The organism is Duganella sp. GW821-FHT07G03 (genome assembly GCF_059418605.1).
Genome location: NZ_JBWKQE010000006.1, coordinates 1 through 113,673, shown reverse-complemented (window position 1 = coordinate 113,673; position 113,673 = coordinate 1). Strand labels below are relative to the sequence as shown.

The window sequence follows — 113,673 nt, the reverse complement described above, 5'->3', positions numbered from 1 at the left end:
ATCGACTTGCCGCTGCCCGACGGCCCATGCAGCAGCACCGTGCGGCCGGCGTGCATGGCCGCGCCCAGCATGCGCTGCACGGCGGGGCTGAGGAAATCGTCGGCGAATTCTGCGGCCAGTTCGTCGGCGCACAGCTGCGGCGCCTGGGCGGCCTGGCGTTCGACCATGGCGCGGTAAGCGTCCAGGGTCACCGGCGCCGGGCCGACGTAGGCGCAGCGATCCATCCAGGCGCCGGCGCGCAGGCGGCCGGCCGACGTCAGTTGATACTGCACGTCGATGTCCGATTCGCCTCGCCAGGCCACTTCGACCACATGCTCGGCCACCATGAATTCCAGCGCTTCGCGCAACACATTGATCGACAGGTGCAGCCGCGTGGTCAGCACCGGCAAGTGGATTTTCCCGCTGATGAAAATGGTCTTGGCGATCAGCTCGACGATCAGCTGCTGCGACAAGCCGCTGTCGCGCACCGTCTTGGGCTGGGCCGGCAGCAGCTCGGCGGGATCGGCATGGAGGGCGGAGGTAAGCGATTCTACGGCGAGCATGACGATCTCCAGCGGTGGAATTAGTTACGTTGAGGAATCAAGTCTATCGGCCCGCGCTTTGTGGATATTGACGCGCAGCAAATTCGTGGCTAGCGGCCGATCAGCGATGTGCGAGCGCCACCATCGCCATCGTGGCCAGCGCGATCGCCAGGCCGTAGGGGATGCCGCCGACACTGGCGCCCGGCGCCAGCGGCACCGCTTGCAGTGGCAAGCCCAGGCTGCGCAGCAGTAGCGGTTTGCAGATCGTCACCACGTTGCGCCAGCCGTCGCGCCAGCGGCCGTTAAACAAGAGCATCAGCAGACCCATCAGGCCGCCGACAAGCGTGGCCAGCACCGCCACCTTCAGCGCCATCAGCGGGCCGACGAAGCTGCCGACCATGGCCATCAGCTTGACGTCGCCGGCCGCCATGCCGCGCAATAAATACAAGGGCAGGAATAAAAAAAAGCCGGCCAGGCTGCCGGCTGCCCACTGCGTCAACGGCGCCCAGTGCTGGCTACCCAACAGGTGCAGCATCAACGCCAGCAGCAGGCCGCTGAGGATCAGCACATTCGGGATTTTGCGCAGGGCCAGATCCGTCACGGCCGCTTGCGCAACCAGGCAGATCAAGATCACTTCGATCGCATTCAACATGACGGCCTCTCCAACGTAAGGCTTTCCAGCCAGGCTGCGGCTGGAAAGCCAGGTGGTTACGCGCTGGTGATCCTCGTGGCGAGGTTGGTGAAGGCAGTGGTCAGCGCCGTGCCCAGTAAAGCGTAGATGGTAACGATCGCCGTCGCCATCGTCGCCGCGATCAAGCCATATTCAATGGCGGTAATCCCGTCTTCGTCGTGTGCGAACACCTTTGCTGCTGCAATAAGCGAGTTCATGATTTACTCCTGGATAAAGTCAAAAAAGTACCCCTGGCGCGGTTGGCTGACTAGCAGATCGCCAGTGCCGCGCCATTAAGGCTTACTATACGGATCGGAGTTTTCCGAGAGTTGACTTGACGCAAGCTTTCCATGTGGCATTATTTTCATGGGTTTGACGAAAATGTGTGCACGGGACACACTTCATGGCTGGCTTATGTCAAACTGCATCAGTTTCCCGGCCGGTAAGCTGGAAGGGGTTATCCAGCTGTCGGAAAAAGGTCGCATACAGTTGCAAGGAATGTTTTTTTTCGCACACATGAATTGCCTTGATTGCAAAAAGCTATTATCCTGCTTAGCTGTTCTTTGGAAAGGCCCCGTGTTGCAGCTTCACTGTGCGCCTGACTATCAAAGAGATTGGCTTGATAGGCGTGTACGAAACGTGGCTCGACACAAGGTTGTGTGATTATTTTCCAGAGAAGAAAATGGATTCCCTACTGAAACACATGGTGGACATGACCGGCCACCGCGATCACACGATGCTCGACATCTCCGTGATCTCGGCGGTGCAGGAACTTGCACGCGCCAGCCAGGTCCGCGTTCTGACGCTGGCCACAGTCAGGGGCAAGACCTTTGTCCGCCCGCGCACCATCATCTGCGCCGGCCAAGCGGCGCGCATGGTCGACACCACGGACCTGCACAATCCCGGCGAACCCATCGAGAACATCCCGGCCCTGGCCGAGTGCCTCGCCAACCACGAATCGGGTGCCGACGTCGCCAACGAGGCGGGCGAGCACACGCTGTGGCTGCCGATCTGGCTGGGCGACAAGGCCGACACCTGCCTGGAAATCGTCAACCCGACACCGTACACCAGCGACACCATCCACGTCATCGGCGGCATCGTCAGCGTCTACCGCAACTTCCAGAACCTGCTGGACTACAGCGAACGCGATTCGCTGACCGGCCTGCTCAACCGCAAGACCTTCGACGACCAACTGGCCAAGATGCTGGCCGCCAGCACCGAACAAGATGCCCTCACGCTGCCGGGCGAAGCGGAACGCCGCAGCCACCACGAGCAGGAAAAGCAATGGCTGGCCGTGGTCGATGTCGACCATTTCAAGCATGTTAACGACCGTTTCGGCCATTTATACGGCGATGAGGTCTTGATCCTGATCGCCAACCTGCTCACCTCCTCGTTCCGCGCGCAAGACCGCGTGTTCCGTTTCGGCGGCGAGGAATTCGTCGTGCTGCTGCGCTCGACCACCCTGGACAACGCCAAGAAGATCATCGACCGCTTCCGCACGAACGTGGCGTCGCATGATTTCCCGCAAGTGGGCAAGGTGACGGTCAGCGTGGGGTTTGTCAGCATCAGCGCGCTGGAGGCGCCGGTGATCATCCTGGGACACGCCGACCAGGCGCTGTACTACGCGAAAAGCCACGGCCGCAACCTGGCCTGCCACTACGACGAGCTGGTCGATGGCGGCATGTTGCAAGCCATCGCATCCAACGATACCGCCGAGTTCTTCTAGTCCCCGGCCTCAGGCTAACGTCAGAAAACGCATGGGATCTACGTTCCACTTGCTGGGCGATTCGTGGCCGACGATCTTGTCGCCGCCGCCAAAGCCCAGCCCCCGCGACAAATCGATGGTTTCCGGCTTGATGTAGAGATTTTGCTTGGTGTTGAAGAAAACATTGACCTTGGGCGCCAGCAAATTGGTCTCGTGTGGCTCAATCACCACACCCAGGCGTCCCGACTCCAGCATCACCATGGTGCCGACCGGATAGATCCCTACACAGCGCATAAATTCCTGCGCGAACTGCGGATTGAAGTGGAACTTGCTCCATTCATAAATCTTGCGCAAGGCCGCCGCCGCCGGCATGCCCTTGTGATAGCAGCGGTCCGCCGTAATGGCGTCGTACACGTCGACAATCGCCGCCATCTGCGCCAATTCGCTGATCTCGTCGGCCGCCTGCTTGTTCGGATAGCCGCTGCCGTCGCGCCGTTCGTGGTGGTGCAGCGTGATGTCCAGCGGTATCGGACCGATCTCCGGCGATTGCAGCAAGATGTTGTAGCCATCCTGGGGATGACGCTTGATGATGGCGAATTCCTCGTCCGTTAGCGGACCGGGCTTGTTCAGGATGGCGTCCGGCACCAGGGCCTTGCCGGTGTCGTGCAGCAGCCCGCCCAGGCCGGCCTGGTGGGTCCTCTCGGGGTCGAAGCCGCGCGAACGGCAGAATGCCACCAGCAGCGTACAGACGCTAACCGAGTGCAAAAAGGTGTAATCGTCCTTGTTCTTGATGCGCAGCAAACCAACCAGCGCACCCGGGTTGCGCAAGATAGATTCGGTGATATTCTGCACCACCGGCTGGACTTGATCGAGTTCGATGGCTTTGCCCAGGCGCGCATCCTGCATCACGGTGCGCACCAGCGTCGACGCCTGGTGGCGGATCTGCACCGCGCGCTTCATTTCCTCGCCCAGTGAAACGCGGGTGATGACCGGCGCCTTGGCGACGATTTCCACGATTTCGCGTTCGGTCGCCGCCTGTGCCTCGTCCAGCGACGGCGCGTCCTGCACGTCCAACCCCTTGCTGTTGTCTATGACAACGTCATGGATGCCGGCATTGATAATCTTGCGAATTTCGTCTTCGCTGGAGATCAGGAAACGGTTGCGGACGAATGGATGGGTCATCCAGTCGCAGCTCAGGTCATGGATGTACATGCCCACTTTTAGCTGCGAAGAGTCGACTTTCTTTAACATACTGGTACCCACTTTTAAGAGGCTGGAAACAGCGGAAAGGGTTGATGCCAGTATAGCAAATAGTTTCCTATCAGGATTAGATTTACAGGTGCTACCATTTGTTTGTCTAGGTAAACAGTCCCCCAAGCCATGGAATTACGCCAACTTCGTTACTTTGTAGCCATAGTCGATCACGGTTCGCTGTCGCGGGCGGCCGTGGTGCTGCATATTGCACAACCGGCACTGACCCAACAGTTAAGGCAGCTGGAAGAAGAGCTGGGCGTGCAATTGCTGCACCGCTCGGCACAGGGCGTGCTCAGCACGGACGCCGGCAAGATCTTCTACGAACACGCCCAGGCCATCCTCAAGCAGGTGGCGGACGCCCGCTCGGCCGTGGCGCAGTCGGCCGAACGCCCCAGCGGCGCGGTCACACTGGGACTGCCGCACAGCATATCCGGCGCGCTGGCGCTGCCGCTGTTGACGGCAACGCGCGCCCAATATCCCGAAATCACCCTGCAACTGACGGAAGAACTGACCGGCAACCTGAGCGAGCAGCTCAAGTCCGGCCGCGTCAATCTGGCCGTGCTGTTCGACGACGGCCAGCTGGCCCAGTTCGCCACCACCCCGCTGGTGGAAGAGGAACTGCGCTTCATCTGTCGCGCCGATGCGACTTACGCGCAAGGTGAGCAGGCACTCACCTTGACGCAGACGCTGAAAACCACGCTGATCCTGCCCGGCCTGCAACACGGCGTGCGGCCGCGCATCGAAAGCGTGGCGCGCGAGGCCGGACTGACACTGGGAAACGTCATCGAGATCAATTCCATCGCCATCCTCAAATCCGCCATCCTGGCCGACATGGGCGCCACCATCCTGCCGTCCGCGCCCGTCCTGGACGAGCTGGAGCGTGGCGCCATGCGCTCCCACCGCATCCACAGCCCGTCGATTTCGCGCACGGTGGTGTTATGTGCCTCCAAGAATATTCCGCTGACCAACGCGGCGGCGGCGGTCAGCCGGCTGGTGCAGCAAGTGAGCGCGCAGTTGTGCGCCGGCGACACTTGGCCGGGCGCGACCGCCATCGGCTGAGCCCCCTCCCTTAGCCATCACTTTTTCTTATACCCCCATCGGCATTCCGTATTTCCGTATACGTCAACTAGCGCCCATACTCTGCTACAAAGCGGGTTTTTTAAGCCTAAAATACCTGCAACGCCGCTAACCATGCGGCCCATGGCCTGATCCTGGCGCGCCTACCCGGCGCCACCAAGTTTGGGCGCGATCTGACACAACACCGGAGACACCACCATGCCCGATACCACGGCACACGGCCCAGCAACGTCCACCAGAGACGCCGCCCCATCCCGCCTCACCACCGTCAGCCTCGACGACAAATACACCGCGATCAAAGACGACATCTTCCTGTCCGGCATCCAGGCGCTGGTGCGCCTGCCGATGATGCAGCGCGTGCGCGACCAGGCGGCCGGCCTGAACACCGCCGGTTTCATTTCCGGCTATCGCGGCTCGCCGCTGGGCGGCCTGGACGAGAACCTGTGGAAAGCCCAGCCGCACCTGGAAGCGCACCACGTGCAGTTCGTGCCGGGCGTGAACGAGGATCTGGCCGCGACCGCCGTCTGGGGTTCGCAGCAGGTCGACCTGATCGGCGAAGCCAAGTACGACGGCGTGTTCGCCATGTGGTACGGCAAGGGCCCGGGCGTGGACCGCTGCGGCGACGTCTTCAAGCATATGAACCATGCGGGCACGTCCAAGCACGGCGGCGTGCTGCTGGTGGCCGGCGACGACCACGGCGCCTATTCGTCGACGCTGCCGCACCAGTCGGACCACCTGTTCTCGGCCTCGATGATCCCGCTGCTGTACCCATGCAATGTGCAGGAATACCTGGACCTGGGCATCCACGGCTGGGCCATGTCGCGCTTCTCCGGCTGCACGGTGGCGTTCAAGGCATTGGCCGACACGGTCGAATCGTCGGCCTCGGTCGACGCCGATCCGTTCCGCGTCGAGGTCAAGATCCCGCAGGACTTCGTCATGCCGGAGGGCGGCCTGAACGCGCGCCTGTCCAGCATCCCGCTGGGCCAGCAGGCGCGCAATCAGGAAGCGCTGATGCAGGACTACAAAATCTACGCCGCGCTGGCCTATGCGCGCGAGAACAAACTCAATCACACCACCATCACCAGCCCGAACGCCAAGCTGGGCATCATCGCCTCCGGCAAGTCCTACCTGGACGTGCTGGAAGCGCTGGAGGAACTGGGCATTGACGAGAAGATGGCGGCCGACGTCGGCCTGCGCCTGTTCAAGGTCGCGATGCCATGGCCGCTGGAGCCGGACAGCGTGCGCGAATTCGCGCAGGGCCTGGACGAGATCCTGGTGGTCGAGGAAAAGCGCCAGATCGTCGAGTACCAGTTGAAGGAACAGCTGTACAACTGGCGCGACGACGTGCGTCCACGCGTGATCGGCAAGTTCGATGAAAAAGGCGAGTGGGTCGCCCCGCGCGGCGAATGGCTGTTGACCTCCAAGGCTGACTTCTCCGTGTCGCAAGTGGCGCGCGTGATCGCCTCGCGCGTCAAGCGCCTGATCTCGGACCCGGTCACCTGCGACCATATCAAGGCCCGCCTGAGCTTCCTCGACGCCAAAGACGCGGTGCTGAAGAAAGCCATCAACACCCCGTTCCGTCCAGCGTTCTACTGCTCCGGATGCCCGCACAACACCTCGACCAAGGTCCCGGAAGGCAGCCTGGCGCTGGCCGGCATCGGCTGCCACGTGATGGCGACCTCGATCTACCCCGAGTTCAACAAGCTGACCACGCACATGGGCGGCGAAGGCGCGCCGTGGATCGGCCAGGCCGCGTTCTCGAAGATTCCGCACGTGTTCCAGAACCTGGGCGACGGCACCTACTTCCACTCCGGCTACCTGGCGATCCGCGCGGCCGTGGCGGCCAAGGTCAACATGACCTACAAGATCCTCTACAACGACGCGGTCGCGATGACGGGCGGCCAGCCGGTCGACGGCATCACCTCGGTGCCGATGATCGCGCAGCAGATGGCGGCCGAAGGCGTCAAACGCATCGCGCTGGTCACCGAAGACCTGGGCCGCTACACCGACCGCAGCGCGCTGCCATCAATCGTCAGCCTGCACGACCGCAAGGACATGGACGCGGTGCAGCGCGAGCTGCGCGAAGTGGGCGGCGTATCGGTGCTGATCTACGACCAGACCTGCGCGGCCGAGAAGCGCCGCCGCCGGAAGAAGGGCGAGTTCCCCGACCCTGCCAAGCGCATGGTCATCAACGAAGCCGTGTGCGAAGGCTGCGGCGATTGCGGCATCCAGTCCAACTGCACCTCCATCCTGCCGAAGGAAACGGAGTTCGGCCGCAAGCGCACCATCGACCAGTCGTCCTGCAACAAGGACTACTCGTGCGTGAAGGGCTTCTGCCCGAGCTTCGTCACCGTCGAAGGCGGATCGCTGAAGAAGACCAAGACCGGCGTCACCAAGGACAACGCCGACGACGGCTTCGGCGCCCTGCCGGAACCGGTGCTGCCATCGTGCGACCAGCCGTACAACATCCTGATCAACGGCATCGGCGGCACCGGCGTGATCACCGTCGGCGCGCTGATGGGCATGGCCGCGCACCTGGAAGGCAAGGGCGCGTCGGTGCTGGACATGACCGGCATGTCGCAGAAAAACGGTTCGGTCACCTCGCACGTCAAAGTCGCGAAGACCCCGGCCCACCTGCGCGCGCAACGCATCGCCACCGGCGAAGCGGACGTGATCCTCGGCTGCGACATGCTGACCGCCGGCGCCGCCGACGCGGTGTCGAAGATGCGTCCGGGCCGCACGCTGGCCATCGTCAACCTGCACGAGCAGCCGCCAGGCACCTTCGCGCAGAACGCCGACTGGCAGTATCCGGTGGCCGAAGTACGCGCGCTGATCGAGGAATCGGTCGGTGCCGGCGCCGCCGAATTCATCGACGCCACCAAGCTGGCCACCGCGCTGATGGGCGACTCCATCGCCGCCAACCTGTTCATGCTCGGTTACGCATGGCAGAAGGGCCGCATCCCATTGAACGAAGCATCGCTGCTGCGCGCGATTGAGCTCAACGGCGTCGGCATCGCATCCAACAAGAAAAGCTTCCTGTGGGGCCGCCGCGCCGCCGTGGACCTGAAGCGCGTCGAGCGCGTGGCCATGCCGACGCAGGCGATCGTGATGCAGATGCCGCAAAGCCTGGAGAACGTCATCAACAAGCGCGTCGAGTTCCTGACCGCTTACCAGAACGCCGCCTACGCCTCGAGCTACGAGCAGCTGGTGTCGCAGGTGCGCGCGAAGGAAACCGCCCTGGGCCTCGGCAACAAGCTGTCCACCGCCGTCGCCAAGTACGCCTTCAAGCTGATGGCCTACAAGGATGAATACGAAGTGGCGCGCCTGTACACCGACGGTCGTTTCGTCGAACAGCTCAAGCAGCAGTTCGAAGGCGACTTCTCGGTCAAGTTCAACCTGGCGCCGCCGATGTTCGCCAAGAAGGACGCCAAGGGCCATCTGGTCAAGGCGGAATTCGGCTCGTGGATGTGGAGCGCGTTCAAGCTGCTGGCCAAGTTCAAGGGCCTGCGCGGCGGCGCGTTCGACATCTTCGGCTACACCGAGGAGCGCAAGATGGAGCGCGCGCTGATCGTCGAATACCGCGATCTGGTCAATTCGTTGATGGACCAGCTGTCGCCGGAAAACCACGCCACCGCCGTGGAACTGGCCGGCCTGCCGGAAAAAGTGCGCGGCTTCGGCCACGTGAAGGAAAAGGCTGTCGCCACCTTCCGTACCGAGAAGGCACGCCTGCTGGCGCAATTCGGCCAACAACGCGCAGCGTAAAGCATCATGGGGCAGGCTGCGGCCTGCCCCCACAATTCGCTTGACTTGACGTTAACGTAAACGTCATATAATGAACCAAACAAAGCACAAAATCCCAAGGGACACCATGAACGACCTCTCCGCTCCGAAAGTTGTAGCCGTGCCGGATCAACCGCGCCTGAACAATAAAGTCCGTTTCGTCACCGCAGCCTCGCTGTTCGACGGCCACGACGCCTCGATCAACATCATGCGCCGCATCCTGCAATCGAACGGCGTCGAAGTGGTCCACCTGGGCCACAACCGCTCGGTCGACGAAGTCGTCACCGCGGCGCTGGCCGAAGATGTGCAAGGCATCGCCATCTCCAGCTACCAGGGCGGCCACGTCGAATACTTCAAATACATGATCGACCTGCTGCGCGCGCGCGGCGGCGCCCACATCAAGGTATTCGGCGGCGGCGGCGGCGTCATCGTCCCTGACGAAATCGCCGACCTGCATGCCTACGGCGTCACCAAGATCTTCAGCCCGGAAGACGGCCAGCGCATGGGCCTCGTCGGCATGATCCAGTGGATGGTGCAGCAGTGCGACATCGACCTGTCCAGCTATTCGCCCACCTCGCTGGCGCCATTAAAGGAAGGCGACATCGCCGCCCGCCACCGCCCGCTGGCCCAGCTGATCACCGCGCTGGAAAACGAAAAAGCCTCCCCTGCCCTGCGCGCCGAACTGCTGGCCGCCGCCGAAGGCCTGGCCGTGCCAACGCTGGGCATCACCGGCACCGGCGGCGCCGGCAAATCCTCGCTGACCGATGAACTGATACGCCGCATCCGCCTCGACCAGGGCGACGCCGTCAACATCGCCATCATCTCGATCGACCCGTCGCGCCGCAAATCCGGCGGCGCGCTGCTGGGCGACCGGATCCGCATGAACGCGATCAATCCGTGGGCGGCCAATGGCCAGCTTCAAAGCCGCGTCTTCATGCGCTCGCTGGCCACGCGCGAAGCAGGCTCCGAGATTTCGCAGGCGCTGCCCGATGTTATCGCCGCCTGCAAAGTGGCGGGCTTCGACCTGGTGATCGTCGAAACCTCCGGCATCGGCCAGGGCGACGCCGCCATCGTGCCGCATGTCGACGTGTCGATGTATGTGATGACGCCGGAATTCGGCGCCGCCTCGCAGCTGGAAAAAATCGACATGCTCGATTTCGCCGACTTCATCGCCATCAACAAATTCGACCGCAAAGGTTCGCAGGACGCGCTGCGCGACGTCGCCAAGCAGTACCAGCGCAACCGCGAAATGTGGAGCAAGCGTCCGGACGAAATGCCGGTCTACGGCACCCAGGCGTCGCGCTTCAACGACGACGGCGTGACCGCGCTGTATCAAGGCCTGCTGCCCAAGCTGGCGCAATTCGGCCTGAAGGCCAAGCCGGGCAAGCTGGCGCCGGTGGATGTGCGCTTCTCCAGCGGCAAACACGTGATCGTGCCACCGGCACGCGCGCGCTATCTGGCAGAGATCGCCGACACCGTGCGCGGCTACCACCGCTTTACGCGCAAGCAGGTAACGCTGGCGCGCGAACGCCAGCAGCTGACCGAATCGAAACGCATGCTGGCAATCGCCCACAAAACCGCCGACTTTGACGACCTGATCGCCGAACGCGATGCCGAGATGGACGGCGGCGCCAAGAAGCTACTGGCCCAGTGGCCGGACATGCAGGCCGCCTACGCGGGCGACGATTACGTCGTCAAAATCCGCGACAAGGAAATTCGCACCCGCCTGATCCAGCACACCCTGTCCGGCACCAAGATCCGCAAGGTGGCCCTGCCGCGTTATGAAGACCACGGCGAAGTGCTGCGCTTCCTGATGCTGGAAAACGTGCCGGGCTCCTTCCCGTTCACGGCCGGCGTGTTCGCCTTCAAGCGCGAAGGCGAAGACCCGACCCGCATGTTCGCCGGCGAAGGCGACGCCTTCCGCACCAACCGCCGCTTCAAGCTGGTCTCCACCGGCATGGACGCCAAGCGCCTGTCGACCGCGTTCGACTCCGTGACCTTGTACGGCGCCGATCCTGCGCTGCGTCCTGACATCTACGGCAAGGTCGGCAACTCCGGCGTATCGATCGCCACGCTGGACGACATGAAGGTGCTGTACGACGGCTTCAACCTGTGCAGCCCGAGCACCTCGGTGTCGATGACCATCAACGGCCCGGCACCGACCATCCTGGCGATGTTCATGAACACCGCCATCGACCAGCAGGTTGAAAAATTCGTCGAAGAGAACAAGCGCCAGCCTAGCGCCGACGAAGCGGCCAAGATCAAGGACTGGGTCCTGCAAAACGTGCGCGGCACCGTGCAGGCCGACATCCTGAAGGAAGACCAGGGCCAGAACACCTGCATCTTCTCGACCGAGTTCTCGCTGAAGGTGATGGGCGACATCCAGGAATACTTCGTCCACCACCAGGTGCGCAACTTCTACTCGGTGTCGATCTCCGGCTACCACATCGCCGAAGCGGGCGCGAACCCGATCTCGCAACTGGCGTTCACGCTGTCGAACGGCTTCACGTTTGTGGAAGCCTACCTGGCGCGCGGCATGCACATCGACGACTTCGCGCCGAACCTGTCGTTCTTCTTCTCGAACGGCATGGACCCGGAATACACGGTGCTGGGCCGCGTGGCGCGCCGCCTGTGGGCGGTGGCGATGCGCGACAAGTACGGCGCCAACGACCGTTCGCAAAAGCTCAAGTACCACGTGCAGACCTCGGGCCGTTCGCTGCACGCGCAGGAGATCGACTTCAACGACATCCGCACCACGCTGCAGGCGCTGATCGCGATCTACGACAACTGCAACTCGCTGCACACCAACGCCTACGACGAAGCGATCACCACGCCGACCGACGAATCGGTGCGTCGCGCGCTGGCGATCCAGCTGATCATCAACCGCGAATGGGGCCTGGCCAAGAACGAGAACCCGAACCAGGGCTCGTTCATCATGGAAGAGCTGACCGACCTGGTGGAAGAAGCGGTGCTGCAGGAGTTCGAACGCATCGCCGAGCGCGGTGGCGTGCTGGGTGCGATGGAAACCGGCTACCAGCGCGGCAAGATCCAGGAAGAGTCGATGCTATACGAGCACCAGAAGCACGACGGCACGCTGCCTATCATCGGCGTCAACACCTTCCGCAATCCGAAGGCGACCGGCGAGCCGCAAAAGATCGAACTGGCCCGCTCAACCGACGACGAAAAACAATCGCAGCTCACGCGCCTCGACGACTTCCACGCCCGCAATGCGGACGCCGCGCCGGCCGTGCTGGCGGCCCTGCAGCAAGCCGCCATCGACAACGCCAACGTGTTTGAAAAGCTGATGGACGCCGTGCGCGTCTGCTCGCTGGGCCAGATCACGACGGCGCTGTTCGAAGTCGGCGGCCAGTACCGCCGCAATATGTAAGGCCGCAGGAAGGGGGGGCGGCTCGCTGCCCCCTTGTTTGCTTCTATCTCACGCCGCCTCCGCCAACGTTCGCAGCGCGTCGTCAAGCTGGCGCTCCAGTTGATCCACGTTGGCATATCCGGGACTGATGCCGATCCGCCGGCCATCGGCTTCGAGCAGCAATGCCGGGAAGCTGCGGATGCCCATCGCACGCACCTTGGCGAATTCGGCCAGCGTGTCGGCGATCGTCGCGGGCTGCGACCACGCCGCCAGGAAAGCGGCGACCTCCATCGCAACGCCCTGTCCTTGCAGTTCCGCGACGGCGGTCCGGGCCAGCACCGCGCCGTCGGTGGTGTCGAGGCCATCGACATAGAACGCCCTTTGCAGTGCGCGGAACACCGCCAATTGGTCGGCACCGGGCGCCACGCGGCGCGCCGTCACAACCGCCCGGCATATCGGCTCGGTGTCGTAGACGAAGTTCTCACGCGCCATCAAGGCCTTGCGATTGAAGGGCAAACCGCTGCTTTCCTCGACCCGCGCCCAGTGCGCGAGGCGGAACTGCTTGCCGCTGTCGTCCAGCACATCGGTGGCGCCGGCGCGCAATCCGCCGACCAGGATTTCCACCGGCAGCTCCGGGTGGCGTTCCGACAGCGCTGTCATTTCATTGCCAAAGCCATAGCACCACGAGCACATGGGATCACCAACATAGATCAACTTCATGATTGGCCTCCTACCACTTGCCATTGTGCGCGCCGCCGTCCACCCGCAGCACTTCGCCGGTAACTTGTTTGGCCTCTGTCAGGTACACCACCGCATCGGCGATGTCCTCGACGCTGGAGATGGTGCCCATCGGGTGCAGCGACTTCAGGAAGTCTTGCGGAATGCCTTTCAACAGCGGCGTGTCGACCGAGCCCGGCGACACCACATTGACGCGGATTCCGTCCTTGGCAAACTCCGAGGCCAGGCTGCGGCTGATGGCATCGATGCCGCCCTTGATCATCATCGGCACGGACGCCGTCAGGGCGGCGTTGGGCGCGTCGACCAGGGTGCTGCTGATGCCGACGATGCTGCCGCCGCGCTGCTGCGCCAGCATCTGCCGGATCACCAGTTGGCTGATGTGCAGATAGCCTTCCAGGTTGGTGCGCACCAGCGCGTTGAAGTCCTCCTGGGTATATTCCAGGAAGGGCTTGGCGATGAAGATGCCGGCATTGTTGACCAGGCCATCGATGCCGCCGAATTTCTTCATGGCGGTATCGACGATCCTAACCGCGGTCGCCTTTTCGGCAATGTCGCCATCGACCAGCGCCAGCCGGTCCGAGGGCGCAAACGTGGCGCTGCTGCCGATGTTGCGCGAGGTGGCGACGACGTTGTAGCCGCGCGCCAGGAAAGCATTGACGACACCCGCGCCTATGCCTTGCGACGCGCCGGTGACGATGATGGTTTTTTGTTGTTGCTGGCTCATGATGCTCTCCAAGTAAGTGGTCGGTTTCATCCGACCTCTAACGATCGGATGAAACCACTGTACGCCGGAGGCGGAGACAGATAAATACGGCCAACTGACAAAAAGTAGTTACGTCATGTAATGAATAGTGACCACATCATTGTTCATTATTGCTTGCGGCGGCGAGCCAGCGCACCGATGCCGGCCAGGCCGACGACAGCATGCCGCCCGGTATGAAGCCGCCGTCGCCGTCTGCGCTGTTGCTGAACAAGCTCACGCCCACCGTGCCCGCATCCGTGCTGAAATAGCCGGCGATGCTGTCTATGGTCAGCGCGCCAGTCACCGAGAATTGGCCGGCGTAGCTATGGTTGCTGTTGAACGCCCAGCCGCTGCCGACGGCGTTCGACGGCGTACCCGTGTCGACCACCAGCGCGGCCTGGGCCGCCCCGGCCGCCAGGCACAGCGCGAAGATAAAACTCAATCGTTTGAAAAACATGGGTTTCCGCCTTTCAGATGTGAGTGCGATTACTTCAATTTGCCGGCGCCGGCGTTGGCAGGCACAGAGGTCTGCGTGGCCGTCGCGGTCTGCAGCGCGTACAGATACGGCGGCGTCCACAGGTTGGCGGTGCTAGGCAAGGCGAGACCGCACTGGCCGTCGACCAGGTTGGTGCCCGACTTGTCGCTGACGAAGACGTGGCCGGACGAACGGAAGCCGGTGTAGTCCTTGCCCTTGATGGCCTTGCCGCAGAACTCAGTCAGCTTGAGACCCGTGATGTTGTAGTAGTGGTTTTCGATCAGCATGCTCGAGTGATAGCGCGCGTCCGTACCGCTTTCGAACTTGATATCGGCATCCTTGGTGGAGACGCTGCCGGTGACGAGGTTGTTGAACATATGAACCTGGCCATAGCGATTCAACGGCAAGCGCGTGGTCGCGCCATCCCACCAGTTGCCGCTGAAGGTCACGTGCATGCGGCCCTCGTCACTCCATGCGCGGCCGGAGTCGCCGTTGCCCACCAGCGTGGTCTTGTGGTGCTTGCCGAAGTAGCTGTTGGAGATGGTGACGTAGTCGCTGCCGCGTACCACATCGAGCGCGCCGTCGTGCCGCGTGGTGTAAGGGGCAATGGCCAGCGAATCCGGCGTGTCGCCGTCGGTGATGGTCAAATGATCGAGGTAGATATTCTGTCCACGCGATACCGTCAGGCCGTCGGCATAGGCATTGGCCGAGTCCTCGGGATTAACGTCCCACGGCGTATCGAGCACCAGGTTACGCACGATGACGTTGCGGGTCCAGGTCGGATAATCGTCGCCGTCCTTGCCGTCGGCGATCCACTTCTTGAAGTCCGCTTCGGGATCGCCACCGGCCGCCAACGCCAGCTCTCCGCCGATCAGCAACGCCGTGCCGGTGATGCGGGCCGCGCGGCCCTGGGCATCGTTGACGCCGACCAGCGTGGTGTTCGACGGCAGGCTGATCGAACCGCCCAGCTTCTGGTCCGAATAGCTGGTGTATTCCTTGAAGACCGTGTTGTTCTGGCTCCAGCGCAGATCGATGTGGCCGATCACACGGATGATCTTCGGCTCGTTGCCGGCTTCGTTGATGGCGGCGATCAGCTGCTGGCCGTTGTACACGGTGTAGATGCGGTTGGCGGTGGCCGATCCGCCGCCCGTCACCAGCACTGGCGTCTTGCGCGTGCGGGCATGCCAGCCGGTGGCAGGCGCGCTATTGCGCTCGAAGGTCAGCACCCCGCCGGTCGGATCGGCCGAGGCGAACTGCCACACCGGCAGCTTGGGCGCGGCCATGTAGTTGGCGGGATCGTGCAAGCCGCTGACCAGCACCGGCGCCGAGTAATTGCGCACACCGTATTGGGCCGTTTGCAGAGGGGTGCTGGCGCCGACCAGGGTCTTGGCGTCTATCGTTGCGGCCTGCGCGGCGGACGCCAGCAGAATGCCGGCGGCGATGAGTGAATATTTCAAGGTTGTCTCCATTTTTTTGAAAGTAACTGGCAATGCAAGTGACGATTCGTACCCACGTGTTGGTGCCGTGCGCGCCGGAGCGAGTCAGGGTCGATATATGCCAACTGGGTGGGTCTGGATAAACATTCAGCATCCGACTGCGATGACTGAAACAGGCACCTTGCGTACCTGTCGCCGTTGCGACGAGGGCTGGTAGCCGAGGTCGCGCAGGTCAAGGATCGAAGCCGGCCTAAGAATGCACACCGACGACGATTGATCGAATACTAATCCGTAAGAAAAAAATAAACAACAAGCTTTCAACGGGACTCGAAGTGCGGTCCGGCGCCCTCCTGCGCCAGCGTATCCTGCGCGTTTCGCAGCGGACAGGCCCTCAGCGACAGGCATCCGCAGCCGATGCAGCCATCCAGCTGATCGCGCAATTGCGTCAGCGTCTTGATGCGTTCTTCCAGCTCCAGCTTCCACGCTGCGGAGAGACGGCGCCAGTCCGCAACAGTGGGCGTTCGTCCCGACGGTAGCGCATCCAATGCCTGCGCGATCGCCGCCAGCGGCAGGCCGACGCGCTGCGCCACCTTGATCACCGCCAGCCGCCGCAGCACCGAGCGCGCATAGCGCCGCTGGTTGCCGCTGGAGCGGACCGAGTGGATCAATCCCTTGGCTTCATAAAAATGCAGCGCCGATACTGCCACGCCGGCGCGCTCGGCCAGCTCGCCGACGCCGAGTTCCTTCGGAGGAGATGCCATATAAAATCCTTGACCTCAAGTTAAGTTGAGATTTTATAGTGTCTGCACATTTACTGCCTGAAGGACGCCATGAAATTCATCAACCCCACCGGACTATACGATCCCCGCCCCAACGGATACAGCCACGTCGTCGTCGCCGAAGCGCCGGTGCGCATCATCTACATCGCCGGCCAGGGCGGCGAGAATATCGATGGCGTGCTATCGGAAAGTTTCGAAGCGCAGGTCCAGCAGGCGCTGGCCAATCTACAAACCGCGCTGGCCGCAGCGGACGCCAAGCTGACCGACGTCGCCAAGGTCACGGCACTGATCGTCGATCACAACGAAGCGCGCCTGACCATCTTCAGCAGCGCGCTGCGCGCCATGTGGGGCGACCACCCCGCCCCAGCCTGCACGCTGATCCCCGTGCCGCGCCTGGCACTTGATGGCATGCTATTCGAGATCGAAGCCACCGCAGTCATCGGCTAATCCAGCGCAGCAGGAGGCAGATCAACACCTCCAGCCTTTCGCCGTCCCTCATGTCGTACTACACTGATAAGGCACGATCAAATCCGGAGGTAGTCATGGTCACACTTCAAATTTCGCTCCCAGAAGAATTAGCGAAAGACGCTCAAGAAATAGGCCTTCTGGAAGCCAATACCATTGCAGAAATTCTCCAAGAAGAAATACGACGGCGCGCATTTGAATATATTTTCTCGGTAGCAGACAGATTGGCTGCTGCTGGCGACATTCCGATGACCCCTGAAGAAGTTCAGGCAGAAATCCGCGCCGCCAGAGAAGAAGAAAATGCGGTTCGTCCTTGATACAAATACTATAGTGTCAGGGTTACTTTGGCACGGGACACCGCAAAAATTATTAGCCTGCGTCAGCCAGAAACTTTTCGTTCCTTACACTTGCCAGGAGCTACTGACGGAGCTGCTAGATGTTTTGACTCGTCCGAAGTTTGCCAAGCGATTAGCCGTTAGCCGCGCCGATCCACAAAGCATGCTCACGATGTATAGAAATATTTCGATCCGAGTCAGCCTTCCCTCCATAATTCCACTCCTGTCGCGAGATCCCAAGGACGATATCGTTCTGGCTTGCGCTCAGTCCGCACAAGCAGACGCGATAATTTCCGGCGACAAAGATCTGCTCGTCTTACGGCAGCTTCAAGGCGTCCACATATGGACCCCAAGAGAAGCCCTAAACGTATTATTGCCACCATCCCCCTAATCTGATTGAGCTTTCCCAGTGCCCAACAATTTGTCTCATCTTTGATCACTTCGATAATTTCCAGCCATCCAGATGAATTTATTTATTGCTAATTATTTAAAAATTATGCAAAACTTACTTGTTGTTTCATTTGGACAGAGACGACTTGTTTCACTTTAAAACTGATAGAGCTAGGGAGCAGTAATGGATCTGATCGACCAACTAAGGGCACTAGCGGCACGAGTTACAACTTCAAAGGATTTGATTCAAACGGAAGAGGCTACCAAGAACGCAATGATCATGCCGTTCATTCAAATTCTTGGATATAACGTCTTTGATCCCACGGAAGTCACACCAGAACTGATCGCGGATGTAGGCACCAAAAAGGGCGAAAAGGTTGATTACGCGGTACTTCGCGAAGGCAAGCCCATCATGCTTTTTGAATGCAAAAAAAGCGGCGCCGACCTCAACATCAACCATGCCGGGCAGCTATTCAGGTATTTTCATGTCACCGCTGCGCGGTTTGGCGTGCTAACGAACGGTTTGACCTACAAGTTTTTTACCGATCTTGAGCAACCCAACAAGATGGATGAAAAACCCTTTTTTGAGTTCAATATCCTGGATTTCAAAGAGCGCGATGTTGACGAGCTCAAAAAATTCGCCAAGACAATGTTCGATGTGGATACCATACTCACAACGGCAAACGATCTGAAATATACACGTGCAATCCAAAACCGACTCGCCGAATGGATGCTCAATCCATCGGAAGATTTTGTCAGACTTTTGTCATCTGATCTTCTAGCTGGGAAGCGCTTCACGCCAACAGTAAAAGATCAGTTCACGATCATCACAAAGAGGGCATTCGAACAATTATTGGGTGAGCGCATCAATGATCGTCTGAAAGGCGCGATGACGCCTGAATCGTCGCCAGCACCGGAGCAGACACCCGTGATGATCCCTGAAGGCGTTGATGACGCTACGATCATTACCACGGCGGAAGAAATTGAAGGCTTGCATATCGTCAGATCAATCTTGCGCGACGTAGTCAATCCTCGCCGAATTGTCATGCGAGACTCGCAAAGTTATTGCGCGATACTACTTGACGATAACAATCGTAAACCCGTGTGCCGATTGCGTTTCAATAATCTTCAAAAACTGTCGCTCGGCCTATTCAACGACAAAAAGGAGGAGGAGCGAGTAGCACTGGATCACCTCGACGATCTTTACAAACATGCTGAACAGCTAAAGGCGACCATCCTGTTCCACCTTCCACCCGAGGCGGCAAAAAGCTGACAATCGAGGCGATGCGTATCATCGCCTCACTATCAAGTTATCGAACGGGCTCCAACAGTTGATCCCGCCAACAGCACCGGCTGCCACAACTCTTGCAGCTCGCTGGCCGGCTTGCCGTCCACCAGCGCCAGCAGCATGTCGACCATGCGGGCGCCGGCTTTGTGGGCGTCGGGTTGGTCGATGGTGGTGACGTCGACGCCGGCCAGCGTGTCGGCCATGCTGCCCCAGACGATGACCGACATCTCCTTGCCGATGTCGATGCCCGCATCGAGCAGCGCGCGCACCGCACCAACGCCTGACAGGTGATTGTCGACGATGACGGCAGTAGGGCGCGGCGAACACGCCAGCAACTGCTGCATCGCCTGGTAACCGCTGCGGCGGTCCAGCGTGTTGTCGATCAGGTAGCGCGTATCCACTTCCAGCCCGGCCGACGCCATCGCCGCCACAAAGGCGTCCTTGCGCTGGCGGGCGAAGTTCAATTCCAGCGGCGCGCTGACCAATGCCACGCGCTGATGGCCCAATCCCAGCAAGCGCTCCATCGCCATGCGGATGCCCGCCGCGTTGTCGTAGTCGAACCACGCATACGGCGCATCAAGCTGCGTGCGGCCATGCGCGACAAAGGGGAATTTGGATTTGCTCAGGAAGGCGATGCGCTCATCGCGCACCAGCGTGCGGCTGACCACCAGGCCATCCACCCGCCGCCCGCGCACGATCTGCTGGTACGACGGCTGCTCCGCCGCCGGCGACACTGGCGCGATGATCAGGTTCTTGCTGACCTGCTCCAGCGCGGCCGACATGCCGGCCACCACATCGAGGAACATCGGATCGCCCAGGTCCGCCGGCAGCAGCGGATAGATGATCCCGAACACATTGGTGCGTCCCAACGCCAGCGAGCGCGCCATCGGATTGGCCTGGTAGCCGTTCTCCTTGGCCGCCTTCAGCACACGCTCGCGGGTCCGGCCGTTGACTTCGGGGTAACCGTTTAACGCCCGGCTCACCGTGGTTTTCGACATGCCGAGTAAGTTCGCGAGACGCTCCAGGTTCATAGACAGTTGCTCAATGTTGACCGCTGATTATAGCGGACGGGTCGAAACCACCACCACCTTCATCTACTGCTTTTTTGAAAAAATACAACATAATCAAGACGATAGAGATGGGCACCAAGGTCAGGTAGAAGGCGAAGTGGCCGCTGAAGTTGCCGAACACGTAGCCGGTGATCAGCGAGCCGGTGGTGCCGCCCAGTGCCGAAAAAATCACCAGCAAGCCGGTCATGGCCGAATGCTGGTTCTTCGGCAGGGAGCTGAGCATCACCGAATTGATGCCGGGGTAGATCGGCGCCATGAACAATCCGATCAGCGGAAACAGGAACGTCGCCAGCGGCGCGCTGGACCAGCTGATGTTCGGATCGGCCACCACGTCGTGCGTCAACGGCAGCGCCAGCAGCACCATCGCCGCCATGCCGATCACGCAGGCATTCATCACCGGATACCAGTTCAATTTGCGCATCAACACGCCGGCCGACAGGCGCCCGATGGCCAGGCAGGCCGCAAAGATGCTGGTCACCTGCACGCTCATCGCCGCCGGCAGCTTCAGGATCTCGTTGTTAAACGTCGGCAGCCAGGTGCCCACGCTTTGCTCGATCAGCACATACAGGAACGCCGTGATGACGAACACGCATACCAACGGCTTGAAGAACAGCTTGAGCATGGCGGCGAAGTCCTGCGCGATGCTGCGGCCTTGCGGCAGCGCCGCCATATCCTCGTTGAAGGGAGTGGTCAGCAACAGCGCGAACGTCAGCGCGCACAACACCGCCAGCACCCAGTACACCTGCAACCAGCTGTGCGACAGCGGATCGGCCGAATCGATGAAGTAGCCGAACACCCAGTAGGCGCTCAGCACACCGACCATGAAGAAGCCTTCCAGCAGATTCATGATGCTGGCGTGCTGCTTGCGGTCGGCGGCGATCAAGCCCAGCGTCGAATACACCGACACCTTCACCAGCGCGAACGATACACCGACGCAGAAGAACAACAGCTTGGTGGTGGCGAACGACGGCAGCACCGGCATCGCCACGCAGGCGGCGGTGACGATGGCCAACCCGGCCAGCATGGCCTTCTTGTAGCCAAGGCGCGGCAGGAAGGACGCGATCAGGAACGACACTGCGGCAATCGGCAAATCCTTGAACCCTTCCAGCACACTGGCGCTGGACTTGGTAATGCCGTAGTTGTTGATGACCTGAAGGATGACCGTGCCCACGCTATTGAGCAGGATCGCAAATACAAAGTAAATCAGAAATAGCGCAAATAGAATGCGATTGTTCTTCATACTGTCTCCGAATTTTTATTATTTATATAATTTAGTATGATTCGAGATTGAAGTCGCTCAGGCTCGTGATGACCACGTCGGCCTGAGTGAGCACAAAGGGATGGCCTATCCCCAGTGCGAACATGCCGGCCGACTTGATCGAGGCCACGCCGGCCACCGCATCCTCCACGCCGAGGCAGTCTTCCGGCGCCACGCCCAGTTCCCGCGCCGCCTTGAGGAAGATCTCCGGGTCCGGCTTGCCGCGCGCGATGGTCGCCGCATCGACCACGTAATCGAATTTATCGGTGATGCCCAGGCGGCCCAGCACCGTAAAGGCATTCTTGCTGACCGAAGCCAGGCCGATACGCAGGCCGCGCGCACGCACCGTGTCGAGCGCGCGCACCGCGCCCGGCAGCAGATCGGCTGCGGACATGGTGGCGATCAGCTCCTGGTAATGCAGGTTCTTCTCGTCCGCCAGCGCCAGCTTTTCCTCCGTAGTGTACGCCCGCTTGGACGAAGCCAGGATCAGGTCCAGCGATCCCATACGGTCGATTCCCTTCAGATTCTCGTTGAAGGCGTGGTCGAAATGCACGCCCTGCGACTCCGCCAGGCGCTTCCACGCCAGGTAGTGATAGTGGGCGGTGTCGGTGATGACGCCGTCCAGGTCAAAGATAACGGCTTTAAAGCGGCTCATGCAAAACTCCTCGATTGCGTCGGTTGCGACAGCGTCAGTGCGACGGGTTCGCCGCCATGGGTAAAGTTCAGGGCCTCGCCTTGCAGCAGGCGGTAGTCCGCGCGGCCCGGCTCCACGTGCACCTCCAGCAGCGCACCCTTGAAATGGATCTTGAACGTGTAGTGCTGCCACTGCTTAGGCACCGACGGCGCGAAATGCAGCTCGCCGCCCACCACGCGCATGCCCGCGAAGCCATACGCCACGCCCATCCAGGTGCCGGCCATCGCCGCCGTGTGCACGCCGTAGTGCGTGTTGCCATGGGTGTCGTCCAGGTCGAGGCGCGCGGTCTCCATGAAGTAGTCGTAGGCCTTGTCCTGGTAGCCCACTTCCGCCGCGATGATGCTGAAGATGCAGGACGACAGCGACGAATCGTGCGTCGTCACCGCCTCGTAGTAGTCGAAGTCGCGGCGCTTGTCCTCCAGCGTGAACTGGTCGGACAGCAGCAGCAACGCCAGCACCACGTCCGCCTGCTTGCACACCTGGTGGCGGTAGATCACCATCGGGTGGTAGTTCAGCAGCAGCGGGTAGTTCTCTTTCGGCGTGTTGGCGAAATCCCACACTTTCTTGGACAGGAAGCTGTCGTCCTGCGCGTGGATTTGCAGCGCTGCGTCGTAGGGAAGGTTCATCAACGATGCGGCGCGGCGCCATGCGGCCGGCTCGTTCGCATCCAGCGCGGTAGCGGCGGCGATGCGGGCAAACTCCGCCGGCTCGAGCGCCTGCAACTGCTCCGCGATCGAAGCCGCAAAGTTCAGGTGCATCTGCGCCATCGCGTTGGTGTAGTAGTTGTTGTTGACCAGCGCCGTGTATTCGTCCGGCCCCGTCACCTGGTTGATGCAGAAGCGCCCTTCGCGATCATAGCTGCCGATGCCCATCCAGATGCGCGCCGTCTCCATGACGATTTCCGCGCCGTGCTTGACCAGGTATTCCTGGTCGTCCGTCGCTTCCATGTACAGCTTGATGGAGTAGGCGATATCGGCGTTGATGTGGTACTGCGCCGTCCCTGCCGGGAAGTAGGCCGAGCATTCGTCACCGGCGATGGTGCGCCATGGGTACAGCGCGCCGGTCGCATGCGACATCTGGCGTGCGCGCTCGCGCGCCTTCGGCAGGCCGGCATAGCGGTACTCCAGCAGTTTGCGGGCGATCTCCGGCTTCGAGTACAGGAAGAACGGGAAGATGTAGATTTCCGTGTCCCAGAAATAGTGGCCCTCGTAGCCCTCACCGGTCACGCCCTTGGCGGAGATGTTGGTCTTGCCGTCGCGGCCCACCGATTGCAGCAGGTGGAACTGGTTGAAGTGGATGCCTTGCTGGAGCGCGTCGTCGCCGGCGATCTGCACGTCGGCCTGCTGCCAGAAATCGGCCAGGTACTGCTCCTGCGCCAGCCGCAACCCGTCGAAGCCGGCCGCCTTGGCGGTGGCCAGCGTGTCTTTGCTGCGCCACATCAGCTCCGCCTCGGCGTAGTCGCGCGACGAGAAATAGCTGCCATATTTGTTCAGCGTGATGGTCACACCGGTCTGCGCTTGCAGCTCATAGGTCTGCGTCAGGCGCTGCTCTACCTGGGCGATCTCGATGGTCGCATCGGCGCCCGTCAGTTCGGTATCGGCGGCGCTGACCAGCATGAAGCCGCTGTTGTGCGTGCGCTGCACCAGCGCCGCAAAGCCGACGTTCTGTTCGTGCGCCACCATGTGCAGCGACTGGCCGGACACCGCCGAACCCACACGCGGATCGTCGCCGGCTTCCTGGTTCTTGACCGCGCCATCGAGCGCCGACACCAGCCGCATGCGGCCGTTGAAGTTCAGCGACGTCACCTCAAACTCGATCGCGAACAGATGCTTGTTCTCGAAGCACACCAGGCGGCGGCTGCGCAGCTGCATGCTGCGGCCCTGCGGCGAGGTCCATTCCACAGTGCGCGTCAGCACGCCGGTGCGGAAGTCCAGCACCCGCTCATACGACTGCACCGAGCCGCTCAACAAATCGAAGCGCTCGTCCTCCAGCCACAGCTCGATGCCCTTCGCGTTCGGCACGTTCAGCATGAACTGGTTCACCTTGGCCAGGCCGTAGGCCGCCTCCGGGTACTGGATCGGTTCCGACTCGTAGAAACCGTTCAGGTAAGTGCCATCGAGCGAGGTGCCGGCCGGGCCACTGTAGCCCTCCTCGCCGGTGCCGCGCAGGCCGATGTAGCCGTTGCCCAGCGCGAACAGGGTCTCGTCGAGAAAGTGGGAGTCGGTGTCGAAACTGGTCTCGCGGATGCACCAGGCTTCGAGGGGATAGGTGTGTTGTTGCACAGCGTATTCCTTAAAAATGCGATTCAAAGCGGTTTGAATTTTGAAAAAAGCCGGTTTTTGGACGTTTTTGGCTTTATTCAAGGGATAAACAGGAAAAGCGGGAAAAACTAGGTCTGGCGTACCATCAGGGTGGTCGGCAGCATTTCGGATGCGACCGGGTGGCCTTCGATCAGGCCCAACATCTTCTTGGCCAACAACACGCCGCCGTCGCGCAGGTACTGGTGCACGCTGGTCAGCGGCGGCACGAAACTGGCCGCGCCGGGCGTATCGTCGTAGCCGATGACGGAGACATTCTCCGGCACCCGCAAATTCTTCTCGGCCAGCGCGCGGATCGCGCCCATGGCCAGCAAGTCACTGGCGGCAAACACGCCGTCGAAATTGGCGCCCTTCTTTTTCAACAACGCCGAAATGCTGTCGAAGCCCGCCTCGAAGGTGAAGGCTTTCGGACGGATGATATGCACCGTCGCCCGCCCGCCCATCGCGTCGATGAAGCCGGCGCAGCGTTCCTGCACCTCGGCGTGGTCGACGTCGCCCAGGAACACCAGCTTTTGCCGGCCCTGCGCGATGAAGCGTTCGGCGGCGCTGATGCCGCCCTTTCGATTGTCCGAGCCGACCACGATGTAGTCGGTGTCGGCTTCCGGCGCGCCCCACACCACCAGCGGCATGCCGGTCTGCTGCAAGGTGCGCACCGCCTCGCCGTGCGAGCCCTGCCCCAGCAGGATCAAGCCGTCGGCGCCCTGCACCGGGGCCGTGTTCATCAACTGCTTGGACGTCAGCACCACGCTGTAGCCGGCGGTCGTCAGTTCCTGCGTGATGCCGCCCAACAGCTCCAGCGGATACGGATCGGACATCGGCCGGCCGCGCACGGGTGTCATTTCCACCACAACCGCCACCGAATAACTGCGGCCCATGCGCAGATTGCGCGCGCTCACATTGAAACGGTAGCCCTGCTCGCTCGCCAGGATGCGGATCTTCTCGCGCGTTTCCGCGGTCACCAGCGGACTATCGCGCAGCGCGCGGGAAACGGTGATCTTGGAGACGCCGGCCAGCTTGGCCAGGTCTTCCATCGTCAATGCTGTTTCGGCTTTGCGGGCTACAGACTTATTCGAAGGCATTGATCGCTCATAGGTTGAAAACAGGGGGTGCGCACGCATTATGACAGAAATTTTTAATTTGTCGCGGAAAATGACATCGATAACATTTCGATTGACATCGATATCATTTCTTGTTTCAATGACTCATCTTCAATAAATCGGCGTTTTTCTGGATGCGTTGGAGATGGGGATGGAACCGCCTTTTTTGGAGGTAGGGCACTGTCCGGAGACGACAATATTCATACCAATAAGAAAGCACAGCACAATGAAAACCCAGCACAAGTTTTTGCTCACCGCGATTTCCGTCGCCGTTTCGAGCCTCGCCAACCAGGCCGCCGCCCAGCAGGCCGCTGAAGCCAAACCTGCCAAGGACGCTGTCGCCACTGAAATCCAGCAGGTGGTCGTGACCGGTTCGGCCACCGGCGGCACCCGCAAGATCGATGCCTCCTATTCGATCACCACCGCGTCCGAGGAACAAATCAAGCAAGCCGCACCGAGCAGCACCGCCGACCTGCTGAAACTGGTACCCGGCGTGTACGCCGAATCGAGCGGCGGCAATGCCGGCGCCAACATCGAAGTGCGCGGCTTCCCGTCCGGCGGCGACGCCCCCTTCGTCACCGTACAGATGATGGGTTCGCCGCTGTATCCGACCCCGACCCTGTCCTTCATGGAAAACTCGTCGCTGTTCCGCATCGACGACACCGTCGAGCGGGTTGAGGTGCTGCGTGGCGGTCCGAGCACGATCTACTCGAACGCCCAGCCCGGCGCCACCGTCAACTTCCTGCTGAAAAAAGGCAGTGACACGCCGGAAGGCAGCCTGCGCGTGACCACCGGCACCGGCAGCACCCGCCGCGTCGACGGCTACTACGGCGGCAAGATCGCCGACGGCTGGTATGGCAGCATCGGCGGCTTCTCCCGCACCAGCCACAGCGTGCGCGACGGCCAGTTCCCGACCGACGACGGCAGCCAGCTGAGCGCCACCCTGACCCGCAAGCTGGACCAGGGCGAACTGACTATCTACGCCCGCACCACCGACGACAAGAACGCCTTCTACACCGGCGTGCCGCTGGTCGCCGCGTCCGGCAACGGCGGCAAGCCGTCGGCCTTCCCCGGCTTCGATCCGCTGACCGGCACGCCGCTGAGCAACGAACTGCGCAACGTGGCGCTGGAAGTCTCGCCCGGCAAGACCGTGCAGAAAGACCTGGCCGATGGCCGCGGCCTGCACGCCACCGTGTTCGGCGTCGACTTCAACCAGAACATCGAGGGCTGGCAGGTCAGCAATAAATTCAACCACTTCAGCGGCGATGTGCCGACCCTGGCCCTGTTCACCGGCAATGCGCCGCTGACCATGAGCGCCTACATCAACAACGCCATCGCCAGCGCCAACGCCGATGCCGGCGTGACCGCCGCCGCAGGCAAGCAGGCCACCAAGGGCACCGCGGTCTATGCGGCCGACGGCACGGCCGTCGCCGGCAACCAGCAAGTCATGTCGGCCGGTATCTGGTCGGTGGAAAAGAACCTGAAGTCGACCACCGATGAATTCCGCGCCAGCAAGGAAGTGGCGCCCGGCCATACCCTGACCGGCGGCGTCTACTTCGCCGACTATTCCTCGCACGACCAATGGTACCTGGGCAACGGCACGCTGATGACCGCGACCAGCAACGCCCGTCCGATCAGCGTCAAGCTCGACAACGGTGTGGTGGTCGCCAACGCGGCCGGCCGCGATGGCGCGACCTTCTACGCCGTCAACGCCAACTACAACGGCCACAACACGGCAGCCTTCATCTCGGACGACTGGAAGATCAACGACGTGATCCGTGTCGACGCCGGCATGCGGCGCGAACGCCAGCGCCTGAACGGCTCGCTGGCCAACCTGACCACGGGCGATGCCGACAACAATCCGCTGACCATCTACAACAACAATACCTCGATGACGACGGCCGCCACCACCGGCCTGACCCGCAGCGACACCGCCACCTCGTACACCGTGGGCGGCAACTACAAGGTGGCCAAGGACTTCAGCATCTTCGCCCGCGCCAACTCGGGCCACGGCCTGCCCACTTTTGAAGACCTGCGCAACAACGGCACCCAGGCCAACGTGGACAACACCATCCTGCTGCCGCAGGTCGACATCAAGCAGTATGAGCTGGGCCTGAAAACCGTGGGCACCATGTACAGCGCCTACCTGACCTTCTTCCACAACGACTTCAAGGGCGTGCCTTCCCAGCAGTTCCTGGCCGATGGCACCAAGATCGCCACGGTGGGCGGCTCCAAAGCGAACGGCGTGGAATTCGAACTGGCGGTACGTCCGATGCGCGACCTGCAGATCACCATGTCGGGCGACTACCAGGACTCGAAGTACAAGGACTTCGGTCTCAACACCGGCAACCGCGTGCAGCGCCAGCCCAAGCTGCAGTTCCGCCTGACCCCGACCTACCGCATCCCTTTCGGCGATGGCAACAACGCCAAGCTGTATGCGACCTACACGTCGGTCGGCGAGCGCTTCTCGGACGTGGAAAACCAGCAGGTGCTGCCGAAGTACCACACCTTCGACGCGGGTGTGCTGGTCAGCCTGGGCGACAAGGTCGAGCTGCGCCTGTCGGGTAACAACCTGAGCAATGAGCTGGGTCTGACCGAAGGCAACGCGCGCATCATCGGCGCCGGCGCCGGCGGCACCGTGTTCGCCCGTCCGATCTTCGGCCGCTCGTGGGAAGCGTCGGTGCTGTACCGCTTCTGAACGGTCAGCTGCAAAGCAACGTATCATCGCTGGAATCCCCCGGTTCCAGCGAGCTGCGCCGCCGACCGTGTTACGCGGCTTCGGCGGCGCTCTCATTCACGCAAAGACATCCTTCATGATATTCAAGACCGCTGCAAAAACCACCGTCCTGTTCCTGTCGCTCGTGTCGCTTACCGCCACCTCGGCCGGCCTGCCCGACATCACGCAGCGCGTCGATCGTTTGCTGCGCCGGATGAGCCTGGTGGAAAAGGTCGGCCAGTTGATCCAATACTCGGGCGAATCGGTTGCGACCGGTCCCGTCACTTTCAAAGGCAGCGTGCGCGATGACATCCGCAGCGGCCAGGTCGGCGCGATGCTCAATGTGATCGGCGCCAACAGCACGCGCCAATACCAGGACATGGCAATGCAGTCGCGGCTGAAGATTCCCTTGCTGTTCGGCCTGGACGTGGTGCACGGCTACAAGACGACCTTCCCGATTCCGCTCGCCGAAGCAGCCAGTTGGGACCTGGCGGAAATGGAGCGCACCGCGCGCGTGGCCGCCAGCGAGGCGGCGGCCGGCGGCATCCATTGGACGTTCGCGCCGATGGTCGACATCGCGCGTGATCCCCGCTGGGGCCGCGTGATGGAAGGCGCCGGCGAAGACACGTATCTCGGGTCGCGCATTGCCTACGCGCGCGTGAAGGGCATCCAGGGCCGCCGCCTGGGTGACATCGATGCCGTGATGGCCTGCGTGAAGCATTTTGCCGGCTACGGCGCCGTGGTCGGCGGGCGGGAATACAATAGCGTCGACATGAGCGAGCGCATGCTGTGGGAAACCTACCTGCCGCCATTCAAGGCCGCGCTCGACGCAGGTGCAGCCACGTTCATGAATGCATTCAACGACCTCAACGGTACCCCGAGCACCGCCAACCGCTATCTGCAACGTGACATCCTCAAGGACAAGTGGGGGTTCACCGGATTTGTGGTGTCCGACTGGAACTCAATCGGTGAGATGGTGCAGCACGGTGTCGCCGCGGACAACTACCAAGCGGCACAGAAGGCGATCGGCGCGGGCAACGACATGGATATGGAAAGTGGCGCCTACCGGGGCAACCTGGCGCAACTGGTGCGCGACAAGAAAGTGCCGCTGGCACAGGTCGACGAGGCCGTGCGGCGCGTGCTGCGCAAGAAATTCGAACTCGGGCTGTTCGACGATCCCTATAAATTCAGCAATCCCGCACGCGAACGCGCGGTGTTGAATAATCCGGCGCACCGGCTGCTGGCCAGGCAAATGGCGGCCGACAGCATCGTGCTGCTGAAGAACGACGGCGCCACGCTGCCGCTGTCGAAGTCCATCAAGCGCCTGGCCCTGATTGGCCCGATGGTCAAGCTGGGCGTGGAAAACCACGGCGCCTGGTCGGTCACGGTGCCTGACGTCGACTATGCCAGCCAGGCGGTGTCGCAGTGGGACGGCATCCGCAGCAAGCTCGGCGAGCAAACCCAACTGCTGTATGCCAAAGGCAGCGAGATCGAAGGCGAAGACCGTAGCGGCTTTGCCGAAGCTGTGGCCGTTGCCAGCCAGGCCGATGCGGTGGTGATCGGGGTCGGCGAGCGCTGGGACATGAGCGGTGAAGCCAGAAGCCGCAGCAAGCTTGGCCTGCCAGGTGTGCAGGAAGAGCTGGTCAGGGCCATTGTTGCGACCGGAAAGCCGGTGGTCGTGATGATCAATGCCGGCCGGCCGCTGGTGTTCGACTGGATCGCCGACCACTCCCCCGCCATCCTATACACATGGTGGCTGGGCAGCGAGGCGGGCAACGCCATCGCCGATGTCCTGTTTGGCGATGTCAACCCGGCGGCCAAGTTGCCGATGACCTTCCCGCGCAGCGAAGGCCAGATCCCCCTGTACTACAATAAATTCAACACGGGACGCCCGGCGCAAAACGAAACCGACGCGACCTTGGTGTCGGCTTATACCGACGTGCCCAACTCCCCCAAATTTCCTTTCGGTTTCGGCCTGAGCTATACCAGTTTCCGGTACAGCGACCTCAAGCTCGACCGTCGCACCGTACATGGCAAGGAAAAACTCACCGTCAGCTTCCAGCTGACCAATTCCGGCAAGGTAGCCGGCGCGGAAGTAGTCCAGCTCTACCTGCATCGCAAGGTGGGATCCGTGGTGCAGCCGGTCAAAGCATTGAAAGGCTTCCAGAAAGTTGCACTGGCGCCGGGCCAAACGAAGTCGATCTCCTTCACGCTGGGCAAGGACGAATTCTCCTTCTTTGATGCGAAGCTCGAATGGGTCGCCGAGCCGAGCCAGTTCGAACTGATGATAGCGTCGTCCGCGACCGATATCCGGCTCAGCACCGAGTTCGCCTACCTCCGCTAGGCAAGCTGTCCCCCTCACAGGCAAGGCGTAGTCAGCCTTGCCTTTTTTGTTTTTGTGGCCTACTCTGCAATTGATCGTACTCAATACGATTCTGCCTTACCATGCCTGGAATTCTTGCTTAGGGGTTAGATCGTGGCTACCGTAACGTCCGTCAGCGCGCTGCAAGCATCGATTGCACAGGCCGAAAGGCAGGTGCAGACGGATCAGTCGCGCGTGAACCAGGACGCCAGCCGGCTGGAGCAAAGCCGGGTGCAGCTGACCAAGGATAAGCAGACGCTGAGCGATAACCAGCAAGAGAGTGATCAGGCGTCCGCGCCGCCATTGAAGGCGGCGCCAGCCCCGAATTTGAATAATGCGATAGAAAAACCATCCCGCGCCGAGCAGGTGTTGCCGGCCAACCTGCAGGCGCCGCCCAAGCCGCAGATCAACGCGCAGGGCGAGACCATCGGCAAGCTGATCAACGTCGTCGCCTGAGCCGTCGTACCCGCGAAGGCGGGTATCCATAGAACGCTTGCTCAGTATAGATTCCCGCGTGCGCGGGAATGACTTCGTTTTCTAGGCGGGCTGAGCGAACATCGCCGCTTCCAATGCCTTCACCTCGTCCCACCAGCGACCATCCGCCAGCGGCAGACGAATATCGAGCGCCTTGCCGATTTCCGGCGTGGCCAGCGGCAGTCGGCGTTCCGCGGCCAGCTCGGCGATACGGTCGAACGGGTCATGCCAGGCGTGCAGCGACAGGTCGAAGGTGCCGTTATGAATCGGCAGCATCACCTTTCCGCGCAAGTCGATGTGCGCCTGCAGGGATTCCTCCGGCTGCATATGCACATCCGGCCACTGCGGATCGTAGGCGCCGGTCTCCACCATGGTCAGGTCGAACGGACCATGGCGGCGGCCGATTTCCTTAAAACCGTCGAAATAGCCGCTATCGCCGCTGAAAAACACCTTCACGTCGCGGTCCTCGATGACAAACGACGCCCACAGCGTCTTGTTGCGGTCGCTCAGGCCGCGGCCGGAAAAGTGTTGGGCCGGGGTCGCCACCAGCTTCACGCCGGCAACATGGGTCGATTGCCACCAACTCAGCTGCTGCACCTTGGCGGCAGGAATGCCCCAGGCGATCAGACGGTCACCCACGCCCAGCGGCGTGATGAAGTGCTCGGTCTTGGCTGCCAGCTTCATCACGGCGGCGTAGTCCAGGTGGTCGTAATGATCGTGCGACAGGATGATGCCCTTGATCGGCGGCAGTTCCTCGATGCTGATCGGGGTCTGGTGGAAGCGCTGCGGCCCGGCCCACTGCACCGGCGACGCGCGCTCGGAAAACACCGGATCGGTCAGCCAGAAATGGCCGTTGAGCTTGAGCAGCACGGTCGAGTGGCCGAGGCGGAACAGGCTGCGATCCGGAGCATCCAATAACTGCTGCTGCGTGATCGCGTGAACGGGGATGGCCTGGCGCGGCACGGTATCCTTGGGCTTATCGAAGGCAAAACGCAACATCACGCCCAACGCCTTGAAGAAACCCATCTGATGCATCTTGACCGGATTGCGGAACTTGCCGTCGCGGGTACGCGGCGCGCTGGGCACGGACAGGCCGTCGAGGTCGGATTCGGCGATGGCGGATTGATAAGTCATGATGGGCGACTCCAGGGTTGAGAATGTACACTACACAGTGTAGTTCTTATTTTTTGAAAAGTAAACTACTCGGTGTAAAATAAAGGGATGAACACGCCCCTCAAACTGACCGACCGCAAACGCCAGGCCATCGTCGAAGCCGCCATCGCAGAATTCCGCGTCAGCGGTTTCGAGTCGACCAGCATGGACAAGATTGCCGCCACCGCCGGCGTATCCAAGCGCACGGTGTACAACCACTTCCCCAGTAAAGACGAACTGTTCGCGCAGATATTGCATGAGTTGTGGAATAGTTCGATGGCGCAGCAACAGCAGCCCTACGATCCGGCCGTGCCGCTGCGCGAGCAATTGCTGGCTTTGCTGTGGAAAAAGATGGCCATGCTGCAGGACAGCTACTTCCTCGACCTGGCGCGGGTGGCGATCGCCGAATCCATCCACTCGCCCGAGCGGGCGCAGGAGATGGTGTCGCGGCTGACCCGCAAGGAAGAAGAAGCCGTGGTCTGGCTACGCACCGCCCAGGCCGACGGCAAGCTGCTCAGGGCCGACCCGGTGCTGGCCCCGCAAATGCTGACGGGCCAGTTGAAGACCTTCGCCTTCTGGCCGCAAGTGACCTTGAACCAGCCGCCGCTGGACGCCGCCATGCAGAAAAAAGTGGTCGAGGCGACCGTCGATATGTTCCTGGCTTACGCTGACTAGGCGAAAGTAACCGAGTAAATCGGCGGCAAGGTGGTGGAGATGGTCTGCCACTGGCCGCCGCCATCCTCCGACAGCCAGGCGCCGCCGGTGGTCGAGCCCATCAACAGGATCTGCCCGCACTCGCTGACGGCCAGCCCGTGCCGGTAGACCAGGTCGTAGCAATGCTGCTGCGGCAGGCCGCCGCGCCAGGCGGTGAAGGTCTGGCCGCCGTCGGTGGTGCGCGTGACCGCCAGCGCCGCATGCGCCGCGATGCGCTTGCTGTCCGCCTCGGCCGGCACGAACCAGGCCGTCTCGCCATCCGTGGGATGCACGGCCGTCACGAAACCGAAATTCGACAACGGCGCGCTGTGCACCTCGGTCCAGCTGGCGCCGTTGTCGACCGAGCGCCAGATGCCGTTGTGATGCTGGCACCACAGCTTGTCCGGCTCGCCCGGGCAGCGGACGATGCGGTGCGGGTCCTGTATCTGTTGGACGTCGGCCATGTCCGGCGGCATGTAATTGGCGACCATGCCCTTGGCCCGCAGCGACCAGCTCTCGCCGCCGTCACTGGTCTGCCAGGCGCCGCCGCAGGACACACCGACCAGCAGCGCCCGGCTGTCGCGCGGATCGACGCAGATGCTGTGGATGCCCGGCACGTCATAGCCGCCGCCCATCCACTGCGCGCGCTCCGGCACGTTCCATAGCGGCTCCACCAGCTTCCAGCTCGCGCCACGGTCGTTCGAGCGGAACAGGCCGCCCGGCAGGGTGCCCGCCCACAGCACGCCCGGCTGGTCCGGCCCGCCCGCCGCCAGCGACCAGATCTGCTTCACCGTCCACTCGACCGGATCGGTGGAGTCGGCCGGCTTGGTGGGGAAGGCCGGCACCGCCACCTCGACCCAGCTGTCGCTGCCCGCATCGCGCCGGTGCAGCTTGGCGCCGAAGTGGCCCAGGTTCAGGGCCGCATACAAAGTACCGTCGCGCCGGTCCGACAGCACCATCGACACCGGATCGCCCAGGAAATGCTGCTGGTCGATATGCCACGCCTCGTGCGTGCGGTAGATTTCGAACAATCCTTTGCGAGTGCCGATGTAGGCGCGGTCGGACATGTCAACCTCCAGAAAGAGCTTGCAAGATATAGACTTTGGAATGCGGCGCGAGCGCATCGTTCAATATTTTTCGCTCGCGGGTGCGTTGTCCGTCGATGAAGATGACGACGTTTTCGCGCAGCTGGCCCTGCTCGTCGAGCACGTAGCCGCGCAGCCGGGGGTGGTCGGCAAAGGCGGCGTCGAGGGCGCTGCGCAGATCGGCCGCGCTGGTCTCCACCTGCGGAACGGTCATGAAGCGGCCCAGTTGCTGGGTAAAAACAAGTTGCGCCATCGTTATGCTTGTTGGTTAGATCGACGGAATTCAGATTCTATGCGCTTTCGCTTAAAATGAAAACGCCTCAACTAACGGAGCAGCGCATGAAGATCACACCGCAAGAGCTGGAACTGCTGATGGAAGAAGTGGAGAGGGAAGATCCGATCGATTTCGCCGACCTGCCGTTCGACGAGCACGATCTGCGCGGCCTGATCTCCAACCACCTGTGCGAGATGGCCGAAGCGATGGAACGCTTCAGCGAGGAAGACAAGCACCTGACCCTGCTGGCCGTGGCGGCCAAGCTGGTGCTGGAGAACATGGTGCTGAATATCCAGCTGCTGCGGCGCCACGGCGTGCCGCTCAGCGAATCGACCGACGCGCTATTGAGCCGCCTGCGCAAACGCGACGACGGCCCGCAGACCTAAGCTGCGGCATCCGGTGGGGCGACCAGCCTGGCGGCGGGCGCCTCGATCACCAGGTCGGTGACGGCGATGGCCACGCACGGCAGGATGTAGCCTTCGCGCTTTTCGTCCAGGCTCAGGCCCGGCCATTCGATCAGGTAGCGCACCGTGCCGCTGGTCTTCAGGCAGATGCAGGTGCGGCAGGTGCCGTTGCGGCAGGAACTGGGCAGCCTCACCCCGCCCTGCTCCGCAGCGGCCAGCAGCGTTTGCGCCTCGTCGGCCGCAAACGCCAGTCCTTTCGGGTCCACCCGCACACTGTAGCTTGTCATGCCGGGTATTTTAATCCGGCTTGAAGTTCTGCCCCAGCGACATCGGCTTGTTCAACAAGATCGTCTGCGGATTGCGGCAGATGATGACCAGCACCACGATCGTGGCCAGGTAGGGCAGCATCGACAAAAACTCCGACGGAATGTCCAGCCCCATGCCCTGCCCGTGGAACTGCAGCACCGTCACGCCGCCGAACAGGTAGGCGCCCACCATCACGCCGCGCGGCTTCCACGTTGCGAACACCACCTGCGCCAGCGCGATCCAGCCGCGTCCGGCCGTCATGCCTTCGACCCACATCGGCGTCAGCGCCAGCGACAGGTAGGCGCCGCCCACGCCGGCCATCGCGCCGCCGAACAGCACCGTGCCGTAGCGCAGGCCGATCACCGGATAGCCGATCGCATGGGCGCTGTGCGGCGACTCGCCCACCGCGCGTATCACCAGGCCGATATGGGTGCGCGCCAGCATCCAGCCGATCAGCACCACCAGCAGCACCGAGCCGTACACCATCGCGTCAAAGCGGAACAGCAGCGGCCCGACAAACGGCAGATCGGACAGCAGCGGGAAATGCAGGTGCGGCATCGGCTCCACCGTCTGCCCCACCAGCCCGCGCCCCACGAAGGCGGACAGCCCGAGACCGAACAAGGTCAGCGCCAATCCGGTGGCCACCTGATTGGTCTGCAAGGTCAGCACCAGGAAGCCGAAGATCAGCGACATCAGCATGCCCGCCACAATCGCCGCCAGCAGCCCCAGCCACATCTGCCCCGTGCCCAGGGTGACGCCGAAGCCCACCACGGCGCCCACCAGCATCATGCCCTCCATGCCCAGATTGAGCACGCCGGAACGCTCGGTCACCAGCTCGCCCATCGAGGCCACCACCAGCGGCGTGGCGGCGCCCGCCGTGCTGGCGAGGAAGGCGATTAACAGTTCGGTGCTGATCATGCGGTTTCTCCGGCGGTGACAGGCAAGTGGCGCTTGCGCGGTTTAAATCTGTAGTGAATAAACAGGTCGGCCGCCAGCAGGTAGAACAGCAGCAGGCCCTGGAACATGCCGGTGATGGCCGACGGCACTTGCAGCTCGATCTGCGCCGTCTCGCCGCCGATGTACAGCAGCGACATCAACAACGCCGACAGCACCACGCCCAGCGGATGCAGGCGTCCGACGTAGGCGACGATGATGGCGGCGAAGCCGTACCCCGCCGACACCGACGGCTGCATCTGCCCCAGCGGCCCCGCCACTTCGCCCACGCCGGCGATGCCGGACAAGGCGCCGCTGACCATGAAGGCCAGCCACACATTGCGCGGTTCGCTGAAGCCGGCGTACAGCGCGGCGGCCGGCGCCATGCCGCTGACCTGCATGCGGTAGCCGGCAAACGTGTGCTTGCAGAAGAACCAGGCCGCAAGCGCCGCGACCAGCGACAGGATGAAGGCCGCGTTCAGGCGCAAGCCTTCCACCAGCAGCGGCAAGGTGGCCGAGTCGCTGAACATCTTCGACTGTGGGAAGTTGAAGCCGGCCGGATCGCGCATCGGCCCGTGCACCAGATAGCTCAGCAAGTGATATGCCACGTACACCAGCATCAGGCTCACGAGAATCTCGCTGGTGTTGAAGCGCGTGCGCAGCAGCGCGGGGATCGCCGCCCACAGCATGCCGCCCAGCGCACCCGCCAGCAGCATCAGCGGCAGCACCCACCAAGCCTGCACCTCGTCGAAATACAGCGCCACCGCGCCGGCGGCGATCGCGCCCACCGTCAGCTGGCCGTCGGCGCCGATGTTGGCGACGTTGGCGCGGAAGCCGATCGCCAGGCCCACGCCGCACAGGATCAGCGGCGTCGCCTTCAGCAGCAGCTCGCCGACGCCATACAGCGTGGTCCACGGCTTGATGAAGTAGACGTAGAAGGCGTGCAGCGGCTCCTGCCCCAAAAAGAAGAACAGCAAGGAGCCGGTTACCAACATGGCCGCCGCCGCAATCAGCGGCGACGTCAGCATCATCGAACGCGATGGTTCGGGACGTCGTTCAAGCCGCGACATGTTCTGCTCCCTGGTAGTCGAAATCGCCGCTCATCCACACGCCGATCTGGTTGATGCTGGTGCCGGCCGCCGGCACCACTTGCGACAGGCGGCCATCGGCCAGCACGGCGATGCGGTCGCTCATCATGAACAATTCGTCCAGCTCCTCCGACAACACCAGCACCGCCACGCCCTGGTCGCGCATGTCGATGATGGCCTGCCGTATCAGCATGGCGGCGCCGATGTCCACGCCCCATGTCGGCTGCGCGAACACCATCACCTTGGGCGCCAGCGCGATCTCGCGGCCGACGATGAATTTTTGCAGGTTGCCGCCCGAAAGGCTGGCCGCCGCCGACTGCTCGCCGCCGCACTTGACGTTGAAGCGCTCGATCACCTTGCGCGCGAACTCGCGCACCGCGCCGCGCTGTATCAGGCCGCGCTTGACCATGCCGGTGTTGGCCGCCGGCAGATAGCCGGTCAGCAGGGCGTTATCGGCCAGCGAAAGATCGGGCACGGCGCCACGTCCCAGCCGCTCCTCGGGCACAAAGCCCAGTCCCAGCTGGCGGCGTCGCGCCGCAGCCAGCCTGCCCACGTCCTGCCCGCACAGGCGGATCGCGCCGCTGCCCGCGGCCAGCGCGCGCTCGCCGGAGATGGCCTTCAACAGCTCCTGCTGGCCGTTGCCGGAAATGCCGGCGATGCCGACGATCTCGCCGCTGCGCAGCTCCAGATTGATGTCCTTCAGGCGCGTGCCGAACGGATCGTCGCTGCGCACATTCAGTTTATCGAGCGCCAGCAGCACTTCGCCCGGTACGCGCGGCTGGTGCACACACACCGGAAGTTCGCGGCCTATCATCAGCTCCGCCAGCGACTTGGCGCTTTCCTCTTTCGGATTGGCGGTGCCGGACACGCGCCCCGCGCGCAGCACAGTGGCCTTGTCGCACAGCGACTGGATCTCATCGAGCTTGTGGCTGATATACAGGATGCTGACGCCTTCGGAGGCCAGGCGTCGCAGCGATTCGAACAACTTGAGCACCGCATCGGGCGTCAGCACCGAGGTCGGCTCGTCCATGATCAGCAAACGCGGCGACTGCAACAGGCAGCGCACGATCTCCACCCGCTGCCGCTCGCCCACCGACATGCTGTGCACCAGCCGTTGCGGGTCGAGCGGCAAGCCGTATTGTTCGGAGACGGCGCGGATGCGCGGCGCCAGCGCGGCCGGCGCGATCTTCTCGTCCAGCGCCAGCGCGATGTTCTCGGCCACGGTCAGCGTCTCGAACAGCGCGAAATGCTGGAACACCATGCCGATGCCCAGCTTGCGCGCGTCGTGCGGCGAGTGGATGTGGACCTGCTTCCCCTCCCACATGATCTGGCCTTCATCGGGCTTGGTCACGCCGTAGATGATCTTCATCAGCGTGCTCTTGCCGGCGCCGTTCTCGCCCAGCACGGCGTGGATTTCGCCGGGCATCACGGTCAGGTCGACGGCGGCGTTGGCCACCACGGAAGGGTAAATCTTGGAGATGCCCAGCATCTTCAGGCGCGGCTCTGTCATCGGCGCTTCCCTCATCGGCTTCCCTCATCGTATACAAATTGAATACAAAATCAGACGCAATTAGCATGCCAGTCAAAATCCGCCGGAACGCTCCATTTTGGGCGGAAGAGTGCACTAAATATGACACACTTCCTCACCAAAAATGTGCGCCGAGCTCAAAAATGAGGACAAAACAAAGTATTTTCGTACACAATACAAGACAGATCCGCAGCGCCAGTTGTACACGATGTAGTTAGCATGGTTCCTGCTTTATGCAGTGTGAGTACCACCCTCACGGAGAATCGATCGATGCCATCACCAGGCAAACGCAAACCTCGCAAGGCCGCACCGGCGGCCATCGCCGTGGGCGCGCCTGCCGCCACCAAGCGCGGCACCACCGCCGTCGACCTGCGCATCTACCGCGCGGTCGTCAACGCCGTCATGAGCCACCGCCTGCCGCCCGGCACCCACCTGGGCGAAGCCGATTTCTGCGAACTGTATCAAGTCAGCCGCACCACCGTGCGCAAGGCGCTGCAACGGCTGGCGCACGACCACATCATCGAGCTGCGGCCGAATCGCGGCGCGGTGATCGCCTCGCCGACGCCGGAGGAAGCGCGCGACATCTTCGCCGCCCGCCGCGCCATCGAAAGGGAGATCGTGCCGCTGGTGATACGCAACGCCACCCCCGCCTCGCTCAAGCAGATCCGCGCCGCGCTGCATGCGGAGGACCAGGCCCGCCGCACCGGCGACCGCGCCGGCTGGATACGCCTCGGCGGCGAGTTCCACATCCTGCTGGCGGAGCTGGCCGGCAACCAGGTGCTGCAACGCTTCATGGCGGAGCTGGTGTCGCGCTGCTCGCTGATCATCGCCCTGTACGAAGCGCCCGGCGCCACCATGTGCGAGAACGACGAGCACCAGGACCTGGCCACCCTGATCGAGCAGGGCAAGATAAAGGAGGCCACCCATTTGATCGAGCACCACCTGCTGGAAATCGAAGCGCGCCTGCACCTCAATGAGCAGGACAAGAAAGTGAATCTGGCCGAGGCGCTGTCGGGGTATTAGCGGCGTGGCCCAGGAATTGCTAGAGAAGTCGATGAGATTGAATCCAATCATCTCAACGAATTGGATACAAAAGAAGTTCTTACAAACCGTGCTGTCTACTTATCTCACTGAATGGAGTTCATGATGTCCCGTCTCGCCTCCCGCACCGCCTTCGCCCTCCTCACCTGCTGCGCCTGCGCCGCCCACGCCGCCGACTGGAGCGACACCTCGCTCAGCTACCGCTACGGCACCAAGTTCGCCGAGCCGTTCAACAACCAGGACATCACCAAGAACATCGTCAACCTGAGCAGCGTCTCCGGTTACAAGTACGGCAAGAACTTCTTCAGCGTCGACTTGCTGATGTCGTCGGATGTGGACCCGTCGTCGGCCGGCGCCAAGAGCGGCGCGCACGAAGCCTATGCGCTGTACCGCCACACGCTGGACCTGGGCAAGGTCACCGGCAGCAACCTGGCCTTCGGTCCGGTGCGCGGCGTCGGCGCCACCGCCGGCTTTGACTTCAACAGCAAGACCGACGCCGGCTACAACTCCAAGAAGCGCATGGTCGTCGCCGGCCCGACGCTGATGCTGGACGTGCCGGGCTTCCTCGACGTCAGCCTGTTCGCGCTGTGGGAGAGCAACGCGCCGTACAACACCTTCACCGGCGCCGCCACGCCGCGCTACGCCTACAAGACCCACCCGATGCTAACCGCCGCCTGGGGCATCCCGTTCAACATCGGCATCCCGCTGTCGTTCGAAGGCTTCGCCAACTTCATCGGCACCAAGGGCAAGAACGAATTCGGCGGCGACACCGCGCGCGAGACCAACATCGACATGCAGGTCATGTACGACATGAGCGGCGCCGTCGGCGCGGCCAAGAACACTTTCAAGGTCGGCGTCGAGTACCAGTTCTGGAAAAACAAGTTCGGCAACCCAGACACCAACAACCCTGGCGCCACGGCGAAAACGCCGATGGTCCGCGCCGAGTACCACTTCTAAACCACGCCCACCAAAGGAAACCGTATGATGAATCGTCGCAAAGTACTGGCACTGGCCGCGCTGGCCGCCGCAAGCATCGGCCTGTCCACCTCCGCGTTGGCAGCGGAGCCGCTGAAGATAGGCTTCGTCTACGTCGGCCCGGTCGGCGACGCCGGCTGGACCTACGCCCACGACCAGGGCCGCCTGGCGATGGAGAAGGAACTCGGCACCCAGGTCAAGACCACCTATGTCGAAAACGTGCCGGAAGGCGCGGACGCCGAGCGCGTGATCCGCAAGCTGGTCGCCGAGGGGAACAAGCTGATTTTCACCACCTCCTTCGGCTACATGAATCCGACCGAGAAGGTCGCCAAGTCCACGCCTGGCGTGGTGTTCCTGCACGCCACCGGCTTCAAGACCGGCAAGAACCTGGGCACCTACGAATCGCGGCTGTACGAGGGCGCCTACCTGAACGGCGTCATCGCCGGCAAGATGACCAAGTCCAAGACGCTGGGCTTCATCGCCTCCTTCCCGGTGCCTGAGGTGATCCGCAACATCAACGCCTTCACGCTGGGCGCGCAGAGCGTCAATCCCGGCGTCAAGACCAAGGTGATCTGGGTGAACTCGTGGTACGACCCGGCCAAGGAGCGCCAGGCGGCGGAAACCCTGGTGGCGCAAGGCGCGGACGTGATGGCGCAGAACACCGACTCGCCGGCCACGCTGCAAGTGGCGCAGGAAAAAGGCGTGTACGCGTTCGGCTGGGATTCGGACATGTCCAAGTTCGCACCGAAGGCGCACCTGACGGCGGCCACCAACAACTGGGCGCCCTATTACATCGAGACCGCCAAAGCGGTCATCGCCGGCACCTGGAAAACCGGCGATTACCATGGCGGCATGAAGGAAGGCATGGTCAAGATGTCGGCCTTGAATGCCGTGGTGCCTGCCGAAGCGGCCAAAGTGTTCGAAGAGAAGAAGGCCGCGCTGACCGCCGGCACCCTCGCGCCGTTCACCGGTCCGATCAAAGACCAGTCGGGCGCCGTCAAATACGCGGCCGGCGTGGTGGTGCCGTTGAAAGACCTGCTGTCGATGAACTTCTACGTGCAAGGCGTGGAAGGCTCGATTCCAAAGTAACCCCCACCTGGGGTCAAGTCTGACATTCGGACACGAGCTCCGCCGTAGCCGGTGTTACGGCGGAGCTCGTGTCCGAATGTCAGACTTGACCCTCCGCAGGAGAACGTATGAGCAATGCCACCGATCAGGACCACGACTTCCTCACCCGCGTGCTGGCCTTGGCGCAGCGCTCGCGCGACGAGGGCCACCATCCCTTCGCCGCCATGGTGGTCGCCGCCGACGGCACCGTGCTGTCCGAAGCGATGAACGCCTCCAGCAGCGACCGCACCGCGCACGCCGAGATGAACGCGCTGCGCCAGGCCTCGCAGCGCCACGCCCCGGAGCAGCTGGCCACGGCCACGCTGTACGCCAACGCCGAACCCTGCGCCATGTGCGCCGGCGGCACCTACTGGAGCGGCGTGGGACGGGTGGTGTATGCGATGTCGGAAGCAAGCCTGCTGGCACTGACCGGCAGCGATCCCGAAAATCCGACGCTGTCGCTGCCCTGCCGCGAGGTGTTCGCGCGCGGCCAGCGTCCGACCGAAGTCATCGGACCACTGCGCGAGGACGAGGCGCGGCTGGCGCACGCCGGCTTCTGGAACAAATAGCTGATGCATTTCATGCAAGCCGGGATCATAATTGTGATCCGGCCTGGTGGAGAGCATCGTGGCAAAACCTACAAAATTGCATGGATGGCGGTTTGAGTTGCGCGCTGCGGCGTTGGCCGCCTGCGCCGCGTTATTGGTCGCCTGCGGCGGCGGTGGCGGCGGTTCCAGCGCGGCGGTAACAACCGATCCCACGCCCCCGGTCACGCCCACCGCGCCGGCGCTGCCCGGCGCCTTCGACGACACGCTGGCCTATTCCAGCCTCGCCAGCGCCTCGCTGTCGGCGCCCAACGAAAACGCCGCCGTCATCGCCAGCCATATCCAGCTGAACGGCCAGCAGTTCAACTACACCGCCACCACCGGCCACCTGACCGCGACCGACGTCCGCACCGGCAAGGCCTCGGCCTCGTTCTTCTACGTCGCCTACACCGTGGCCGGCGCCGGTGCGGCCAAGCGGCCCGTCACCTTCTTCTACAACGGCGGACCCGGTTCCTCCTCCATTTACCTGCATCTGGGTTCGTTCGGGCCGCGCCGGCTGGTCAGCACCATCCCCAACGCCACCGTCATGCCGGTGCAGCTGGTCGACAACCAGGAAACCTTGCTGGTGCAATCGGACCTGGTGTTCGTGGACGCCATCGGCACCGGCTACTCGCAAGCCATCGCGCCCAACACCAACCAGAGCTTCTGGGGCGTGGACGCGGACGCCGCCGCCTTCCGCGATTTCGTGCAGCGCTACGTGGCCGTCAACCAGCGCGAGGCCTCGCCCAAGATCCTGTTCGGCGAGTCGTATGGCACGCCGCGCACGGCGGTGCTGGCCAACCTGCTGGAACTGGCCGGCGTGCAGGTGGCCGCGGTGGTGCTGCAATCGTCCATCATGGACTACAACAGCAACTGCGGCGTGCTCGATCCGGGCGCCATCAGCTGCGAAGGCTACGTCCCGACCTACGCCGCCACCAGCGCCTACTACCAGCGCAGCAATCCGCTGCCCACCGATTTCAGCGCCTACGTGCAGCAGGCGCGCAATTTCGCCGCCGGCGATTACCGCGGCGCCATGACGGCTTACCTGGCCAGCAAGGTTGCGCCGCCGGCCGGCGTGATCGCGCAACTGGTCGGCTACACCGGCCTGCCGGTGCTGACCTGGCAGCAGAACTTCGACATGGGGCCGGACTACTATCAACGGAACGCCGTGCCGGGCAAGCTGCTGGGCCGCTACGACGCCCGCGTCTCCGCGCCCACCGGCAGCGCGCTGACGGTCGACGGCGATCCCTCGCTGACGGTCATCAACTCCGCCTTCGTCAACGGCATCGTGAGCTACCTGTCGGACGAGCTGCATTACAGCGCCCGCTCGCGCTACACCAGCAGCAACAACATCGGCGGGCAATGGGATTTCAGCCACGACGGCAAGCAGCTGCCGGACACCATCCCGGACCTGGCCGCCGCCATGACGCTGAACCCGACCATGAGGGTGCTGTCGGTCAACGGCTACCACGACCTGGCCACGCCTTTCCACCAGACCGAGCTCGATCTGGCGCGTTTGGGTGCCAATCCGCTAATTGTGCTCAAATATTACGCAAGCGGCCATATGACGTATCTAGACGACACTGCACGCCGGACCCAGCAAATGGATTTGATTAATTTCTTCAACAGCGTCACAGTGACACCATAAGCCATGCGCCAGGCTCAATACGCCGCGCGGGGGAGACCATCATGAAACTGCTGATCCACATTGCCATGCTAGCCGCCGCGACGGCCTGCGGCTGCGTCCACGCCCAGGCGCCGAACCGGGAAGCCGCGCCGCTGATGATGTCGGCGCCGCTCCATCCCGACCCCTACATCCCGCCGGCCATGCGCAAGCCGCCGCGCGACGGCGCCTCCGGCCCCATATTGCAATACCAGGCCATGCAGAAACTGAAGAAACGCTTTGAAGAGGCCGACCTGGACGGCAACGGCAGCCTGAGCCGTGAAGAAGCGCACAAGGCCGGCCTGGGCTTCATCGAGAAAAACTTCGACCACATCGACAGCGCCCAGCGCGGCGCGGTCTCGTTCGAAGACTTGAAGGCCTTCATCATCCAGCGACGCGAAGAAGCGCGCTCGCGCTGAGCGGCGCGCGCTTCATCAGCGTGCATTCATCGGCTTACAGCTTGTAGTTCAAGCCCAGCAGGAACTGGCGGCCGTAGGTGGTGTAGCGCTCGGGCGCGTACGAACCGCCCGAGAACGCGTCGCCCTGGCGGGTCTGGTAAGGCGAGTTGTTCAGGTTGTTCACCTGGAACAAGAAGGACAGGCCCTTGTAGCGGCCCTCCTCGATCGCATAACCGAGCTGCAGGTCGATCTGGCGCTCGGCCAGGATCTCGCTGAAGGAACGCTGCGCGAACAGTCCCGTCACCTCGCCGCGATACGCCGAACGGTAGCGGCGGCTGGCGCGCGCCTGGTAACCCGATTTCTCGTAGTAGACCGTGAAGTTGGACACCACGCCCGACAGCCCCGGCAGCTTCTCCTTCGTGCCCGGACCGTTGGGATGGATCGAGCTCTCCGTGCCGGACATGCTGCCCGTCACGCCGAAGCCTTCCAGCGGCGCGTACAGCAGGCCGCCGTCCAGCGCGCCCGACAGTTCGACACCCTTGACCAGGCCGCCCGCGCCGTTGGTCGGCCGGTTCAAGGTGCCGATGTCCTGCAGCGGCACCACGCCCGACGGATTCGGGAAGCCGGCGAAGCTGAACGCGGTCTGCTGGTTGTAGATGTAGCTCTGCAGCTTTTTATACCAGAGCGCGGCGGCGATGTAGCTGCGCTTGCCGATGTATTTTTCCATCGACAGGTCGTAGGAATTGGCGCGCCATGGCTCCAGTTGCGGGTTGCCGCCGCTGCCGTTCCACATGCGGGTGGTGGCGTCGACCCCGCCCGAAACGCCGGCGCGCATGTCCTGCATCTGCGGCCGGGCCACGGTCTTGGCGGCGCCGAAGCGCAGGTTGGTGGTATCCAGGTACTTGCCGAGGTCGAAGTTCAGGTTCAGGCTGGGCAGCACGTCGGTGTAGTTGGCGCCGCCGGTAATCGAACCCAGCTTGCCGGCGTTGACGGTGGCGCCGCGCGATTTCTGGTCGACGTTGACCGCCTGCAGGCCGAGGTTGCCGCGCAGCGGGAAGGGGCCGACGTCGGTGTCGATGCCCAGCCGCGCGTAGGCGGTGGTGACTTTCTCGGTCACGCCCCAGTCCTGCAGCGCCTGGTCGTCGGGACGGGCCGGCTGCATCGTGTAGTACTTGCCCAGCACGCCCATGACGTCATAGGTCAGCACGCTCGGGATGCCGGCGAAGGCCAGCGCGGTCGACGGCTCGATCAGGTCGGACGAGACCACGGCCGGCGCGCGGCCGTTCTTCAGGTTCCAGTAGTTGTTGGTGTCGGCGTGGGTCTTCTCGCGCTTGCTGAAGTTGACGCCGCCTTCCATGTTGCGGAACATGCCCTCCAGGTCGCGCTTGGCCGAGAACTTGATCGAACCCAGCTTGTCCTCCACCACCGGGTGGTGCATGTCGGCGTCCTTGCCCCAGCCGCCGACGTCGGTCAGCTTGATGATGGCCGGGTCGGCGAAGTTGATGCTGGGCGTGAAGGTCGGCAGACCGCTGGCGGTCGGAATCTGGAACTTGAAGTTGTTGTCGGTGATGTGCGAGCCGGCCGGGCCCAGGCCGGCGTAGGTTTCCAGCACCGTCTCGCGCCGCTTGGCGCTCGAGTACGAGGCGTCGCCCACCAGGGTCCAGCCGTCCTTCTTGTAGGTGTTGTTCCAGCCCACCGCGCCCAGTTGGTCCTTGCGGGTGTTGAAGTCGTTGCGGACGATGGGTTCCAGGTTGACCAGCGAACCGCCCACCAGCAGGCGGGTGCCGCCGATGGTCTGGATCACCGGGTTGGTGTAGGTGACGTCGCTCCACTGGTGCGAGTTCCACATCATGCCGCGCATGGTGGTGTCTTCCTTGAATTCGGAATAGTACAGGTCGAGCGAGGTGCGGAATTCCTTGGTCGGACGGTATTCGAGCACGCCCATCAGGCCGTCGCGCTTTTGCTTGCGCGAGGTGGCCGTCACTTCGGCGCCCTTCAGCGCCACCACGTCCTCGTCGCCCTTGGGCAGCTTGTTGTCGGTGCCCCACCACCACGATTTGTATTCCTGCTGCTGGCCCGGCGAATCGAGGTGGGCGTAGCCGAAGGCCACGCCCAGCGTGTTGTTCATGAACTGGTCCACATACGAGGCGCTGACGCGGTTGCCGTTGGCCGGCGTGTTCGCGTTCAGCTTGCCGTTGGAATTGTGCTCGCCGCGCGCGTTGAAGACGATGGTGCGCTCGCGGATGTCGAGCGGACGCACGGTGTGCAGGTCCACCGTGCCGGACAGGCCGCCGCCGGCCAGCGACGCGTCGGGCGTCTTGTAGACCGTGACGCCGTTGATCAGCTCGGACGGATACTGGTCGTACTCGGCGCCGCGGTTGTTGCTGGTGGAGACCAGCTCGCGCCCGTTCATCAGGGTGCCGGAGAAGTCCGGCGCCAGGCCGCGGATCGAGATCACCTGCGCCCGGCCTTCGACGCGCTGCGCCGTCAGGCCGGCCAGGCGGGCGATGGATTCGGCGATGCTGACGTCGGGCAGCTTGCCGATGTCCTCGGCGGTGATGGCCTCGACGATGGAATCGGCGTCGCGCTTGACCGCCATCGAGGTTTCGATGCTGCGGCGGATGCCGGTGACGACCACCGACTGGACTTGCTTGTCGTCGGCGCCGGCCGACGGTCCCTGCTGCGCCCACGCCGGGGCGGAAGCGAACGCCAGCGCCGCGCAGGCGGCGGCGATCGGTGTCAGTGCGAGTGCTTGGGTTGGCTTGCTCATCATCTAGTCTCTCTTATAATTTTAGACGGGTGGAAAATACTAACGGAACGGCTGCGGTGCGGTGCTGCTGGTCATCCAATCCTGCAGGGGCTGGTGGACCTCATAAGCCTGGGTGCCAAACGACTTGAACAGGTTTTCGATATCGGCGATGGACGCCTTGGTGAAGTCGACGGCGGGCACGGCGGCGCCGGCGGCGTTGGTGACGAAACCCCAGCTGCCGCTGCCCTGGCCGCCGCCGTTGCTGACCACCTTCCAGCTCCACGCCGTGGTGGCCCAGCCGTACTTGGCGTAGGTGTCGAAGGAGGCGCGGGCGACCTGGCCGCCCAGGTCCAGGCCCAGGCCCATCCACGGCTGGGTTTCGCCGATGAAGAAGGCGGTGTCGACGGCTTTGATCTTGTTGTCCCATTCGCACACGCCGCTGTTGCCGCCGCCGCCGCAGGTGAGCCAGTCCTTGTGGACCGCCAGGCCGGGCTGGCCCCAGCCGAACAGGCCGGGATAGAAGTGCATCTCGAACGCGACATTGCTCATGCCCTGCTCGGACGGCTTGCCGTAGGCCGTGATGTTGCCGCTGTTGTGGCCGGGCAGTATCACCACGTGCTTGGGATCGACCGCGCGGATCGCCGTGTACAGGGTCTTGACCACGGCGGCCAGGTTGGCGGCGGTGGTGCCCCATGGTTCGTTGAGCACGCTGTAGCCGGCCACCGCCGCGCGGTCCCGGTAGCGGCCGGCCACCTGCTGCCACAGCCAGATGGTGCGGTCCTGGAATTCCGGCGTCGACCAGTACAGGTTCTGGTTGGCGCAGCCGCTGTGCTGCTCCCAGCCCTGCGAGCCGACCGCGCCGTGCAGGTCGAGGATCACGTACATGCCGCGCTTCTCGGCCTGGGCGATGGCGTCGTCCAGGTAGCGCCAGGCGTCGGTGCGCAGCTGGCGCGGATTTTTCTCATCCTCGACCACGCTGTAGAGGAAAGGCAGGCGCACCACGTTCAGGCCGAACTTCTGCATCTGGTCCCAATCGCGGGTGGTGATCCAGTTGTCGCGCAACAGCTGCATCAGGCGCTGGCGCTCCGCGTAGCCGAAGCGGGTGTCGAGATTGGCCTCCAGCTTGCACTGGTCGTCGATGCCGGCGCTGCCCTGCCCCATCATCCAGAATTCGTTGATCAGCCAGTTGCCGAGGTTGGTGCCCTTGAGCGCCACCGCGCTGCCGTCCGCCTTCAGCCATTTGGTGCCCTGCGTGTGCAGCATGGTCAGCGGCAGCAGCGGCACCGGCGTCACCGGGGTCGGCTTGATCGCTTCCACCGGCGGCGGCGCGGGCGGCGCCACGACGCTGGAACCGCCGCCGCTGCCGCAGCCGGCCAAGCAGGCGGCCAAGCCCATGGCGAACAACACACTCAGCAACTTGAACATCTGCTTCTCCCTTATGGAAGCGCTTCCACTGGCGTTCTGAAAAAACTGCCGTGCGTTTGCACAGCAGTTCTGCTTACGGTTTCCAGGTAAATGTGGCGACGCTGGCGGCCGGCAAGGTGTAGCTGAAGCTGCGCTGGCCCGGCGCCAGGCGCACGGCGAAGCTGCGCGCCGCCTTGGCCGAGTTCACCACCATCAGCGCCACCGAACCGTCGTCGGCGTTGCGGAAGGCCACCGTGTCGAGCTCGTTGTAGCCGCTGCTGGAGGCGATGCGGCGCGCGCCCTGGCGCACGAAGCGGCTGGCGTGGGCCAGCGCGTAGTACTCCTCGTTGCGCGTGACCTTGCCGTCGCGGCTGTCGATGGTGACCACGCCACGGCAATCCTTGCAGCCGCCCAGGTGCGGGCCGTCGTTCTCGTCCAGAGCCAGGTTCCACAGCAGCACGCCCTTGGCCCAGCCGCGCGTGGCGCCGATCACCAGCGTGCGGGCGAAGTGCTGCAGATTGTCCGACCATACCGGCGCCCATTTGCCGCCCGAGCATTCGGTGAAATAAGTATCCTTGTCCGGCCAGCGGTCGTGCAGCGCGGCCTGCACCCGCACGTCGCCGCCGTAGCAGTGCCAGGCCACGCCGTTGACGTATTGCTTGGCCACCGGGTCTTTCAGCACATCGGCCGGCGAGCCCGGCTCGTCCCAGTTGTGGTCCCAGTCGAGGATGCGGGTGTGCGGATGCTGCTTGGCCAGCAGCGGGCCCAGGTGGCCGCCGATGAAGGCGGCGCGCTTGGCCGGCTCGACCCGCATGCCGGGGTAGTCCTTGGGTTCGAAGTGCGGTTCGTTCTGCAAGGTCAGCGCGTAGATCGGCACGCCCTCCTGCTCGTAGGCGCCGACATAGCGCGACAGGTAGGCGGCGAACGGCGCGTACGCTTCCGGCTTCAGGGTGCCCTGGATCAGGCTGTCGGTGCTTTTCATCCAGCCGGGCGCGCTCCACGGCGAGGCCATCACGCGCAGTTTCGGGTTGATCGCCAGCGCGGCCTGGGTGACCGGCAGCACGTCGGCGCGGTTGGGCTCGATGGAGAAATGCGCCAGCGTCGGGTCGGTCTGGCCGGGCGGCATGTCGTCGAAGCTGTAGTGGTGGCGCGAGAAATCGGAGGCGCCGATGGTCAGGCGGGTGAAGCTGAAGTTGGCGCCGGGCGCCTTGCCGAACAGCTCGTTCATCAGCGCGCCGCGCTGCTGCGGATTCAGGCGGTTCTGGATCAGCCAGGCCGAGGCGTCGGTGATGGCGGCGCCGAAGCCCACCATCTCCTGGTAACGCTGGGCCGGGTCGACGTCGATGACGATGGCGGCCTTGACGCCGGAGCCGAACGTGGCGTCGGCGCCGCGCGCCAGCAGCTGGCTCTGGTCGCCGGTGGTGATCCAGGCCTGGACAGGGCCCTGGGCCCGCGCGGCGCCGTGCGCGCACAACAGCAATGGCAGCAACGGCAGCACGGCAAGCAGGCGCAACAACGGTTGCAGCGGAAGGCGGACTGGCGAAGGGCGCAAGGCCGCATCACCCGGCAGAGCGGGACTGGCAGTGAACATTCTGTCTCCATGCAGAAGGGTCGTGGCCCGTCCGTCTGTGGTTTTTACGTGAGTGGAAACGCTTCCACTTGTTAATTTCACTATAGCACCGTGAATTCCGCGATGTCAATCAGGGAAAAGCTTGGGCGGTGTCAATTGGTGAGTTTTTGGCGCGCAAAAAGTGCGCCAAATTAAGTTGGCCGCCCATCGCGAAACCCGTATTCTGCCCGTGCGCCACACGCGATTTTTTGCTGTAGCGAATTTGCCACGGTCGCTAGTGGATGGACAGCACCGCGCGCACGCTGGCGTCCAGCGCGCTGCGGTCGATATAGCCGATCAGGTTGGGGTTGTCGGCCACCAGGCGCTTGATGGCGGCGCTGTCGCCGGACTCCACCGGCGGCTGGCCGCGTCCGGTGAACAGCATGTGGGCCCAGTAGGCCTTCATCTGCGCCGGCGCCTTGCCGCTGCTCTTCAGGTAGAACACATCGCGCACCGGCGAGCCTTCGCTCTGGTCGATCGGCACCGCGTGCTGGCCGTTGGGGAAATCGACCGCCTTGCCGAGGAACAGGTCGGCCGCCTGCTCGCCGCTGAGGGCCTTGACGGCGTTGCGGGCCGAGACGATCACCACCACCTCGGCGCGGCTGCAACTGCCGGCCAATAACAACGCGGCCAGCAAGCAATGGGGGATGGACTTGTGCATGATCTATCCTCCCGTCAGTAAAGGAAATCGGCCAGCAAGCTGACCACGTTGACCCGGCCGCCGCGCGGCGTGCCGGCCACCACGCTCTGCAAGGTGCCGTAGGAATTGGCGCCCAGGTGCAGCTGGTCCCATTGCACCTTGAGGTCGAGGTTGCGCGCCGCGTCCCAGCGCAGGCCGGCCGCATAGGTGTGCTGGGCCACCGGGATGTTGCCGGTGTCGGTCAGCGGCCGCAGTTCGGACACGGTGACATAAGGCGTCAGCGTGCCGAAGCGCATGCCGCCGTTCACATACCAGGCTTCGCGGATGGCCTTGACGCGCTTGCCGTCATAATTGGTGACCCGTACCCATTCGCTGCTGACGAACCACTCGCCCGGGTCCCACGACGCGCCCAGCGACGCGAAGCGCCCGCGCGGCGGGTTCTGGTTGTCGACGTCGCGTTGCTGGTAGGCCGCGTGCAGCGTCAGCGGGCCCCGCTCCAGGGTGTCGAAGATGCCCATCACGGCGGTGGAGTGGACGTCGATGCCGCGCGTGTTGGTGGTGGTGCGCTTGCCATACAGGATGCTGGTGGTGTTGCTGATGTCGCCGGCATGGATGCGGTACGAGGCGTCCACGCCGTCGCTTTCCTTCAGCGCCAGCAGGCGGTAGACCTCGATCGGCGGACGCGCCGTGATATTGCTGTAGCCGACCCGGCGCGAATCCGACGCCAGGAAGCTGGCCAGGCCGATCCGTCCCACCCGCACGCTGAGGTCCGGCGTCACCGCGTATTTCAGATTGGCCCAGCTGACCAACGGCCGATACGTGCCATTCCAGCGGTATTCCGACACCAGCTGCACCACGCCGGACAGCTGCGGCGTGAAGTTGGCCGTCAGTTGCAGGCCCAGCCGGCTATCGACATCGCCGGTCCACTGGCGGTTGCGGCCGGTGCCCGAGGGTTGCAGGTTGTCGAACACATAGTCGGCGCCGTGCTCGTCCGAGTGCGCCAGGCCGACCGTGCCAAAGCCGTTGACCGACAGCCAGGGCCGTACCGGATCGGCCGCGAATTCCGCCGCGCGCGCGGGCAAGGCCAGGCTCAGCAGTATCGCAGTCGAGGCTGAAATCAGACGAGAATTGGCAGGCATCCAGGCTCCATGCAGGTTGGTTATTGTTCCATGTAGTGGGCCAGCAGCTTATCGAGTTCCTTGGTCTTGGCCAGGCGCACCAGGCCTTCGTTCAAGGACTGCAACAGCCGGGCCGCGTCGGCGCCGCTGGCCGCCACGCCGAAATACAAGGGCCGCAGCGGCGAATCGGGCAGCGGCTGGCTCACCAGCGTGCCGTCCACCAGCAGGCTGCGCAGCTTGGGGTTGATCAGGTACTGGCCGGCCATGGTCTCGCGGCTGTCGATGAACAGGTCGCAGCGGCCCAGGTGCAGCTTGCCGATCAGCTGTTCGTAGCCGATGGTGGCGCCGCGGTCGACCGTGCTGGTGGGGATGCCGTAGACCTCGAAGCGGTAGCCACCCAGGCCGCACAGATGGTAGTGGCGCACGTCGCCCAGCTGTTGCAGGCTGAGCCCTTGCGGCCGCGCCCGGCGCGAGTAGAAATACACATTGTGCATGGTGAAGTAGGCGTCGCTCAGCACCAGGTTGCCGGCGGCATCGGCCTGGCCGACGTTGAGCGCGATATCGACCCGATGGTCGGCCACCAGCGCCAGGCAGCGCGCCCAGGGCAGCAGTTGCACATTGACGGTCCAGCCGTAGCGCGCGCCGATCAGGTTGAGCAGGTCGACGCTGGCCCCCACCACATGGCCGCCGCGCTGGCCGCCGGCGCGCTCGGCGAACACGAAGGGCGGCATTTCCGCCTGGTCGGCGCAGACCCGCACCGTGCCGGCGCAGGCGGAACCTGTAGCGAGGCACAGCAACAGCAAGAATGCGTAGTAACGATTCATAACATGGGAGCCGACCGCAACAATCCGAGACCCATTCTAGCAAATGCCGCCTCGACCACCGCAATAAGTGTTGCGTCGATGAAAACTTTTTTTTGTACTATCGACTGGCCTGGCCAGCCGACTCGTCCCACACGGCGGCCGCCGCGCGCTCGATCAGCGGACGCCAGTCGGGCGCCACCGGCAGCAGGAACAGCTCGGCCAGCGCCCGCTCGATCTGGTCGGCATTCAAGAAGCGGCGCTCGCCGCCGCCGTCGGCGCGGCGTATCGTCAGCCGGTTGCGCAGCAGCGCATGGCGCGCCTCGGGCCTGCTGCGCGCCACGAGCAGGTCGTGACGGAAAATCGATTGCGGGTAGGTCGACGAGTAGTAGTTCGCCATCTCATAATCGCCGTCGCGGCAGAGCGCCGGCGAGACCAGGTAGGCCGGCATCCAGTCGTCGCCCAGCTGCGCTTCCAGCAGATGCTCGTTGCCCTGCGGCGTGATGCGGAAGCGCTCGTGCTGCGTGGCTTGCGGCGTGGCCAGGTCGAAGCGGATCGGCGCCGTCAGCACGCAGCTGCCGAAGCCGACATCGCACAGCCAGGGCTGGCCGTCCACCGTCACCCGCAACACCATATGGGTGCGCGGCCGCCGCCGCGCCTCGGGGCCGGCCATCCATTGCACCTGGGCGATCAGCGGTTCGACCTGGTAGCCCAGCGCGCACAGCACGCGCTGGAACAGCTTGTTCTGCTCGAAGCAGTAGCCGCCGCGCCCGGCCCGTAGCAGCTTGGCGTCCACCGCCTCCGGTGCCAGCAGCACCGGCCGCTCCAGCAGCACGTCGATGGCCTCGAACGGAATGGCGGCCGGGTGCAACTGCTGCAAGGCGCGCAGCGTATCGAGCGTGGGGGTGCGCGGCCCGGTGTAGCCGATGCGCGCGCAATATGCGTCCAGTAATTCCATGGTCCCGCCTGCAATGTTAGCGAAAGAGCCACCATGATAGCAGCGCTTTCGCGTTTCACAATTCCCACAGAACCGCATGCCGCCGTATCAAATGCAAGTCGAATGGAGGTAGTATCGACTTCACACTTATTGGCGTAGCGCATTACCTCAGCGGCAGTACTTTCTCGACCAGGAGGCGTACATGTTTTCCAATTTGAAGGTTGGCACGCGTTTAGGCTTGGCGTTTTTTCTGCTCACGATGCTGTCGGTGGCGCTGGGCTGGATCGCCATCCACGAGACCTCCGCCATGAACGAGCAATGGAAGACCATCAAGGAGGACGCGCTGGCCAAGCGCGGCGCGATCAACCGCGGCTCCAACGCCCTGGGCGCCGGCATCCACCATTTCAAGAACTACATCCTGCGCGGCGGCGACTACGACAAGAAATTCGAAGCCGACATGGCCGATGTCGACCACACGCTGGACGACTACCGGGCCACCGGTTTCCTGACCGCCGACGAAGACAAACTGCTGAGCCAATTGCGCGACGGCGCCACCGCCTACCGCAAGGACATGGCGGTGCTGATCGCCATGCGCGCCAAGACCGATAATCCGAACGAGCTCGACAAGGCGGTGGCCGGCGCCGACAAGCCGATCAGCGCCGCCCTCGCCAGCCTGACCCAGAAGACCGAGGCCACCCTCAAGCACGCCGACCAGGTCATGAGCGAGGTCAGCGCCGCCGCCCAGACCAAGGTGATCGAGACGCTGGCGGTGATCGTGGTGCTGACCATCGGCGCAGGGATCTACATCACGCTCAGCATCACCCGTCCGATCAGGCAGGCGGTGACGGCCGCCGAAACCCTGGCGCGCGGCGACCTCAACCTGGACATCCAGGTCACATCAAACGACGAGACCGGCCAGCTGCTGGCGGCGATGAAGCACATGATCGTCAAGCTGCGCGAAATGATAGAAAGCCAGCGCAATATGGTGGACGCGGCCAACCGCGGCAATTTCGCCATGCGCATCGGCGCCACCGATCTGCAGGGCTTCCAGAAGGACATGGCCGACGGCCTGAACGCGCTGATGCAAACCACCGGCGCCAGCATCGACGACGTGGTGCGGGTGATGGGCGCGCTGTCGGCCGGCGACCTGTCGAAGAGCATCGAGAAACCCTATGAAGGCGCGTTCGGCGAGCTCAAGGATTACGCCAACCAGATGATCGCCAAGCTCCAGCAAGTGATCGAAGGCCAGCGCCGCGTGGTCGAGGCGGCCAACCACGGCAACTTCAACAACCGGGTCGACCTGGCCGGCCTGCAAGGCTTCCAGAAAGAGATGGGCGAGGGCTTGAACAACCTGGTCACCACCACCGGCGCCAGCATCGACGACGTGGTGCGGGTGATGGGCGCCATGTCCGAGGGCGACCTCAGCACCAGCATCGACAAGGACTACGAGGGCTCGTTCGGTGAGCTCAAGGAATTCTGCAACAACACCGTCTACAAGCTGGGCCAGGTGGTCACCGAGGTCAACGGCAGCGCCGAGGCCCTGGCCAGCGCCTCCGAAGAGATCAGCGCGACCGCGCAGACGCTGTCCCAGGCCGCCAGCGAACAGGCCGCCGGCACCGAGGAAACCAGCGCCGCGATCGAGCAGATGACGGCCTCGATCTCGGCCAACACCGAGAACGCCAGGATCACCGACGGCATGGCCAGCCAGGCCGCCAAGGAAGCGGTCGAAGGCGGCAACGCGGTGCGCTCGACCGTGGCGGCGATGCAGCAGATCGCCAAGAAGATCCATATCATCGACGACATCGCCTACCAGACCAATCTGCTGGCGCTGAACGCGGCCATCGAGGCGGCCCGCGCCGGCGACCACGGCAAGGGGTTCGCGGTGGTGGCCGCCGAGGTGCGCAAGCTGGCCGAACGCAGCCAGCTGGCGGCGCAGGAGATCGAACAGGTCGCCACCAGCAGCGTCGACCTGGCCGAGAAGGCCGGCCGCCTGCTCGACCAGATGGTGCCGAACATCCGCAAGACATCGGACCTGGTGCAGGAAATCACCGCCGCGTCGGAGGAGCAATCGGCCGGCGTGGGCCAGATCAACAGCGCGGTGGGCCAGCTGAGCCAGACCACCCAGCAGAACGCCTCAAGCTCGGAACAGTTGGCGGCCACGGCCGAGGAAATGAGCGGCCAGGCCGAGCAGTTGCAAACGTCGATGGCCTTCTTCAGGCTCGAAGGCGGCGGCCGCGCCGGCGCGCCCGCCAAGGGCCGCCGGCCGTCACCGCCGGTGCGCGGCGGTCATCGGCAGGGGCCGGCGCAGAACCTGCACGCCATGTCCAGCAGCGTGCAGGAAGTCGACGAGAGCAAGTTCGGCAAGTTCTAGTCAATACAGGTTCGCCAGCAACCATCCGGGCAGGCCCAGGTACAGCGCCGCGCGGCCGGCGCGCTCCAGCCAGTGGCGGACGTCGATCGCCCGGCCTGGCCGCAGCAAGGCCGCCAGCAGCGTGCCAGCTTCGATCGCGGCCCGCAGCAAGGCCGCGCTCAGCACCACGCCGATCGACCAGGCCGCCCACCACAGGGCAAACGCCAGCAGGTAAGCCTTCAGGCCGTAGCTGTAGAACTCGCCGAAGGCGCTGCCGTAGGCGATGTGCTGGTGCAGGTGGAAAGCCGGGATGGCCAGCGCCAGCGGCAACAGACCGAACTTGACCAATGGACGGTCGAGCTTGCGGCGGCGCAGCGCCAGGCGGGCGCCCGCATACACGCCCAGCGTCGCGCCGGGCTGCTCGAAACCCTGGGGGCCGCCGGCGCCGGCCAGCGCGGCGGCGAAGGCCAGCGGGTTGGCCAGCGCCAGTCCGTAGCGCCAGCGCTGGCCCGACGCCAGGCGCAACGCCAGGCCGGCGGCAGGCACCGGCAGGCGCCACAAGCTGACCGCGGCAATCTCGCCCAGCGCCAGTTCGATGCGCTGGGCGCCGCGCGTCAACACCAGCACGCCGTCGCGGATCGACGCCTGCGCGGCAAACGCCAGCAGCACGCACCACGAGGCGGCTTCCGGCGCCAGGAACAGTCCGCTGAACCAGCGGATTTGCGCCAGCGTGTTGGTCCGCAATGGTTCGTTGAGCAGCAAGGCCACGCAGATGCCGAGCAGGCCGGCGCGCGCCAGCATGCGCAGCAGCGCCGCGGCCAGGCGGGCCGCCGGTGGCAACACCGCGACCCGGACCGGAAACGTCATCGCCAGCCGCGCCGGCGCTACGCCGTCCGCCGCCGGCGAGCGCCAGGAAGGAATGGCCGCCCGGGCCGCCAGCAACAGCAGCAAGGCGCAGGCGGCCTTCCCTACCCAGTCGCCCCAGCGCACCATCAGGGTCGGCGCCGGCTTGCGCACCACCAGGTCGGCGACCACCAGCGCCGGTTCGCCCATGCGCGTGCCCGCCAGCAGCGCGCCGCTGGCGTCGAACGCCGCGCTGTAGCCGTTGGTGGTGACGCGAAATTGCGGCAGCCGCGTTTCGATGCTGCGGAACGCGGCCACCGTCTGGTGCAGGCGCGCGCCTTCGGGCGCGTCGCTGAACCAGGAGTCGTTCGACATGGTCAGGATGGCCTGCGCGCCCAGCCTGGCGCCGGCGAGCGCCAGGCTGGCGTCGACATCGTCGAGGCAGATCAGCGGCAGCACCGGGATCTCGCGGCCGTCGGCCAGGCGCAGCGGGAACACCCGCGCGCCATTGCCCGCCTTCCAGTTGCCGGTCCACGGCAGCAGGCTACGCAATCGCGGCCCGTCCAGCCAGGCCGGCACGTATTCGGTGAAGGGGAACAGATGGGTCTTGCGGTAGAAGGCCGCCGGGCTGCCGGGCTGCACGAAGGCGGCCGCGTTGTATTCGCCTTCGCCGTCGCTGTCGTAGGTGCCGAACACAAAGGGCACGCCGGCGGCCTGGACGGTGGCGAGGATCTCGCGATCGTAGCCTGCGCCGGCTGCGCTCTTGGGATGGCCGAACGTGGTGGGATAGGCGGTCTCCGACCACAGCACCGCGTCCGCATGGCGCCGCACCACGGCGTCATAGCTCATGGCGAAATGTGCATCGAGCACTTCGCGCACCACCGCGCCCGCGCCCTTTTGCCTGCGCAAGCCTTCGTAATCGACGATGTTGGACTGGACCAGGCCCATGCGCAAAGGCTTGCCGGCGGCGCTGCCGCTATCCGGCAACGCCGCCAGTCCGTAGATCGCCAGCAGCAGCGGTCCCAGCGCGGCCAGCGCCAGCGGCTGTGTGACTGCGCGCCAGCCATGCCGGCGCCCCGCCAGCGCCGCCACGACGCCTTCATTGGCCAGCAACAGCAGCACGGTCAGGCCGGCGCCGCCGCCCACGGCCGCGCCCTGGCGCATCAGCTGCGATGGATAGAGGCCGTAGCCGAGCGTGTCGCCAAGCAGCTTGGGCAGCAGCCATTCGGCCGCCACCCAGGCCGCCGCCGCCGCCAGCGCGCGCAGCAGCGGACCATGCCCGCGTCCACTCACATGGCGCACCAACGCGAACACCAGGAACTGCGGCTGGAACACGGGCGCAGCCAGCAACAGCACGGCCAGGCCGGCGCCTGCGCCGACCTGCGTGTAGCGTCCCAGCGCGATGCCGAACCAGGGGAAGACGGCCGCCGTGTAGGCCAGCGACATCAGGTAAGCGGAAGCCAGGGTCGCGGCCAGCGAGCGGCTGGCGTTCAGCGCGCCCAGCCACGGGACCAGCAGCACGAAGCCCAGCAGCCAGCCAGGGCCACCACGGGCATACAGGGCCGACAGGACGGCGCTCGCCAGGATGCCGGCGACCATGCGCGCCGAGGAGGAGGTGAAAAGTTGTCGCATGCGGGTCAGCGGCCGGGAGCGGCCGGTTCAATGGGAGGGGGAACGACGATGCGCCGGATCGGCAGTCCGGGCGGCGCCAGCTCCGGCGGCACGACCCGGTTCTTGGGCATGGGAATCGGATTGTGGGCGGCGTCGTACAGTTGGAAATCCGGCGCGAACATCAGGATCGCTTCGATGCGCTGGCCATCGTCGGTGGCCTGGTGGTGGCGCACGTAGCCCTCCGGCAGCACGAAGTCCTCGGGCACCGCCAGGCCGACCATGGGTGGACGGGTGCCCGGCGGCGAAAACGCGCCGAGGCCGGAATAGATGCCGCGCTCATGCAGGCGTTCTATCACTTCGGGCATGGTCGGCTTCTCGCCACGTGCCACATAGCTTTTCAGGTCGCGCGTCGGGTCGGCGTCGCCTTCCGGCGCGCGCTGCGGTGCCGGCGCCGCGGTCTGCGGCGCGGCAGGCGACGATGCCGGCGGCGGCCCGGAAGCCACCGCCGCGCCGGCCGCAAGCGGTTGCGGCACAGCCCCGGCGGTGATGCCGGGGTCCGGCGCGGTGACCAGGAAGACCAGCACGCCGAAGCCGATCACGGCCAGCACCAGCGCGGCCGCCAGCAAGCCGGTGCGCGGACGCCAGGCGCGGCCCGCGCCCGGGGTCTCGCTACCGTCTTCCGGCCGCTGGGGAGGCTGTGCCAAGGGATCAACTCAGCCGTGCATCAAGGCGTGGCGACGTTGTAGGTCGACACCGCCCAGCCCATCCGCTCATGGCCGTACTGGTTCCAGATCGGGTTCTTGCCGCCGGCGATAGTGCTGTAGCGCGGCGCGCCGGAACCGGTGCTGCCGCCGAACAGGCCGGCCGTGACGGTGCTGCCGCTGTAGGTCGGGTGGGTGTCGTCCGACTGGATGTAGTCGTAGCTGCTGCCGGCCGACACGAAGTGGGTGTTGGCGTCGCGCAGCGTCGAGCGCAAGGTGGTGGTGATCCGCGTCAGGTAGCTGGACTGGCTCTCGCCGGCGACATAGCGCAGCGCTTCAGAGTCGACCTTGCCGTCGCCGTTGCTGTCATAGTCGGCGCCCATGTACTGGGCGAAGTTGTCGGCGCAGGCAAAGCCCTTCTGGCGCGCCAGGTCGCACATCGCGAAGTTGATGCGCACCAGCGAAGGCAGGAACTTGTCCTGCATGTTGACGGTCTTGCCGGTCGACGGGTCGGTGCAGGAACTCTGGACGTTGTCCGCGTCGTAGCCTGGGTAGTGCAGGTTGGACACCAGCTTGAGCTTGACGCCGGAATAGGCGTTGGCGTTGATGTAGTCCATCGCCGCCCCGACATAGGTCTTGCAGCTGCTTTCGGCCGCGGTCAGCACGCTGTCGTCGCAGGTGCCGGTCTGGCTCTTGAAGGCGGTGCGGGCCTGCAGGCCGTCATTGCCGCACATTTCGAACGCCACCACGCGGGTGTTACTGGCTTGCATATACGAACGTTCGGCCACGATCTTGTTGTTGTACACGTCCGAGGCCACCGCGCCGGACTTGGTGCGGCGCACGCTCTCGATGTCGGCGTTCCACAGCGCGGACAGGTATTCCGCATCCACCGTCGGCGCCGAGTACTTGGCGGCGCTGACGACGGAGCCGTTGTAGCCGGCAAAGATCGAATCGCCGTAGGCCACCACGCGGTAGACGGTGGAGGTGCCGGGACGGTCGATGGTCCACGAGACGTTTTGGTTCAGGGTGCTGGCCGCCGCTTGGCCGCCGAGGGCCAGCAGGAACAGCGAGGACAATAGCGTAGGCAACGACTTCTTGTGAAAGCGGGTGTACGACATGGGGTGTCTCCGATCAGGGGATCTGCAAGATGGCTGTTTTTGTGATGGGTCTCGCGCTACGACGTCCAGCAAGCTCGGCCGCGCGAGCCATCCCATCGCGGCGGCCAGCTTGCCTTGGTCAATATTACCCCGCGCACAATGGCGGATCGCCCTGGCCGGCCGGCTGTCTCGACGGGACCAGAGAATGTCTCGACAGGACCGGTTTCCTGTCGCGTTGGGATCACAGCGAGTGGACTATGCCTGGCGCCGCAACTTGAAGACGCTGACGGCGCCGGCCAGCTCGGCGGCCTGCTGCTGCATCGATTGCGCCGCCGCCGTGGCCTGTTCGACCAGCGCCGCGTTCTGCTGCGTCACCTGGTCCATCTGGACGATGGCGTTGTTGACGTGCTCGATGCCCGAGGTCTGTTCTTCGCTGGCGTCGGCGATCTCGCCCATGATGGCGCTGACGCGATTGACGCTGGCCACGATCTCGTCCATCGTGGTGCCGGCCTGTTCGACCAGGCGCGCGCCTTGTTCCACGCTTTGCACGGAGACGCCGATCAGCTCCTTGATTTCCTTGGCGGCGGACGCCGAACGCTGGGCCAGGTTGCGCACCTCGGACGCCACCACGGCAAAGCCGCGCCCCTGCTCGCCGGCCCGCGCCGCTTCGACCGCCGCGTTCAACGCCAGGATATTGGTCTGGAAGGCGATGCCATCGATGACGCCGATGATGTCGACAATGCGGCGCGACGATTGGTTGATCTCGCCCATGGTGGTCACCACCTCGGACACCACCGTGCCGCCCTTGACCGCGACCGCGGCGGTGGCCGCCACCAGGCTGCTGGCCTGGCGCGCGCTGCCGGCGTTCTGCTTGACCGTGCTGGTCAGCTGATCCATGGCGCTGGCGGTCTGGCCCAGCGAGCTGGCCTGCTGTTCGGTGCGGTTGGACAGGTCCAGGTTGCCGTCGGCGATTTCGCTCGACGCCGTCGAAATGGTCTCGGCGCCGCTGCGGATCTGCGCCACGATGCCGGCCAGGCTTTGCTGCATCGACTTCATGGCCGACAGCAGGCTGTCGCGGTCGCCGCCGGCGGTCTGGATCTCTTCGGTGAAATCGCCGGCGGCGATGCGGCGCGCGATGTCGGCCGCATAGTCCGGTTCACCGCCGAGCTGGCGCATCACATTGGCCGACAATAAGTAGGTGACCACGCCGGCCGCCACCAGCGTGGCCAGCGCCAGGCCGAGGCTGATCCACATGGTGCGCTGGGTGGCGGCGATCACGCTCGCTTCGGTCACCTTGACGTCGTCCTTCTTGACCTTGAGGAAGTCCAGCAGACGGCCACGCATGACGCGCCACACCGGCGTTTCATCCTTGTTCAGCACCTGGATCGCAGCGGGCTGGTCGTCCTTGGCCAGCGTCATGATTTTCGCTTGCAGCCCGGCCTGTTTTTCGCGCAATTGCGCCACCTCCGCGAACATCTTGCCGGCCTCGCTTTGCGGCGGGACCAGGCCTTGCGCCACCTGCAGGTATTCAGCGAAGGATTTGCTGGCGTCGTCGATATTCTTGAGTCCGGCCTTGTTGGTCGGATCGAGCACCACGTTGCGCAGCGCCTGTCCCATTTGCAGGCCTTGCGCGTACAAGTTGGTGGTGGTCTGCAACAAGGCCTGATCCACTTCCAGGAATTGCTGGAACTGGTTGCGGGCGCTTTGCATGCCCATCAGCGCCACCCCCAGCGCAACCAGGAAAGCACAACATACCACCGCCATGCACAGCACCATCTTGTCGCGTAACTTCATCGTTGTTCTCACCTTGTTGAATATTCTAGGTTTCAGAAAGAGACAGGAAATGTCTTGCATAGAAGAACTTGTACAGGCTAAGCTTATCCCCACAAAAACACAAGGAGACCGGCCGTGACGGATGTGCTACGCACCATCGGCAGGCTGTTGCAAGCCCCCGAGCATCATCTCGGTGAGGCCCAGCTCGCACAGGCGCGTACCGCGCGCCGCAGCTTCATGGGGAAGGCCCTGGCCATGGGGGCAGGCGTCGCTGCGGGCGGCGTCGCGGCCGCACAGAGCGCGGCCGGCGACGACGCCATCCTGACCTTGCCGGCGCACAGCAAGACGCTGGGCCAGCCGGTCGCCGCCCTGCCCTACGGCCAGCCGTCCAAATGGGAAGGCAATCTGCAGCGCCGCGAAAGCCCGGGCCTGACCCGCGTGCGCCAGGCCTCCGTCAGTTTTACGCCACTGCAAGGGCTGTTCGGCATCATCACGCCCAGTGGCTTGCACTTTGAACGTCACCACCAGGGCTGGCACGACATCGACTCCAGCCAGCACCGCTTGATGATCAACGGCCTGGTGCGCGAGCCGCGCGTGTTCACCATGGACGACCTGATGCGCCTGCCGTCGGTGTCGCGCATCCACTTCATCGAATGCGGCGCCAACACCGGCGCCGAGTGGGGCAACGTCGCGCTGCCGACGGTGCAATACACGCACGGCATGCTGGCCTGCTCGGAATACACGGGGGTGCTGCTGTCGACCCTGCTCGACCTGTGCGGCATCGACCGCAAAAAGGCCCGCTTTGTGCTGGCCGAGGGCGCCGACGGTTCCAGCATGACGCGCACCATCGCCATCGAACGGGCGCTCGATGATGTCATCGTGGCCTGGGGCCAGAACGGCGAAATGCTGCGGCCGGAAAACGGCTATCCGCTGCGCCTGGTGGTGCCGGGGGTGCAGGGCGTCAGCTGGGTTAAATATTTGCGCCGCATCGAGGTGGGCGACCAGCCTTGGGACACCAAGGACGAAACCATCCACTACGTCGACCTGATGCCGGACGGGCAGCATCGGCAATACACCTCCATCCAGGAATGCAAGAGCGTGATCACCACGCCTTCCGGCGGCCAGACCTTGCTCGAGCGCGGCTACTACAACATCAGCGGCCTGGCGTGGTCGGGGCGCGGCCGCATCAAGCGGGTCGATGTCAGCACGGACGGCGGCCGCAACTGGCGCACCGCCCGCATCGAAGGGCCGGTGCAGAACAAGGCGCTGACGCGCTTTAATATCGATTGGGTGTGGGATGGCGGCAACGCCGTGCTGCAAAGCCGCGCCATCGACGACAGCGGCTATGTGCAGCCCAAGATCAACCAGCTGCGCGCGGTGCGCGGCACGCGCTCCATTTATCACAACAACGCCATCCAGTCCTGGCTGGTGTCGCCGAATGGCGAAGTCTCCAATGTGCAGGTAAGTTGATGAAAAAAACTATCCTCGCCGCGCTGCTGAACACCTGCTTGCTGGGCGCCTGCCTGTTGGCGCAGGCCGCCGACGCGCCGTGGCAAGCCATCGGCCGCCCCGCCACGCCGGCTGAAATCAAGGCCTGGGATATCGACGTGCGCGCCGATTTCCAGGGGCTGCCGAAGGGCCGCGGCTCCGTCGCCCAGGGCGAGCAGGTCTGGGAAAACCGCTGCGCCGGCTGTCACGGCAGCTTCGGCGAATCGAACGAGGTGTTCACGCCCATCGTCGGCGGCACCACCGACGCCGATATCAAGAGCGGCCACGTGGCGGCCCTGTCCAACGGCAGCGTGCCGCAACGCACCACGCTGATGAAGGTGGCCCACCTGTCCACGCTGTGGGACTACATCAACCGCGCCATGCCGTGGGATGCGCCCAAGTCGCTGAGCGCGGATGAGGTGTATGCCGTCACGGCCCACATCCTGAACCTGGGCGGCGTCGTGCCGTCCGATTTCGTGCTGAGCAACGACAACATCGCCGACGTGCAGCAGCGCCTGCCCAACCGCAACGGCCTGGTGCGCCAGCCCGGCCTGTGGGACATCAAGGGCAAGCCCGATGTGCTCAACACCGCCTGCATGACGAATTGCCCGACCGAGGCCAAGCAGACGTCCAGCCTGCCCGACTTCGCCCGCAACGCGCATGGCAACCTGGCCGAGCAGAACCGTCCGCTGGGCGGCGTGCGCGGCACCGATACCACGCGGCCGGCACCTGCTGCACTTGCGCTGGCGCCGCCCGCCGCAGTAGCCGCAGCTGCAGCTGCGCCGCCCCCAGCCAAGGCCGCCGGCGACGCGCAACAAGTGCTGAACAAGAATGGCTGCATGGCCTGTCACGGCGTGAGCAACAAGATTATCGGTCCCGCCTTGCGCGATGTCGCCGCCAAGTACCAGGGCCGCACCGACCGCGCCGCCTATTTGCAGGGCAAGATACGCAGCGGCGGCGCCGGCGCCTGGGGCGCCATGCCCATGCCGCCGCAAAGCCAATTGAAAGAAGCCGATCTGCAAGCCATCGTCCAATGGCTGGCCAGCGGCGCGCAATGAGCGGGCCAACCCCGCGACCAACAGGAGACTGCATGAACCCCACCCGTCGTACCGTATTGAAGACCAGCTCGGCCCTTGGCCTGCTGGTCGCCTGTGGCCTGGTGACCAGCCAGCAAGCGCTGGCCGCCACCGGCCGCGAAGGCTTCAGCGCCAAGACCCTGGCCGATGCGCTGGCCGCCGTCGGCGGCACGCCGGCCGACAGCAAGGACATCGTCATCACCTCGCCCGACATCGCTGAAAACGGCGCCGTGGTGCCGGTGAGCGTGGCGTCCAATATTGCCGGCACCAGCGAAATCTACTTCTTTGTCGAAAAGAACCCGAACCCGCTGGCCGCCATGTTCCGCATCCCGGACGGCACCACCGCCACCGTGCAAAGCCGCCTGAAGATGGGCCAGAGCACCAACGTGGTGGCCGTGGTGAAGACCGCCGACGGCAAGCTGTATTCGGCGACCAAGGAAACCAAGGTCACGCTGGGCGGCTGCGGCGGCTAATCAGTATCAGAACAGGAGCAGACATGGCAGATCCAATGAAAATCCGTGCCAACGCCGCCAACGGCGTCACGGAAGTCAAAGTACTGATGGCCCACCCGATGGAGGCCGGCATCCGCAAGGACGCGGCCGGCGTCGTGGTGCCGGCGCACTACATCACCGACGTCACCGTCAAGCACGGCGAGCGCGTGGTGCTGCAATGCCTGTGGGGCCAGTCGGTCTCGCAAAACCCCTACCTCGCCTTCAAGTTCAAGGGCGGCGCCAAGGGCGACACGGTCAGCGTCAGCTGGCAGGACAATCTGGGCGAGAGCCGCACCGACCAAGTCACCGTAGCCTGAGGCCGCCACCATGTCACTATCCCGTGTCACCTGGGCCAGCCTGCTGGGGCTGGCCGTTGCAGGCAGCGCCGCCGCGCAAAGCGTCAGCGACGAGATCGCCAAATACCGCGCCATGCTGGCCGATGGCAACCCCGCCGAGCTAGTCGAAGGCCAGGGCGAAGTGCTGTGGGCCAGCAAGCGCGGCCCCAAGCAGGCCACGCTGGAAGCCTGCGACCTGGGCAAAGGACCCGGCGTGGTGGCCGGCGCCTATGCCGAACTGCCGCGCTACTTCAAGGACACCGGCAAGGTGATGGACGCCGAAGCGCGCCTGGTGCATTGCATGGTGACGCTGCAGGGCCTCGAGCGCGCCGACATCGTGCGCAAGCCGTTTTCGGAACAGGGCGAGCGCGCCACCGACATGGAGGCGCTGGCCGCCTACGTGTCGGCCGCCTCGCGCGACATGAAGATCAATCTGCCGCAGCGGCACGCCGAGGAAAAGGCCGCGTATGCGCGCGGCAAGCAAGCGTTCTTCTACCGCGCCGGCCCGCATGATTTTTCCTGCGCCTCCTGCCACAGCAAGAACGACCAGCGCATCCGCCTGCAAGACTTGCCGAACCTGCAGCAGGCGGCCGCCGCACGCGGCGCCTTCGCCAGTTGGCCGGCTTACCGCGTCAGCCAGGGCGCGGTGCGCACCATGCAGTGGCGCATGGCCGACTGCTTCCGCCAGCAGCGCTTCCCGCAACTGGAATACAACTCCCAGACCGCCATCGACCTGATCACCTACCTCGGCGTCAACGCCAAGGGCGGCACGATGGCGGCGCCGGGCTTGAAACGCTGATACGGAGTGTCCATGCAAAGCAAATTCATCACCGCCGCCCTGTTGGGCGTGCTGGCCTCCGGCGCCGCACTGGCCGCCGGACCGACGGCCAAGGACAGCGCCGACCTGGCCGCGTTCAAGGCTTCGTTCCGCGACAAGAACGAAGCCACCGTCGACCGCCTGGAACAGAGCGAGGCGCAGCGCCTGTGCTCGCAGGACGCGCAGCGCTCGCTGAAGCCGGCGCAGCGCAAGCAGATCGAGCAGCAGGCCACGGCCACCGTGCGCTACCCTGCCGACGGCAACTATCTGGGCGACTGGAAGGAAGGCGAAAAGGTCGCGCAGAACGGCCGCGGCCTACAATCGTCCGATCCGAAAGGGACACCGGCCGGCGGCAACTGCTACGCCTGCCACAAGCTGGACCCGAAAGAAATCGCCTTCGGCAATATCGGCCCCAGTTTGCAGCAGTACGGCAAGCTGCGCGGCGGCCCGACGCCGGAAATCCTGAAGTACACCTGGGCCAAGATCTACAACTCGCATGCGTTCCAGGCGTGCTCGACGATGCCACGCTTCGGCGCCGCCGGCATCCTGACCGAAAAGCAGATGCAGGATGTGATGGCGCTGCTGCTGGCGCCTGAATCGCCGGTCAACCAGTAATCCGAACCTGAGCCGGGCTACCCCATGCAACGACGCGAATTCATGCAAATGCTGGCCATCGCCAGCGCCGGCGGCCTGGCCTTGGCCGGCAAGGATGGTCTGGCCGCCACGCCCGGCGCCGCCGAGCAGCTGTATGCGGTGCCGAAGTTCGGCAACGTCAGCCTGCTGCACATCACCGATTGCCACGCCCAGTTGCGGCCGCTGTATTTCCGCGAACCCAGCGTCAACCTCGGCATCGGCGAGGCGGCCGGCAAGGCGCCGCACCTGGTGGGCGACGCCTTGCTCAAGCAGTTCAAGATCGCGCCGAAGACGGCGAGCGCGCACGCCTTCACCTACCTCGATTTTTCCGCCGCCGCCAAGGTGTACGGCAAGGTCGGCGGTTTCGCCCATTTGTCCACCCTGGTCCAGCAGCTGCGCGCCAGCCGGCCGCATGCCGTGCTGTGCGACGGCGGCGACACTTGGCAGGGCTCGGCCACGGCGCTGTGGACCAACGGCCAGGACATGGTCGACGCCGCCAAGCTGCTGGGTGTGGAGATCATGGCGCCGCACTGGGAGTTCACGCTGGGCGCGCAACGGGTGCAGGAAATCGTGCAGAAGGATTTCAAGGGCAAGGTGGACTTCATCGCGCAGAACGTGGTGACGGCCGATTTCGGCGATCCCGTGTTCGCCCCCTACAGCTGGCGCGAAATGAACGGCGTGCCGGTGGCCGTCATTGGCCAAGCGTTCCCGTACACGCCGATCGCCAATCCGCGCTACATGGTGCCGGACTGGAGCTTCGGCATCCAGGAGGAGCGCTTGCAGGCGCTGGTCAAGGAAGTGCGCGCCAAGGGCGCCAAGGTGGTGGTGCTGCTGTCGCACAACGGCATGGACGTGGACCTGAAGCTGGCCAGCCGCGTCACCGGCATCGACGCCATCCTCGGCGGCCACACGCACGATGGCGTGCCAACGCCGGTGGTGGTGTCCAACCAGGGCGGGCAGACGCTGGTGACCAATGCCGGCTCGAACGGCAAGTTCCTCGGCGTGCTCGATTTCGACGTGCGCGACGGGCGCATCCAGGGCTACCAGTACCGGCTGCTGCCGGTGTTCTCCAACCTGCTGCCGGCCGACCGCGCCATGCAGGCGCACATCGACGCAGTGCGCGCGCCGTTCCGCGCCAAACTGGATGAAACACTGGCCGTCACCGAAGGCTTGCTGTACCGGCGCGGCAATTTCAACGGCAGCTGGGACCAGTTGATCGTCGACGGCCTGCTGGCGGTCAAGGGCGCCGACCTGGCGTTCTCGCCGGGCTTCCGCTGGGGCACGTCGCTGCTGCCGGGCGCGCCCATCACGCGCGGCGACCTGATGGACCAGCTGGCGATCACCTACCCGGCCACCACGCTGACCGAGATGACGGGCGCCACCATCAAGACCATCATGGAAGATGTGTGCGACAACCTGTTCCATCCGGATCCCTACTACCAGCAGGGCGGCGACATGGTGCGCGTGGGCGGCATGCACTACACCTGCACGCCGGCCGGGGCCAGCGGACGGCGCATCAGCGACATGCGGCTGGGCGGCAAGCTGCTCGACGCGGACAAGACCTACAAGGTGGCCGGCTGGGCGCCGGTGGCCGAGGGCGCCAGCGGCACGCCGATCTGGGACGTGATGGAAACCTATCTGCGCGCCCATCCGGTGGTGCGCGCGCGCCGTCCCGACCAGCCGACGCTGGTGGGCGCGGCCGACAATCCCGGCATGGCTGCCTGAGCCGCCGTGGCCGACGCCCTGCACGCGCCCCTGTTGCCGCCGCTGCGCGATCTGCGGGCGGAACTGGCCGCGCTGGCGGCGCCGTCGGCGGTGCTGGTGCTGCTGGTGTCGCGCCGGGATTGCCCGTATTGCCTGGAAGTGCGGCGCAACTACCTGGCGCCGCTGCTGCGCGAAGGCGATCCGCGCCTGGTGCTGCGTGAACTGGAAAGCGATACGGTGGAGCAGTTGGTCGACGCCGCCGGACAGCTGCAAGCCATCGCCGACGTGCTGCGCCAACTGCATGTGAGCTTCTTTCCCACGGTGCTATTTCTCGGCGGCGCAGGCCGCACGCTGGCCGCCCCCTTGCCCGGACTGGACCAGGCCGGCTTTTACGGCGCCTACCTGGAGGGCCGCCTGCAACAGGCGCAAGCCGCTGCCCTCGCCCCGCCCAAGGAAACCCTATGAACCTCGTCCGCCGACTGCTGTTGCTGGCTGCGGTGCTGCCCGTACTGACGGCCCAGGCCGCACCGGATATCGTGCTCAAGCCGATCCAGGCCAGCCCCCATGTCTACTACTTCCAGGGGGAAGCCGGCATGGCCAGCCAGGCCAACCAAGGCTTCATGTCGAACGCCGGCTTTGTCGTCACGCCGGCCGGCGTGGTGGTGTACGACGCGCTGGCCACGCCGGCGCTGGGCGCCGCCATGCTGCGGGCGATCCGCCTGGTGACATCGGCGCCGCTGAAGATGGTGATCGTCGGGCACTACCACGCCGACCATTTCTACGGCCTGCAAGCGCTGCGCCAGCCCGGCGTGGTGATCGCCGCCCACCGCAACGGCCGCGACTACCTGCGCTCGGACCTGGCGCGCGAACGGCTGGCGCAGCGCCGCGCCGAACTGGCGCCGTGGGTGGATGAACGCACGGAACTGGTGGCGGCCGACCGCTGGCTGGACTTCGCCGACGGCCAGCCATGGCGCTTCGAACTGGGCGGCCTGCACTTCCGCGTGATCGACAGCAGCGGCGCCCACTCGCCGGAAGACTTGCTGATGCTGGTGGAGGAAGACCACGCGCTGTTCGCGGGCGACCTGTTCTTCAGCGGCCGCCTGCCGTATGTCGGCGACGCCGACAGCAAACGCTGGCTGCAGGCGCTGGACCGCATGCTCGACGCCCAACCGGCGGTGGTGATTCCCGGCCACGGCCCGGCCTCGCGCGCGCCGCTCCAGGACATGCTGCTGACCCAACGTTATCTGCGCTACCTGCGCGAACAGATGGGCAATGCCGTGCAGGAGCTGCTATCCTTTGATGAGGCCTATGCGCGTACCGACTGGTCCGCGTTCCAGGACTATCCCGCCTTCGGCCAGGCCAACCGGCTCAACGCCTATGGCACTTATCTGCTGATGGAAAAAGAATCTCTGCAAACTGGCAAGGAGGCCAAATGAAACTCTTCCGTATCCTGTTGTTGCCCTTGATGCTGTTGTGCGCCCAGGCGGCGCAGGCCGAAGCGCCGCGCGTGGAAAAAGTGGTGTATCACTTCAGCGAGAGCGGCAACGCCATGGGCGGCTTGCGCAACATCCGCAACCACCTGGACGCCAGCCCCAATGCGCAGATCGTGGTCGTGGCGCTGGGCGGGGGGATCGACTTCATGCTCGAAGGCGCGATGGACAAGAACGGCAATCCGTACGAAGTGGTGGTGCAGGAGCTGGCGGCCCGCCACGTGCAGTTCCGCGTCTGCAACAACACGCTAAAAGCGCGCAACCTCGGCAAGGACAAGGTGCTGCCGGAAGCGACCATCGTCCCCTCCGGCGTGGCGGAAATCAGCCGATTACAGGCACTGGAAGGCTACGCCTACATCAAGCCGTAGGCGATATGATTGTGTTGTGAACCGGAACGAAGCTTGAATAAAAAAAGCTTGCCGCAGCAAGCTTAAATTTTCATCAATTCACGTGGCGTCGAAATACTATACTTCTTATCAAACTGCCGCCGTACCTGCAACAGCTTTTGCTCGTTGGCCTTCGCAACACTGGCTTGGGTGGACGGCGTCTGAGGTGTTTTCTCTGGAATTTTTGAGCTTTCAAGGATCACCTTGGCAAGACGCTCGAATTCTATAGTCTTCATGTTCTATCCCCGTATAAAGCCCGCTGACGCATCATGTAAGGCACATTCCTATCAGCATCGAAGTAATGTTTCCGCTTGATCCAAACCAAGCCTTCCGATTTAGTGATCACTGCGATATCAACGGGTCCACCGACCGATTCACTGTGAGTAGTGATACGCTCCTTCAACGATTGTAGCACGATGAGCGTTTCCGCCAGATGCACCATCTCCTGAATCGGGAGCGAAGCAATGACACGCTTCATTGGATGATAATGCACAGCCATCATCTTGTTAAGCCAATCATCTGAGAACGCGGTAGCCGATGCAGCAAGCGTTTGATCAAAATCAGCCGGAAGCGTATTGATGTTCTGTCCCTGCAGGACAGACATCACCAAATCCTTCGCACTTTGCTGATAGGCACGCTGAACCTCTGAGTATGTGTCCAGACCTACTCCGGTCGTAAACGTATCGATGGACGAGGTCATTGCAAACTGAAAAATTCCTGAAGGTTCATTGTGGCTAATCTCACAGGAGTTATTGTCATCCTTGGAGTACAAGAAGTCATTCTTTAAGAAACCATGCACCTCAAACTTAATCACCACCGGAAAATACTGGTCATTGCCAAATCCGGAGAACACTATGCCGGTTTGCGGCAGCACGCTGTCATAGCACTTGAACAGGTAGTTACAGGCAAGCTCCGCCAAGCCATCAATCGCCACCACGTCAGCAAGGCCTTCCGAATTCAGGTACTGAAGAAACGGCGCATAGTTCTCCAACTTCTCACGCACCTCAACGATTACGTCATTAATTGCGCCATCGGTAACACAAGCGTGCATTGGTCGTTGTGCCAGTTCAGCAGAAATATGTCCCGCATAGTTCTGCCACATAGCTTGCCGCTCTTGCAGCGATCTGCCCGCATCATCAATCCCTGGATCAGCTTCCCGCGCCCATTTAATCAGGTCTAGCGCGATCCGAAGCGTCCGTTCAAGGAGCTTGAAGTCCAAATCCGACTGAGGGAAGAAAAACGCCGCACGCTGAACAAATTCAAAGAAAGCAGCGGCATAGCCATGCAGCGATCCATGCTTAGTGGAGCCCAACTTATCGCGGAAGTTCTTAATGATAATTTCCCATGGCACCCCATCAAGGGTCGCAGTGCCATAAATCATTACGCCCACTGGTTCAAAACGAGAGAGCTGAAAAATCTTGTTGCCACCCTTGGAGTATCGCTCACTTCCATTGCCGCTTGTGGTGGTCACAGCGCTGTCCGCTGCGATCACCACCGCATATTTGTTCATGACGGATACTTCGCAAGTCATAGCCCGCCCACGAATAGTAGAGTTGCTCCGATACTATCATTCAAAATTAACAAGAGCCATCCGTGCGTTGCGCAATGACAACCAGCCCAAACAAATGGGGAATGGGATCTCAGGTCCGAAGACCCGACCAACCCGCGCCGAATTACACCAAATCTGTCGCGCCAGCCTGATGGAACACCAGTTCCTCGACCCGCTTGCCGTTGCACAGATGGTCGTCGATGATGCGGTCCATGTTTTCGGGCGTGACGTTGTAGTACCACGTGCCGTCCGGCTGCACGCAGACGATGGGGCCGCCCTTGCAGGCGGCAAAACACCCCACCCGGCTGCGCTTGACGCGCAACTCGCCGGCATCCAGTCCCGCAGCCTTGAACTTGCCGCCCAGACTGTCGAACAGCGCCTGCGACGCGCCGTCTTCGCTGCAACGCGGGCCGGTGCAGATCAGCAGATGGCGGTGGTAGTTGCCGATCTTCGGCTTGACGACGGCTTCACTCATGCTTCGCTCTCCTCGCCGGCGACGGCTTCGGCTTCCACCGGCTCGTTCAAGGTATCGCGGATGTAGTCGGCCGGCAGGCGATGGCGCGCCGCCAGCGTGGCGATGCTGTCGCCGGCCGCATGCTCGGCCTGCAGCGTCTCCAGCCAGCCCAGCAGGCCGGTGGACAGCGAACGGCCCGCGCGTTCGCCTTCGCGCGTGGCGCCGCCCTCCTCCATGTCGTACTTGTTGGCGTAGCCGCGCGGCGTGACCATCAGGCCGTGGCGCACGAAGGTGTTGCTGTTGCCGATGAGGACGGTGCTGAGCATGCCGATGTCGGCGTCCGCCATCGAGTCCAGCGTGGTGAAGACGATGTTCTGACGGCGCCGGTAGCCGCTCTTGACGATGGCCACCGGCGTGTCGGCGCGGCGGTGGCGCAGGAACAGGCGCTGCGCCTCCAGGATCTGGCGCGTGCGGCGCCCGCTCTTCGGGTTGTACAGCGCGACGACGAAGTCGGCCATCGCCACCGCGTCCAGCCGGCGGGCGATGGTCGGCCACGGCGTCAGCAGGTCCGACAGCGAGATCGCGCAGAAGTCGTGCGTCAGCGGCGCGCCGACCAGCGCGGCGCAGCTGTTGAGCGCCGAGGCGCCGGGGATGATCTCGACCTGCACCGCATCGTCCGGCGTCCAGCCGGACTGGAACAGCACCTCGAAGGTCGGCCCGGCCATGCCGTACACGCCGGCGTCGCCCGACGAAATCAGCGCCACCTTCTTGCCCGCGCGCGCCGCCTCCAGCGCGCTGACGGCGCGGTCCAGCTCTTCGGTCATCGACTTGCGGATGATCTCCTTGCCTTCGATCAGATCGGCCACCAGCTTGATGTAGGTGACGTAGCCGATCACGACGTCCGCTTCGGCGATGGCGTCGCGGGCGCGCTTGGTCATGTGGTCGACGCTGCCGGGTCCTATGCCCACCAACATGATCTTGCCGGCGGTCGGGACGTATGCTTGGTTCATGGTTGTTTCCTTGCGATGGAGACGGTGGCGTTGCGGCCATCCGCTCCTTTGAGTTTATGTTTTTCGACGACCAGCGCGGTCATCGGCGTATCCGGTCCGGCGGCCAGCAGCGCCGCCGCTTCGCTCACCGACGGCGTGCCGGTGTAGCGGCGCACGGTTTCCGACGGGTGCGGCACTTCCACGGCGGCCAGTTCCTGCGCTTCGTAGAAATGCAGCGGCCAGCCGTTTTCCGCTGCCAATGCCAGCAGCGCGGCTTCGTCCCGCTTCAGCGCGATGCTGGCGGCGGCCACCACTTGCCCGGCATGCGCGCCGGCGTCGGCCAGCGCCGCCTGCACGGCCTCGCGCAGCGTTTCCAGCAGCACGCCACGGTCGCAGCCCAGGCCCAAGGTGAATTGCGTCATACCGCCCCTTCCAGCGGCGGGCGGTAGACCACCAGACGTTCGGTCAGCGCATCCCAGCGCTCGGCCGGGACCTCGGCGTGCGTGACCCACAGCAGCGCCGCATAACGGTCCAGCGGCACCTCGTCGAAGCGCGCAAAGCGGTGGATGTTGTCCGGCAGCGGCGTGGGACGGGTCCACCAGTCCGGGCTGCCCGCCTCCTGCACGAAGGCGACCGGCTCGCCGTTGACCACGTGGGCGGACACGCGCGTGATGTTGATCTTCGGCGCCTCCACCTTCCAGCCCAGGTGGCGGCCGAGGATATCGACCGGTATCGTGCGGCCGACGTCGGACGCGGTGGTCAGCACCGGCGCGGCGCCCAGCAGGTCGGCCACCCGCTCGCTCCACTCGTTGGCGCCGCCGACATGGCCCGACAGCACCGGAATCACGTACTGGCCGGCGTCGTCGACGACGATGATGCCGGGGTCCTCGTCCTTGCTGCGCAGGTGCGGCGCGATCAGGCGCACCACCGCGCCCAGCGAAACGAAGAAGATGATCTGATCGTAGCCGGCGAACAGCGGGCCGATCTCGTCGCGCAGCGCGCCGTCGTAGGCGCGCACGGTGTTGCTGGCTTGCGCAAACACGGCGGCAAATTTGGCCGAGGTGCAGATGTCGGCCTGCGGCAGGTCGGCGGCCAGGCGCGCGGCCTGTGCGGCGCCATGCTTGGTGATGGCCACCAGGCAGACGCGCGGTGCTTCGGGGGGGATGGGTGCGTTGCTCATGCGGTCTCCGTGGATAGTGGTTGAGGGCTGTCTTTCTTCAGGCAGCCTTTGATGCGTTCGCCGCGGATGCGGTGTCCGTGCTTGACGATCAGCAGCGACAGGTAGCTGACTTTGGTGCCGCGCAGGGCCAGGATGTCGTCGCCGCTGAAGCGGCGTTCGTCGGGCGCGCCGACGCGTTCGATGAAGTGGGCGCCGGCCAGCAGGCCACGTCGTTCGAGCCAGTCGATCAGTTCATCCATCAATGGCTTGACCTTCATCAGCACCAGCGTGTCGAAGTCGGGCAGCAGGCGCTCGACCGCGCTGACGCCGTAGGCTGCCGGTACGATGGCGACCGTGTCGTCCTGTTCCGCGAACGGCACCGGCACCTGCGCGCAGGCGGCGGTGAAGGCGTTGACGCCGGCGACGATGCGCACCGGCACGCCGTCATCCAGCGCGCTCACGGTGCGGGCCAGGTGGCCAAAGGTGGCGTAGGTGCTGGCGTCGCCTTCGACCAGGAACAGCACGTCGCGGCCGGCGCGCAGCCATGGCAGCACGGTGCCGGCGGCCTTGAGCCACGCGCGGCCGAGTTTTTCGCCATCGTGCGTCATCGGGAACAGCAGTTGGGTGTGCAGTTCGGGCGGCGTCGCGCCGGCGCGCTGCACGATGTCGAAGGCGTAGCTGGGCGTCTTGCCGCTGCGCGCCGGGTAGACCCAGATCGTGTCGCGGCGTTGCAGCGCTTCCCACGCGGCGCGCGTGATCAGGCCGGGATCGCCGGGGCCGAGCGAAATGCCCCACAGGGTGCCTGGCTGGATGTGCTCACTCATCGCCGGCCTCCCCGGCGCGGCGCGCGCAGACGATCCAGACCGGGTTCTCCGCCGCCATGCGGTGCATGTGCAGGATAGGCTTGCTGCGCGCCGCCTGCAGTTGCAGCACATCCCAGTCAACGCCATCGAGGGCCTGCAGCGTGGCGGTGGCGGTGGCCAGGTTTTCCAGCGTGACGAAGTTCATCACCAGCGTGCCGCCGGGACGCAGGCGCGCCATCACGCCGGCTATCAGCGTCGCCAGTTCGCCGCCGGAGCCGCCGACGAAGACCGCGTCCGGATCCGGCCAGGCGTCGAGCCCCTCCGGCGCCTTGCCGAGGAACAGGCTGTAGTTGCTGACGCCGAAGTTGGCGTGGTTTTGGCCGGCGATGGCGTAATCCGCCTCGTTCTTTTCGGTGGCGTAGACGTGGCCTTGCGGGCAAAGCCGCGCCGCCTCCAGCCCCACCGAGCCGGAACCTGCGCCGATGTCCCACACCACGCTGTCGGCCCGCAGCTGCAGGCGCGCCAGGCTGACCGCGCGCACTTCCTGCTTGGTGATCAGCCCCTTCTCCGGCTGCCGCTGCACGAACTGCGCATCGGCCAGGCCGAAGCGCACCGGCCGCGCGGCCGGCGTCACGCGCCACAGCAGCACCACGTTGAGCGCGGCGAAGCGCATGCCGGCCGCCTGCTGCGGCGTCAGCTCCGCCACCACCCGCTCTTCCGGCTGCAGCAGGTTTTCCGCTACCGCCATCAGGAAGTCGTCGCCCAGGCCTTCCGCCAGCAGCAGGCGCGCGATGCGGTCCGGGGAATTGTCAGGACTGGTCAGCACCAGCAGGCGCGCATGCTGGCGCGCGGCCTGCGCCAGCGTGTACAGGCCGTGGCCGGGCACACTGCCGCGCTGCCATTCGCCGGCATCCCTGGCGTGCACCGAGACGATGCGCGCGTCCTGCCACGCCAGGCCGATGCGCGCGCAGGCCAGCTGCAGAGTCGACAGGTTGGGCAGGATGTCGAGCGCCTGCACGCACAGATGCTGCGCCAGATACGGCGCGATGCCGTGGCACAGCGGGTCGCCGGTGGCCAGCACCACGCAGGCCAGATGGTCGGCGCGCGCCGCGCGCACCCATTCCGGCACGTCTTTCAGCTTGCCGGTGAGGTCGTGGCGCACGGCGCCGGGCTTGAACTCGCGCGCCAGCAAGGCCAGCGTGCGGGCGCCGCCGATGATCACGTCGGCGCTGCGCAGCAAGGCCAACGCGGTCTGGCTCAAGCTGGCGATGCCATCGTCGAGCACACCGATCACGCGGCAGGGATTGGGGTCTTGTAGTTCCATGGTCAGGATTCTTCCGGTAGGTGGTCGATGCCGGTGCGGCCGGCGCTGGGCGGGCGTTCATGCGGCTCGGCGGGGGCCGACCAGACGTCGGCCACTTGCACGCCGCTGAAGTCGCACACCAGCACGCGCAGCTGGAAGGCGCGGCCGTAGCGGTCGGGCGCGGTCAGGGTGTCGATGGCCGCCTGCGCCAGCGCGGCGTGGAAGGCGTCGCCGAGGCCGCGTTCGACCATCAGCTCGGCGCCGAAGCGCGCGGTTTCGGCGGCGGCCATGGCGGCGCAGTCCTCGGGCGTGGCGCCGATGCGGCGGGCGATGTCGGCCACCAGGTCGGTGTCGACTTCGCTGCGATTGGCGTGGGTGATGGTTTCGCCCTGCGCGATCTTGGTCAGCTTGCCGACCATCAGCGCCAGCACCACCAGGCCTATGCCTTGCGCCACCACCTCATCGAGCGCGTAGCGCAGGAAGTCGCCCATCTGCACGAAGCAGGCGGACGGCAGTTCCGGGCGCTCGGCCCGCAAGGCGGTCATCGCGAACGTTTCGCTGCGCCCGCCCGTGGTCAGCGCCACCATGTCGTAGCCGGCGGTGGCGGCCACTTGCACCCCCTGCACCACGCTGGCGCGCCAGGCGGCCGTCGAATACGGCTTGACGATGCCGGTGGTGCCGAGAATGCTGATGCCGCCCAGGACGCCGAGGCGGGCGTTGGTGGTCTTCTTCGCCATCACTTGGCCATCCGGCACGCTGATGGTCACTTCGATGCCGTCCGCGGCCAGCAGCGCGGGCGCGGCTTCGCGCAGGTTGTCGGCGATGTTACGGCGCGGGACCGGGTTGATGGCCGGCCCGCCCACTTCCAGGCCCAGGCCTTTCATGGTCACCGTGCCGACGCCGTCGCCCGCCACATAGGAGACCACGCCGGCCTGGCCGGGCAGCCGGCGCAGGTCGACCGTCATGTGGGCGCCGTCGGTGCAATCCGGATCGTCGCCGGCGAATTTGACGACCATGGCGTGCGCGCGGTCCGCCTCGCAGCGGCCGTCGTGGATGGCGAAACGCACCCGGCTGCCGTTGGGCAGCAGGCTTTCGACTTCCGCCGGCACCTGTCCATGGGCGAGGCCCAGCACCGCCGCGCGGGCGGCGGCGGCGGCGCAGGCGCCGGTGGTGAAACCGGTACGGGTGCCGCGTTCGGCAGCCGCTTTTTCCTTCATGGCCGGGCCTTCTGGCGGGCTTCCGCCAGCGACAGCAGCGCGTGCAGCGCCGCCACCACCAAGGTCGAGCCGCCCTTGCGGCCACGGATGACGATCCACGGCACGTCGTCCAGGCCGGCCATCAAGTCCTTCGATTCGGCGGCGGAGACGAAACCAACCGGCATGCCGACCACCAGCGCCGGCCGCACGCCTTCCTCGCGGATCAGGCGCACCAGCTCAATTAGCGCGGTCGGTGCGTTGCCGATGCCGATGATGGCACGGTCCAGCAATCCAAGCCGGTGCGCCTTGCGCATCGCTTGCACGGCGCGCGTGGTGTCTTCGGCCTTGGCGGTTTCGATGACGTCGGCATCGCTGATGAACTGGTGGGTCTTCATGCCGAAGTGGCCCAGGCGCGGCTGCGACAGGCCAGAGCAGATCATCTCCACATCGGCCACCACCGGCGTGCCGCCGGCCAGCATGGCGCCGATGCCCGCTTCCACCGCGTCCGCATGGAAGTCGGTCTGGCCGTTGAAGTCGAAGTCGGCGTTGGCGTGGATCATGCGGCGCACGATCGGCCATTGGGCTTCGGTGTAGGCGTGCGGTCCCACCTCGGCGTCGATGATGGCGAAGCTGTCGTGCTCAATAACCTGGCCGGCGCGCGTCAGCTGCTCGGTGACGGTGTTCACGCTGCTCATGCTGGCTGGCCCTCGTGGTGGGCGTGATCGTGGGCGTGGTCGTGCGCCTGCGCGGCGGCGTGGTCGTGCGTGTGCGCGTGCGAATGGCCGTGGCCCAGGTCATGGGCGATGATGCGATAGGTGCAGCCGTCGCAGGGCAGGCGGCTGTCCGGCACGCCGGCGCGCAGGTCGGTCACACGCTGGTCCATCAACTCGAAAATCTCGGCCTCGAAGCCGAAATGCTCGCCGCAGGCAAAGCGCAGCTGCGGATACTGCCCGCGCAAATGCTCCACTTGGCGGTGTATGCGCTGCATCAGCGTGCCGGTGTACAGGTAGTACGGCAGCACCACGACCTGGCGCACGCCCAGCAGCACCTGGCGCTGCACCACCTTCTCCAGGCGCGGCCAGGTGATGCCGGTGAAGGCCAGGTCCACCAGTTCATGATCGCCCTCTTCCAGCAGCCAGCGCGCCATCTTGGCCATCTCGCCATTGGCGCCGCGGTCCGACGAGCCGCGCCCCAGCACCACCACGCCGGTGGTGGTCGGATCGGGCATGTCCAGCGCGGTCATGGCCTTGCGCAGGCCGCGCTTCAGGATTGCCAGGATGGGATCGCAGGCCGTCAGGTGCGGCGCCAGCAGGATTTCAGTCTGCGGGCAAATGGCGCGCGCCTGCTCGATCGCTTCCGGTATCTCCATCTTGACGTGGCCGGCCGCGTTCAGGATCAGCGGCACCACCAGCACCCGGCGCGAACTGCGCGCGGCGCTCAGCAAGGCGGCGTTCATCTCGGGCGGCGCGAATTCGATGAAGCACAACTCGATGCGCCAGTCCGGCCGGCGCGCGCGCCACTGCTCCGTGAAGTCACGAATCTCCTGGTTCCCGGAGTCCTCGCGGGAACCGTGGCCGACAATCAGAATCGTCTCGTGGGGTACTGGGTTCATGCGCTCGCCTTTCTGAAACGATGGGTAAAGGTTGGGTCATACAACTTGGAGCGCGCCAGGGTTTCCCAGTGCAGCGCGCCCAGCGTGGGGCTGGCGACGATCATCGCCTGGCTGGCGATGCCGGCCTGCCGGCATCGCTGCTTGATGTCGGCCAGCGTGCCACGGACGATTTTTTCCTCGCCCGGCCAGCTGGCCTTGTGCACCACCAGCATCGGCGAGTCCTCGGCCCAGCCGGCGGCGCGCAACGCGGTTTCCACCTTGTGCATCAAGGTGATCGACAGGAAGATGCAGATCGTGCTGCGGTGCGCGGCCAGGCTGGCCAGATCCTCGCCGTCGGGCATCGGCGTACGGCCCTCGACGCGGGTGAGGATCACGGTTTGCGTCACCTCCGGCAGCGTCATGGATTCGCCGGCCGCCGCCATCGAGGCCATGGCCGAGGAGACGCCAGGCACCACCGACCATTCGATGCCGGCGTCGCTCAAAGGGCGTGCCAGTTCGATCAGTGCGCCGTACAGCGCCGGATCGCCGGTCTGCAGGCGCACCACCGTCGCGTGGCTGCGCGCCTGCTCGATCAGCCATGCGGTCATCTCTTCCAGCGTCATGTCCTTGGAGTCGCGGATGGCGCAGCCGGGCGGTGCGTACAGCGTCACGGCGCGGTCGACCAGCGAACCGGCGAACAGCACGGCGCCGGCCTGCGCCAGCAGCTTCTGGCCTTTGATGGTGATGAGTTCCGGGTCGCCGGGGCCGGCGCCCACGAACCAGATTTTTCCGAGGGATGTCATGCGATGCTTGCTCCTGAGGGTTGTAACGCGCGCAGCGTGTCGAGCAGCGCGTCGACGCTGCGCGGGGCGGGGCCGTCCGGCAGCACGCCGAGGGCCACCAGTTCCGCGTGCAGCGCCAGTGCGGCCGGCGGACGCTGGCCGGCGGCGTGCAGCACGTCGGTCCGCGCGGCCAGTTGCGGCGCGGGGCCGGAGGCGATGCAGCGGCCGGCCGCCATCACATGGATGTCGTCGGCCCAGCGCAGCGCGAAGTCGATGTCGTGGGTCGACAGCAGCACGGTCACGCCGCGCGCGGCGAGGCGGTCCAGCAGTGCGGTCAATTCGGTTTGCATGGGGGCGTCGAGGCCGGCCATGGGTTCGTCCAGCAGCAGCACCTGCGGCTCCATCGCCAGCACGCCGGCGATGCAGACGCGCTTTTTCTGGCCGAAGCTCAGTTGGTGCACGGCGCGGCGCGCATGGCCGCGCAGGCCGACGGCGTCGAGCGCCGCGGCGACGCGGGCGCGCACCTGGTCCGGCGGCAGGCCGAGGTTCAGGGGGCCGAAGGAGACGTCTTCTTCGACCAGCGCGGAGAACAGCTGGCGGTCCGGGTTCTGGAACACCAGGCCGACGCGGCTGCGCAGCGCGGTCAATCCGCTGCGGCTGTAGTCGTAGGGCTGGCCGTCGTGACGCAGCACGCCCGCCGTGGGACGCAGCAAGCCGTTCAGGTGCTGCAGCACCGTGGTCTTGCCGGCGCCGTTGGCGCCCAGCAGCGCATAGCGGCGGCCGCGTTGCAGCGCCAGCGTGCAGTCGCGCAGGCCGGCGCTGCCATCCGGGTAGACGTGATCGACCGCCTGCAGTTCAAGTTGCGGCGCGCTCACAGGCGGTCTCCCAGCGCGATCGCCAGCATCAGCGCGCCGGCCAGCGCGGCCCGGGCCTGTTGGCGCCGGGCGTGCGGGTAGACGGTGGGCAGGAAACGCAGCGTGCCCTGGCAGGCGCGGGCGTCGGCGGCCATTTGCAGCGCGGCGGCGCGTTGCCATACCTGGACAGCCATCTGCCCCGCCAGCAGGCCAGTGGAGCGCCACGCCTGGCGCCAGTTGCGATAACCAAGGCGGGCGTTTTGCGCGGTGATACCTTCGTCCCAGGCCTGGCGCATGACGAACAGCATGCGGTAGCACAGCACCATCAGGTCGAGCAGCAGTTCGGGCGTGCGCAGGCGCCGCAGCAGGTTGAGCAGGTCCGGCAGCGGCGTCGTCAGCACCAGGCCGAGCAGCGCGGCCAGCATGGCCAGCGAGCGCAGCGCGGTATGCTCGATGGTCGGCAGCATGGCCGTGGTGAGGCGCCAGCGGCCGTCGGCGTCCTGCCCGGCCAGCATGGTCAGGCAGGACAGCAGCAGGAAGCCCAGCGGCGGCAGCGCGACCCGCAGGTAGGCGCGCGGGTCCACGCGCGCGCCGAGCAGCGCGGCCAGCATCAGCAGCGCCGCCAGTGCCGCCAACGCGGCCGGGCCGCGCGCCAGCCAGGCGGCGAGCACGCCGGCCAGCGCAAACAGCGCCTTGGCGGACGGCGCCACATCGCGCCAGCGGCTGGCGTACGCCGACGCCTCAATCAGCACGACGGTCCTGGGGTGAGCGCGCGCGTTCGCGGGCCACGGACGTGCCGAGCCAGAAGCCGATCACGCCGGCGCCGATGGCCGCTTGCAGCGCGAACAGCAGCGAGGCGATTTCCGGGCTGGCCGGCGCCAACACCGGTGCGAACCACGGCTTGTAGCCGGGCGCGATGTCGCCGATGGCCCGCTGTGCGCGGTCGTCGGCGCCGGCAAAGATCGCGGGCGCCTCGGCGCCGGGCGCCGCCGGCGGCGCGCTCGCCAGCCACAGCGGCAGCACCGTCAGCAGCACCAGCGCCAGCCACAACAGAAAGGTGCGCGCCTTCATGCGCGTTCCTTGCGCGCGCCCAGCGTCATCACCGGCAGCGCACGCAGCTCGTGGGCATTGAAGCGCACCATGGCGTTCACCACCAGCACCGTCAGCAAGCCTTCGCTGATGGCGATCGGCACCTGGGTCAGCGCGAAGATGCCGGCAAATTTGAGGAAGGACGCGCCGAAGCCGCCCACCGCCGCCGGAAACGCCAGCGCCAGCTGCGCCGAGGTGGTGATGTACGTCGCCAGGTCGCCCACGGAGGCGGCCAGGAACACCGCCACGGAACGCGACAGGCCCAGCGCCGCGACGGCGCGCAGCACGCCGTAGGACACGAACGGTCCGACGATCGCCATCGAGAACACATTGGCGCCCAGCGTGGTCAGGCCGCCATGCGCCATCAGCAGCGCCTGGAACAGCAGCACGACAAAGCCCACCGGCACCATCGCGGTCGGGCCGAACAGCGCCGCGCCCAGCCCGACGCCGGTCGGATGCGAACAGCTGCCGGTCACCGACGGCAGCTTGAGCGCGGACAGCAGGAATGCGAACGCCGCGGCCACGCCCAGCAGCATGCGCCGCTCGGGATGCGCCTGCAGGTCGCGGCCGATGACGCGCAAGCCCCAGGCCAGAAAAGGTAAGGAAACGGCTGCCCAGCCGAGCGCGTGCGCCGGCGGCAAAAAGCCTTCCATGATATGCATTCGAATTCTCCCGTCGAATGGACTATATGGACACCAGGCGGGAGCAGGAAAAGACGGTCGACAGCAGGCAAGCGGAGAGCCGGTCGACAGCGGCTTCCCTTTACCCCGGGGAATGGTGCTGGATTTTTTGGGCCGGTATTCTGGCTCGCCTTCATCCTTGTCCGTGTCTTCCCGCGTGTTACGGCAGTGACGTGTTGACGGACTCGTCTGGCTTACAGCAGCGGGGGCTACACCGGAATTGCACCGGTTTCCCGTTTAACGCCATCTCCGTACGGATCTGGCGCACCCAATGTTGCATATTACACCAGCTCGCCGACACGTGCCAAGCGAAACCAAATCGCGCGCAACCGGTATCATGCGCGCTGGAACGTCTTCAAGGAAATGCCATGACAGTGCAGGGAAAAGTTTATTTGATCGGCGCGGGGCCGGGCGCGGCCGACCTGATCACGGTGCGCGGCGCGCGCTTGCTGGCGCAGGCCGACGTGGTGCTGTACGACGCGCTGGTCACGCCGGAGATGCTGGCCTTGTGTCCGCAGGCGCAGCTGATCTCGGTCGGCAAGCGCTCCGGCCAGCGCTCGACCGCGCAGACGCTGATCAACCAGCAGCTGGTCGAATCGGCGCAGCGCCACCGGACGGTGGTGCGGCTCAAGGGTGGCGACCCGATGCTGTTCGGCCGCGCCGACGAGGAATTGCGCGCGCTGGAGGCCGAGGGCATCGAGGTCGAAGTCGTGCCCGGCGTCACCACCGCGCTGGCCGCGGCCGCGGCCACCAAGCAGCCGCTGACGCGGCGCGGCGTGGCCCGCAGCGTGGCCTTCTTCACCTCCAGCACCGCGCCCGACGAACCGCAGCACCCGGCGCTGCCGGCCACCGACACGCTGGTGCAATACATGGGCGGGCGCGAAGCCATCGCCACCGCCACCCGCCTGCTGGCCGAGGGCCGCCGGCCGGATCTGCCGGTGGTGGTGATAGAAAACTGCAGCCGCGCCGACCAGCGGATTGCGCGGCTGACGCTGTCGGACCTGGCCGACGGCCTGGAAGCGGCGCACGGCCCGGTGCTGGTGATGATCGGCGAAGCGCTGCAGCAGCGTGTGCACCAGCCTGACTAAGACCATAACCTCGCCGCGACGGGAAGCCTATCGCGGCGGCGGTAACGAAATTGAAAATCGGCTCGAGGCCCGAGTATGAAAGTTCATACTCGGGCCTCGACGCCTGGCCCCACCCATCTCAAAAGAACCCCATGTAATCAATGGCTTGGTTCAATAGTCCGGCTTGCCATTCCGATGGCACGGATAGTGCTATCTCTGTTGTGAAAAGTATATTCGATGGCGGTCATCCGTTTCGGATCGCTTTTTACTACAAATAAAACGGAGACAAAAAATGAACAAAGTAATTCCCGCCCGAACGCGCAAGCCAGCTTCTTGACGTAAGCGCCGGCACCGCCCGTCTGGCGGCGCCGCTTGCGCGTCACTCCATCGCTAATTTCACGGCTGACCGAGCCCGGACCTTGCTCCCGCAGGTCCGGCGGGTATCGCTGCACCCTCGATTTTCCGGATGCGGCGCTCCAATGCGCCCGGTCGCGTGATCGTACCTACCGCACAATTTAATTGGATCGTTTATGAAAGCATCATTAGTAGCTGGTCTCTTGCTCGCCTCCGCAACCGGCGCCGCCTCGGCGCAATCTGGCATCACCGTCTACGGCATACTGGACGCGGGCATCGCCCGCGAAACAGGGGGCGCCGATGGCGCGGTCAACAAGCTGGCCACTGGCGTGCAGTCCGGCAGTCGGCTGGGCTTCAAGGGGCAGGAGGACCTGGGCAATGGCATGAACGCCCACTTCGTGCTGGAGAACGGGCTCGATCTCGACACCGGCAAGGCGCGCCAGAACGGCGCCTTGTTTGGCCGCCATGCCTATGTCGGCCTGACCACCAGCGCCGGTACCGTCAACCTGGGCCGTCAATGCAACCCGATCTTCATCGCGCTGGACGGCATCGACCCCTTTGAAACCGGCTTTACCGGCGCCGCCACCAATCTGATGAGCATCGGCACGGCACGTACCAATAACACCATCAGCTATGCGACGCCCAAGCTGAATGGACTGTCGGCCACCGCGCTGTATGGTTTTGGCGAACAGGCCGGCGATAGCACCTTGGGCCGTACCATCGCTTTTTCCATCGACTATGCCGCGGGCCCGTTGGTGGGAACCCTGGCATATGACAGCCTGAAGGTCACTTCTTTCAATACGATGAAAGAGGTCCTGCTGGGCGCCAGCTACAACTTCGGCCCCGCCACCGTGCACGCCGCGTTTGAAACCGAAAAGAACGACGTCGGCGGCGATTTCCGCGACTTCCTGCTGGGTGCCTCGGTGCCGCTCGGACAGGGCAAGCTGCTGGCCTCGTATGTGAAAAAGCAGGACCGTTCCGCGACCCAACGCGGCGGAAGGCAGCTTGCGGTGGGCTATACCTACGCTCTTTCCAAACGCACCAACCTCTACAGCTCATACGGCACCCTCCGCAACGAGCTGGCCGCCACCAATGTGGTCGGCGATGCCTCCAGCGGCGGCAGCGCGCCGGCAGCTGGAAATGGATCGCGAGCACTGGCGCTCGGGATCCGGCATAAGTTCTGACATCTCGGCGAATCAAACCCACAAAGCACCACCGGGGTTGGCCCCCTTTCGGGATCAGCCCCTATCCCACCCCTGATCTTTCTTGGAGACTCTATGTACGTTACTATTTCCTCCCGTCTGCTGTCCGCGCTGTGCGCCCTGGCGCTGCTGGCCGGGGCCGCTCCAGCGGTCCGCGCCGCTGACGCCGCGCCATCGGCCCATGTGACCATCCTGGCCACCGGCGGCACCATCGCCGGCAGCGGCGCCACCAGCACCACCACGGTCGGCTACACCGCCGCCACGGTCGGGGTCGACCGCCTGATCCAGGCCGTGCCGGAACTGGCCAAGGTGGCGCAAGTCAAGGGTGAGCAAGTGTTCCAGATCGCCAGCGAAAACATGAGCAACGAACACTGGCTGGTGCTGGCCAAGCGCGTCAACACGCTGCTGGCGCAGCCGGACGTCGACGGCATCGTCATCACCCACGGCACCGATACTCTGGAAGAGACCGCCTACTTCCTGGATCTGGTCGTCAAGAGCAAGAAGCCGGTGGTGCTGGTCGGCGCCATGCGTCCGGGCACCGCGCTGTCGGCCGACGGCCCGATCAACCTGTACAACGCGGTACTGCTGGCGGCCAGCAAGGAAGCCATCGGCAAGGGCGTGCTGGTGTCCTTGAACGACCAGATCCAGGGCGCGCGCGACGTCACCAAGACCAACACCTCGACCCTGGACAGCTTCAAGACGCCGGAACTGGGCATGCTGGGCTACATCCAGGGCAACAAGCCTTACTTCTACCACACCAGCACGCGTCAGCACACGGCCGACACCGAGTTTGACATCAGCAAGCTCGACGCGCTGCCGCAGGTCGACATCGTCTACGGCTACGCCAACGTCGGCCCGGTCGCGCTGAACGCACTGGTGGCCGCCGGCGCCAAGGGCATCATCCACGCCGGCGTCGGCGATGGCAGCCTGGCCACCAAGGTCGCCCCTGCGCTGACCGCAGCCCGCAAGCAAGGCGTGCTGATCGTGCGCTCGGCCCGCGTCGGCCAGGGCATCGTGGCGCGCAACGGCGAGGCCAACGACGACGCGCTGGACTTCGTCGTGTCCGACACGCTGAACCCGCAAAAGGCGCGCATCCTGCTGATGCTGGCCCTGACCAAGACCAGCGACAGCAAGGAAATCCAGCGCATGTTCTACACCTACTGAGTCGATCCGATTTTCGAGGGTTGAACGGGACCAAAGCCAGTCGGGCCACACAAGGAAGGGCTGGTTGTGGGCCCGCGCGATGCCATAAAGTCCACAAAAAACAACAGGTGAGAAAGGGAGAGATTTGGAGGGGCTTGCTCAATGGATAATTTTTGATATTAAAAAAATGTAAATACAAAAATAATCCTTAGTTCAACCGCTAGGAACCTCCATGAAATCTCGCATTTTTTCCAAGCCGGCGCTGTTATGCCTCGCTGTCCTTGCCACAACCACGCAGGCCGCGCAGACCGACCACGCCGCCCCCGTCCTCACTGCGGCCACCAAGCTACGCCTGGTGAATCCGCCGGCCCAGCTGCTGGAAAGCCTGCGCGCGCCCACCCGCGCGTCCGCCAAGCCGGGAGGCCTGGAAAAAGCCTACGATCTTTTCATTCGCTACGCCGACGGCACGATTTACAATCCGACCACCGGCGACTACGACAAGGTCAGCCTGCGCGCCTACCAGCAACGCACCGACAAGGGATGGAACGCCGAAGATCCGACGTCCTCCTCCTTCCTCGCCCCCACGGTGGTGATGCGGCCAGGGCAAACCGTCCGCTTTCGGCTGTACAACCAATTGCCGGAGCAGGATCCAAAAAAATGCGCCAGCACGGATATCAATTTGCCCAGCCACAAGGGCTGCTTCAACGTCACCAATCTGCATTCCCATGGCTTGTGGGTTTCGCCGTCCGGCAACAGCGATAACGTCCTGCTCGCCATCCATCCCAACGTCAACTTCGAGTACGAGTACAACATCCCTTCCGATCATCCTGCCGGCACCTTCTGGTATCACCCGCACACGCACGGCTCGACCGCAATGCAGGTCGCCAGCGGCATGGCCGGGGCGTTGGTGGTGGAAGGCGCGCGCTATCCCACCGCCAAGGCGAACGGCGACCTCGACATCCTGCTGAAAAAATTTCAGCCGCGTCGGGGCAGCGCTGCGGAAGTGCTTCTGCTGCAGCAGATCCCCTACGGCTGCGTCAACGACAATGGCGACGCAACCAGGCCTTGCGCCAGCGGCGAAACCGCCGGGATGGAGGGGTTCGGACAGGTCGAACCGCCCGACGCCTGGAGCACATCGGGACGCTACACCTCCGTCAACGGCAAGGTCCAGCCCATTCTGGAGCTGGCTGCCCGCCAGCTGCACCGCTGGCGCGTGGTCGACACCGGCTTCCAGGCGTCGATCGCCTTCCACATCCGCCGCGCCAAGGACCCGGCCAAACTGCTGGAGGCGATCAGCAAGCCCAACCAGGATGAAAAGGTGATGGCATTGTGCGACGGTGAAGACGTCACCCAGTTCGAAGTCGCCGCCGACGGGCTGACGCATGAAAAAATCATCCGCAAGCAAGTCAATTTCCTCATGCCCGGCTATCGCAGCGATATCTTGTTTTCACTGCCGGCAACCGGTGCATACTGCGTGTTCGATGGCGAGACCAACCTCAATCCTGCCAGTCCCGAGAATGCGGACAAGGGAGCCGTTCCCAACACCCGCTTGATCGGTGTGATCCGCGCAACCCCTCCTTCGCCAGCGGCGGCGCCAACGCCGGCTGAGCAGTCGCCTGAGGAATTCCTGCTATCGCAATTACAGGGCGCGTTCAACGCCATTGCTCCAGCAATACGGCCGGCCAATCTCAGGCATGAAATAGCGGCGGATCTGAAGCAATTCAAACTCAGCAGGTTTGCACCGCATCCGGACTTCACCGCGGAGGACGTGGCCCGCTTGCGCAGCGCGCCCAAGGAATATGTGACCTTCAACATCGCAGGCATCAAGGACGAGGCCAGTGGCAAAGACATCACCCGCTTCCTGGTCGAGCCGGCAGACCGGCCGCAACCTTCGCTGGAAGACGTCTACCATCCCGGCCGCATAGACCACAAAGTGGTGCTGGGCACCGATCAGATGTGGGTGCTGCAGTCCAAGCGGGGCGGACATCCGTTCCACATTCACGTCAATCCATTCCAGATCATCAGCATTACCAATACGGCGGGCGAACCGGTCGCTCCCCACTATCAGAACATGGTCGGCACCTGGAAGGACACCCTGCTGGTACTGCCGAAGCACAAGATTGAAATCGCCACCCGCTACGAGCGCTACATTGGCGAGTACGTACTTCACTGCCATATCCTGGAGCACGAAGACCAGGGCATGATGCAGAACGTCAAAGTCGTGCTGCCGGACGGAAGGGGCGGAGCTGCGGGCGACGCCCACCAGCACCACTAATCTCCCCTCCCCCTTGCCGGAGCGCTACGCATGAACCCTATCCTCCTGACTGTGCTGGCCGGCCTGCTGTTGGCCGGTCCGTTCTCCGCGGGGGCGCAGGACGACGTGCGCCCGGTGCACTACCGGAAGAACATCGACGACCTGACGCCTGCCGAGCTGGAAGCCTTCAAGCATGCCGTGGCCGAGCTGAAGAGCAAAAGCCAGCTCAATGTTTACGACCGCAGCGGCTACCTGTGGCAATCCTGGGTGCATGACTGTCCGGCGGTGCAAGTCAACCAGACGCGTGCAGCGCCGCTGTCCCCGCAAGATCTGCAGCAAGTGCTGGCCAACCCGAATCGCAACAGCTGCGATGTCAGAGGCTTCCTCGACTTCGGTCCAGGAATCGATACCAACTTTCACCCCGAGCGTCCAGGCGAGTGCGAGCACCAGAAGAACACCTTCCTGCAATGGCACCGTGCCCAGCTGTACTACTTCGAGCAGGCACTGCAAGCCTCGGACCCCGACGGCCAACGCGGCCCCAGCACCCGTGACGTCGCACTACCGTACTGGAACTTCACCCGCAAGCCCAGCGGCGTGCGTTATCCGCAGGCCTTCGAAGATCCAGGCTCGCCGCTGTTCGACGCCACCCGCATACGCGCAAGGCTGCCGAGCGCGATGGCGACCGCCTCGCCGTATCTGCTGGCCTACCAGATCTATTACATGGACTGGCCGGAATTTGGCGGTGACGAATATGGCAGCAACGGCGGCGGCGCGCTGGAAACCCGCATTCACAACCACATGCATGCGTTCTACATCGGCGGCAATATGGCCGACAACGCCACCGCAGGCATGGATCCCCTGTTTTACGCCTTCCACAATTTCCTCGATTACAGCCTGGAGAAGTGGCTCGACGAACATGGCGACGCCGGCATCACCGGCAACGGCCGCAGCGCCCAAATGCGCGCGCAGCAGGATGGCAAGCTGCCCAAGCCGATCGGATGGAGCGCCGGCAGCGCAGGCACGCTCCCAGCCGCCGACAGCTACACGCCGCACATGGGACAAGCCGATCTTTACTTCGACACCATCAAGCAAGGCTATGGCTATCAGCCGCCTTACGGTGGCGAGTTCATCCGCAGGAATGCGATCCAGCGGCTGATCGATGCGCACCAGGGCGCCGGCTTCGTCTTCGGCGACAATCAAAAGAGCCTGTTTGCGGCACTGTTGAGCGACGACGCCGCCGACGGCCCGGTCGGCCAACCCAGCATCACGGTCGGCAGCAAATACGCCATCCCCACCGCCACCGGGACCACAAAGCGCTACCTGCGCCTGCAGCGCAAAGCGGACGCACCCGACTACAGCTTCCAGGCCGACGTCTACCTGCATCCCGGCCCGCCCAGGATCGCCGACAAGGCTTTCCGCGACCGCTATCTGGTCAGCAGCACCAGCCACTGGGCCTTGTCCGGCCACGGCCATGGAGGCGCACTCTGCATTGCCATAGAAGTCAACGGCATCCTCAACAGCCTGGTGCCAACCCATCATGGCGCCGCCTGGCATCTGACGGCGGCCGTCACCACCAACGAGCGCGGCGCGGGACAAATCAGCCAGGCGAATTTCGAGCTCCCGGTGATTTCCGCCAACGGCTGCGCACCAGTACCACATCAACATTGAGGGCGCTATGAGCGAACCGAAAAGTTTCATGCGTGACGTACTGGTCTTGTTCTTCAAATACGCGAACGACATGCAGAACCAGGCCCCACCGATCAATGCGCCCAATGGCGCGGGTCTGAAGATCCTGTATCTGAACGATTACGCCAGCGTCAAGGAATTCCATTACGCGATACAGGTCGCCATCCACGGCTACGACTGCGACCGCGACGGCAAGTGGCGGGTTCCCCCCGCGCAGCGGCTGCGCAAGCAAGGCGGCGGCACCGAGGACTGGGTGGCATCCGCACCGCACCCGATGCCGCCGGACGGCCGCATGCCGCAGCAGGCGATCGATATCTTCGACCAATGGGTTCGGGACGGCATGCTGCCATAAGACGTAGCTCACAGGAGAACAAGATGGCGTACACAGGTCTCAGGATACATCCGGCCATCGGCATTGCCCGCGTCGGCAGCAGCGAGGAATACTACCTGGGCCCGGAAAGCATGGCCGGCATGCGCCAGCCCGGCCAGGACACGACCGGCGGCCTGCCGATCAGGCCGGGTACCGAACGCGACACCATACTCAGCACCGAGCTGCGCGACAGCTGCGGCAGACTGAAGCGGCAGGCGGCGCGCTTCCGCATTGACCAGTATGCCTTCGACAGCGCCGACGGCGCGGAAACCTGGCCGGCCGGCCCGGCCAGCGAAGTGCAGCCCGGCAGCGTGGTGGACGGCAAGGTGGTCGCGGACATCATCTGGACCGTGCATCTGGCGAACAAGAAGGCCAACAGCTGGCAAGGCGGCAACGGCGTCCAGCCTTTCGTCGACGGCCAATTGCCCGCGCTGCGCAATCCGGATTTCGGCGCCCTCGACAATGCGTCGCGCCTGAGCAAGCTCGTCATCGATGCCGGGCCGCGCGCGCTGCTGGGCAGCGCGCAACATGCGATCCAGTTCGACGCCGGGACCACGCCCTGCTACGGCGACGCCGCCAGCGCCGCCATCTGCGCCGCACCGAACTATCCGCTGTCCTTCCCGCTGCCGGGCGACGCGGCGGTGCCCGGCAGCGTGATCCGCTCGCTGGGGGCGCTCCGCACGGAGAGCACGGGCCGGTTGGTGGTGCTTGGCGGTTATGGCAAGGCCTGCGCGTTCGACGCGCTGGGCAAGCACGTGCCCAGCGCGGCGCTCGATGGCGACGTCAACAACAACAACTGGTTCGACGATGTGTCCGATGGCCCGGTCAGCGCCATTCTGCTGTTTGCCGACGGCAGCGCGCGCGAGGTCGAGGGCGGCGCCTGGGTTATCGCCACCGATCCGGCCTATGCGCCGCAAACGCCCAACGTGGTCACCTTGTGGGACGAGCTGTACTGCACCTGGCTGGAGCAGCTGGCGCTACGACCGACGGTTTACGCCGGCCAGCGTTATCAGTCCAGCTATCGCACCGACTTCGACGCCGAGGTGCTGCCGGTCCTGCGCGCCGCCGCGCTGCAAAAATGGACCACCTTCCTGCCATCCAGGGCCATCAAAGGACACGACCTGTTCGCCGACATGAAGGCTGACCAGCGCAACGGATTCAAGATCATGAACTTCCTGCGTCCGCCCGGCCAGGACCATGAGCCTGCCACGGCCGCGCCCATGATGCCGCTGTCGCTGGGTGACGCCAACCAGAGCCTGCTGTCGCTGACCCCGGCACAATACTTCTTCATGGGCCAGTGGGCGCATGACTTGTACGCCACCGGCAGCGAACCGGCGCCAGTGCTGGCGGCCGGCGAGGCGCTGGACAAGACCGTGCTGTTCAACTGCCTGGGTGGACGTTTCAGTCCCGGCATCGAGATGAGCTTTATCGTGCGCGATACGAACTTGTACCAACGGGGCTGGCAGCGGCACGACAGCGGCGGCCCGTTCCGCATCAACCGGCAACGCCTGAACTATCGCGACGCCGTCGCGCAGCAGCCGTTTCTGGGCATCGGCTACACCCCCTTGCGCGACACGCCGGTGCAACCCGGCGACCTGTCCAAATTCATGGCGCTGCCGTGGCATACCGACTATAACTCCTGCGCCACCCACATGCCGGCGCCGAATCCTGGCGGCGTCCTGTATGACACGGAGCAGGCCATCGCCGACGCCACCGCGGTGGTCACCGACCCGGATACCATCCGGCCCAACACGCTGCTGTACTCCTCCTGGCCAGCGCAGCGTCCGGTCGCGGTCTACACCTACGACGATCTGGTGGCCAGCGGCGGCGGGCAACTGCCAGCGCCCCGCTTCTCGGTGCGCGGGCCCGGTACCCGTGCCGACGTGCCCAGGGTGCCGGACCCGCAGAATAAAATCGACCGGCCAGCGCTGCATGTCGGCCGCTACCAGCAGCGTGCGCAGTTCCTGCAGGACTGGGACAAGATCGGCGTGGTTCTTCAAATTACCGCTATCTCCCCGATGCCCACGCCGCCGAAAAACAAGGACCTGTACCTGGAGGTGGCCAGCCTGTTCACAAGCGACGACAGCAATTTGGCCGAGTCCTGGCGCAACACCGCAATCGACGCCGTCTATCCACCGCCTGGTTCGCCGTCCAAACCGTGACGGCAGCGCCGACGCCGCGCTACCGGGTCGCCGTCGTTGGCGGCGGGCCGGCCGGAAGCGCCTGCGCGTTGACCTTGGCGCGTCAAGGCATGCAGGCGGTGTTGCTGATCGAGGCCGGCGACTACACGCAATTCCGCATCGGCGAGAGCCTGCCGCCGTCGGCCAATCCCTTGTTGCACGAGCTGGGGCTGGCGCCGGCTTTCCTGGAACAAGGGCACGCGCCCTGCCATGGCAGCTGTTCCTACTGGGGTAGCGCGCAGCGCGGCTACAACGATGCGTTGATGGATCCGCTGGGGCATGGCTGGCATCTTGACCGCGCACGCTTCAACCGCCTGCTGGCGGCGCAGGCACAGCAAGCGGGGGCGGAGCTGCGCATGCTCACCACCTTGGCATCCTCCGCGCCAGCCGCCAGCGGCGGCTTCTACCTCCAGCTGGCAACCGATCGTCAGCAGACCACGGTCCACGCCGACTTTGTCGTCGATGCCAGCGGCGCGCGCGCAGTGTTTGCGCGCCAGCGCGGCAGTCGCAAGCTCGACACGCTGCCGCTGGTGTGCCTGGCGATGCGCTTTGCCCCGCCGGCGGATGCCCCCCAATCCGGACTGACGCATCTGGAAGCGGTAGAGCATGGCTGGTGGTATGCCGCCCACCTGCCCGACGCCAGCCTGCTGCTGACTTTTTACAGCGATGCGGCCACCGTCAAGGCTTTGCGCCTGCAGCACCCGGAGCGCTGGCTGAGCGCGCTTGCGGCGGCGCCCAACACCGCCAGGCTGGCAGGCGACAGCGCGCCGCTGGCCATGGATGTACTCAGTTTTCCAGCGCCGTCCTACCGCCTCGACCGGCTGCACGGGGCCGACTGGATAGCCATCGGCGACGCCGCCTGCGCTTACGATCCCATCACCTCCCAGGGCATCGTCAAGGCGATCAGTAATGGGATCACTGCGGCGCGGACGATCCATGACCGTGCCAGCGCGGCCTGCGCGAACGGTATCGCCGAGGACTATCGACGCTACCTCGTTATGCGCAACACCTACTACAACTGGGAACAGCGTTGGCCAAACGCGCCATTCTGGCGCCGGTTGCACCAAAATTCGCTTGATCAGCCGATGATGCAACTCAGCTCGCTCTAAGGCATTGAATTTATTGGGGAATTGTGGTGCGGCTGGCGGGGATCGAACCCACGACCCTTGGCTTCGGAGGCCAATACTCTATCCACTGAGCTACAGCCGCGCTGGGGGAATTTCTGAAGTGTGCCGTAGGATACCGTTTTTATCGAGGGCCGTCCATGGAAAGTGTCGTTTTGAGCATCTTAGCGTTTCCATGCAGGCATTTTTGAGTCTATAATCGCCCGTTTGGTGAAGGTTTTGCAAGGCAGCTGGTTGATACATTTCTTCTCACGCCACCCGGCTTCGAAATTAGTCTGTTAAGGAAATCATGAGCGACGCACATAACGAACACGAATCCGCCATCAGAACGCCCAAGCAGCTCGTTGCTGCTGTTGTCGGCTTCTTTGGAGTCACAGTAATTGGCATCATCCTGCTGGTGCAGTACGTGACCGCAGACAAATTGACCGGCACCGGCTCCAATAGCCAGGCCCCAGAAGAAATCGCTACCCGCATCGCCCCCGTCGCGGACGCCGGCTTTACGCTGAAAGACTCCAGCGCACCGAAAGTGCTGCAGACCGGCGAAGCCATCTACACCTCGACCTGCGCAGCCTGCCACGGCAGCGGCGCCGCCGGTGCACCGAAATTCGGCGACGCTGGCGCCTGGAGCGCGCGTATCGCCCAAGGTTACGATACCGTACTCAAGCACGCCGTCGAAGGCCTGCGCGCCATGCCAGCCAAAGGTGGCAATCCGGATCTGGACGACGTGGAAGTGGCGCGCGCCGTGGTCTACATGGCCAACAAAGGCGGCGCCAAGTTCAAGGAGCCTGAAGTACCGGCGCCGGCAGCGGCCACGCCAGCCAAGTAAGCCCCGCCTCTCCAGAAGAACCGGCCCCAAGCGGCCGGTTTTTTTACGCCCGGATCATTTGCGGCCGGTGACGATCTGGTATTTCTTCAGCTTGTCGTACAGGGTTTTGCGCGGCACCATCAGGTTGTCCGCCGCCAGGCCGACGTTGCCGTCGACCGCCGACAGCGCCTGCACGATCAGCTCGCGTTCGTGGTGGTCGACCTGCTGCGGCAGCGACACGGCCACGCCGTCGGCCGCAGGCGCCAGCACAGGCGCCGCCGCGGCGGCGATGCCCAGCACCAGCCGCTCGGCGAAGTTGCGCAGCTCGCGCACATTGCCCGGCCAGTCCGCCGCCTGCCATTGCGCCATCTGCTGCGCGCTCCAGTCCGGCATCGGGCGATGGTAGCGGGCGGCCGCGTCGGCGGCGAAATGGGCCAGCAGCAGCGGGATATCGTCGCGCCGGTCGCGCAGGCGCGGCAGGTCGATGCTGACCACGCCGATGCGGTAGTACAAGTCCTCGCGGAACAGGCCCTGCGCGCTCAACTGTAATAGATCAAGTTTGGTGGCGGCCACGATGGTGCAGTCCAGCGCGACGGTCTCGTTGGCGCCCAGCCGTTCCAGCCGCCGCTCCTGCAACACGCGCAGCAGCTTGACCTGCAAGGCCATCGGCATGCTTTCGATCTCGTCGAGGAAGACGGTGCCGCCCTGCGCGTACTCCAGCTTGCCGATGCGGCGCTTTTGCGCGCCGGTGAAGGCGCCCGCCTCGTGGCCGAAGATCTCGCTTTCAAACACCGATTCCGGCAGCGCGCCGCAGTTGATGGCGACGAAGTTGCCCTTGCGTCCGCTGGCGGCGTGCAGCAAGCGCGCGGCCACTTCCTTGCCGGTGCCGGTCTGGCCGTTGATCAGCACGTCCACGCCGGCCGGGGCGATGTTGCGGATCAGGACTTTCAGTTGTTCGATGGCGGCCGAGCGGCCGACCAGGTCGGGCACGTCCGGATGCTGGGCGCGGGCGCTGCGCAGCTGGCGGTTTTCCAACACCAGCCGGCGCCGTTCCTGGGCGCGGCGCACCGCTTCCAGCAGGCGCTCGGCCGCGAACGGTTTCTCGATGAAGTCGTAGGCGCCGCTGCGCATCGCGGCCACCGCCATCTCGACGTCGCCGTGGCCGGTGACGACGATGACCGGCAGTTCCGCGTCCAGCGCTCCGGCCTGCGCCAGCAGCTCCAGGCCGGAACGGCCCGGCAGGCGCACGTCGGTGACGATCACGCCGGGATAGTCGGCTCGCAGCAGCGCCAGCGCTTCCTCGGCGCTGGCGCAGGCCTGCACGCTGAAGCCGCCCAGTTCCAGCGTCTGGCTGGTGGCCAGGCGCAGCGCGGCTTCGTCTTCGATCAAAATAGCCTGCACTTTATGCTCCCTCTTGTTGTAGTGGCAGGCGCAGCTCGAAGCGCGCACCGCCATCCGCTTGATTATGCGCCGTCAACTGGCCGTTCATGGCCTGCACGATCGATGACGAGATCGCCAACCCCAAGCCCAATCCCTTGCCGGACGGCTTGGTGGTGAAGAACGGCTCGAACAGATGCGCCACCACCTGATCCGGTATGCCGGCGCCGCTGTCGCTGATGCTCACCAGCGCGCACGCGCCGTCGCGCTCCAGGCGAATGGCCACTTCGCGCCGCTCGGCCGTCTCCACCGCGTCGAGCGCGTTGCGCAGCAGGTTGATCAGCACCTGTTCGATGCGCACGCTGCTGCCGGTCACTTGCAGGCCGTCGGCAGCGGCGATGTCCAGCGCGACGGCGTGGCGGCGGAACTCGCTCTCCAGCAGAAACGCCGAAGCCCGCACCGAGGCCGCCAGGTCGACCACGGCCACCGTTTCATCCTTGCGCGCGAAGCCCTTCAGCTGGCCGATGATGGCGCCCATGCGCGCGCTGGCCTCGCTGATGTGGCCGAGGTTGCCCTCGACCTGCTCGCCCTGACCGCGCGCCAGGAACACGCGGGCGTTGTCGGCGAAGGCGCGGATCGCGGCCAGCGGCTGGTTCAGTTCGTGGGTGATGCCTGCCGCCATCTGGCCCAGCATCGCCAGCTTGCCCGCCTGGACCAGCTCGTTCTGCGTGGAGCGCAGCAGATGCTCGGTCTCCTGCAACTTGGCGTACTTGCTCTCCAGATGCTGATTGGTGGTGCGCAGTTGCTGCGTGCGTTCGACGATTTTGTCGTCCAGCTCGTCGGCCGCCTTTTGCAGCGCGGCGGCCGAGGCCATGCGTTCTTCCAGACGGCGGCGGCGCTGGTGCAGCGCCCAGCTCGACACCGCCGCGCAGGCCAGCAGCAGCGCCGCCGCAGCGGCCCACTGCACGCCGGTGCGCACCACGCGCGACTGGCCAGGAAACAGCATCAGCTGCCAGCCCAGCTGTCCCACCGATTGCGTGACGAACAGGTCGGCATGCCCGCTCAGCGGCGTGATCTTCTGGCCGGTGTATTGCTGGGTGTGCGCCAGTTGGCGCTCGGTGTCCGCGTCCAGCGCGTGCAGGCTGCGGTAGATCCAGTCCGGGCGGTTGCTGAGGAAGATGACGCCGGTGCTGTCGGCCAGCACGATGGCGTCGTCGCTGCTGCGCCAGGTGCGTTCGAAGTCGGCCAGGCTGATCTTCACCGCCACCACGCCGGTGACCGGGCCACCGGCCGTGCCGTTGCGATACACCGGCTGCGCGATGAAGTAGCCGGCCTCGCTGGTGCTGGTGCCGATGCCGTAGAAGCGCCCCGCCCTGCCGTGCAGCGCGGCGTCAAAATAGGGGCGATAGGAAAAGTTCTTGCCGACGAAGCCCAGCGGCTGGTCCCAGTTGCTGGCGCCTATGGTCAGGCCGTCGCGGTCCATCACGTAGATGGCGCCCACCTTGGCCTGCTGCTGGATGGTTTGCAGCGCGCTGTTGAGGCGGGTGATCGCTTGCGCATCGGCCGGATGCGCCAGCGCTTCAATCAAGTCGGGCTGGAAGCCCAAAACAAAGGGTAGCGTTTCATATTTTTGCAGCAGCGATTGCAGGTCCGGCGCCATCAGTTGCAACTGGCGCTGGCCCTGCTGCCGCAGTTCTTCGCGCGCGCGCCAGGTGCCGGCCAGGTAGGACCCGGCAATCACGCCCAGCGCGCACACGAGTGCGAACAGCAGTAGCAGGTTTTTTTGAGCGCGCATACGCTGATTCTACTGCACCTGCTCAGTCCACCGCCGCCATGCGCATCTCGTCGTTGTGGTGGCGTTGCTGCTCTTCCATCACCAGCTGGCCCAGCTCGCGCTTGAGCGCGTTGAACTCGGCGGAGGCCGGATCGCGCAGGCGCGGCAGTTCCACCATCAGGTCGCGCTTGACGGTGCCGGGACGGTAGGTCATCACGACGATGCGGTCGGCCAGGTAAATCGCCTCCTCGATGCTGTGGGTGACGAAGATGATGGTCTTCTTCAGCTCGGCCCAGATGCGCAGCAGTTCATCCTGCAAATTGCGGCGGGTCAGCGCATCGAGCGCGCCGAAGGGTTCGTCCATCAGCATGATCGGCGAGTCCAGCGCCAGCACGCGGGCGATGGCGACCCGCTGGCGCATGCCGCCCGACAGGTCTTTCGGGAAGCGGTGCTTGAAGTCGCTCAGCGACAGCATGCCCAGCAGCTGATCGACCTTGGCCGTGATCTGCGCCTGCGGCATGCCTTTGATTTCCAGACCGAAGGCGATGTTCTTTTCCACCGTCATCCAGGGGAACAGTGCGTACTCCTGGAACACCATGCCGCGTTCCGGGCCAGGGCCGGTGACCAGCTTGCGGTCGGCGGTGATGGCGCCGGACGACGGCAGCGAGAAGCCGGCGATCGCGTTCAGCAGCGTGGACTTGCCGCAGCCCGAAGGCCCCAGCAGGCAGACGAACTGGCCTTGCGGGATCTCCAGGTTGATGTCCTTGAGCGCGATCACTTCGCGGCTGTCGGTCTTGAAGACCTTGTTGACGGCTTTGACTTCGATATGGGTCATGTCAGTTCTCCAGGCCGCGGTGCCAGCGCAGCAAATGATTGTTCAGTTTGTTCATGCCGACGTCGATGATCAGGCCCAGCAGGCCGATGCTGATCATGCCGGCGATGATTTTGTCGGACCAGAAGTATTCGCGCGCTTCGAGGATGCGGAAGCCGAGGCCGTTGTTCACGGCGATCATCTCCGATACGATCACCACGATGAAGGCGGTGCCGATGCCGATCCGCACGCCCGACAGGATGTAGGGCACGGCGGCCGGCAGCATCACGCGGACAAACATGGTGCGCTGGCTGACGCCGAGGTTGCGCGCGGCGCGGATGTAGATGCCGTCCACCTGGCGCACGCCGGCGATGGTGTTGACCAGCACCGGGAAGAAGGCGCCCAGCGCGATCAGGAACACGGCCGGTGCATTACCCAGGCCGAACCACAGAATCGCCAGCGGAATGTAGGCGATCGGCGGAATCGGCCGCAGCACCTGCATCAGCGGATTGAACCACGCATACATGCGCTGGCTCGATCCCATCAACAAGCCCAGCGGCAGCGCCAGGCCGGCGCCGATGGCAAAGCCGACGATCACGCGGTACATGCTGCTGAAGGTGTCGCCCAGCAGCTCGCCGGAAAATGCCCAGCCCAGCCACGATTGCGCGGACGGATCGTAGGCCGTCAGCGGCAGCAGGTATTCGATCCACTTGTGCACCACCGCGAGCGGCGACGGCAGCACCTGCGGATTGACCCAGCCCAGCATGGCGCTGGCTTGCCACAGGGCGACGATAAGGATGGGCACGACCGCGCCCGAGGCGGATTGCCGCCAGTCTTGCTTGCTCATGATGTGTCTCCGTGGTTATTGGATATTGAGGCTTTTCTTGGCCGCGTCCAGCAAGTCGGTCTTGACCCAGTCCTTGGCCACCGGCGCGGCGCGCATCTTGCCTGTGCCATATTTGGCCATGACGTCGGTGGTGATCTGGATGTGCTCGGCGGTGATGTCGTAGCTGTAAGGCGAGTTGCTGATGGCGTCGTCGAAATCGTCCTTGCTGATCTGGTTCTTGAAGATCACTTCCCGCACGTATTTCTCGGCGACCGGCTTGTTGTCGATGAACAGCTTGGTGGCCTGCACGAAGCAGTTCATGAACTTGGCGGCGGTGGCGCGATGCTCCTTGTAGAACTTCTCGCTCATCACCATGGTGCGCACCGGCGCGCCGATCGGCGTATCGTAGGGCTTCATCACTTCCACGCCGTAGCCTTTGTTGATGGCCTGCGAGGATTGCGGTTCGCTTTGCATGATGGCGTCGAGGTTCTTGCCCATCAGTGCCTGGTTCAGGTCGGCGAACGCCAGAAATATCAGTTGCACATCCTTGCCCGGCTGGTCGGAGGCGGTCAGGCCGGCCTGGGCCAGTTCGGCGATCAGCAGCACTTCGTGAATACCACCGCGCGTGACGCCGACTTTCTTGCCCTTCAAGTCCTTGACCGACTTGATGTTGCTGCCGGGACGGGCGACCAGGCGCGCGCCGCCCTTGGCGAAGCCGGCCACCACATAGATCGGCGCGCCGTTGGCGCGGCCGGAGATGGCGGCCTCGGAGGCGGTGGCGCCGACATCGAGCTCGCCGGCCAGGATGGCTTGCATCACGTCCGGGCCCTTGGCGAAGACGTTCTCCTCCACCTTGATGCCGCACTTGGGCGCGATTTCCTTGATGTACGAGACGGCGCCGTAGTGGGCGAACTTGAGGTTGCCGAGGCGGACCACTTCCTGCGCTTGCGCGCCGGACGCAGCGGCGGCGATGGCGAGCGTCAGCGATAACCGACGGAACTTGGACATGCTTGTCTCCTTTGTGGTTGTAGTTACCGGGAGACATTGCAGCTTCCGTGCCAAGCACGGGCTGCGGTTCAAGTCATTGATTTATAAGGGATGGCGAAACCGGCGCGCGGCGGTTCAGGCGGAAAACCGCATGAACCGGGCGGTGCTTATGCGGAAATCCGCCAAGCTTGACGGCGCATCTCAGCTGCACAGGCCGAAGGCCTTGCGGTCGGCGAAGTAGCGATAGGTGAAGGTGCGCATCGGGTACTTGGTCAGCGCGATCTCGAAAGCGGGCGGAACCACGTCGAAGCGTTCCGGCAGCTTGTCCTTCACGCGCAGGCGCACGCGCCAGATCGTATCGTCGCTGGTGGCGCCGGCCACCAGCATGTCCGGCACCTTGGGGATCACATCGACGATTTCCGGCCGCGAGTTGGTAGCGCGCTGGTAGAAGCTGACCAATTCGGCCTTGGCGATCACCGGGCCCTTCGGCGTGGTGACGTGATATTCACGGGTCAGGAACATGGCCCGCTCGCCACGCGGCACCAGGTAGACGAAGGTGAACTCGGCGCCGCCGTCCGGCAGCGTGACCGGCGGCGTGGTCGACACACTGATCCCGCGCGGCAGCTGGTAGCGCGAGCCGTCCTGCCAGGTGGAGCACTCCGGCGTTTTCGCCATGTAGACATCGACCGGCGTGAACGAATCGCCGCAAGCGGCCAGCAGCAGGGGCAAAACGAGGAGTGCGGAATAACGCAAGCGCATGGGGTACCGGTTTCTTGTAATTCGAAGCCCGTAGTTTACTCTGAATTGAAAAAGGGGCTGATCGCTGATCGATGCCAAGGTCCCTGGAGGTATTTGATTTAAATTCTATGATCACAGGAGGGTCATCATGTCGAGCATTCCAATCGCGCAGGATATGACACTCGCCGAGGCTGCGGAGTTTTTAAACGTATCAGGCCCTTATCTTATGGGACTGCTGTCGGAAGGCAAAGTCACGCTGGCAACCTCGGACTTGGCGAAATACAAAGACGAACAGACGAAAATTTCTCAGGACGCGCTCCAGCAACTGGTAGAGCAAGCTCAGGAGCTAAACATGGGGTATTGATGGCAACTCATCGATATAAGGCAGTCTTGGATGCGTGTGTACTTTACCCCGCCCCTCTACGCGATTTACTGCTCAGTTTGGCCGCCGCTGGCATCTATCAAGCACGCTGGACACGAGTCATTCAAGATGAGTGGACAAGCAAACTATCTGCGAACCGCCCTGATCTGCGCCGTGAAGCCCTGACTAGGACTGTTGAATTGATGAATGCCGCCATCAAAGACAGCGTCATTGAAAATTTTGAACCCCTGATCGATACACTAACACTGCCGGACCCGAACGATAGGCACGTACTAGCAGCTGCAATTGCAAGCCAAGCGACCGCAATTGTTACCTTCAATACCAAGGACTTTCCCGGTACATGCGGAGTTCCGGCGATACACCCAGACGATTTCCTTGCGACGCAATATACGCTTGATCCTCAGAAGACTATAGCGGCCATCGGAACGCTTCGACAGCGTCTCCAAAATCCACCCAAGACCGCACACCAGCTGATCGCAATCTATGAGCGTCAAGGGCTGCCGAAAGTTTGCAATATCCTGCGCAAATCAATCGATCAATTCTGAAATAAAAAAGGGCCGCATCGCTGCGGCCCTTGTTTGCTTCTATGCGGTTGTTACCACATGATCACGCGGTCTTTTGGTTCCAGGTACATCTTGTCGCCTGGCTTAACGTTGAAGGCGTCGTAGAAGCCTGGCTGGTTGCGCATCGGGCCGTTAGCGCGGAACTGGCCTGGCGAGTGCGGGTCGGTCTTGATCTGCACGATCTGCTGCGCTTCACGCATCTTCAAGCGCCATACCTGCGCAAAGCCCATGTAGAAGCGCTGGTCGCCGGTCAGGCCGTCGATCACTGGCGCTTCCTTGCCGCCCAGCGACAGCTTGTAGGCCTTGTATGCAATCGCCACGCCGCTGTTGTCGGCAATGTTCTCGCCCAGGGTCAGTTCGCCGTTGACGTGGTAGCCAGGCAGCGGACTGAACTGGTTGTACTGCTCCACCAGCATCTTGGTCTTGGCCGCGAAGTTCTTGTGGTCCGCAGCGGTCCACCAGTCACGCAGGTTGCCGTCGCCGTCGTACTGCGCGCCCTGGTCGTCGAAGCCGTGACTGATTTCGTGGCCGATCACGCCGCCGATGGCGCCGTAGTTGACCGCGTCGTCCGCGTCAGCATTGAAGAACGGTGCCTGCAGGATCGAGGCCGGGAATACGATCTCGTTCATTTCCGGGTTGTAGTAGGCGTTGACGGTTTGCGGCGTCATGCCCCACTCTGCGCGGTCGATCGGCTTGCCCAGCTTGGCCAGTTCCTTGTTGTACTCGAACTCGCGCGAACGTATCACGTTGCCCACCAGATCATCCTTGGCAACGGTCAGCTTGGAGTAATCGCGCCAGGTGTCCGGGTACGCGATCTTGGTGGTGAACTTGGCCAGCTTTTCCTGCGCTTGTTTCTTGGTGACCGGGCTCATCCAGTCCAGCTGGTCGATGCTGACCTTGTAGGCGGCCAGCAGGTTGTTGACCAGCGCCTGCATGCGCGCCTTGCGCTCGGCCGGGAAGTTCTGCTCGACGTAGATCTTGCCGACGGCTTCGCCCAGCGCGCCTTCGGTCACGGAAACGCCGCGCTTCCAGCGTGGACGCTGTTCGGTCACGCCGCTCAGCACGGTGCCGTAGAAGGCGAAGTTTTCATCGACGTAGGCTTTGCTCAGGTAAGGCGCGCCCGAACGCAGCAGCTGCCAGCGGAAGTAGGACTTCAGCGTGTCCAGCGGGGTCTTGGCCAGCAGCGCGGTCATGCCCTTCAGGTAGCTCGGCTGGCCGACGATCACGTACTTGACCTTGCCGGTCACGCCGGCGTCGGTCAGGTAGGCGTTCCAGTCGTAGCCCGGCGCGACCTTGCCCAGCTTGGCGATGTCGACCTTGTTGTAGGCCTTGACCGGGTCGCGCAGTTCGACCTTGGTCCACTGGATCTTGGCCAGTTCTTTTTCGAACTCCACGATGCCGTGCGCGGTGATGGCGCCGTGCTCGTCGCCTGCCATGGTCAGCATTTTGCCGATGTGCAGTTCATACTTGGCCAGCGCATCGGCCATCTTCTTGTCGTCCGCTTTCAGGTAGTAATCGCGGTCCGGCAGGCCCAGGCCGTCCTGGCCGATGTCGACCACATACTTGGTCGAATCCTTGTTGTCCTGGTGGATGCCGTAGCCGTACGGCGCGGTCACGCCGATTTTGTTCAGGTGCGAGATCAGCGCCGGCAGCTGCTTCTTGTTGTTCACGGCGGCGATCTTCGCCAGTTCCGCGTTCAGCGGGGTCAGGCCCAGCTGTTCCAGCTTGGCTTCGTCCATGAAGCTGCTGTAGAAGTCGCCGATGCGCTGGGCTTCAGGGCCGCCGGCCTTGTTGGCGGCGGCGCCTTCGATGATGGCGCGCAGTTGCGGCTGGATGTCGTCGCGCAGCTTGGCGAAGCTGCCCCAGCTGGCTTTGTCCGCCGGGATTTCAGTCGTGGCCAGCCATTTGCCATTCATGTGGGTGAACAGGTCGTCCTGCGCGCGTACCGCTGGATCGATGTATTCCACCGCGATGCCGGAAGCCAGCTTGGCGTTTGCTACTTGGGCGCTGGCCGGAGCTACACTTGTGGTGTTGTCGGCTGCGCCCGCCAGGCCTGCGATCAGGCTCAGGGTCAATGCACTTACGAGATGACGTTTCACGAAAATATCCTCTTGATTTAATAAAGGCCAATCCACGATGTTTGGCCCTGTTGCGCTTTATATCACAGGGCCGCTAACGCATAAAGGGCTACCACATGATGACGCGGTCTTTTGGCGCCAGATACATCTTGTCGCCGGGTTTTACGCCAAAAGCGTTGTAAAAACCCGGCTGGTTGCGCACCGTGCCGTTGGCGCGGAACTGGTCCGGCGAGTGCGGGTCGGATTTAAGGTAAACGATTTGCTGGGCGTCGCGGATCTTGCTGCGCCACACCTGGCCAAAGCCCATGTAGAAGCGCTGCTCGCCGGTCAAACCGTCGATCACCGGCGACGGCTGGCCGTTGAGCGAGATCTGGTAAGCCTTGAGCGCGATCGCCGCGCCCGAGTTGTCGGCGATGTTCTCGCCCAGGGTCAGCTCGCCGTTGACGTGGTAGCCCTTGACCGGGCTGAAGGCGCTGTACTGCTTGACCAGCATCTTGCTCTTGGCGGCGAAGTTCTTGTGGTCGGCCTTGGTCCACCAGTCGCGCAGGTTGCCGTCGCCGTCGTACTGGGCGCCCTGGTCGTCGAAGCCGTGGCTGATCTCGTGGCCGATCACCGCGCCGATGGCGCCGTAGTTGACGGCGTCGTCGGCGTCGGCGTTGAAGAACGGCGGTTGCAGGATGGCGGCCGGGAACACGATCTCGTTGAGCTCCGGGTTGTAGTAGGCGTTGATGGTCTGCGGCGTCATGCCCCATTCGTCGCGGTCGACCGGCTTGCCGAGCTTGTTCACTTCCTTGTTGTAGTCGAACTCGCGCGAGCGGCGCACATTGCCCACCAGGTCATCCTTGACCACCACCAGCGACGAGTAGTCGCGCCACTTGTTCGGATAGCCGATCTTGACCATGAACTTGGCCAGCTTGGCCTGCGCCTGTTCCTTGGTGGCCGGGCCCATCCAGTCCAGCGTGGTGATGCTTTGCTTGAAGGCTGCCAGCAGGTTGTTCACCAGCGCCTCCATGCGCGCCTTGCGCTCGGCCGGGAAGTGCTGCTCGACGTACAGCTTGCCCAGGGTCTCGCCCAGCGCGCCGTCGGTGGCGTTGACCGCGCGTTTCCAGCGCGGCTCCTGTTCCTTGGTGTCGCTCAGCACGGTGCCGTAGAAGGCGAAGTTTTCCAGCGCGAAATCTTTCGACAGGTAGGGCGCGCCGGCGTGGATCACCTGCCAGCGGAACCACGCCTGCCAGGTCGACAGCGGGGTCTTGTTCAGCACCTTGTTGAAGCCGGAGATGAAGCTGGGCTGGCTGACGATGACGTAGTCGACCTTGCCGGCGATGCCGGTGTCGTTGAGCCAGGTGGTCCAGTCGTAGCCCGGCGCCAGCTTGGACAGGTCGGCCAGCGCCACCTTGTTGTAGGCCTTGACCGGGTCGCGCAGCTCGACCTTGGTCCATTGGATCTTGGCCAGCTCGGTCTCCAGCGCGACGATGGCCTTGGCGTCGGCCGCCGGGTTGGCGATGCCGGCCAGCGTCAGCATTTTGGTCACGTGCTGCTGGTACTTGGCCAAGGTGTCGGCCATCTTCTTGTCCGACTTTTTCAGGTAGTAGTCGCGGTCCGGCAGACTCAGGCCGTCCTGGCCGAGGTCGGCCACGTACTTGGTCGAATCCTTGTTGTCCTGGTGGATGGCGAAGCCGTAGGGCGCAGTCACGCCGTAACGGTTGAAACGGGCGATCAGGGCCGGGATTTCCTTCTTGTCCTTCAGCGCGGCCACGCGGTCGAGCTCGGTGCGCAGCGGGGTCAGGCCCAGCTCGGCCAGTTTGGCTTCGTCCATATAGCTGGCGAAGAAGTCGCCGATGCGCTGGGCGTCGGAGCCGGGCGTCTTGTTCGGGTCGGCGGCGGCCGCCTCGATGATGGCGCGCAGCTGCGGCTTGGTGTCGTCGTCCAGCTTCTCGAACGAACCCCAGCTCGATTTGTCGGCCGGGATGGCGGTCTTGGCCAGCCACTTGCCGTTCAGGTTGAGGAAGAAATCGTCCTGCGGGCGTACTGCGGCGTTGAGATCGCCCAGATCCACGCCCGAGATTTTTTGTTGTGCCTGAACGCCGGCCGAAGCCAGCAGCGCCAACATCAACGCGCTTAACAATTGTGCTTTCAAATCTTTCTCCAAATCATGGGGGTCAAGTCTGACATTCGGACACGACCTCTTCTGTAGTAAGTGCGTACGGTCGAGTTTGTGTCCGAATGTCAGACTTGACCCCCGCTGTTGCAACGATAGCAAAAAGGCCACACTTGGTGGCCTTTTTATGGGTTTTTTCGGCGGTTAAGCGCTTACCAGATGATCACGCGCTGTTCCGGCGCAACATACATCTTGTCGCCCGGCTTCACGCCGAAGGCTTCGTAGAAGCCCGGCTGGTTGACCATGGTGCCGTTGGCGCGGAACTGGCCCGGCGAGTGCGGATCTGTCTTGATCAGCACGATCTGCTGTTCGTCGCGCGTCTTGCTGCGCCATACCTGCGCAAAGCCCATGTAGAAGCGCTGGTCGCCGGTCAGGCCGTCGATCACCGGGGCTTCCTTGCCACCCAGCGACAGCTTGTAGGCCTTGTAGGCGATCGATACGCCGCTGTTGTCGGCGATGTTCTCGCCCAGCGTCAGCGAGCCGTTGACGTGGTAGCCCTTGATCGGGCTGTAGCCGTCGTACTGCCTGGTCAGCGCGTCGGCCTTGGCCTTGAAGTTGGCGCGGTCTTCCTTGGTCCACCAGTCGCGCAGGTTGCCGTCGCCGTCGGACTGGCTGCCCTTGTCGTCGAAGCCGTGGCTGATTTCGTGGCCGATCACCGCGCCGATGGCGCCGTAGTTGACGGCGTCGTCGGCCTTGGCGTCAAAGAACGGCGGTTGCAAAATCGCCGCCGGGAACACGATCTCGTTCATCGTCGCGTTGTAGTAGGCGTTGATGGTCTGCGGCGTCATGCCCCACTCTTCGCGGTCGACCGGCTTGCCCAGCTTGTTGACCATGCGCTGGTGACCGAACACCGAGGCGCGCATGGCGTTGCCCACCAGGTCGCTCTTGACGATGGCCAGCGACGAGTAGTCGCGCCATTTGTTCGGGTAGCCGATCTTGGGCGTGAACTTGGCCAGCTTGGCTTGCGCCTGCTGCTTGGTTTCCGGGCTCATCCAGTCGAGCGTGTCGACGCTGGCCTTGTACGAGGCCAGCAGGTTCTTCACCAGCTCTTCCATGCGCGCCTTGCGCTCCGGCGGGAAGTGCTGGCCCACGTACAGCTTGCCCAGCACTTCGCCCAGGCTGCCCTCCACCAGGCTCACCGCCGATTTCCAGCGCGGCGGCTTGACGGCCACGCCGGTCAGCACGGTGCTGTAGAAATCGAAGTTGGCGTCGGCGAAGTCCTTCGACAGGTAAGGCGAGGCGCGACGCAGCAGCTGCCATTCGAAGTAGGATTTCCAGGTCGCCAGGTCGGTCTTTTCCAGCGCGGCGTTAAAGCCACTCAGGTAGCTCGGCTGGTTGACGATGACGTAGTCGATCTTGTTGGCCACGCCGGCCGCCGCCAGCGCATGCTGCCAATCGTAGCCCGGTGCCAGCTCGGCCAGCTTGGCGATCGACATCTTGTTGTAGCGCTTGACCGGGTCGCGGTTCTCGACCTTGGTCCATTGCACCTGGGCCAGCGCGGTTTCCAGCGCGACCACGGCCTTGGCGCTGGCGGCGGCCTGCTTGTCGCCGCCCAGCGCCAGGATCTTGGCCACGTGCGCCTCATACTTGACCAGGGTGTCGGCCAGCTTGGCGTCGTCCTTTTTCAGGTAGTAGTCGCGGTCCGGCAGGCCCAGGCCGCTTTGCGAGATGCCGACCGCGTACTTGGTCGATTCGCGCGCATCCTGGCTGACGTAGATGCCGTACGGCGCGCCGACGCCGATCTCGTCCAGGTGGGCGATCAGCATCGGGAAGGCTTTCTTGTCCCGGATGGCGCGGATGCGGTTCAGTTCGCCCGCCAGCGGCTTGACGCCCAGCGCCTCCAGTTTTTTCTCGTCCATGAAGCTGGCGTACAGGTCGCCGATTTTCTGGGCGTCGCTGCCGGCCTTGCGGGCTTTGTCGGCCTCGGCCGCTTCGATGATGGCGCGCAGCTGCGGCAGCACATCGTCGCGCAGCTTGGCGAAGGTGCCCCAGCTGGATTTGTCTTCGGGGATTTGCGTGGTCTTCAGCCACTCGCCGTTCAGGTAGTGGTAGAAGTCGTCTTGCGGACGCACGCTGGCGTCGATGTATTGGGTGGCGATGCCGGACACCGGGGCAGTATCGGCGGCGCCGGCAAAAGCGGTCATCAGGCTCAGGGTAAGCGTGCTCAGCAAGTATCGTTTCACTGCATTTCCTTCTTGGTCAGAATTTCATTTCGTATTTGACGCTCCAGACTACGTAAGTCTGGTTGGTCGTGTTGGCCAGTTGTGCCAGGCCATTGGTGGTCACGATATTACTACCCAGCGCGTCTTCCGCCATTAAATTATTTGCAGAAATGCGGACTTGATTGCGGGCGTTGAACTTCCACAGGCCGTAGGCGTCGAACGAGCGCTTGCGGCTGGTGCTCACCACCTGCTCGGCGCTGCTCTGGATGACGGTTTCCGGCGTCCAGTTCAGGCTGGCGCCCAGGGTCAGCGGCACCGGCTTCAGGCGGTAGTCCAGGCCGACGTTGGCGGTCTGCTTCGGCTGCGCGTCGAGGCGGTTGTTGGGTCCGGGGATGCCGTCCACGCTGGACCAGAAACGGCTGTAGTTGGAACGGAAGTCGATCGCCGGGCCGTCCGCGATCAGTTCCTGCAACTGCAGCTTGGCCTCCAGCTCGATGCCCTTGGTGCGCGCGTGGCCGATGTTGGCCGGCGTCGACACCCAGCGCGGGCCGGTCGGCGTGTTCTGCAGGGTCAGCTCGCGGCGGATCAGGTCCTTGATGTCGCGCACGAAGCCACCGGCGGTGATGATGCCGCTGCGGCCCAGGTAGTGCTCGTAGGCGAAGTCCAGGCCGGTCGCCAGCTCGGGCTTCAGGTCGGGGTTGCCGGTGCGGTCGGGACGGGTGGCGCTGTTCAGGCGCGACAGCGACGGCAGGGCGATCAGGTCCTGGATGTTGGCGGCCTTGTAGCTCTTGGTCAGGCTGGCGCGGATCTGGTCCTTGTCGTGCTCGGGGATGCGGTAGACGCCGTGCAGCAACGGGCTCAGCACACTGCTGCTGTTGCCGATGTCCTGGCCGGCGCGGGTGCTGGTGGTGCGTATGCCTTCCCAGCGCAGGCCGACGTAGCCCGACCATTGCTTGTTGATGTCCCACTCGTCCTGTGCGAACACGGCCAGGCGGCGGGTGTCGGCGCTCAGGTTGTCGCCGGAATCGCCGAACTGCGACACGCCGTTCTTGTCCAGCGAGGTCTTGGTCTCGACGCGATGGCCCAGCTCGACATCCCAGCCGGCCGCCAGCGAGTGCTCCTTGCCGATCGGCGTGGTGTACTTGCCGCCGCTGTTGGCGCTGCGGTCGCGCACGGTGGCGTCGTCGGTGTAGCGCTGCAGCAGCTTGCCGGCGTTGTCGTATTGATAGCGCAGCGAATCGCTGTCGCTGTGGCCGGCGCCGAAGCCGAACTTGACGTCCAGCTTGGACGCGCCCTGCAGCTTGTGCACCCAGTTGCCGAAGCCGCGCAGGAAGGTCGATTCCGCGTGGGTGCCGGTCAGCGCCAGGTTGTACTCGGGCGGCTGCTGCAGGGCCGGCGGCACCAGGCCGAAGTTCTGCGTCAGGTCGCTGCGCGAGTTGCCGTCGCTGCGGTTGACCATCAGGAAGGGCTGGAAGTTCAGCGTATCGCCGCCGTCGAATTTATAGGACAGGCGCGGCGTCAGGTGAATGCCGCGCGAGGTGCGCCTGGTTTCGTCGAGGACGTTCTGGTCCTTGAGCAGCACGCCGTCTGCGCGGGTGTCGCGGTTGTAGGTTTCGGTCTGGTCGTGCTGGCGGTTCTCGAAGACCGAGCCGGTCAGCAGCCAGGTCAGGCCGCCCACCTTGCCCGGCACCGTCAGCGACACGTTCGGCGCGTGGCGGCCTTGCTCGATACTGTCGGTGAACTTGAGCTGCTTGTCCTTTTGCTGGTAGCCGTCGCGCAGGATGATGTTGATGGTGCCGGCGATGGCGCGCGTGCTGTGCTCGGCGATCGGGCCGCGCATGATTTCCACCCGTTCGACCTGGTCGGGCGACAGCGATTCCATCGAGAAGCCGGCCGGCGGCCGTTCGCCGTTCAGCAGCACCTGCGTGTAGCCGTTGCCCATGCCGCGCATGCGCACGTCGCCGCCACGGCCGGGACGGCCGCCGATGGTCACGCCCGGCAGGCGCTTGAGGATGTCGCCGAGGTTGCTGTCGCCGTTGCGGTCCAGCTCCTCGCGGCCGTAGACCTGCTTGCCGGCCACCGAGTTGCGGCGCTCGTCCATGTCGCTGGCGCGGCCGCCGCTGATGGTGACCTGGGGCACGGGCTTGCCGTCCGGCCCCAGGACCGGCTTGGCTGGCGCGGTGCTTGGCGAGGCTTGTGCATAAACATCGGAGGCGCCCAACAGGGCCAGGCAGGCGAAGGAGATCAGTTTGCTCATAGGCTGCACATTCTACCGGCAGCCCTGCTGGCAAAAGGGCCAGCAGGCCGATTTTTACTTTACGATACACACCCGCGCCAGCGGGCTACGGGGATCCCTTAGCCGCCACCGCCCGGCAGGCTGATGCTGGCGCCGCCGGGTCCGCCGATGCTGCCGCCCATGCCGCCCTTGCGGCCGCCGCGATGCTGCTCGCCGCCCTCTTCCTTGCGCGGCGCGCCGCCGCTGCGGACGCCATTGTCCGGCACCCGCATCAACTGCTCGCCGACCAGTTGCACCACGGCCTGGCGCTGGGTTTCATTCAGGGCATCGTTGACGGTCAGCCACCATTCACGCATCAGCTTTTCCTCCAGCGCGCTGGCGGTGGTTTCCTCGTCCACCGCCTTGGCCAGATCGCGCAGCTCGACATTGGCGCCCTTGCTGCCCTCCAGCGTGGCCGCCTGCAGGCGTTCGCGGCGCGACTGGCGCTCGCGCAGCAGGTTGCGGGTCTTGCTTTCGGTCTGCTGCCACAGCACTTGCTGGTTGGGGTTCAGGTTCAGCGATTTTTTCAGCTCGGCCGCCATCGGCAGGAAATCCTCGGCGCGCATGTCCATGACAGGCAGCGCGAAGGCCGGCAGCAGGGCCGCGCTCAGGGCCAGCGCGACAGCCGCGCGCTGCAACGTGGAACAGAAATTGGTACGCATGGGAGCTCCGTCGATAAAAAAAAGCCTGCGCTTGGGGCGCAGGCGAAAACCACTTCAGGGTAGAGAGAAATACGAGTTCAGTTTAGGTCGCGCCCCCCGCCGTTACAGGACTTCTTACAATTGCTTACGGACGTGAACGTGCAGGATACACTGCGTACAAAACAGCAAACTTGATGCAACGCCAAGCGGGCGCTGGTGTACTTCAAATGTCAACGGCAAGCGTTGTAAATTCTCGTAAAGGTATAAATGATTTCGCGACGGCTACTACGTTTGCCGAGAATCAGGTTTATACTCAACTCAAGCGCGTTGCGGCGGGGTGGCCCACCGGCGACGGCTGTCGGCAACAGCTTCGATAGGTGGTGAAACATGGGCAAGAAATTAAAGAACTCCGGACTGGTCGGCCTGGGCGTCATCGCCGGCATCGCTGTGTCCCTGCAATTTTCCGCCATGGCGCAAAAGCCGGTGGACCCGCCGCTGCCGCTGGAGGAACTGCGCCAGCTGGCCGACGTATTCGGCCTGATCAAGTCCGACTACGTTGAAAAGGTCGAGGACAAGAAGCTGCTGACCGAAGCGATCTCCGGCATGGTGGCCTCGCTGGACCCGCATTCCGCCTACCTGGACAAGAAAGCCTACGCCGAACTGCGCGAAGGCTCGCAGGGCAAGTTCGTCGGCCTGGGCATCGAGATCGGCCAGAGCGAGGACGGCTACATCAAGATCGTCGCGCCGATCGAGGATTCGCCGGCCTGGCGCGCCGGCATCAAGGCGGGCGACCTGATCTCCCGCCTGGACAACACGCCGGTCAAGGGCCTGAGCCTGGACGAATCGGTCAAGAAGATGCGCGGCGAGCCGCACACCAAGGTCAGCATGACGATCCTGCGCAAGGGCGAGGCCGAGCCGCTGGTGTTCAACATCACGCGCGAAGAGATCCACCAGAAGAGCGTCAAGGGCAAGATCGTCGAACCTGGCTATGCTTGGCTGCGCATCTCGCAGTTCCAGGAACCGACCGTCGACGACCTGGCCGCCAAGATTATCGAACTGTACAAACAGGACCCGAACATCAAGGGCCTGGTGCTGGACCTGCGCAACGATCCCGGCGGCGTGCTGCAAGGCGCGATCGGCGTGGCGGCGGCCTTCCTGCCCAAGGACGCGGCCATCGTCTCGACCAACGGCCAGCTGCCGGACTCCAAGCAGATCTTCTACGGCCGTCCCGAATACTACGCGCTGCGCAACGACAGCGACGCGCTGGCCAAGCTGCCGGCCGCGATCAAACTGGTGCCGATGGCGGTGCTGGTCAACACCGGATCGGCCTCGGCCTCGGAAATCGTCGCCGGCGCCTTGCAGGACTACAAGCGGGCCGACATCATCGGCACCCAGACCTTCGGCAAGGGCTCGGTGCAGACCATCCGCCAGCTGACGGCCGACACCGCTGTCAAATTGACCACGGCGCGCTACTACACGCCGAACGGCCGCTCGATCCAGGCCAAGGGCATCGTGCCGGACCTGGCGGTGGATGAAAACGCCGACGGCGACGGCCTGAACGCGCTGCGCACCCGCGAGGCCGACCTCGACAAGCACCTGACGAACGACCGCGACCAGGAAATCGCCAAGAGCAAGCGCGACGAGCTGGAAGAGCAGCTGCGCATCGTCGCGTTGGAAAAGAAACGCAAGCCGCTGGAATACGGCAGCGCCGACGATTTCCAGCTGGCGCAGGCGCTGAATCACCTGAAAGGCTTGCCGGTGCAGCTGGCCAAGCCCGAGACTGCGGTGGTGCAGGCCGAGGTGGGCGTGAAGAAAGATCTGGCCAAAAAATAACCTCCGGGGTCAAGTCTGACATTCGGACACGGGCTCTACCTTAGCGTGCGTTATGGTAGAGCCCGTGTCCGAATGTCAGACTTGACCCTGAACCTTCCCCTCAAATTTCTTGTAAACATTTGAGGAAGCTGTTAACTTTC

General features: G+C 64.2%; 102 protein-coding genes, 1 tRNA gene and 1 riboswitch (1 of these 104 only partly in view). Of the genes, 42 read left to right on the top strand and 61 right to left on the bottom strand.

Annotation, left to right across the window (positions count from 1 at the left end; translation table 11 throughout):
• From AC07OK_RS10490 to AC07OK_RS10480, 3 genes are all read right to left on the bottom strand, one after another.
• Positions 1-542, bottom strand: partial view of an ATP-binding protein gene (locus AC07OK_RS10490; protein ID WP_494690261.1) — the 5' end (the start) only. The gene continues 823 nt to the left of window position 1, outside the view; 542 of the gene's 1,365 nt are visible here — the first part of the coding sequence; its start codon is at positions 540-542; its stop codon lies beyond the left edge, outside the window.
• Between the two features lie 100 nt (positions 543-642).
• Positions 643-1,173 (bottom strand): prepilin peptidase, encoded by a 531-nt coding sequence (locus AC07OK_RS10485; RefSeq protein ID WP_494690260.1) that lies wholly within the window; start codon positions 1,171-1,173, stop codon positions 643-645.
• Positions 1,174-1,229: 56 nt separating this feature from the next.
• On the bottom strand, positions 1,230-1,409 hold the full coding sequence (locus AC07OK_RS10480; protein WP_494690259.1) for a Flp family type IVb pilin: 180 nt from the start codon (positions 1,407-1,409) through the stop codon (positions 1,230-1,232).
• Positions 1,410-1,873: 464 nt separating this feature from the next.
• Here AC07OK_RS10480 and AC07OK_RS10475 point away from each other — a divergent pair, with 464 nt between their 5' ends.
• Positions 1,874-2,917 (top strand): GGDEF domain-containing protein, encoded by a 1,044-nt coding sequence (locus AC07OK_RS10475; RefSeq protein WP_494690258.1) that lies wholly within the window; start codon positions 1,874-1,876, stop codon positions 2,915-2,917.
• 9 nt (positions 2,918-2,926) lie between these two features.
• Here AC07OK_RS10475 and AC07OK_RS10470 read toward each other — a convergent pair whose 3' ends face one another.
• Positions 2,927-4,147, bottom strand: coding sequence for an HD-GYP domain-containing protein (locus AC07OK_RS10470; protein WP_494690257.1), 1,221 nt, complete (start codon positions 4,145-4,147; stop codon positions 2,927-2,929).
• A 129-nt stretch (positions 4,148-4,276) separates the two neighbouring features.
• Between AC07OK_RS10470 and AC07OK_RS10465 the strand changes: the two genes are divergently transcribed.
• The 3 genes from AC07OK_RS10465 to icmF all read left to right on the top strand — a co-directional run bounded on the left by AC07OK_RS10465 (position 4,277) and on the right by icmF (position 12,395).
• Entirely contained in the window at positions 4,277-5,209 is a 933-nt protein-coding gene (locus tag AC07OK_RS10465; protein ID WP_494690256.1) for a LysR substrate-binding domain-containing protein, read from the top strand.
• Between the two features lie 216 nt (positions 5,210-5,425).
• Positions 5,426-8,989, top strand: coding sequence for an indolepyruvate ferredoxin oxidoreductase family protein (locus AC07OK_RS10460; protein ID WP_494690255.1), 3,564 nt, complete (start codon positions 5,426-5,428; stop codon positions 8,987-8,989).
• A gap of 106 nt (positions 8,990-9,095) precedes the next feature.
• Positions 9,096-12,395 (top strand): fused isobutyryl-CoA mutase/GTPase IcmF, encoded by a 3,300-nt coding sequence (gene icmF, locus AC07OK_RS10455; protein ID WP_494690254.1) that lies wholly within the window; start codon positions 9,096-9,098, stop codon positions 12,393-12,395.
• A 48-nt stretch (positions 12,396-12,443) separates the two neighbouring features.
• Here icmF and AC07OK_RS10450 read toward each other — a convergent pair whose 3' ends face one another.
• The 5 genes from AC07OK_RS10450 to soxR all read right to left on the bottom strand — a co-directional run bounded on the left by AC07OK_RS10450 (position 12,444) and on the right by soxR (position 16,526).
• The gene (locus AC07OK_RS10450; RefSeq protein WP_494690253.1) at positions 12,444-13,094 is read right to left on the bottom strand and encodes a DsbA family protein; all 651 of its coding nucleotides are present in this window, start codon (positions 13,092-13,094) and stop codon (positions 12,444-12,446) included.
• Between the two features lie 10 nt (positions 13,095-13,104).
• Positions 13,105-13,836, bottom strand: coding sequence for an SDR family NAD(P)-dependent oxidoreductase (locus tag AC07OK_RS10445; protein WP_494690252.1), 732 nt, complete (start codon positions 13,834-13,836; stop codon positions 13,105-13,107).
• Positions 13,837-13,972: 136 nt separating this feature from the next.
• The gene (locus AC07OK_RS10440) at positions 13,973-14,311 is read right to left on the bottom strand and encodes a hypothetical protein (RefSeq protein ID WP_494690251.1); all 339 of its coding nucleotides are present in this window, start codon (positions 14,309-14,311) and stop codon (positions 13,973-13,975) included.
• Between the two features lie 29 nt (positions 14,312-14,340).
• Positions 14,341-15,786: a pectate lyase family protein gene (locus AC07OK_RS10435; protein ID WP_494690250.1), complete on the bottom strand. Its 1,446-nt coding sequence runs from the start codon at positions 15,784-15,786 to the stop codon at positions 14,341-14,343.
• 296 nt (positions 15,787-16,082) lie between these two features.
• Positions 16,083-16,526 carry a redox-sensitive transcriptional activator SoxR gene (gene soxR, locus AC07OK_RS10430; RefSeq protein ID WP_494690249.1) on the bottom strand — a complete coding sequence of 148 codons (444 nt, stop codon included), beginning with the start codon at positions 16,524-16,526 and terminating at the stop codon, positions 16,083-16,085.
• A 69-nt stretch (positions 16,527-16,595) separates the two neighbouring features.
• Between soxR and AC07OK_RS10425 the strand changes: the two genes are divergently transcribed.
• The 4 genes from AC07OK_RS10425 to AC07OK_RS10410 all read left to right on the top strand — a co-directional run bounded on the left by AC07OK_RS10425 (position 16,596) and on the right by AC07OK_RS10410 (position 19,007).
• On the top strand, positions 16,596-16,991 hold the full coding sequence (locus tag AC07OK_RS10425) for a RidA family protein (protein WP_494690248.1): 396 nt from the start codon (positions 16,596-16,598) through the stop codon (positions 16,989-16,991).
• 95 nt (positions 16,992-17,086) lie between these two features.
• Positions 17,087-17,326, top strand: a complete 240-nt coding sequence (locus AC07OK_RS10420; RefSeq protein WP_494690247.1) for a hypothetical protein — start codon at positions 17,087-17,089, stop codon at positions 17,324-17,326.
• On the top strand, positions 17,310-17,735 hold the full coding sequence (locus tag AC07OK_RS10415; protein WP_494690246.1) for a putative toxin-antitoxin system toxin component, PIN family: 426 nt from the start codon (positions 17,310-17,312) through the stop codon (positions 17,733-17,735). Before AC07OK_RS10420 ends, AC07OK_RS10415 begins: the two co-directional genes overlap by 17 nt.
• A 183-nt stretch (positions 17,736-17,918) precedes the next feature.
• Positions 17,919-19,007 (top strand): type I restriction endonuclease, encoded by a 1,089-nt coding sequence (locus tag AC07OK_RS10410; RefSeq protein ID WP_494690245.1) that lies wholly within the window; start codon positions 17,919-17,921, stop codon positions 19,005-19,007.
• A 32-nt stretch (positions 19,008-19,039) separates the two neighbouring features.
• Here the strand turns inward: AC07OK_RS10410 and AC07OK_RS10405 are convergent, their stop codons facing one another.
• From AC07OK_RS10405 to AC07OK_RS10385, 5 genes are all read right to left on the bottom strand, one after another.
• Positions 19,040-20,053, bottom strand: a complete 1,014-nt coding sequence (locus tag AC07OK_RS10405; protein WP_494690244.1) for a substrate-binding domain-containing protein — start codon at positions 20,051-20,053, stop codon at positions 19,040-19,042.
• Positions 20,054-20,063: 10 nt separating this feature from the next.
• On the bottom strand, positions 20,064-21,332 hold the full coding sequence (locus tag AC07OK_RS10400) for an MFS transporter (protein WP_494690243.1): 1,269 nt from the start codon (positions 21,330-21,332) through the stop codon (positions 20,064-20,066).
• A gap of 31 nt (positions 21,333-21,363) precedes the next feature.
• Entirely contained in the window at positions 21,364-22,005 is a 642-nt protein-coding gene (gene pgmB, locus AC07OK_RS10395; protein WP_494690242.1) for a beta-phosphoglucomutase, read from the bottom strand.
• On the bottom strand, positions 22,002-24,326 hold the full coding sequence (locus AC07OK_RS10390; protein ID WP_494690241.1) for a glycoside hydrolase family 65 protein: 2,325 nt from the start codon (positions 24,324-24,326) through the stop codon (positions 22,002-22,004). Before AC07OK_RS10390 ends, pgmB begins: the two co-directional genes overlap by 4 nt.
• Positions 24,327-24,433: 107 nt before the next feature.
• A complete protein-coding gene (locus AC07OK_RS10385; protein ID WP_036623020.1) occupies positions 24,434-25,441 on the bottom strand; it encodes a LacI family DNA-binding transcriptional regulator in 1,008 nt (335 codons plus the stop codon).
• Positions 25,442-25,685: 244 nt separating this feature from the next.
• On the opposite strand from AC07OK_RS10385, the gene AC07OK_RS10380 reads away from it, so the two are divergent.
• The 3 genes from AC07OK_RS10380 (at position 25,686) to AC07OK_RS10370 (ending at position 30,993) form a co-directional block, all read left to right on the top strand.
• The gene (locus tag AC07OK_RS10380) at positions 25,686-28,157 is read left to right on the top strand and encodes a TonB-dependent receptor (protein ID WP_494690240.1); all 2,472 of its coding nucleotides are present in this window, start codon (positions 25,686-25,688) and stop codon (positions 28,155-28,157) included.
• A 115-nt stretch (positions 28,158-28,272) separates the two neighbouring features.
• Positions 28,273-30,519, top strand: coding sequence for a glycoside hydrolase family 3 N-terminal domain-containing protein (locus AC07OK_RS10375; protein ID WP_494690239.1), 2,247 nt, complete (start codon positions 28,273-28,275; stop codon positions 30,517-30,519).
• Positions 30,520-30,651: 132 nt separating this feature from the next.
• Positions 30,652-30,993 (top strand): hypothetical protein, encoded by a 342-nt coding sequence (locus tag AC07OK_RS10370; RefSeq protein WP_494690238.1) that lies wholly within the window; start codon positions 30,652-30,654, stop codon positions 30,991-30,993.
• An 81-nt stretch (positions 30,994-31,074) separates the two neighbouring features.
• Here the strand turns inward: AC07OK_RS10370 and AC07OK_RS10365 are convergent, their stop codons facing one another.
• The gene (locus tag AC07OK_RS10365) at positions 31,075-32,145 is read right to left on the bottom strand and encodes an MBL fold metallo-hydrolase (RefSeq protein ID WP_494690237.1); all 1,071 of its coding nucleotides are present in this window, start codon (positions 32,143-32,145) and stop codon (positions 31,075-31,077) included.
• 87 nt (positions 32,146-32,232) lie between these two features.
• On the opposite strand from AC07OK_RS10365, the gene AC07OK_RS10360 reads away from it, so the two are divergent.
• Positions 32,233-32,838 carry a TetR/AcrR family transcriptional regulator gene (locus tag AC07OK_RS10360; protein ID WP_494690236.1) on the top strand — a complete coding sequence of 202 codons (606 nt, stop codon included), beginning with the start codon at positions 32,233-32,235 and terminating at the stop codon, positions 32,836-32,838.
• Here the strand turns inward: AC07OK_RS10360 and AC07OK_RS10355 are convergent.
• The gene (locus tag AC07OK_RS10355; RefSeq protein WP_494690235.1) at positions 32,835-33,923 is read right to left on the bottom strand and encodes a WD40/YVTN/BNR-like repeat-containing protein; all 1,089 of its coding nucleotides are present in this window, start codon (positions 33,921-33,923) and stop codon (positions 32,835-32,837) included. The genes AC07OK_RS10360 and AC07OK_RS10355 overlap by 4 nt on opposite strands.
• A 1-nt stretch (position 33,924) precedes the next feature.
• A complete protein-coding gene (locus AC07OK_RS10350) occupies positions 33,925-34,194 on the bottom strand; it encodes a ubiquitin family protein (RefSeq protein ID WP_116991118.1) in 270 nt (89 codons plus the stop codon).
• 86 nt (positions 34,195-34,280) lie between these two features.
• On the opposite strand from AC07OK_RS10350, the gene AC07OK_RS10345 reads away from it, so the two are divergent.
• Entirely contained in the window at positions 34,281-34,601 is a 321-nt protein-coding gene (locus AC07OK_RS10345) for a hypothetical protein (RefSeq protein ID WP_494690234.1), read from the top strand.
• On the opposite strand, the gene AC07OK_RS10340 is transcribed toward AC07OK_RS10345, so the two are convergent.
• The 4 genes from AC07OK_RS10340 to AC07OK_RS10325 are packed head-to-tail and all read right to left on the bottom strand — an operon-like array spanning position 34,598 to position 38,456.
• Positions 34,598-34,906, bottom strand: coding sequence for a 2Fe-2S iron-sulfur cluster-binding protein (locus AC07OK_RS10340; protein ID WP_494690233.1), 309 nt, complete (start codon positions 34,904-34,906; stop codon positions 34,598-34,600). The two genes, AC07OK_RS10345 and AC07OK_RS10340, sit on opposite strands and share 4 nt — an antisense overlap.
• 10 nt (positions 34,907-34,916) lie before the next feature.
• Positions 34,917-35,843: an ABC transporter permease gene (locus AC07OK_RS10335; RefSeq protein WP_494690232.1), complete on the bottom strand. Its 927-nt coding sequence runs from the start codon at positions 35,841-35,843 to the stop codon at positions 34,917-34,919.
• Entirely contained in the window at positions 35,840-36,928 is a 1,089-nt protein-coding gene (locus AC07OK_RS10330; protein ID WP_494690231.1) for an ABC transporter permease, read from the bottom strand. Before AC07OK_RS10330 ends, AC07OK_RS10335 begins: the two co-directional genes overlap by 4 nt.
• Positions 36,915-38,456: an ABC transporter ATP-binding protein gene (locus tag AC07OK_RS10325; protein ID WP_494690230.1), complete on the bottom strand. Its 1,542-nt coding sequence runs from the start codon at positions 38,454-38,456 to the stop codon at positions 36,915-36,917. Before AC07OK_RS10325 ends, AC07OK_RS10330 begins: the two co-directional genes overlap by 14 nt.
• A gap of 288 nt (positions 38,457-38,744) precedes the next feature.
• On the opposite strand from AC07OK_RS10325, the gene AC07OK_RS10320 reads away from it, so the two are divergent.
• From AC07OK_RS10320 to AC07OK_RS10295, 6 genes are all read left to right on the top strand, one after another.
• Positions 38,745-39,497: a GntR family transcriptional regulator gene (locus AC07OK_RS10320; protein ID WP_217941253.1), complete on the top strand. Its 753-nt coding sequence runs from the start codon at positions 38,745-38,747 to the stop codon at positions 39,495-39,497.
• 123 nt (positions 39,498-39,620) lie between these two features.
• A complete protein-coding gene (locus tag AC07OK_RS10315; RefSeq protein ID WP_494690371.1) occupies positions 39,621-40,472 on the top strand; it encodes an outer envelope protein in 852 nt (283 codons plus the stop codon).
• Between the two features lie 24 nt (positions 40,473-40,496).
• Positions 40,497-41,579: a BMP family ABC transporter substrate-binding protein gene (locus AC07OK_RS10310; RefSeq protein ID WP_494690229.1), complete on the top strand. Its 1,083-nt coding sequence runs from the start codon at positions 40,497-40,499 to the stop codon at positions 41,577-41,579.
• Positions 41,580-41,686: 107 nt separating this feature from the next.
• Positions 41,687-42,166, top strand: a complete 480-nt coding sequence (locus AC07OK_RS10305; protein WP_494690228.1) for a nucleoside deaminase — start codon at positions 41,687-41,689, stop codon at positions 42,164-42,166.
• Between the two features lie 97 nt (positions 42,167-42,263).
• Positions 42,264-43,829 carry a S10 family peptidase gene (locus AC07OK_RS10300; protein ID WP_494690370.1) on the top strand — a complete coding sequence of 522 codons (1,566 nt, stop codon included), beginning with the start codon at positions 42,264-42,266 and terminating at the stop codon, positions 43,827-43,829.
• A gap of 41 nt (positions 43,830-43,870) precedes the next feature.
• The gene (locus AC07OK_RS10295) at positions 43,871-44,263 is read left to right on the top strand and encodes an EF-hand domain-containing protein (protein ID WP_494690227.1); all 393 of its coding nucleotides are present in this window, start codon (positions 43,871-43,873) and stop codon (positions 44,261-44,263) included.
• A 34-nt stretch (positions 44,264-44,297) separates the two neighbouring features.
• Here AC07OK_RS10295 and AC07OK_RS10290 read toward each other — a convergent pair whose 3' ends face one another.
• The 7 genes from AC07OK_RS10290 to AC07OK_RS10260 all read right to left on the bottom strand — a co-directional run bounded on the left by AC07OK_RS10290 (position 44,298) and on the right by AC07OK_RS10260 (position 53,520).
• A complete protein-coding gene (locus AC07OK_RS10290; RefSeq protein WP_494690226.1) occupies positions 44,298-47,015 on the bottom strand; it encodes a TonB-dependent receptor in 2,718 nt (905 codons plus the stop codon).
• A gap of 36 nt (positions 47,016-47,051) precedes the next feature.
• A complete protein-coding gene (locus AC07OK_RS10285) occupies positions 47,052-48,416 on the bottom strand; it encodes a glycoside hydrolase family 5 protein (RefSeq protein WP_494690225.1) in 1,365 nt (454 codons plus the stop codon).
• 73 nt (positions 48,417-48,489) lie between these two features.
• A complete protein-coding gene (locus AC07OK_RS10280) occupies positions 48,490-49,986 on the bottom strand; it encodes a glycoside hydrolase family 30 protein (protein ID WP_494690224.1) in 1,497 nt (498 codons plus the stop codon).
• Positions 49,987-50,239: 253 nt separating this feature from the next.
• On the bottom strand, positions 50,240-50,665 hold the full coding sequence (locus AC07OK_RS10275) for a phosphate ABC transporter substrate-binding protein (protein ID WP_494690223.1): 426 nt from the start codon (positions 50,663-50,665) through the stop codon (positions 50,240-50,242).
• A gap of 14 nt (positions 50,666-50,679) precedes the next feature.
• Positions 50,680-51,783 carry a hypothetical protein gene (locus tag AC07OK_RS10270; RefSeq protein ID WP_494690222.1) on the bottom strand — a complete coding sequence of 368 codons (1,104 nt, stop codon included), beginning with the start codon at positions 51,781-51,783 and terminating at the stop codon, positions 50,680-50,682.
• 20 nt (positions 51,784-51,803) lie between these two features.
• Positions 51,804-52,586, bottom strand: a complete 783-nt coding sequence (locus tag AC07OK_RS10265; protein WP_494690221.1) for a substrate-binding periplasmic protein — start codon at positions 52,584-52,586, stop codon at positions 51,804-51,806.
• 97 nt (positions 52,587-52,683) lie between these two features.
• Positions 52,684-53,520 (bottom strand): arylamine N-acetyltransferase family protein, encoded by an 837-nt coding sequence (locus AC07OK_RS10260; protein ID WP_494690220.1) that lies wholly within the window; start codon positions 53,518-53,520, stop codon positions 52,684-52,686.
• Positions 53,521-53,701: 181 nt separating this feature from the next.
• On the opposite strand from AC07OK_RS10260, the gene AC07OK_RS10255 reads away from it, so the two are divergent.
• Positions 53,702-55,870, top strand: coding sequence for a HAMP domain-containing methyl-accepting chemotaxis protein (locus AC07OK_RS10255; RefSeq protein ID WP_494690219.1), 2,169 nt, complete (start codon positions 53,702-53,704; stop codon positions 55,868-55,870).
• Here AC07OK_RS10255 and lnt read toward each other — a convergent pair whose 3' ends face one another.
• The 4 genes from lnt to AC07OK_RS10235 form a co-directional block, all read right to left on the bottom strand.
• Positions 55,871-58,324, bottom strand: a complete 2,454-nt coding sequence (gene lnt / locus AC07OK_RS10250) for an apolipoprotein N-acyltransferase (RefSeq protein ID WP_494690218.1) — start codon at positions 58,322-58,324, stop codon at positions 55,871-55,873.
• 5 nt (positions 58,325-58,329) lie between these two features.
• Complete coding sequence (locus tag AC07OK_RS10245; RefSeq protein ID WP_494690217.1) at positions 58,330-59,007, bottom strand: hypothetical protein; 678 nt, start codon at positions 59,005-59,007, stop codon at positions 58,330-58,332.
• 20 nt (positions 59,008-59,027) lie between these two features.
• Entirely contained in the window at positions 59,028-60,122 is a 1,095-nt protein-coding gene (locus AC07OK_RS10240) for an SGNH/GDSL hydrolase family protein (protein ID WP_494690216.1), read from the bottom strand.
• A gap of 234 nt (positions 60,123-60,356) precedes the next feature.
• Positions 60,357-61,895, bottom strand: coding sequence for a methyl-accepting chemotaxis protein (locus tag AC07OK_RS10235; RefSeq protein WP_494690215.1), 1,539 nt, complete (start codon positions 61,893-61,895; stop codon positions 60,357-60,359).
• A 114-nt stretch (positions 61,896-62,009) separates the two neighbouring features.
• Here AC07OK_RS10235 and soxC point away from each other — a divergent pair, with 114 nt between their 5' ends.
• The 10 genes from soxC to AC07OK_RS10185 are packed head-to-tail and all read left to right on the top strand — an operon-like array spanning position 62,010 to position 70,276.
• A complete protein-coding gene (gene soxC / locus AC07OK_RS10230; RefSeq protein ID WP_494690214.1) occupies positions 62,010-63,344 on the top strand; it encodes a sulfite dehydrogenase in 1,335 nt (444 codons plus the stop codon).
• Positions 63,344-64,420 carry a c-type cytochrome gene (locus AC07OK_RS10225; protein WP_494690213.1) on the top strand — a complete coding sequence of 359 codons (1,077 nt, stop codon included), beginning with the start codon at positions 63,344-63,346 and terminating at the stop codon, positions 64,418-64,420. Before soxC ends, AC07OK_RS10225 begins: the two co-directional genes overlap by 1 nt.
• A gap of 32 nt (positions 64,421-64,452) precedes the next feature.
• The gene (gene soxY / locus AC07OK_RS10220; protein WP_494690212.1) at positions 64,453-64,911 is read left to right on the top strand and encodes a thiosulfate oxidation carrier protein SoxY; all 459 of its coding nucleotides are present in this window, start codon (positions 64,453-64,455) and stop codon (positions 64,909-64,911) included.
• A 23-nt stretch (positions 64,912-64,934) separates the two neighbouring features.
• The gene (gene soxZ / locus AC07OK_RS10215) at positions 64,935-65,246 is read left to right on the top strand and encodes a thiosulfate oxidation carrier complex protein SoxZ (protein ID WP_217941287.1); all 312 of its coding nucleotides are present in this window, start codon (positions 64,935-64,937) and stop codon (positions 65,244-65,246) included.
• A gap of 10 nt (positions 65,247-65,256) precedes the next feature.
• Positions 65,257-66,063, top strand: coding sequence for a sulfur oxidation c-type cytochrome SoxA (gene soxA, locus AC07OK_RS10210; RefSeq protein WP_494690211.1), 807 nt, complete (start codon positions 65,257-65,259; stop codon positions 66,061-66,063).
• 12 nt (positions 66,064-66,075) lie between these two features.
• Entirely contained in the window at positions 66,076-66,696 is a 621-nt protein-coding gene (soxX, locus tag AC07OK_RS10205; RefSeq protein ID WP_494690210.1) for a sulfur oxidation c-type cytochrome SoxX, read from the top strand.
• Between the two features lie 24 nt (positions 66,697-66,720).
• On the top strand, positions 66,721-68,439 hold the full coding sequence (gene soxB, locus AC07OK_RS10200; RefSeq protein WP_494690209.1) for a thiosulfohydrolase SoxB: 1,719 nt from the start codon (positions 66,721-66,723) through the stop codon (positions 68,437-68,439).
• Between the two features lie 6 nt (positions 68,440-68,445).
• Positions 68,446-68,883, top strand: coding sequence for a thioredoxin domain-containing protein (locus AC07OK_RS10195; RefSeq protein WP_494690208.1), 438 nt, complete (start codon positions 68,446-68,448; stop codon positions 68,881-68,883).
• The gene (locus AC07OK_RS10190; protein WP_494690207.1) at positions 68,880-69,854 is read left to right on the top strand and encodes an MBL fold metallo-hydrolase; all 975 of its coding nucleotides are present in this window, start codon (positions 68,880-68,882) and stop codon (positions 69,852-69,854) included. Before AC07OK_RS10195 ends, AC07OK_RS10190 begins: the two co-directional genes overlap by 4 nt.
• Entirely contained in the window at positions 69,851-70,276 is a 426-nt protein-coding gene (locus AC07OK_RS10185; protein WP_494690206.1) for a DsrE family protein, read from the top strand. The genes AC07OK_RS10190 and AC07OK_RS10185 overlap by 4 nt, the downstream gene beginning before the upstream one ends.
• 62 nt (positions 70,277-70,338) lie before the next feature.
• Here AC07OK_RS10185 and AC07OK_RS10180 read toward each other — a convergent pair whose 3' ends face one another.
• From AC07OK_RS10180 to AC07OK_RS10105, 16 genes are all read right to left on the bottom strand, one after another.
• Entirely contained in the window at positions 70,339-70,530 is a 192-nt protein-coding gene (locus AC07OK_RS10180) for a hypothetical protein (RefSeq protein ID WP_494690205.1), read from the bottom strand.
• Positions 70,527-71,804 carry a hypothetical protein gene (locus AC07OK_RS10175; protein ID WP_494690204.1) on the bottom strand — a complete coding sequence of 426 codons (1,278 nt, stop codon included), beginning with the start codon at positions 71,802-71,804 and terminating at the stop codon, positions 70,527-70,529. The genes AC07OK_RS10180 and AC07OK_RS10175 overlap by 4 nt, the downstream gene beginning before the upstream one ends.
• A gap of 163 nt (positions 71,805-71,967) precedes the next feature.
• Complete coding sequence (locus AC07OK_RS10170; RefSeq protein WP_494690203.1) at positions 71,968-72,318, bottom strand: (2Fe-2S) ferredoxin domain-containing protein; 351 nt, start codon at positions 72,316-72,318, stop codon at positions 71,968-71,970.
• A complete protein-coding gene (cobJ, locus tag AC07OK_RS10165) occupies positions 72,315-73,307 on the bottom strand; it encodes a precorrin-3B C(17)-methyltransferase (protein ID WP_494690202.1) in 993 nt (330 codons plus the stop codon). Before cobJ ends, AC07OK_RS10170 begins: the two co-directional genes overlap by 4 nt.
• Complete coding sequence (locus AC07OK_RS10160) at positions 73,304-73,708, bottom strand: cobalamin biosynthesis protein (protein ID WP_494690201.1); 405 nt, start codon at positions 73,706-73,708, stop codon at positions 73,304-73,306. Before AC07OK_RS10160 ends, cobJ begins: the two co-directional genes overlap by 4 nt.
• Entirely contained in the window at positions 73,705-74,466 is a 762-nt protein-coding gene (locus tag AC07OK_RS10155; RefSeq protein ID WP_494690200.1) for a cobalamin biosynthesis central domain-containing protein, read from the bottom strand. Before AC07OK_RS10155 ends, AC07OK_RS10160 begins: the two co-directional genes overlap by 4 nt.
• Positions 74,463-75,269 (bottom strand): precorrin-2 C(20)-methyltransferase, encoded by an 807-nt coding sequence (gene cobI / locus AC07OK_RS10150; protein WP_494690199.1) that lies wholly within the window; start codon positions 75,267-75,269, stop codon positions 74,463-74,465. The genes AC07OK_RS10155 and cobI overlap by 4 nt, the downstream gene beginning before the upstream one ends.
• Positions 75,262-76,572, bottom strand: a complete 1,311-nt coding sequence (gene cbiE, locus AC07OK_RS10145) for a precorrin-6y C5,15-methyltransferase (decarboxylating) subunit CbiE (protein WP_494690198.1) — start codon at positions 76,570-76,572, stop codon at positions 75,262-75,264. Before cbiE ends, cobI begins: the two co-directional genes overlap by 8 nt.
• 2 nt (positions 76,573-76,574) lie before the next feature.
• Positions 76,575-77,768: a cobalt-precorrin-5B (C(1))-methyltransferase gene (locus AC07OK_RS10140; protein WP_494690197.1), complete on the bottom strand. Its 1,194-nt coding sequence runs from the start codon at positions 77,766-77,768 to the stop codon at positions 76,575-76,577.
• Complete coding sequence (locus AC07OK_RS10135; RefSeq protein ID WP_494690196.1) at positions 77,765-78,442, bottom strand: precorrin-8X methylmutase; 678 nt, start codon at positions 78,440-78,442, stop codon at positions 77,765-77,767. The genes AC07OK_RS10140 and AC07OK_RS10135 overlap by 4 nt, the downstream gene beginning before the upstream one ends.
• Entirely contained in the window at positions 78,439-79,359 is a 921-nt protein-coding gene (locus tag AC07OK_RS10130; RefSeq protein WP_494690195.1) for a sirohydrochlorin chelatase, read from the bottom strand. Before AC07OK_RS10130 ends, AC07OK_RS10135 begins: the two co-directional genes overlap by 4 nt.
• Positions 79,356-80,141, bottom strand: a complete 786-nt coding sequence (cobM, locus tag AC07OK_RS10125) for a precorrin-4 C(11)-methyltransferase (protein WP_494690194.1) — start codon at positions 80,139-80,141, stop codon at positions 79,356-79,358. Before cobM ends, AC07OK_RS10130 begins: the two co-directional genes overlap by 4 nt.
• Positions 80,138-80,995 (bottom strand): energy-coupling factor ABC transporter ATP-binding protein, encoded by an 858-nt coding sequence (locus AC07OK_RS10120; protein ID WP_494690193.1) that lies wholly within the window; start codon positions 80,993-80,995, stop codon positions 80,138-80,140. Before AC07OK_RS10120 ends, cobM begins: the two co-directional genes overlap by 4 nt.
• Positions 80,992-81,726 (bottom strand): cobalt ECF transporter T component CbiQ, encoded by a 735-nt coding sequence (cbiQ, locus tag AC07OK_RS10115; RefSeq protein ID WP_494690192.1) that lies wholly within the window; start codon positions 81,724-81,726, stop codon positions 80,992-80,994. The genes AC07OK_RS10120 and cbiQ overlap by 4 nt, the downstream gene beginning before the upstream one ends.
• Positions 81,716-82,045: an energy-coupling factor ABC transporter substrate-binding protein gene (locus AC07OK_RS10110; protein ID WP_217941318.1), complete on the bottom strand. Its 330-nt coding sequence runs from the start codon at positions 82,043-82,045 to the stop codon at positions 81,716-81,718. The genes cbiQ and AC07OK_RS10110 overlap by 11 nt, the downstream gene beginning before the upstream one ends.
• Positions 82,042-82,725, bottom strand: a complete 684-nt coding sequence (locus tag AC07OK_RS10105; protein ID WP_494690191.1) for an energy-coupling factor ABC transporter permease — start codon at positions 82,723-82,725, stop codon at positions 82,042-82,044. The genes AC07OK_RS10110 and AC07OK_RS10105 overlap by 4 nt, the downstream gene beginning before the upstream one ends.
• A gap of 113 nt (positions 82,726-82,838) precedes the next feature.
• A riboswitch (cobalamin riboswitch) is annotated at positions 82,839-83,030 on the bottom strand.
• A gap of 81 nt (positions 83,031-83,111) precedes the next feature.
• Here AC07OK_RS10105 and cobA point away from each other — a divergent pair.
• Positions 83,112-83,831 (top strand): uroporphyrinogen-III C-methyltransferase, encoded by a 720-nt coding sequence (gene cobA, locus AC07OK_RS10100; protein WP_494690190.1) that lies wholly within the window; start codon positions 83,112-83,114, stop codon positions 83,829-83,831.
• Positions 83,832-83,968: 137 nt separating this feature from the next.
• Here cobA and AC07OK_RS10095 read toward each other — a convergent pair whose 3' ends face one another.
• Complete coding sequence (locus AC07OK_RS10095) at positions 83,969-84,262, bottom strand: hypothetical protein (protein ID WP_494690189.1); 294 nt, start codon at positions 84,260-84,262, stop codon at positions 83,969-83,971.
• A gap of 78 nt (positions 84,263-84,340) precedes the next feature.
• Between AC07OK_RS10095 and AC07OK_RS10090 the strand changes: the two genes are divergently transcribed.
• From AC07OK_RS10090 to AC07OK_RS10060, 7 genes are all read left to right on the top strand, one after another.
• Positions 84,341-85,348 (top strand): porin, encoded by a 1,008-nt coding sequence (locus tag AC07OK_RS10090; protein WP_494690188.1) that lies wholly within the window; start codon positions 84,341-84,343, stop codon positions 85,346-85,348.
• Positions 85,349-85,441: 93 nt separating this feature from the next.
• Positions 85,442-86,530 (top strand): type II asparaginase, encoded by a 1,089-nt coding sequence (locus AC07OK_RS10085; protein ID WP_494690187.1) that lies wholly within the window; start codon positions 85,442-85,444, stop codon positions 86,528-86,530.
• A 211-nt stretch (positions 86,531-86,741) separates the two neighbouring features.
• Complete coding sequence (locus AC07OK_RS10080) at positions 86,742-88,784, top strand: multicopper oxidase family protein (protein WP_494690186.1); 2,043 nt, start codon at positions 86,742-86,744, stop codon at positions 88,782-88,784.
• A 30-nt stretch (positions 88,785-88,814) separates the two neighbouring features.
• Positions 88,815-90,431, top strand: a complete 1,617-nt coding sequence (locus AC07OK_RS10075; RefSeq protein ID WP_494690185.1) for a tyrosinase family protein — start codon at positions 88,815-88,817, stop codon at positions 90,429-90,431.
• 28 nt (positions 90,432-90,459) lie between these two features.
• On the top strand, positions 90,460-90,801 hold the full coding sequence (locus AC07OK_RS10070) for a hypothetical protein (protein ID WP_494690184.1): 342 nt from the start codon (positions 90,460-90,462) through the stop codon (positions 90,799-90,801).
• A gap of 23 nt (positions 90,802-90,824) precedes the next feature.
• Positions 90,825-92,981, top strand: coding sequence for a LodA/GoxA family CTQ-dependent oxidase (locus tag AC07OK_RS10065; protein WP_494690183.1), 2,157 nt, complete (start codon positions 90,825-90,827; stop codon positions 92,979-92,981).
• Positions 92,978-94,108, top strand: a complete 1,131-nt coding sequence (locus tag AC07OK_RS10060) for a tryptophan 7-halogenase (protein WP_494690182.1) — start codon at positions 92,978-92,980, stop codon at positions 94,106-94,108. The genes AC07OK_RS10065 and AC07OK_RS10060 overlap by 4 nt, the downstream gene beginning before the upstream one ends.
• A 24-nt stretch (positions 94,109-94,132) precedes the next feature.
• On the opposite strand, the gene AC07OK_RS10055 is transcribed toward AC07OK_RS10060, so the two are convergent.
• A tRNA-Arg gene (locus tag AC07OK_RS10055) sits at positions 94,133-94,208 on the bottom strand.
• A gap of 204 nt (positions 94,209-94,412) precedes the next feature.
• Here AC07OK_RS10055 and AC07OK_RS10050 point away from each other — a divergent pair.
• Complete coding sequence (locus AC07OK_RS10050; RefSeq protein ID WP_494690181.1) at positions 94,413-94,949, top strand: c-type cytochrome; 537 nt, start codon at positions 94,413-94,415, stop codon at positions 94,947-94,949.
• 54 nt (positions 94,950-95,003) lie between these two features.
• Here AC07OK_RS10050 and AC07OK_RS10045 read toward each other — a convergent pair whose 3' ends face one another.
• The 6 genes from AC07OK_RS10045 to AC07OK_RS10020 form a co-directional block, all read right to left on the bottom strand.
• Entirely contained in the window at positions 95,004-96,383 is a 1,380-nt protein-coding gene (locus tag AC07OK_RS10045) for a sigma-54-dependent transcriptional regulator (RefSeq protein WP_494690180.1), read from the bottom strand.
• Positions 96,331-98,100: a sensor histidine kinase gene (locus AC07OK_RS10040; RefSeq protein ID WP_494690179.1), complete on the bottom strand. Its 1,770-nt coding sequence runs from the start codon at positions 98,098-98,100 to the stop codon at positions 96,331-96,333. Before AC07OK_RS10040 ends, AC07OK_RS10045 begins: the two co-directional genes overlap by 53 nt.
• Positions 98,101-98,122: 22 nt before the next feature.
• Positions 98,123-98,914, bottom strand: coding sequence for an ABC transporter ATP-binding protein (locus AC07OK_RS10035; RefSeq protein WP_494690178.1), 792 nt, complete (start codon positions 98,912-98,914; stop codon positions 98,123-98,125).
• Position 98,915: 1 nt separating this feature from the next.
• Complete coding sequence (locus AC07OK_RS10030; RefSeq protein WP_494690177.1) at positions 98,916-99,737, bottom strand: ABC transporter permease; 822 nt, start codon at positions 99,735-99,737, stop codon at positions 98,916-98,918.
• Positions 99,738-99,752: 15 nt separating this feature from the next.
• Positions 99,753-100,724, bottom strand: coding sequence for an ABC transporter substrate-binding protein (locus tag AC07OK_RS10025; protein WP_494690176.1), 972 nt, complete (start codon positions 100,722-100,724; stop codon positions 99,753-99,755).
• Positions 100,725-100,904: 180 nt separating this feature from the next.
• Complete coding sequence (locus AC07OK_RS10020) at positions 100,905-101,462, bottom strand: hypothetical protein (protein WP_494690175.1); 558 nt, start codon at positions 101,460-101,462, stop codon at positions 100,905-100,907.
• Positions 101,463-101,589: 127 nt separating this feature from the next.
• Between AC07OK_RS10020 and AC07OK_RS10015 the strand changes: the two genes are divergently transcribed.
• Positions 101,590-101,805 (top strand): MerR family transcriptional regulator, encoded by a 216-nt coding sequence (locus AC07OK_RS10015; protein ID WP_494690174.1) that lies wholly within the window; start codon positions 101,590-101,592, stop codon positions 101,803-101,805.
• Positions 101,805-102,368, top strand: coding sequence for a PIN domain-containing protein (locus AC07OK_RS10010; RefSeq protein WP_494690173.1), 564 nt, complete (start codon positions 101,805-101,807; stop codon positions 102,366-102,368). Before AC07OK_RS10015 ends, AC07OK_RS10010 begins: the two co-directional genes overlap by 1 nt.
• A gap of 50 nt (positions 102,369-102,418) precedes the next feature.
• Here AC07OK_RS10010 and AC07OK_RS10005 read toward each other — a convergent pair whose 3' ends face one another.
• The 5 genes from AC07OK_RS10005 to AC07OK_RS09985 all read right to left on the bottom strand — a co-directional run bounded on the left by AC07OK_RS10005 (position 102,419) and on the right by AC07OK_RS09985 (position 111,721).
• On the bottom strand, positions 102,419-104,485 hold the full coding sequence (locus AC07OK_RS10005; RefSeq protein WP_494690172.1) for a M13 family metallopeptidase: 2,067 nt from the start codon (positions 104,483-104,485) through the stop codon (positions 102,419-102,421).
• Between the two features lie 88 nt (positions 104,486-104,573).
• Positions 104,574-106,574, bottom strand: a complete 2,001-nt coding sequence (locus AC07OK_RS10000) for a M13 family metallopeptidase (RefSeq protein WP_494690369.1) — start codon at positions 106,572-106,574, stop codon at positions 104,574-104,576.
• Positions 106,575-106,774: 200 nt separating this feature from the next.
• Complete coding sequence (locus AC07OK_RS09995; protein ID WP_494690368.1) at positions 106,775-108,766, bottom strand: M13 family metallopeptidase; 1,992 nt, start codon at positions 108,764-108,766, stop codon at positions 106,775-106,777.
• 55 nt (positions 108,767-108,821) lie between these two features.
• Positions 108,822-111,041, bottom strand: a complete 2,220-nt coding sequence (locus AC07OK_RS09990) for a TonB-dependent receptor plug domain-containing protein (RefSeq protein ID WP_494690171.1) — start codon at positions 111,039-111,041, stop codon at positions 108,822-108,824.
• 98 nt (positions 111,042-111,139) lie between these two features.
• Complete coding sequence (locus AC07OK_RS09985) at positions 111,140-111,721, bottom strand: hypothetical protein (RefSeq protein WP_494690170.1); 582 nt, start codon at positions 111,719-111,721, stop codon at positions 111,140-111,142.
• Positions 111,722-112,087: 366 nt separating this feature from the next.
• Between AC07OK_RS09985 and AC07OK_RS09980 the strand changes: the two genes are divergently transcribed.
• Positions 112,088-113,533 carry a S41 family peptidase gene (locus tag AC07OK_RS09980; protein ID WP_494690169.1) on the top strand — a complete coding sequence of 482 codons (1,446 nt, stop codon included), beginning with the start codon at positions 112,088-112,090 and terminating at the stop codon, positions 113,531-113,533.
• The last annotated feature ends 140 nt before the right edge of the window (positions 113,534-113,673 follow it).

Coding starts and splice junctions, on each gene's coding strand:
- AC07OK_RS10485 (WP_494690260.1), bottom strand. CDS start 1,173: ATGTTGAATGCGATCGAAGTGATCTTGATCTGCCTGGTTGCGCAAGCG.
- AC07OK_RS10480 (WP_494690259.1), bottom strand. CDS start 1,409: ATGAACTCGCTTATTGCAGCAGCAAAGGTGTTCGCACACGACGAAGAC.
- AC07OK_RS10475 (WP_494690258.1), top strand. CDS start 1,874: ATGGATTCCCTACTGAAACACATGGTGGACATGACCGGCCACCGCGAT.
- AC07OK_RS10470 (WP_494690257.1), bottom strand. CDS start 4,147: ATGTTAAAGAAAGTCGACTCTTCGCAGCTAAAAGTGGGCATGTACATC.
- AC07OK_RS10465 (WP_494690256.1), top strand. CDS start 4,277: ATGGAATTACGCCAACTTCGTTACTTTGTAGCCATAGTCGATCACGGT.
- AC07OK_RS10460 (WP_494690255.1), top strand. CDS start 5,426: ATGCCCGATACCACGGCACACGGCCCAGCAACGTCCACCAGAGACGCC.
- icmF (WP_494690254.1), top strand. CDS start 9,096: ATGAACGACCTCTCCGCTCCGAAAGTTGTAGCCGTGCCGGATCAACCG.
- AC07OK_RS10450 (WP_494690253.1), bottom strand. CDS start 13,094: ATGAAGTTGATCTATGTTGGTGATCCCATGTGCTCGTGGTGCTATGGC.
- AC07OK_RS10445 (WP_494690252.1), bottom strand. CDS start 13,836: ATGAGCCAGCAACAACAAAAAACCATCATCGTCACCGGCGCGTCGCAA.
- AC07OK_RS10440 (WP_494690251.1), bottom strand. CDS start 14,311: ATGTTTTTCAAACGATTGAGTTTTATCTTCGCGCTGTGCCTGGCGGCC.
- soxR (WP_494690249.1), bottom strand. CDS start 16,526: ATGGCATCTCCTCCGAAGGAACTCGGCGTCGGCGAGCTGGCCGAGCGC.
- AC07OK_RS10425 (WP_494690248.1), top strand. CDS start 16,596: ATGAAATTCATCAACCCCACCGGACTATACGATCCCCGCCCCAACGGA.
- AC07OK_RS10420 (WP_494690247.1), top strand. CDS start 17,087: ATGGTCACACTTCAAATTTCGCTCCCAGAAGAATTAGCGAAAGACGCT.
- AC07OK_RS10415 (WP_494690246.1), top strand. CDS start 17,310: ATGCGGTTCGTCCTTGATACAAATACTATAGTGTCAGGGTTACTTTGG.
- AC07OK_RS10410 (WP_494690245.1), top strand. CDS start 17,919: ATGGATCTGATCGACCAACTAAGGGCACTAGCGGCACGAGTTACAACT.
- AC07OK_RS10405 (WP_494690244.1), bottom strand. CDS start 20,053: ATGAACCTGGAGCGTCTCGCGAACTTACTCGGCATGTCGAAAACCACG.
- AC07OK_RS10400 (WP_494690243.1), bottom strand. CDS start 21,332: ATGAAGAACAATCGCATTCTATTTGCGCTATTTCTGATTTACTTTGTA.
- pgmB (WP_494690242.1), bottom strand. CDS start 22,005: ATGAGCCGCTTTAAAGCCGTTATCTTTGACCTGGACGGCGTCATCACC.
- AC07OK_RS10385 (WP_036623020.1), bottom strand. CDS start 25,441: ATGCCTTCGAATAAGTCTGTAGCCCGCAAAGCCGAAACAGCATTGACG.
- AC07OK_RS10380 (WP_494690240.1), top strand. CDS start 25,686: ATGAAAACCCAGCACAAGTTTTTGCTCACCGCGATTTCCGTCGCCGTT.
- AC07OK_RS10375 (WP_494690239.1), top strand. CDS start 28,273: ATGATATTCAAGACCGCTGCAAAAACCACCGTCCTGTTCCTGTCGCTC.
- AC07OK_RS10365 (WP_494690237.1), bottom strand. CDS start 32,145: ATGACTTATCAATCCGCCATCGCCGAATCCGACCTCGACGGCCTGTCC.
- AC07OK_RS10360 (WP_494690236.1), top strand. CDS start 32,233: ATGAACACGCCCCTCAAACTGACCGACCGCAAACGCCAGGCCATCGTC.
- AC07OK_RS10355 (WP_494690235.1), bottom strand. CDS start 33,923: ATGTCCGACCGCGCCTACATCGGCACTCGCAAAGGATTGTTCGAAATC.
- AC07OK_RS10350 (WP_116991118.1), bottom strand. CDS start 34,194: ATGGCGCAACTTGTTTTTACCCAGCAACTGGGCCGCTTCATGACCGTT.
- AC07OK_RS10345 (WP_494690234.1), top strand. CDS start 34,281: ATGAAGATCACACCGCAAGAGCTGGAACTGCTGATGGAAGAAGTGGAG.
- AC07OK_RS10340 (WP_494690233.1), bottom strand. CDS start 34,906: ATGACAAGCTACAGTGTGCGGGTGGACCCGAAAGGACTGGCGTTTGCG.
- AC07OK_RS10335 (WP_494690232.1), bottom strand. CDS start 35,843: ATGATCAGCACCGAACTGTTAATCGCCTTCCTCGCCAGCACGGCGGGC.
- AC07OK_RS10330 (WP_494690231.1), bottom strand. CDS start 36,928: ATGTCGCGGCTTGAACGACGTCCCGAACCATCGCGTTCGATGATGCTG.
- AC07OK_RS10325 (WP_494690230.1), bottom strand. CDS start 38,456: ATGACAGAGCCGCGCCTGAAGATGCTGGGCATCTCCAAGATTTACCCT.
- AC07OK_RS10320 (WP_217941253.1), top strand. CDS start 38,745: ATGCCATCACCAGGCAAACGCAAACCTCGCAAGGCCGCACCGGCGGCC.
- AC07OK_RS10315 (WP_494690371.1), top strand. CDS start 39,621: ATGTCCCGTCTCGCCTCCCGCACCGCCTTCGCCCTCCTCACCTGCTGC.
- AC07OK_RS10310 (WP_494690229.1), top strand. CDS start 40,497: ATGATGAATCGTCGCAAAGTACTGGCACTGGCCGCGCTGGCCGCCGCA.
- AC07OK_RS10305 (WP_494690228.1), top strand. CDS start 41,687: ATGAGCAATGCCACCGATCAGGACCACGACTTCCTCACCCGCGTGCTG.
- AC07OK_RS10295 (WP_494690227.1), top strand. CDS start 43,871: ATGAAACTGCTGATCCACATTGCCATGCTAGCCGCCGCGACGGCCTGC.
- AC07OK_RS10290 (WP_494690226.1), bottom strand. CDS start 47,015: ATGATGAGCAAGCCAACCCAAGCACTCGCACTGACACCGATCGCCGCC.
- AC07OK_RS10285 (WP_494690225.1), bottom strand. CDS start 48,416: ATGTTCAAGTTGCTGAGTGTGTTGTTCGCCATGGGCTTGGCCGCCTGC.
- AC07OK_RS10280 (WP_494690224.1), bottom strand. CDS start 49,986: ATGTTCACTGCCAGTCCCGCTCTGCCGGGTGATGCGGCCTTGCGCCCT.
- AC07OK_RS10275 (WP_494690223.1), bottom strand. CDS start 50,665: ATGCACAAGTCCATCCCCCATTGCTTGCTGGCCGCGTTGTTATTGGCC.
- AC07OK_RS10270 (WP_494690222.1), bottom strand. CDS start 51,783: ATGCCTGCCAATTCTCGTCTGATTTCAGCCTCGACTGCGATACTGCTG.
- AC07OK_RS10265 (WP_494690221.1), bottom strand. CDS start 52,586: ATGAATCGTTACTACGCATTCTTGCTGTTGCTGTGCCTCGCTACAGGT.
- AC07OK_RS10260 (WP_494690220.1), bottom strand. CDS start 53,520: ATGGAATTACTGGACGCATATTGCGCGCGCATCGGCTACACCGGGCCG.
- AC07OK_RS10255 (WP_494690219.1), top strand. CDS start 53,702: ATGTTTTCCAATTTGAAGGTTGGCACGCGTTTAGGCTTGGCGTTTTTT.
- lnt (WP_494690218.1), bottom strand. CDS start 58,324: ATGCGACAACTTTTCACCTCCTCCTCGGCGCGCATGGTCGCCGGCATC.
- AC07OK_RS10240 (WP_494690216.1), bottom strand. CDS start 60,122: ATGTCGTACACCCGCTTTCACAAGAAGTCGTTGCCTACGCTATTGTCC.
- AC07OK_RS10235 (WP_494690215.1), bottom strand. CDS start 61,895: ATGAAGTTACGCGACAAGATGGTGCTGTGCATGGCGGTGGTATGTTGT.
- AC07OK_RS10225 (WP_494690213.1), top strand. CDS start 63,344: ATGAAAAAAACTATCCTCGCCGCGCTGCTGAACACCTGCTTGCTGGGC.
- soxY (WP_494690212.1), top strand. CDS start 64,453: ATGAACCCCACCCGTCGTACCGTATTGAAGACCAGCTCGGCCCTTGGC.
- soxZ (WP_217941287.1), top strand. CDS start 64,935: ATGGCAGATCCAATGAAAATCCGTGCCAACGCCGCCAACGGCGTCACG.
- soxA (WP_494690211.1), top strand. CDS start 65,257: ATGTCACTATCCCGTGTCACCTGGGCCAGCCTGCTGGGGCTGGCCGTT.
- soxX (WP_494690210.1), top strand. CDS start 66,076: ATGCAAAGCAAATTCATCACCGCCGCCCTGTTGGGCGTGCTGGCCTCC.
- soxB (WP_494690209.1), top strand. CDS start 66,721: ATGCAACGACGCGAATTCATGCAAATGCTGGCCATCGCCAGCGCCGGC.
- AC07OK_RS10190 (WP_494690207.1), top strand. CDS start 68,880: ATGAACCTCGTCCGCCGACTGCTGTTGCTGGCTGCGGTGCTGCCCGTA.
- AC07OK_RS10185 (WP_494690206.1), top strand. CDS start 69,851: ATGAAACTCTTCCGTATCCTGTTGTTGCCCTTGATGCTGTTGTGCGCC.
- AC07OK_RS10180 (WP_494690205.1), bottom strand. CDS start 70,530: ATGAAGACTATAGAATTCGAGCGTCTTGCCAAGGTGATCCTTGAAAGC.
- AC07OK_RS10175 (WP_494690204.1), bottom strand. CDS start 71,804: ATGAACAAATATGCGGTGGTGATCGCAGCGGACAGCGCTGTGACCACC.
- AC07OK_RS10170 (WP_494690203.1), bottom strand. CDS start 72,318: ATGAGTGAAGCCGTCGTCAAGCCGAAGATCGGCAACTACCACCGCCAT.
- cobJ (WP_494690202.1), bottom strand. CDS start 73,307: ATGAACCAAGCATACGTCCCGACCGCCGGCAAGATCATGTTGGTGGGC.
- AC07OK_RS10160 (WP_494690201.1), bottom strand. CDS start 73,708: ATGACGCAATTCACCTTGGGCCTGGGCTGCGACCGTGGCGTGCTGCTG.
- AC07OK_RS10155 (WP_494690200.1), bottom strand. CDS start 74,466: ATGAGCAACGCACCCATCCCCCCCGAAGCACCGCGCGTCTGCCTGGTG.
- cobI (WP_494690199.1), bottom strand. CDS start 75,269: ATGAGTGAGCACATCCAGCCAGGCACCCTGTGGGGCATTTCGCTCGGC.
- cbiE (WP_494690198.1), bottom strand. CDS start 76,572: ATGGAACTACAAGACCCCAATCCCTGCCGCGTGATCGGTGTGCTCGAC.
- AC07OK_RS10140 (WP_494690197.1), bottom strand. CDS start 77,768: ATGAAGGAAAAAGCGGCTGCCGAACGCGGCACCCGTACCGGTTTCACC.
- AC07OK_RS10135 (WP_494690196.1), bottom strand. CDS start 78,442: ATGAGCAGCGTGAACACCGTCACCGAGCAGCTGACGCGCGCCGGCCAG.
- AC07OK_RS10130 (WP_494690195.1), bottom strand. CDS start 79,359: ATGAACCCAGTACCCCACGAGACGATTCTGATTGTCGGCCACGGTTCC.
- cobM (WP_494690194.1), bottom strand. CDS start 80,141: ATGACATCCCTCGGAAAAATCTGGTTCGTGGGCGCCGGCCCCGGCGAC.
- AC07OK_RS10110 (WP_217941318.1), bottom strand. CDS start 82,045: ATGAAGGCGCGCACCTTTCTGTTGTGGCTGGCGCTGGTGCTGCTGACG.
- AC07OK_RS10105 (WP_494690191.1), bottom strand. CDS start 82,725: ATGCATATCATGGAAGGCTTTTTGCCGCCGGCGCACGCGCTCGGCTGG.
- cobA (WP_494690190.1), top strand. CDS start 83,112: ATGACAGTGCAGGGAAAAGTTTATTTGATCGGCGCGGGGCCGGGCGCG.
- AC07OK_RS10090 (WP_494690188.1), top strand. CDS start 84,341: ATGAAAGCATCATTAGTAGCTGGTCTCTTGCTCGCCTCCGCAACCGGC.
- AC07OK_RS10085 (WP_494690187.1), top strand. CDS start 85,442: ATGTACGTTACTATTTCCTCCCGTCTGCTGTCCGCGCTGTGCGCCCTG.
- AC07OK_RS10080 (WP_494690186.1), top strand. CDS start 86,742: ATGAAATCTCGCATTTTTTCCAAGCCGGCGCTGTTATGCCTCGCTGTC.
- AC07OK_RS10075 (WP_494690185.1), top strand. CDS start 88,815: ATGAACCCTATCCTCCTGACTGTGCTGGCCGGCCTGCTGTTGGCCGGT.
- AC07OK_RS10070 (WP_494690184.1), top strand. CDS start 90,460: ATGCGTGACGTACTGGTCTTGTTCTTCAAATACGCGAACGACATGCAG.
- AC07OK_RS10065 (WP_494690183.1), top strand. CDS start 90,825: ATGGCGTACACAGGTCTCAGGATACATCCGGCCATCGGCATTGCCCGC.
- AC07OK_RS10050 (WP_494690181.1), top strand. CDS start 94,413: ATGAGCGACGCACATAACGAACACGAATCCGCCATCAGAACGCCCAAG.
- AC07OK_RS10045 (WP_494690180.1), bottom strand. CDS start 96,383: ATGGCGGTGCGCGCTTCGAGCTGCGCCTGCCACTACAACAAGAGGGAG.
- AC07OK_RS10040 (WP_494690179.1), bottom strand. CDS start 98,100: ATGCGCGCTCAAAAAAACCTGCTACTGCTGTTCGCACTCGTGTGCGCG.
- AC07OK_RS10035 (WP_494690178.1), bottom strand. CDS start 98,914: ATGACCCATATCGAAGTCAAAGCCGTCAACAAGGTCTTCAAGACCGAC.
- AC07OK_RS10030 (WP_494690177.1), bottom strand. CDS start 99,737: ATGAGCAAGCAAGACTGGCGGCAATCCGCCTCGGGCGCGGTCGTGCCC.
- AC07OK_RS10025 (WP_494690176.1), bottom strand. CDS start 100,724: ATGTCCAAGTTCCGTCGGTTATCGCTGACGCTCGCCATCGCCGCCGCT.
- AC07OK_RS10020 (WP_494690175.1), bottom strand. CDS start 101,462: ATGCGCTTGCGTTATTCCGCACTCCTCGTTTTGCCCCTGCTGCTGGCC.
- AC07OK_RS10015 (WP_494690174.1), top strand. CDS start 101,590: ATGTCGAGCATTCCAATCGCGCAGGATATGACACTCGCCGAGGCTGCG.
- AC07OK_RS10010 (WP_494690173.1), top strand. CDS start 101,805: ATGGCAACTCATCGATATAAGGCAGTCTTGGATGCGTGTGTACTTTAC.
- AC07OK_RS10000 (WP_494690369.1), bottom strand. CDS start 106,574: ATGTTGGCGCTGCTGGCTTCGGCCGGCGTTCAGGCACAACAAAAAATC.
- AC07OK_RS09995 (WP_494690368.1), bottom strand. CDS start 108,766: ATGACCGCTTTTGCCGGCGCCGCCGATACTGCCCCGGTGTCCGGCATC.
- AC07OK_RS09990 (WP_494690171.1), bottom strand. CDS start 111,041: ATGAGCAAACTGATCTCCTTCGCCTGCCTGGCCCTGTTGGGCGCCTCC.
- AC07OK_RS09985 (WP_494690170.1), bottom strand. CDS start 111,721: ATGCGTACCAATTTCTGTTCCACGTTGCAGCGCGCGGCTGTCGCGCTG.
- AC07OK_RS09980 (WP_494690169.1), top strand. CDS start 112,088: ATGGGCAAGAAATTAAAGAACTCCGGACTGGTCGGCCTGGGCGTCATC.